The sequence below is a fragment of the Pseudomonas sp. C6002 genome (genome assembly GCF_013385805.1).
Lineage (GTDB): Bacteria > Pseudomonadota > Gammaproteobacteria > Pseudomonadales > Pseudomonadaceae > Aquipseudomonas.
Genome location: NZ_JACAPH010000033.1, coordinates 1 through 89,737, shown reverse-complemented (window position 1 = coordinate 89,737; position 89,737 = coordinate 1). Strand labels below are relative to the sequence as shown.

General features: G+C 60.6%; 81 protein-coding genes, 1 tRNA gene and 2 pseudogenes. 39 read left to right on the top strand and 45 right to left on the bottom strand.

The window, feature by feature from the left end; all coding sequences use genetic code 11:
• Positions 1–50 precede the first annotated feature (50 nt).
• The 3 genes from nadA to HX817_RS25325 form a co-directional block, all read right to left on the bottom strand.
• Positions 51–1,109, bottom strand: a complete 1,059-nt coding sequence (gene nadA / locus HX817_RS25335) for a quinolinate synthase NadA (protein WP_003209852.1) — start codon at positions 1,107–1,109, stop codon at positions 51–53.
• A gap of 219 nt (positions 1,110–1,328) precedes the next feature.
• The gene (locus HX817_RS25330; protein ID WP_218182638.1) at positions 1,329–2,900 is read right to left on the bottom strand and encodes a lactate dehydrogenase; all 1,572 of its coding nucleotides are present in this window, start codon (positions 2,898–2,900) and stop codon (positions 1,329–1,331) included.
• A gap of 128 nt (positions 2,901–3,028) precedes the next feature.
• Entirely contained in the window at positions 3,029–4,315 is a 1,287-nt protein-coding gene (locus HX817_RS25325) for an OmpP1/FadL family transporter (protein WP_008432395.1), read from the bottom strand.
• A 359-nt stretch (positions 4,316–4,674) separates the two neighbouring features.
• On the opposite strand from HX817_RS25325, the gene HX817_RS25320 reads away from it, so the two are divergent.
• On the top strand, positions 4,675–6,633 hold the full coding sequence (locus tag HX817_RS25320; protein ID WP_177041518.1) for a PAS domain-containing sensor histidine kinase: 1,959 nt from the start codon (positions 4,675–4,677) through the stop codon (positions 6,631–6,633).
• Here the strand turns inward: HX817_RS25320 and HX817_RS25315 are convergent.
• On the bottom strand, positions 6,630–7,535 hold the full coding sequence (locus HX817_RS25315) for a LysR family transcriptional regulator (RefSeq protein WP_177041516.1): 906 nt from the start codon (positions 7,533–7,535) through the stop codon (positions 6,630–6,632). The genes HX817_RS25320 and HX817_RS25315 overlap by 4 nt on opposite strands.
• A 107-nt stretch (positions 7,536–7,642) precedes the next feature.
• Here HX817_RS25315 and lldD point away from each other — a divergent pair, with 107 nt between their 5' ends.
• From lldD to pstB, 5 genes are all read left to right on the top strand, one after another.
• Positions 7,643–8,785 carry an FMN-dependent L-lactate dehydrogenase LldD gene (gene lldD / locus HX817_RS25310; RefSeq protein WP_177041514.1) on the top strand — a complete coding sequence of 381 codons (1,143 nt, stop codon included), beginning with the start codon at positions 7,643–7,645 and terminating at the stop codon, positions 8,783–8,785.
• A gap of 169 nt (positions 8,786–8,954) precedes the next feature.
• Positions 8,955–9,971 carry a phosphate ABC transporter substrate-binding protein PstS gene (pstS, locus tag HX817_RS25305; RefSeq protein ID WP_177041504.1) on the top strand — a complete coding sequence of 339 codons (1,017 nt, stop codon included), beginning with the start codon at positions 8,955–8,957 and terminating at the stop codon, positions 9,969–9,971.
• 66 nt (positions 9,972–10,037) lie between these two features.
• Complete coding sequence (gene pstC, locus HX817_RS25300) at positions 10,038–11,033, top strand: phosphate ABC transporter permease subunit PstC (protein WP_003209839.1); 996 nt, start codon at positions 10,038–10,040, stop codon at positions 11,031–11,033.
• The gene (gene pstA, locus HX817_RS25295) at positions 11,030–11,902 is read left to right on the top strand and encodes a phosphate ABC transporter permease PstA (RefSeq protein ID WP_003209837.1); all 873 of its coding nucleotides are present in this window, start codon (positions 11,030–11,032) and stop codon (positions 11,900–11,902) included. Before pstC ends, pstA begins: the two co-directional genes overlap by 4 nt.
• Complete coding sequence (gene pstB, locus HX817_RS25290; RefSeq protein WP_003209835.1) at positions 11,902–12,681, top strand: phosphate ABC transporter ATP-binding protein PstB; 780 nt, start codon at positions 11,902–11,904, stop codon at positions 12,679–12,681. The genes pstA and pstB overlap by 1 nt, the downstream gene beginning before the upstream one ends.
• A 117-nt stretch (positions 12,682–12,798) precedes the next feature.
• On the opposite strand, the gene HX817_RS25285 is transcribed toward pstB, so the two are convergent.
• The 18 genes from HX817_RS25285 to HX817_RS25200 form a co-directional block, all read right to left on the bottom strand.
• A tRNA-Lys gene (locus HX817_RS25285) sits at positions 12,799–12,874 on the bottom strand.
• Between the two features lie 63 nt (positions 12,875–12,937).
• Positions 12,938–13,615, bottom strand: coding sequence for a 7-cyano-7-deazaguanine synthase QueC (gene queC / locus HX817_RS25280; RefSeq protein ID WP_043225928.1), 678 nt, complete (start codon positions 13,613–13,615; stop codon positions 12,938–12,940).
• Between the two features lies 1 nt (position 13,616).
• Positions 13,617–14,264 (bottom strand): 7-carboxy-7-deazaguanine synthase QueE, encoded by a 648-nt coding sequence (gene queE, locus HX817_RS25275; protein WP_003209831.1) that lies wholly within the window; start codon positions 14,262–14,264, stop codon positions 13,617–13,619.
• Between the two features lie 164 nt (positions 14,265–14,428).
• Entirely contained in the window at positions 14,429–15,262 is an 834-nt protein-coding gene (ybgF, locus tag HX817_RS25270) for a tol-pal system protein YbgF (protein ID WP_023659229.1), read from the bottom strand.
• A 6-nt stretch (positions 15,263–15,268) separates the two neighbouring features.
• Positions 15,269–15,769 carry a peptidoglycan-associated lipoprotein Pal gene (gene pal, locus HX817_RS25265; RefSeq protein WP_003209827.1) on the bottom strand — a complete coding sequence of 167 codons (501 nt, stop codon included), beginning with the start codon at positions 15,767–15,769 and terminating at the stop codon, positions 15,269–15,271.
• A 55-nt stretch (positions 15,770–15,824) separates the two neighbouring features.
• Positions 15,825–17,105, bottom strand: a complete 1,281-nt coding sequence (gene tolB / locus HX817_RS25260) for a Tol-Pal system beta propeller repeat protein TolB (protein WP_032868196.1) — start codon at positions 17,103–17,105, stop codon at positions 15,825–15,827.
• 17 nt (positions 17,106–17,122) lie between these two features.
• Positions 17,123–18,196 (bottom strand): cell envelope integrity protein TolA, encoded by a 1,074-nt coding sequence (gene tolA / locus HX817_RS25255; RefSeq protein WP_003209823.1) that lies wholly within the window; start codon positions 18,194–18,196, stop codon positions 17,123–17,125.
• Entirely contained in the window at positions 18,196–18,648 is a 453-nt protein-coding gene (tolR, locus tag HX817_RS25250; protein ID WP_161635741.1) for a protein TolR, read from the bottom strand. Before tolR ends, tolA begins: the two co-directional genes overlap by 1 nt.
• 23 nt (positions 18,649–18,671) lie before the next feature.
• Positions 18,672–19,367, bottom strand: coding sequence for a protein TolQ (gene tolQ, locus HX817_RS25245; RefSeq protein ID WP_003209819.1), 696 nt, complete (start codon positions 19,365–19,367; stop codon positions 18,672–18,674).
• Position 19,368: 1 nt separating this feature from the next.
• On the bottom strand, positions 19,369–19,824 hold the full coding sequence (ybgC, locus tag HX817_RS25240) for a tol-pal system-associated acyl-CoA thioesterase (RefSeq protein WP_008432379.1): 456 nt from the start codon (positions 19,822–19,824) through the stop codon (positions 19,369–19,371).
• A 138-nt stretch (positions 19,825–19,962) separates the two neighbouring features.
• Entirely contained in the window at positions 19,963–21,021 is a 1,059-nt protein-coding gene (gene ruvB / locus HX817_RS25235; protein ID WP_003209815.1) for a Holliday junction branch migration DNA helicase RuvB, read from the bottom strand.
• Positions 21,022–21,633 (bottom strand): Holliday junction branch migration protein RuvA, encoded by a 612-nt coding sequence (gene ruvA / locus HX817_RS25230; RefSeq protein WP_003209814.1) that lies wholly within the window; start codon positions 21,631–21,633, stop codon positions 21,022–21,024.
• Positions 21,634–21,748: 115 nt separating this feature from the next.
• On the bottom strand, positions 21,749–22,273 hold the full coding sequence (gene ruvC, locus HX817_RS25225) for a crossover junction endodeoxyribonuclease RuvC (protein WP_003209812.1): 525 nt from the start codon (positions 22,271–22,273) through the stop codon (positions 21,749–21,751).
• A 155-nt stretch (positions 22,274–22,428) separates the two neighbouring features.
• Positions 22,429–23,175 carry a YebC/PmpR family DNA-binding transcriptional regulator gene (locus tag HX817_RS25220; RefSeq protein WP_003209810.1) on the bottom strand — a complete coding sequence of 249 codons (747 nt, stop codon included), beginning with the start codon at positions 23,173–23,175 and terminating at the stop codon, positions 22,429–22,431.
• A 151-nt stretch (positions 23,176–23,326) separates the two neighbouring features.
• Positions 23,327–25,102 carry an aspartate--tRNA ligase gene (gene aspS / locus HX817_RS25215; RefSeq protein ID WP_177041502.1) on the bottom strand — a complete coding sequence of 592 codons (1,776 nt, stop codon included), beginning with the start codon at positions 25,100–25,102 and terminating at the stop codon, positions 23,327–23,329.
• Positions 25,103–25,210: 108 nt separating this feature from the next.
• Positions 25,211–25,432, bottom strand: a complete 222-nt coding sequence (locus HX817_RS25210; RefSeq protein WP_003209804.1) for an FmdB family zinc ribbon protein — start codon at positions 25,430–25,432, stop codon at positions 25,211–25,213.
• Positions 25,433–25,650: 218 nt separating this feature from the next.
• Positions 25,651–26,004 carry a ribbon-helix-helix domain-containing protein gene (locus HX817_RS25205; protein ID WP_043225921.1) on the bottom strand — a complete coding sequence of 118 codons (354 nt, stop codon included), beginning with the start codon at positions 26,002–26,004 and terminating at the stop codon, positions 25,651–25,653.
• Positions 26,005–26,213: 209 nt separating this feature from the next.
• Positions 26,214–26,687 carry a Dps family protein gene (locus HX817_RS25200; protein WP_003209800.1) on the bottom strand — a complete coding sequence of 158 codons (474 nt, stop codon included), beginning with the start codon at positions 26,685–26,687 and terminating at the stop codon, positions 26,214–26,216.
• Between the two features lie 428 nt (positions 26,688–27,115).
• Between HX817_RS25200 and HX817_RS31500 the strand changes: the two genes are divergently transcribed.
• The gene (locus tag HX817_RS31500) at positions 27,116–27,718 is read left to right on the top strand and encodes a cold-shock protein (protein WP_003209798.1); all 603 of its coding nucleotides are present in this window, start codon (positions 27,116–27,118) and stop codon (positions 27,716–27,718) included.
• Between the two features lie 85 nt (positions 27,719–27,803).
• Here HX817_RS31500 and HX817_RS25190 read toward each other — a convergent pair whose 3' ends face one another.
• Entirely contained in the window at positions 27,804–28,010 is a 207-nt protein-coding gene (locus tag HX817_RS25190) for a SlyX family protein (RefSeq protein WP_003209796.1), read from the bottom strand.
• Between the two features lie 3 nt (positions 28,011–28,013).
• Positions 28,014–28,439 (bottom strand): HIT domain-containing protein, encoded by a 426-nt coding sequence (locus HX817_RS25185; RefSeq protein WP_003209794.1) that lies wholly within the window; start codon positions 28,437–28,439, stop codon positions 28,014–28,016.
• A gap of 883 nt (positions 28,440–29,322) precedes the next feature.
• Here HX817_RS25185 and HX817_RS25180 point away from each other — a divergent pair.
• Positions 29,323–30,594: an OprD family porin gene (locus HX817_RS25180; protein ID WP_003209790.1), complete on the top strand. Its 1,272-nt coding sequence runs from the start codon at positions 29,323–29,325 to the stop codon at positions 30,592–30,594.
• Between the two features lie 191 nt (positions 30,595–30,785).
• Here the strand turns inward: HX817_RS25180 and HX817_RS25175 are convergent, their stop codons facing one another.
• Both HX817_RS25175 and HX817_RS25170 read right to left on the bottom strand, forming a co-directional pair.
• Positions 30,786–31,628 carry a mechanosensitive ion channel family protein gene (locus tag HX817_RS25175; protein ID WP_003209787.1) on the bottom strand — a complete coding sequence of 281 codons (843 nt, stop codon included), beginning with the start codon at positions 31,626–31,628 and terminating at the stop codon, positions 30,786–30,788.
• 133 nt (positions 31,629–31,761) lie between these two features.
• Positions 31,762–32,247, bottom strand: coding sequence for a YajQ family cyclic di-GMP-binding protein (locus tag HX817_RS25170; RefSeq protein WP_017475669.1), 486 nt, complete (start codon positions 32,245–32,247; stop codon positions 31,762–31,764).
• Between the two features lie 126 nt (positions 32,248–32,373).
• Here HX817_RS25170 and HX817_RS25165 point away from each other — a divergent pair, with 126 nt between their 5' ends.
• Genes HX817_RS25165 through HX817_RS25155 form a run of 3 tightly spaced genes read left to right on the top strand, consistent with a single transcriptional unit; the run spans position 32,374 to position 35,955 of the window.
• Positions 32,374–33,291: a putative 2-dehydropantoate 2-reductase gene (locus tag HX817_RS25165; protein ID WP_177028601.1), complete on the top strand. Its 918-nt coding sequence runs from the start codon at positions 32,374–32,376 to the stop codon at positions 33,289–33,291.
• Between the two features lie 46 nt (positions 33,292–33,337).
• Positions 33,338–35,374 carry an ATP-binding protein gene (locus HX817_RS25160; RefSeq protein ID WP_003209782.1) on the top strand — a complete coding sequence of 679 codons (2,037 nt, stop codon included), beginning with the start codon at positions 33,338–33,340 and terminating at the stop codon, positions 35,372–35,374.
• 2 nt (positions 35,375–35,376) lie between these two features.
• Positions 35,377–35,955: a cob(I)yrinic acid a,c-diamide adenosyltransferase gene (locus HX817_RS25155; RefSeq protein WP_003209781.1), complete on the top strand. Its 579-nt coding sequence runs from the start codon at positions 35,377–35,379 to the stop codon at positions 35,953–35,955.
• An 84-nt stretch (positions 35,956–36,039) separates the two neighbouring features.
• Here the strand turns inward: HX817_RS25155 and HX817_RS25150 are convergent, their stop codons facing one another.
• From HX817_RS25150 to secA, 3 genes are all read right to left on the bottom strand, one after another.
• On the bottom strand, positions 36,040–36,984 hold the full coding sequence (locus HX817_RS25150; RefSeq protein WP_177041500.1) for a Nudix family hydrolase: 945 nt from the start codon (positions 36,982–36,984) through the stop codon (positions 36,040–36,042).
• Positions 36,985–37,025: 41 nt separating this feature from the next.
• Complete coding sequence (argJ, locus tag HX817_RS25145; RefSeq protein ID WP_177041498.1) at positions 37,026–38,243, bottom strand: bifunctional glutamate N-acetyltransferase/amino-acid acetyltransferase ArgJ; 1,218 nt, start codon at positions 38,241–38,243, stop codon at positions 37,026–37,028.
• A 122-nt stretch (positions 38,244–38,365) separates the two neighbouring features.
• Positions 38,366–41,101 (bottom strand): preprotein translocase subunit SecA, encoded by a 2,736-nt coding sequence (secA, locus tag HX817_RS25140; RefSeq protein WP_003209775.1) that lies wholly within the window; start codon positions 41,099–41,101, stop codon positions 38,366–38,368.
• Between the two features lie 305 nt (positions 41,102–41,406).
• Here secA and HX817_RS25135 point away from each other — a divergent pair, with 305 nt between their 5' ends.
• Positions 41,407–41,862: a DUF721 domain-containing protein gene (locus HX817_RS25135; RefSeq protein ID WP_008432358.1), complete on the top strand. Its 456-nt coding sequence runs from the start codon at positions 41,407–41,409 to the stop codon at positions 41,860–41,862.
• Positions 41,863–41,983: 121 nt separating this feature from the next.
• On the opposite strand, the gene HX817_RS25130 is transcribed toward HX817_RS25135, so the two are convergent.
• Positions 41,984–43,462 (bottom strand): helicase HerA-like domain-containing protein, encoded by a 1,479-nt coding sequence (locus HX817_RS25130; RefSeq protein WP_008432355.1) that lies wholly within the window; start codon positions 43,460–43,462, stop codon positions 41,984–41,986.
• A 196-nt stretch (positions 43,463–43,658) separates the two neighbouring features.
• Here HX817_RS25130 and HX817_RS31660 point away from each other — a divergent pair.
• Positions 43,659–44,690, top strand: a pseudogene (locus HX817_RS31660) (cache domain-containing protein); the annotation flags it as partial.
• 93 nt (positions 44,691–44,783) lie between these two features.
• Complete coding sequence (locus HX817_RS31655; protein WP_371132408.1) at positions 44,784–45,548, top strand: methyl-accepting chemotaxis protein; 765 nt, start codon at positions 44,784–44,786, stop codon at positions 45,546–45,548.
• Positions 45,549–45,558: 10 nt separating this feature from the next.
• Here the strand turns inward: HX817_RS31655 and HX817_RS25120 are convergent, their stop codons facing one another.
• A complete protein-coding gene (locus HX817_RS25120; protein ID WP_023659227.1) occupies positions 45,559–45,759 on the bottom strand; it encodes a hypothetical protein in 201 nt (66 codons plus the stop codon).
• An 84-nt stretch (positions 45,760–45,843) separates the two neighbouring features.
• Positions 45,844–46,692 (bottom strand): formyltetrahydrofolate deformylase, encoded by an 849-nt coding sequence (purU, locus tag HX817_RS25115; RefSeq protein ID WP_003209762.1) that lies wholly within the window; start codon positions 46,690–46,692, stop codon positions 45,844–45,846.
• A gap of 349 nt (positions 46,693–47,041) precedes the next feature.
• Between purU and mvaT the strand changes: the two genes are divergently transcribed.
• Positions 47,042–47,416 carry a histone-like nucleoid-structuring protein MvaT gene (gene mvaT, locus HX817_RS25110; protein WP_008432352.1) on the top strand — a complete coding sequence of 125 codons (375 nt, stop codon included), beginning with the start codon at positions 47,042–47,044 and terminating at the stop codon, positions 47,414–47,416.
• Positions 47,417–47,506: 90 nt separating this feature from the next.
• Here the strand turns inward: mvaT and sbcB are convergent, their stop codons facing one another.
• Positions 47,507–48,934 (bottom strand): exodeoxyribonuclease I, encoded by a 1,428-nt coding sequence (sbcB, locus tag HX817_RS25105; RefSeq protein ID WP_003214166.1) that lies wholly within the window; start codon positions 48,932–48,934, stop codon positions 47,507–47,509.
• A gap of 189 nt (positions 48,935–49,123) precedes the next feature.
• Here sbcB and HX817_RS25100 point away from each other — a divergent pair, with 189 nt between their 5' ends.
• Genes HX817_RS25100 through HX817_RS25075 form a run of 6 tightly spaced genes read left to right on the top strand, consistent with a single transcriptional unit; the run spans position 49,124 to position 55,779 of the window.
• Positions 49,124–49,816 carry an RDD family protein gene (locus HX817_RS25100; protein ID WP_003214165.1) on the top strand — a complete coding sequence of 231 codons (693 nt, stop codon included), beginning with the start codon at positions 49,124–49,126 and terminating at the stop codon, positions 49,814–49,816.
• Positions 49,813–50,793 (top strand): stage II sporulation protein M, encoded by a 981-nt coding sequence (locus tag HX817_RS25095; RefSeq protein ID WP_003214164.1) that lies wholly within the window; start codon positions 49,813–49,815, stop codon positions 50,791–50,793. The genes HX817_RS25100 and HX817_RS25095 overlap by 4 nt, the downstream gene beginning before the upstream one ends.
• Entirely contained in the window at positions 50,780–52,309 is a 1,530-nt protein-coding gene (locus HX817_RS25090) for a DUF4129 domain-containing protein (protein WP_177041496.1), read from the top strand. Before HX817_RS25095 ends, HX817_RS25090 begins: the two co-directional genes overlap by 14 nt.
• Positions 52,306–53,463: a DUF4350 domain-containing protein gene (locus HX817_RS25085; RefSeq protein WP_177041495.1), complete on the top strand. Its 1,158-nt coding sequence runs from the start codon at positions 52,306–52,308 to the stop codon at positions 53,461–53,463. The genes HX817_RS25090 and HX817_RS25085 overlap by 4 nt, the downstream gene beginning before the upstream one ends.
• Positions 53,460–54,440: a MoxR family ATPase gene (locus HX817_RS25080; protein ID WP_008432346.1), complete on the top strand. Its 981-nt coding sequence runs from the start codon at positions 53,460–53,462 to the stop codon at positions 54,438–54,440. Before HX817_RS25085 ends, HX817_RS25080 begins: the two co-directional genes overlap by 4 nt.
• A 7-nt stretch (positions 54,441–54,447) precedes the next feature.
• Entirely contained in the window at positions 54,448–55,779 is a 1,332-nt protein-coding gene (locus HX817_RS25075; RefSeq protein WP_177041493.1) for a DUF58 domain-containing protein, read from the top strand.
• Between the two features lie 16 nt (positions 55,780–55,795).
• Here HX817_RS25075 and HX817_RS25070 read toward each other — a convergent pair whose 3' ends face one another.
• Together HX817_RS25070 and HX817_RS25065 are read right to left on the bottom strand one after the other, a co-directional pair.
• The gene (locus HX817_RS25070) at positions 55,796–56,155 is read right to left on the bottom strand and encodes a PilZ domain-containing protein (RefSeq protein WP_008432342.1); all 360 of its coding nucleotides are present in this window, start codon (positions 56,153–56,155) and stop codon (positions 55,796–55,798) included.
• Between the two features lie 226 nt (positions 56,156–56,381).
• Positions 56,382–56,756: a tol-pal system YbgF family protein gene (locus HX817_RS25065; protein WP_003214151.1), complete on the bottom strand. Its 375-nt coding sequence runs from the start codon at positions 56,754–56,756 to the stop codon at positions 56,382–56,384.
• A 175-nt stretch (positions 56,757–56,931) separates the two neighbouring features.
• On the opposite strand from HX817_RS25065, the gene pyk reads away from it, so the two are divergent.
• Complete coding sequence (gene pyk / locus HX817_RS25060; RefSeq protein ID WP_003214149.1) at positions 56,932–58,383, top strand: pyruvate kinase; 1,452 nt, start codon at positions 56,932–56,934, stop codon at positions 58,381–58,383.
• A 199-nt stretch (positions 58,384–58,582) separates the two neighbouring features.
• On the opposite strand, the gene HX817_RS25055 is transcribed toward pyk, so the two are convergent.
• Both HX817_RS25055 and HX817_RS25050 read right to left on the bottom strand, forming a co-directional pair.
• Positions 58,583–59,332: an enoyl-CoA hydratase-related protein gene (locus tag HX817_RS25055; protein WP_177041491.1), complete on the bottom strand. Its 750-nt coding sequence runs from the start codon at positions 59,330–59,332 to the stop codon at positions 58,583–58,585.
• Positions 59,333–59,362: 30 nt separating this feature from the next.
• Positions 59,363–60,295: an iron-sulfur-binding ferredoxin reductase gene (locus tag HX817_RS25050; RefSeq protein WP_177041488.1), complete on the bottom strand. Its 933-nt coding sequence runs from the start codon at positions 60,293–60,295 to the stop codon at positions 59,363–59,365.
• A 216-nt stretch (positions 60,296–60,511) separates the two neighbouring features.
• Here HX817_RS25050 and HX817_RS25045 point away from each other — a divergent pair, with 216 nt between their 5' ends.
• The 4 genes from HX817_RS25045 to HX817_RS25030 all read left to right on the top strand — a co-directional run bounded on the left by HX817_RS25045 (position 60,512) and on the right by HX817_RS25030 (position 66,946).
• Complete coding sequence (locus tag HX817_RS25045) at positions 60,512–62,035, top strand: fumarate hydratase (protein ID WP_003214142.1); 1,524 nt, start codon at positions 60,512–60,514, stop codon at positions 62,033–62,035.
• Between the two features lie 216 nt (positions 62,036–62,251).
• Positions 62,252–64,018 (top strand): ATP-binding protein, encoded by a 1,767-nt coding sequence (locus tag HX817_RS25040; RefSeq protein ID WP_003214141.1) that lies wholly within the window; start codon positions 62,252–62,254, stop codon positions 64,016–64,018.
• Positions 64,012–65,337: a sigma-54 dependent transcriptional regulator gene (locus tag HX817_RS25035; RefSeq protein WP_008435499.1), complete on the top strand. Its 1,326-nt coding sequence runs from the start codon at positions 64,012–64,014 to the stop codon at positions 65,335–65,337. Before HX817_RS25040 ends, HX817_RS25035 begins: the two co-directional genes overlap by 7 nt.
• 289 nt (positions 65,338–65,626) lie before the next feature.
• A complete protein-coding gene (locus HX817_RS25030; protein WP_008435500.1) occupies positions 65,627–66,946 on the top strand; it encodes an MFS transporter in 1,320 nt (439 codons plus the stop codon).
• 62 nt (positions 66,947–67,008) lie between these two features.
• On the opposite strand, the gene HX817_RS25025 is transcribed toward HX817_RS25030, so the two are convergent.
• Positions 67,009–67,764: a hypothetical protein gene (locus HX817_RS25025; protein ID WP_102605691.1), complete on the bottom strand. Its 756-nt coding sequence runs from the start codon at positions 67,762–67,764 to the stop codon at positions 67,009–67,011.
• A 195-nt stretch (positions 67,765–67,959) separates the two neighbouring features.
• On the opposite strand from HX817_RS25025, the gene HX817_RS25020 reads away from it, so the two are divergent.
• Complete coding sequence (locus HX817_RS25020; protein WP_177028611.1) at positions 67,960–68,592, top strand: flavin reductase family protein; 633 nt, start codon at positions 67,960–67,962, stop codon at positions 68,590–68,592.
• A gap of 141 nt (positions 68,593–68,733) precedes the next feature.
• Here the strand turns inward: HX817_RS25020 and HX817_RS25015 are convergent, their stop codons facing one another.
• Positions 68,734–68,982 carry a hypothetical protein gene (locus HX817_RS25015; protein WP_003214132.1) on the bottom strand — a complete coding sequence of 83 codons (249 nt, stop codon included), beginning with the start codon at positions 68,980–68,982 and terminating at the stop codon, positions 68,734–68,736.
• Between the two features lie 43 nt (positions 68,983–69,025).
• Positions 69,026–69,367, bottom strand: coding sequence for an antibiotic biosynthesis monooxygenase family protein (locus tag HX817_RS25010; RefSeq protein WP_003214130.1), 342 nt, complete (start codon positions 69,365–69,367; stop codon positions 69,026–69,028).
• A 326-nt stretch (positions 69,368–69,693) separates the two neighbouring features.
• Between HX817_RS25010 and HX817_RS25005 the strand changes: the two genes are divergently transcribed.
• The gene (locus tag HX817_RS25005; protein WP_102369801.1) at positions 69,694–70,623 is read left to right on the top strand and encodes an AraC family transcriptional regulator; all 930 of its coding nucleotides are present in this window, start codon (positions 69,694–69,696) and stop codon (positions 70,621–70,623) included.
• Positions 70,624–70,775: 152 nt separating this feature from the next.
• Here the strand turns inward: HX817_RS25005 and HX817_RS25000 are convergent, their stop codons facing one another.
• The 4 genes from HX817_RS25000 to edd form a co-directional block, all read right to left on the bottom strand.
• A complete protein-coding gene (locus HX817_RS25000; RefSeq protein ID WP_003214126.1) occupies positions 70,776–72,245 on the bottom strand; it encodes an ATP-binding protein in 1,470 nt (489 codons plus the stop codon).
• Entirely contained in the window at positions 72,235–72,966 is a 732-nt protein-coding gene (locus tag HX817_RS24995; protein WP_003214124.1) for a response regulator, read from the bottom strand. The genes HX817_RS25000 and HX817_RS24995 overlap by 11 nt, the downstream gene beginning before the upstream one ends.
• A 154-nt stretch (positions 72,967–73,120) precedes the next feature.
• The gene (locus HX817_RS24990) at positions 73,121–74,077 is read right to left on the bottom strand and encodes a glucokinase (RefSeq protein ID WP_003214122.1); all 957 of its coding nucleotides are present in this window, start codon (positions 74,075–74,077) and stop codon (positions 73,121–73,123) included.
• Positions 74,074–75,900, bottom strand: coding sequence for a phosphogluconate dehydratase (gene edd, locus HX817_RS24985; RefSeq protein WP_003214119.1), 1,827 nt, complete (start codon positions 75,898–75,900; stop codon positions 74,074–74,076). Before edd ends, HX817_RS24990 begins: the two co-directional genes overlap by 4 nt.
• A gap of 221 nt (positions 75,901–76,121) precedes the next feature.
• Here edd and gap point away from each other — a divergent pair, with 221 nt between their 5' ends.
• The 8 genes and pseudogenes from gap (at position 76,122) to HX817_RS31645 (ending at position 85,128) form a co-directional block, all read left to right on the top strand.
• Positions 76,122–77,123: a type I glyceraldehyde-3-phosphate dehydrogenase gene (gene gap / locus HX817_RS24980; protein WP_003214117.1), complete on the top strand. Its 1,002-nt coding sequence runs from the start codon at positions 76,122–76,124 to the stop codon at positions 77,121–77,123.
• Positions 77,124–77,307: 184 nt separating this feature from the next.
• The gene (locus HX817_RS24975) at positions 77,308–77,826 is read left to right on the top strand and encodes an RNA polymerase sigma factor (protein ID WP_003214115.1); all 519 of its coding nucleotides are present in this window, start codon (positions 77,308–77,310) and stop codon (positions 77,824–77,826) included.
• 61 nt (positions 77,827–77,887) lie between these two features.
• Positions 77,888–78,856: a FecR domain-containing protein gene (locus HX817_RS24970; RefSeq protein ID WP_177041486.1), complete on the top strand. Its 969-nt coding sequence runs from the start codon at positions 77,888–77,890 to the stop codon at positions 78,854–78,856.
• A 117-nt stretch (positions 78,857–78,973) separates the two neighbouring features.
• Positions 78,974–81,553, top strand: coding sequence for a TonB-dependent receptor (locus HX817_RS24965; protein WP_177019289.1), 2,580 nt, complete (start codon positions 78,974–78,976; stop codon positions 81,551–81,553).
• Between the two features lie 131 nt (positions 81,554–81,684).
• A complete protein-coding gene (locus HX817_RS24960) occupies positions 81,685–82,293 on the top strand; it encodes a biliverdin-producing heme oxygenase (RefSeq protein WP_177041484.1) in 609 nt (202 codons plus the stop codon).
• A gap of 170 nt (positions 82,294–82,463) precedes the next feature.
• A complete protein-coding gene (locus tag HX817_RS24955; RefSeq protein ID WP_008435511.1) occupies positions 82,464–82,865 on the top strand; it encodes a YbaN family protein in 402 nt (133 codons plus the stop codon).
• Positions 82,866–82,989: 124 nt separating this feature from the next.
• Positions 82,990–84,270, top strand: a pseudogene (locus tag HX817_RS31650) (HAMP domain-containing protein); the annotation flags it as partial.
• Between the two features lie 102 nt (positions 84,271–84,372).
• Positions 84,373–85,128 carry a methyl-accepting chemotaxis protein gene (locus HX817_RS31645; RefSeq protein WP_371103562.1) on the top strand — a complete coding sequence of 252 codons (756 nt, stop codon included), beginning with the start codon at positions 84,373–84,375 and terminating at the stop codon, positions 85,126–85,128.
• Positions 85,129–85,277: 149 nt separating this feature from the next.
• Here HX817_RS31645 and HX817_RS24945 read toward each other — a convergent pair whose 3' ends face one another.
• Positions 85,278–85,841 carry an NAD(P)H nitroreductase gene (locus HX817_RS24945; protein ID WP_003214103.1) on the bottom strand — a complete coding sequence of 188 codons (564 nt, stop codon included), beginning with the start codon at positions 85,839–85,841 and terminating at the stop codon, positions 85,278–85,280.
• 139 nt (positions 85,842–85,980) lie between these two features.
• Here HX817_RS24945 and HX817_RS24940 point away from each other — a divergent pair, with 139 nt between their 5' ends.
• Genes HX817_RS24940 through HX817_RS24930 form a run of 3 tightly spaced genes read left to right on the top strand, consistent with a single transcriptional unit; the run spans position 85,981 to position 89,604 of the window.
• On the top strand, positions 85,981–87,408 hold the full coding sequence (locus HX817_RS24940) for a di-heme oxidoredictase family protein (protein ID WP_008435515.1): 1,428 nt from the start codon (positions 85,981–85,983) through the stop codon (positions 87,406–87,408).
• Between the two features lie 31 nt (positions 87,409–87,439).
• The gene (locus HX817_RS24935; protein ID WP_102369806.1) at positions 87,440–88,504 is read left to right on the top strand and encodes an imelysin family protein; all 1,065 of its coding nucleotides are present in this window, start codon (positions 87,440–87,442) and stop codon (positions 88,502–88,504) included.
• Between the two features lie 2 nt (positions 88,505–88,506).
• Positions 88,507–89,604 carry a DUF1513 domain-containing protein gene (locus HX817_RS24930; RefSeq protein ID WP_177041520.1) on the top strand — a complete coding sequence of 366 codons (1,098 nt, stop codon included), beginning with the start codon at positions 88,507–88,509 and terminating at the stop codon, positions 89,602–89,604.
• The last annotated feature ends 133 nt before the right edge of the window (positions 89,605–89,737 follow it).

Sequence of the window (89,737 nt, the reverse complement as noted above, 5' to 3'; positions counted from 1 at the left end):
GGAACCATAAGCGGCCGTTACCTAAATAACGGATATGTACTCAAACAAGATCAAGCATTCCCCGCCAACCTCAACCGAGCCGCCTGAGTAAAATCCAACATCCGCTTCAGCGGTCTAACCGCCTGCGGAATCACCGAAGGCTCAACAAAAATCTCATTACTCCCCTCACGCAAGCACTGCAGCGTGCGCTCCAGGGTATTCATCGCCATCCACGGGCAATGCGCACAACTGCGACACGCCGCCCCATTCCCCGCCGTCGGCGCCTCGACAAACACCTTGTCCGGGCACAGCTGCTGCATCTTGTAGAAAATGCCGCGGTCGGTGGCCACGATAAACGTCTTGTTCGGCAACCGCTGCGCCGCCGCAATCAACTGGCTGGTAGACCCCACCGCATCCGCCAACTCAATCACCGAAGTGGGCGACTCCGGATGCACCAGAATCGCTGCATCCGGGTACAACGCCTTCATGTCCTCCAACTGCTTGGACTTGAACTCCTCGTGCACGATGCACGCACCATCCCACAGCAACATGTCTGCACCCGTCTGACGCTGGATATAGGTGCCCAGGTGCTTGTCCGGCCCCCAGATAATCGTCTCGCCGTTATCCATCAGGCTTTCGACAATCTCCAGCGCACAACTGGAAGTCACCACCCAATCAGCACGGGCTTTCACCGCCGCCGACGTGTTGGCATATACCACCACCGTGCGCTCAGGGTGCTGATCACAGAATGCCGAGAACTCATCCACCGGGCAGCCAAGGTCCAGAGAGCACGTGGCTTCCAGTGTCGGCATCAGGATGCGTTTTTCAGGCGTGAGGATCTTGGCCGTCTCCCCCATGAATCGCACGCCCGCCACCAATACGGTCTTGGCCGGGTGCGCCGCGCCGAAGCGGGCCATTTCCAGGGAGTCGGAGACACAGCCACCGGTTTCTTCGGCCAGGGCCTGAATCACCGGGTCGCAGTAGAAGTGTGCCACCAGCACCGCGTCCTGAGCCTTGAGCTCGGCGGCGATGGCGGCGCGGTAGCCCGCCTCTTCTTCGGCGCTCAGCACCTTGGGCTGCTTGGCGTCGAGGTGGGCTTGGACCAGAAGGCGTTCGGAAATTTGCGTCATGTTCGCAAGACCTGCAGGCGCAGTTGCGCGAAAGTCGAGTGTACCACCGGCTCTGGAGCCTTTCGGGCGCCGCCGGACGAAGTGATTGTGTTCATCAAGCACGGTGAAGCTGCGCAAGGCTACAGAATATCGAATGGTTTCAAAAGCCTAATCTGGGATTCGGCCAGGCATGAAAAAGGGAAACCCGGCCAGGGGTTTCCCTTTTTTACAACGACCGGTTTAACCGGGCAAAGCGGACGGATCGTCTTGCAGCAACGCCCACTGATGCATGTTCGCCAGGGCATCCTTCAGGATGGTTTCATCGGCGCCCTTGGCACTCTTGCCTTCCCGCGCCGCATATTCCAGCAGTACCAGGTAGTCGCGATGGCTGGTGGCCTCGTTCGGTACCACGCTGTCGTTAACCAGTCGAGCCATCTCGTATCGCTGGGTGCGGGTGTTCTGGCTGGTGCTTTGGTCCACGGAGGCGTTGGTCAGGAAGCCATCCTTGTAGGTGATGTTCGCCGCACTGCTGGCCTTGTCGTCGACCTGCACATAGAGGTAGTTCTGCGACTCGCGCCTGGTATCGAAAGCCGGCGGCTTCCCGCCATCCAGGCCCTGATGGAAACTGGCCTTGAGGCTTGATCGCTGGACCTGATCGATCGTGCGATTGGAGAGGTCATTGCCGCCGATGCGCGTTTTCTGGGAAATCCCATAGGCAAACGTATCGGTTTCCCCTGGGCGCGCCGGGTTGGGGGAACTGGCCGCCTGGCTGATGGAGGCCTTGAAATCCGCCAGGCCCGTCAGCAGGCCTTGATCTGCCGCGCTGCGGGTCAGCGGCGCAGGCGCTTTGGCGCCCTGCGGGTAGTTGCTGTTCATGGCGGTAAACGCATCCTTGAACATCGCCATCAGGTCAGCATCTGCCTTGCCCCGCGCCTGGGCCTTGTCGAACTGGGCCAGGTAGCTTTTCAGCGCGATTGCCTGTTGCTTGGCGTTGCCGAGGATGCCGGCGTTCTTCAGGTCGACCGAGAGATTCACTTCCCCCGCCGGGCTACTCATGCGCGTGGTGCGGCCCTGGCTGTCCGCATGGAATGCAAGCGTGAGGTCGTCAGTATTGCTCACTTTCAATTTGCCGCTGAGGTCCACCGAAGCCAATACGCTGGAATCAAACTGCGTCAGCTTGCTCAGCTCGAGTTTCGGCGGCTGGGCGGCCAGGCCGTCGATCGCGTCTTGGAAGGCTTCGCCCAACTTGGCGACTTCCTTGAGTTCGGCGGCGCTGAGGGCGCCACCGTCCACCTTCGCCTGCACGGCCAGGCCTGCGGACTGGCTGGCCAGGCTGAAGGTGACGGTCTTGCCGCTGGCCGTCTTGACAATCAGGCTGACCAGGTTGTCGGCCTTGCTGTGCAGCAGCGCCTGTTGAACCTTGAGTTCGGCGGGGCTTTGGGTCCTGGAAGAGCTGGTGCTCAGCGCCGACTGGGAAATGTCGGTACCGCTCTTCGCAAATTGCTCGATCAGGGTAGCGCCCAGGCCGCTGAAGCCTGTACCTCTGGGCAGTGCAGGGAAATTCGTGCTGATCGCTTTGGTAACCGCATCGTCGCTGTCACTTTCCCAGGCATTGATCGGCCCATGGCCGGGCAATTGGCCGTTGCGGGAATACGTCTCGGCTTGAACGTCTACCGTGACATTGCCAAGGCTGACCACCGAGGAAGGTCGCACGGCAGCGGCGTCCGTTTCTGGCGCCTGCGTAGCTGGCGGGGTAACGGCGGGTCGATTGGTAAGGGCGATGGCGGAGCTGATCGGCGAAAGCCTAGTCATGACGATCCCTGTCTTGAACTGGATTGCAGCCAATTTAACCAAGACAGGGAAGGTTTGGTAGCACGATTGATACAATTGCTAGCAAAGAGCCATGTCAGAAAACTGACTCTTTGCCCTCTTCCGGTGCATCAGAAGCGGTAAGTCACCGAACCGCCGAAACCGTTGGCGCTGTTTTCATACTTGGCGTCGTAGGTCAGCGCCAGTTGCGGATTATTGTCGCGGACCTTGATCGGCTCTTCTTTCAGGTAGGAATAAGCGACGTCGAAGGTCAGGTTATCCACTGGCGTCCAGCCGGCGCCCAAGCTGAACACCGTGCGATCGCCCGTAGGAATACGTACGGACCGGTCGGTGTTGTTGGTGGGCGTCTGGTCCACCGAAAAGCCGGTACGCAGCACCAGTTGCTTGTTCAACTGGTACGACAGGCCGATGGCGTGAGACCAGGTGTCATGCCAGTGCTGTTCTTCGGTGATGGAGTTCAGGCCGGCCAGTTCGGTGGCGAGGTCAGAGACGCCACTGTTGTTGATCGTAATCTTCTTCAACTGGCTCCAGCGGGTGTAGGTGCTGCCGACGTACAGGGTCCAGTCATCGTTGAGTTTATGGGTGACCGAGAAGTCCACGGACGACGGCGTGGTGACATCCAGCTTGGCGTCATACCGCTGCGGGCCGCCATCCACCAGGTCGGTGAGCACCCCCGAGGCGTTGGTTTTGCCCGACAGGTGATACACAACCTGCGAGTGGTAGGTCACACCAATGCGCGTGCTTTCAATCGGCTGTACCAGGATACCGGCGTTGAAACCGGTGGCAGTGTCGTCGCCCTTGACCTTTACGCTTTCCGTGCCGAGGCCAAATGCCGGGACCTTGGAGTCCAGTTCGCCACTGATACGGTTGAAGGTCGGACCGAAGCCCACCGAAACCTTGTCGTTGAAGGCATAGCTGACGGTTGGCTGCACCGTGATGACTTGAACCTTGCTTTTGTTGCCAAAGCCATTGCCCTGGAAGCTGTGTTCATAGTCGGTCACGAGGCCGAACGGCGCGTAGATTCCCAGGCCAAACGCCCAGTGTTCATCAATCGGCGTCACCAGGTAGCCCATCGGTACGGCGATGCCGGGGACCATATCGCCTTTGTTGGTGCCGGGGTTGTCCACGCCACCTTGGCTGGAGCTGGCATCCTTGATGTTCGACTTGGCATCCAGGTAGGTCGCCCCGATGCTCACTTCATTCTGCTTGAGACGAGACATGCCCGCCGGGTTGCCAAACACCGTGCTGGCGTCATCCGCGGAGGAGGAACGCCCGGCGTAACCGGTCCCCATTGAACTGATGCTTTGTTCGTTGAGGGCAAAACCACCGGCAAACAAGGAAGTGGAGGCAAGGGAAATCGACAGCGCCAAAGCGCTCTTGAAGAGTTTTTTATTCATTATTAGAACTCGAATTATTGGGCAGCGAGAGGAAGCTACCAATCTTCGAGCGGGCAAATTATGAAGAGTTTTTCATGCGCAAAATTGTCCGACAATCCTATTTCTTTCAAAGACTTCGACGGTTTTTCCAGCACTTATTCAGACCCCGGAACCTGAATATGACTGACGGGTTTTAATCTCGCCGTCACGCTTGGAGCATGCCGGATTGCCTGCCATCGAATAAGCGTGAAGGCGCTGGTGATATAAGTGTCGCAATGACATGATGACGGCCATTTAACACGCGTGGCAGCACTCAAATGAATAGCACTATCGGGACGGGTCCTGAGACAAACAGCCCACCTGAATCTGGCGAGAGTGATTTGTCCGCCGCGGGCCTCAACCACAGCGAAGCCTTCACCGAACGCGTGCTTGCCAGCATCAACGATTGCATCAAGGTGCTGGACCTCGACGCCCGCCTGACCTTCATGAGCGAAGGCGGCAAGCAGATCATGGAAGTCAGCGACTTCAATGCGATCCGCGGCTGCCCCTGGCCCGACTTCTGGCACGACCAGGGCAATCTCGATGCCAAGGCTGCCGTTGAGGCCGCCAAGGCCGGTCGCAATGCCAGCTTTGTCGGCGCTGCCCACACCCTGGCCGGCAACCTTAAATGGTGGCACGTGAACGTCAGCCCGATCATGGGCAGTGACGGCCTGCCGGAGAAAATCCTCTGCGTGTCCCGGGACATCACGCCCCTGCGCGAAGCCGAAGAGTCCCTGCGCAAACTCAACGAGTCCCTGGAACAGCGGGTGGTCGAACGCACTCGCGATCGCGACCGTATCTGGCGCCTGTCGCCGGACCTGATGCTGGTGGCACAACTCGACGGTGTGATCTCCGCCGTGAACCCGGCCTGGACACGCATGCTCGGCCACGCCGAAAACGACCTGGTGGGCAGCCAGTTGCTGGCCCTGGTTCACCCCGACGACCTGGCCGTCTCATCCTCGGCGGTCAGCCGTTTGGGCGATGGCAAGAACTTCCCCAATTTCAAGAACCGTTACCGCCACCAGGACGGCAGCTACCGCATGATCGCCTGGACGGCCGTGCCCGACAGCGACTACATCCACGCCGTGGGCCGCGACATCCAGGCTGAGGAAGAAGCCAAGGAAGCCCTGCGACTGTCGGAAGACGCCCTGCGTCAGTCACAGAAACTGGAAGCCATCGGCCAGCTCACTGGCGGTGTCGCACATGATTTCAATAACCTGCTGACGGTGATCAAGTCCTGTGCCGACTTGCTCAAGCCACCTGCCCTGAGCGAAGCACGCCGCGTGAAATACGTGGAAGCCATCGCCAACACGGTCGATCGCGCGGCCCGCCTGACGGCCCAGTTGCTCACATTCGCCCGCCGCCAGGCTTTGCGACCCGAGGTGTTCAACGTCGGCGAAAGTGTAAAGCGGGTGGGCGAGATGATGGACAGCCTGACCGGTTCGCGGGTCAAGGTAAGCATCCAGGTGCCTGACGACGCCTGCTTTATCAACGCCGACGAAAGCCAGTTCGATACCGCGCTGGTCAACATGGTGGTGAACGCCAGGGATGCCATGGCTGGCAACGGGCATTTGACCATCACCGTTTCGACGGCAAGCTGGCTACCCTCGGTTCGCGCTCACCCGGTACGTGTCGCCGATTACGTGACCATCGAACTGGCGGACACCGGCTCGGGTATCCCGCCGGAAAAACTCGACGCGATCTTTGAGCCCTTCTACACCACCAAGGGTATCGGCCAGGGCACCGGCCTGGGCTTGTCCCAGGTGTACGGCTTCGCCAAGCAATCAGGCGGGGAAATCCTGGTACAGAGCGAGTGCGGCAGCGGTAGCCAATTTACGCTGTACCTGCCCAAGGTCGAGCCAAGTGCCATGCCGGTACCTCAAGACACCAGCGTTTCGCCCATCGTCTCAGGCTTGTGCGTGCTGATGGTCGAGGACAACGCCGATGTGGGCCTGTACACCTCGCAAACCCTGGAACAGATGGGCTTTCACGTGCTGTGGGTGCCGGATGCGAACAGCGCGCTGGAAGCCCTGGCCCCCAACCCGGAAAGCTTCCAGGTGGTGTTCTCCGATATCTCCATGCCCGGCATGAGTGGCCTGGAGTTGCTGGACGCAATCGAAGCCTTGTACCCATGGCTGCCGGTGGTGCTCACCACCGGCTACAACGACGAATACGCGCGTATCGCCCAGGAAGAGGCCAGCCGTTTTGTCTTGCTGCAGAAGCCGTATTCCACCGAGGTGCTGGCCCTGCTGCTGCAAAAAGTCGTCAAGAGCCGCCTGCCCCTGGTCGCACAAGGCTAGACCGCAGGCCGGGTCGGGTCCGGAACATTCCCCATCTCCAGGGCCAGATCCAGCCAGGCCCGCGCCGCCGGTGGCAAGTGCGCCTGTCGCCGCCAGGCCAGGGCGATGTGCCAATCAGTCTGGGGCTCGTCCAGCTGGATCAGGGCGATGCCGGCGTGCAGGTGTTTGTAAGCCAGCATGCTCGGTAGAAACGCAACACCCAGGCCTGCGGCAACCAGGTCGACGATAAAGTCGATCTGGGCACTGCGGGCGGTGATACGCGGGACTACGCCTCTGCGCTCGCAGGCTGTGAGAATGATCCGGTTAAGCGCAAACCCGGCCTCGAACAGAATAAAGGGCGAATCAGCCAGGTCGGAAAAATCGACGCTTTTACGCCCGGCCAAAGGATGGTCGATCGGCATCACCACCATCAGTGGCTCGACGCGCACATCCTGATATTCAAATTCTCCCGCCACCGGTACCAGCAACGCGGCCAGGTCCACCTCCCCGGCCTCCAGGCATTCGCCCAACTTCTTGCTGCCATGCTCGATCAGCTCGATCTCGATTTCCGGATAGCGCTGCCGATACAAGGCAAACATCGCCGCAAACAGCACCCCACTGCCCACCGGCGGCAAGCCGATGCGCAATACACCGCGCTTGAGCCCCAGCAAGTCGTTGATCTCGGCCACCAGGTCACTGCGCTCCGCCAGCAACACCAGCGCTCGGCGGTAGGCAATTTCGCCGGCGGCCGTGAGCTCGCTCTTGTGGCCGATGCGATTGAACAGCGGCGTGCCCAATTCATCTTCCAGAGTCTTGACCGCCTTGCTGACGGTAGACTGGGTGAGCGAAACCACCTCGGCTGCTTGTGAGAAGCTGCCCTGGCGAACTACTTCGACAAAGGCCAGCAACGTACGAAGGTTCATGAGTATTCCGTTTGCGACTTGATTCAAGTTGGAAAAGTTGTTTTTACCATGAAAGGCCTTTGTCTATCCTCACCCCACCGTTTTCTTCACTCGGGGCATCACTGTTCATGATCATTTCGTCTGCATCGGATTACCGCGAAGCCGCCCGCCGCAAACTGCCGCGTTTCCTGTTCGACTACATCGACGGCGGCGCCTACGCCGAACACACCCTCAGGGCCAACAGCTCCGACCTGTCGGATATCAGCCTGCGCCAGCGCATCCTGCGCAACGTCGAAAGCCTGAGCCTCGAAACCACGTTGTTCGACCAGCCATTGGCGATGCCGGTGGTCCTCAGCCCGGTGGGCCTGACCGGCATGTTTGCCCGGCGTGGTGAAGTCCAGGCGGCGAAGGCGGCAGCGAACAAGGGCATTCCGTTTTGCCTGTCGACCGTTTCCGTGTGCCCGATCGAGGAAGTGGCGTCCCAGAGCCCGCAATCGATCTGGTTTCAGCTGTATGTGCTGAAAGACCGCGGCTTCATGAAAAACGCCCTGGAGCGCGCCCAGGCCGCCGGGGTGAAAAACCTCGTGTTCACGGTCGACATGCCCACCCCCGGCGCGCGTTATCGCGACGCCCATTCGGGTATGTCCGGTGCCTACGGGCCGCAACGCCAAATCCTGCAGGCCATGACCAAACCGGCCTGGGCCTTCGATGTGGGCCTGCTGGGTCGCCCCCACGACCTGGGCAACATCTCCAAGTACCTGGGCAAGCCCACCCAACTGAAGGACTACATCGGCTGGCTGGCCAACAACTTCGACCCTTCCATCAGTTGGAAAGACCTGGAGTGGATCCGCGAATTCTGGAAAGGCCCGATGATCATCAAAGGCATCCTCGACCCACAAGATGCCAAGGACGCGGTGAGCTTTGGTGCCGACGGCATCGTCGTATCCAACCACGGCGGGCGCCAGTTGGATGGCGTGCTGTCCACAGCCAAGGCACTGGCGCCTATCGTACAAGCCGTGGGCAGCGATCTGACGGTGCTGGTGGACTCCGGCGTACGCTCGGGGCTGGACGTGGTGCGCATGCTCGCGCTGGGCGCCATGGGCGTTCTGCTGGGCCGTGCACAGGCTTACGCACTGGCCGCCGACGGGCAGCGTGGCGTGGAGAACCTGCTGGATATCTTCGCCAAGGAAATGCGCGTGGCCATGACGTTGACCGGAGTCACGTCGATCGCCCAGATCGATGAGTCGATCCTGGTGCGCAGCCAGGGTTGATCAGTGCAGCGACCTCGGAACATCCCTTCCGGGGTCGCCCACAGATATTTCTAAATGTTTCTTCATAAAGCCAAACCGTCATTAAACAGACACATTTCAGGAATTAAATCGTCACGTCCCAGGCAGGTGGAGCCCTCCACCTGCCCCCTTCCTTTGAGGTGTCGTCGTGATGTTGCTGACCAAAAAGAGTCTGTCAGTGTTGTTCACTGCCCTGTGCCTGAGTGGTGTCGCTCACGCCACTGACGTCACGGGCGCAGGCTCCAGTTTCGTCTACCCGGTGCTGTCCAAGTGGTCCCAGGAATACAGCAAAAGCTCCAGTGACCGGATCAACTACCAGTCCATCGGCTCCGGTGGTGGTATCGCCCAGATCAAGGCGGCTACCGTGGACTTCGGTGCGTCCGACGCGCCGCTGTCGGCGGATGAACTGAAGGCCGGCGGCCTCGGCCAATTCCCAAGCGTGATTGGCGGCATCGTGCCGGTGATGAACGTCGAGGGCGTTGCAGCTGGCCAGCTGAAACTCGATGGTGATGTGCTGGCGAAGATCTTCCTCGGTGACATCAAGGCCTGGAACGACCCGGCGATTGCCGCCCTCAACCCCGGTTTGAAACTGCCGGGCGCGAATATCACCGTGGTCCACCGCTCGGACGGCTCGGGCACCTCGTACAACTTCACCAACTACCTTTCCAAAGTCAGTGATGGCTGGAAAACCAAAATCGGTTTCGGCACCACCGTGCCGTGGCCGGTCGGTGTGGGCGGCAAGGGTAACGAAGGTGTTTCGGCCTACGTGAAGCAGATCAAGAACTCCATCGGCTTTGTTGAATACGCCTACGCCCTGCAGAACAAGATGACCTACGCCTCACTGAAGAACGCGTCCGGCAAATTCGTCGAGCCCAACGCCAAGGCCTTCCAGGCAGCGGCTGATACTGCCGATTGGGCCAACGCCCTTGACTTCAACCTGATCATGACCAACGCACCGGGCGAGAACGCGTGGCCGATCACGGCGACCACCTGGATCATCATGTACAAGCAGGCAAAAAACGTTGAGCAAAGCCAGGCCGCTTTCAACTTCTTCAAATGGTCGTTGGAGAAAGGTCAGCAGCAGGCTGCGGCATTGGACTACGTAGCGTTGCCCGATTCCCTCGTGACCCGGATCGAAGGTTACTGGAAGTCTGACTTCACCCACTGATCCGCCTCTATAGCCCCCTTCCTCAAGCATCTGCATGCTTGATGGAGGCGGGTGAGCACTTCTGATATGAACGACACCGTGCAACCCCTGGTTATGACTACTCACGCAAGCGACGTGTCGGGTGATAGCCGCGCCGCTCGCGATCAGCGCCACGATCTGTGGTTCAAACGCTCGATGTTCGGGGCCGCGATGCTGGTGCTGCTGCTCTTGGCAAGCATCGCCGCCTCCACCCTGTGGGGCGGTGGCCTGGCCTTCAAGACCTTCGGTTTCGGTTTCATCACCAGCACCGAGTGGGATGCGGTCAACAACCACTTTGGCGCCCTGGTACCGATCTACGGCACCTTGGTCACCTCGTTGCTGGCGTTGCTGATTGCGGTGCCGGTGAGTTTCGGCATCGCTATTTTCCTCACCGAAGTGGCGCCGCCCTGGCTCAGAATGCCGGTCGCCTCCGCCGTTGAATTGCTCGCGGGCATTCCCTCGATTATCTATGGCATGTGGGGCCTGTTTGTTTTCGGGCCCTTTATGGCTGAACACTTGTCACCCTGGATCAATGACTACCTGGGTGCGCTTCCGTTTATTGGCTCGCTGTTCCAGGGGCCGCCGCTGGGCATCGGGATGCTGACCGCCGGCATCGTGCTGGCGATCATGATCACGCCGTTCATCACGTCGGTGATGCATGAGGTTTTCCGCAGTGTGCCGACTCAATTGAAGGAGTCGGCCTACGCACTGGGCAGTACTACCTGGGAAGTGGTGTGGGACATCGTCCTGCCCTACACCCGTTCGGCAGTGGTCGGCGGGATCTTTCTCGGCCTCGGTCGCGCCCTGGGTGAAACCATGGCCGTCACCTTCGTGCTGGGCAACGCGCAACAGTTCTCTGCCTCGTTGCTGATGCCCAGCAGTTCCATCGCGTCCGTCATCGCCAACGAGTTCAGCGAGGCGTACACCGACCTGCATCGTTCGGCGCTGATCGCCCTGGGCTTCCTGCTGTTTATCGTGACATTCGTGGTGCTGGCACTGGCGCGGCTGATGCTCATGCGCCTGTCCCGCAAGGAGGGCCTATGAGCAGCAACGAACGCCTGTACCGCAAGCGTGCCTTGAAGAACCGGGTGGCCATGCTGCTCAGTTGTGGCGCGACAGTCTTTGGCCTGCTGTGGCTGGCGTGGATTCTGCTGACCACCATCATCAACGGCTTTCAGGCGCTCAACCTGCGCCTGTTTACCGAGATGACGCCGCCACCCGGAACAGACGGCGGCCTGGCCAACGCGTTTTATGGCAGCGCCCTGATGTCCGGGATTGCGCTGCTGATTGGCACGCCCATCGGACTGATGGCCGGTATCTGGCTGGCGGAATTCGCACGGCACTCGCGCCTGGGTACCACGGTGCGTTTCATCAACGACATCCTGCTGTCCGCGCCGTCGATCGTGCTGGGCCTGTTCATCTACACCGGGGTGATCCTGCCGCTGAACCTGCTGACCAATCACCAGGTAGGTTTCTCCGCCATTGCCGGTGCCCTGGCGCTGGCCTTGCTGGTGATTCCGGTGGTGGTGCGCACGACCGACGAGATGCTCCAACTGCAACCTTCCACCATGCGCGAGGCGGCCCTGGCCCTGGGCGTACCCCAGTGGAAACTGACGTTGCAGATCGTGTTGAGAGCGGCCAAGGCCGGCGTGGTGACCGGCATCCTGCTGGCGCTGGCGCGGATTACCGGGGAAACCGCGCCGCTGCTGTTCACCGCCTTCGGCAACCAGTTCTGGAGCAGCAACCTGCTCAAGCCGATTGCCAGCGTGCCGGTGGTTATTTTCCAGTACGCCATGAGCCCCTTCGATGACTGGCACTCCCTCGCATGGGCAGGCGCCTTGGTACTGACGATGTTCGTGCTGGTGCTGAGCTTGCTGTCTCGCCTGATTCTTTTGCGCAATAGGTCCCACTGATGCAATCGACCCGCCTTGATCCTGAAAAAACCAAAATCCGTGTCCGTGGGTTGGAGTTTTTCTACAACAACCAACGTTCGCTGAAATCCATCGACATCGACATTCCGGAAAAACGCATCACCGCGATCATCGGCCCATCGGGCTGCGGCAAGTCGACCTTGCTGCGGGTGTTCAACCGTATCTACTCGATGTACCCGAAGCAGGAAGCCCGCGGTGAAGTGCTGCTCAATGGCGAAAACATCCTCGCCCCCGGCTATTCGATGAACCGCCTGCGCAGCCACGTCGGAATGGTCTTCCAGAAGCCGGTACCGTTCCCGATGTCGATCTACGACAACATCGCCTATGCCGTGCGTCACCACGAAAAGCTGTCGCGCCGGGAAATGGATGATCGAGTCGAGCAAGCCTTGCGCGGCGGCGCGCTGTGGGATGAGGTGAAGGACAAACTCAAGCAGAGCGCCCAGAGTCTTTCAGGCGGACAACAGCAACGCCTGTGCATCGCCCGCACCATTGCGCTGCGCCCGCAGGTATTGTTGCTGGATGAACCGACCTCGGCGCTCGACCCGATTTCCACCGGGCGCATCGAGCAGTTGATCACCGAGCTGAAAGAGCAATACACGGTGATCATCGTGACCCACAACATGCAGCAGGCCGCCCGGGTGTCGGACAGCACGGCGTTCATGTTCATGGGCGAACTGATTGAGCATGGCAATACGGATGAGATCTTCACCAAGCCGAAGATGAAACAGACCGAGGACTACATCACCGGGCGGTTTGGCTAGCTTTAACAAAAAAGCCGATCACTCTCTGTCGCGAGAGTGATCGGCTTTTTACTGGGCAAAAAAAACCCGGAAATCCTCACTTGCGTGGGCCTTCCGGATTTTCTAAACCGCCAAAAATGGTGGGTCGTGTGGGATTCGAACCTACGACCAATTGGTTAAAAGCCAACTGCTCTACCAACTGAGCTAACGACCCGCTGTGTGGTGGCGCGTATAATACTGATTTCTAAGGATTATTCAACACCTTATTTAAAATAAATCAGAAATAACGCGTTGGGTCAGTAATTCCGGCCGCTTGGAAGCCCTCTGCACGCAGTCTGCAGCTGTCGCATTTCCCACAAGCGCGACCATCAGTGTCTGCCTGATAGCAGGAAACAGTCAGCGAGTAATCGACGCCAAGTCCTACGCCTGCCTTCACGATATCGGCCTTGCTGCGGTTCTGCAGCGGCGCCAGGATGCGAAAGCCCTGCCCTTCTACACCGGCCTTGGTCGCCAGGTTGGCCATGCGCTCGAACGACTCGATGTACTCGGGGCGGCAGTCCGGGTATCCGGCGTAGTCCAGGGCGTTGACGCCGATGAAGATGTCGCGGGCATTGAGCACCTCGGCCCAGCCGAGGGCCAGGGACAGGAAGACCGTGTTGCGTGCCGGCACGTAGGTCACCGGAATGCCTTCGCTGGGGCCTTGCGGCACGTCTATGGAGCTGTCGGTCAGCGCCGAGCCACCCATGCCGTCGAGATTCAGGCCGATCACCTTGTGCTCAACCGCGCCCAGGTCTCGGGCGACACGGGCGGCAGCGTTCAGTTCGGCACGGTGACGCTGGCCGTAGTCGAAGCTCATGGTGTAGCAGCTGTAGCCTTCTGCACGGGCCATGGCGACCACGGTCGCGGAGTCGAGGCCGCCGGACAGCAGGATCACCGCACGTTTTTGATCAGTCATCTCAGCGCCCCGGCTCATCGTTCCACAGGTACTTGTGCAGCTGCAGTTGCAGACGCACCGGAAGGTTGTCTGCAACGACCCAGTCGGCCAGGTCGCGAGCATTCAGGTCATGATGGCTGGGGGAAAACAGCACTTCGCCGGCCCGGCGGTCCAGGCCATACTGGATCAGCTTGGAGGTCGCCCAGTCGTAGTCTTCACGGGAACAGATGACGAACTTGACCTGGTCGTTGGCCGTCAGCAGCTCAATGTTCTCGTAGCGGTTGCGGTGCACTTCCTTGGAGCCTGGGGTCTTGAGGTCGACGACTCGGCTGACCCGAGGGTCGACTGCAGAGATATCGAGGGCGCCGCTGGTTTCCAGGGACACCTCGTAACCGGCATCGCACAACTGCTTGAGCAAGGGAATGGCATTGGGCTGTGCCAGGGGCTCGCCACCCGTGACGCAGACATAACGCGGCCGGTAACCGGCCACCTGCTCAAGGATGTCTTCAAGGGTGCGCACGGTGCCGCCGCTGAAGGCGTAGGCGCTGTCGCAGTACTGGCAACGCAGCGGGCAACCGGTGAGGCGCACAAATACAGTGGGCAGCCCGGCAGTGCGCGTTTCACCCTGCAACGAGTAAAAAACTTCGGTGATACGTAATGTGTCTTGCATAGTCGCCACGGGCGTAACAGCTAAACAGGCTGTCCGCCTCCGTCAGGCACTTCGAGGAATTCCGCCAACGCGTAAACCCCAGGAAGCGTGTTTCATAAAAGGGCGTGGATTCTAACGAAAAAACCCGCGCAGGGCGCGGGTTTCTTCTGAACGGGTTGCGACGCTTACATGCGTTGCAGATCCCGCTGAGCCAACTGGGCCGCAGAGGTACCCGGATATTGGGCCACCACCTGCTGCAGAATGCCTTTGACCTTGTCGGTATGACCCAGGCGGCGTTCTACGTCAGCCAGTTTGTACAGCGAATCCGGCACCTTGGCGTGCTTGGGGTACAGCTGGCTGACCTTGGCAAATGCCTGGCCTGCGCCCTGCAGATCACCCTTGGCCAGGTTCACCTCACCCAACCAGTACTGGGCATTGCCCGCGTACTGGCTGTTCGGGTATTTGCGCAGGAATGCGGTAAAAGCCTGGCTGGCCTTATCGAAATCCTTGGCTTTGATCAGGTCGAAGGCTGCATCGTAATACAGCTTTTCCTTCGCTGGATCACCCGGTTCGCTGCTGGCGGCAGGGGCTTGGCTGGCAGCCGCGGCCCCTGCCGCTGCACCACCGGCGGCGCTTGCGGCGCCACCGGCAGAAGAATTATCAGGAGTAGCGGCTGGTGTAACGCCGGCTCCAATGCGTCGATCAAGATCCTGGTAACGCTCCAGGCCTTCTTGCTTCAGCTGGTTCACTTGATTCTGCAGAACCTCAATCGTGCCTTGTTGCTGCGACAATTGATCCTGCATGCGTTGCAGCTGGTTGAACAGTTCGCCCTGTGCCGAAGGCGCGGCAGTTGCCGCGCCCCCGGCATAGGCGCCGTTCGTGCCATAACCCGCTGGCGGATAACTGCTCCCGCTATTGTTATAGCCAGAGTTGCTATCTTCCACAGGAACCGCAGCCCACACCGCAAGCGGTGCCAGGCTGAGAGCCAATACAGTTAGAGCACGACGGCACGTTCGCATGACGAATTACTTACGCAGTTCGACGCGACGGTTTTGAGCCCAGGACTGCTCGTCGTGGCCAGTAGCAACTGGACGCTCTTTACCGTAGGAAACCAGTTCCAGTTGGCCTGGAGCAACACCTTGCAGAACCAGGTAGCGCTGAACGGCTTTCGCACGACGCTCGCCCAGTGCCATGTTGTACTCACGAGTACCACGTTCGTCGGTGTTACCTTCCAGAACAACGCGAGCGCCGTTAGCTTTCAGGTCCTTCGCGTGAACGTCCAGAGCGCGCATGGCTTCTGGTTTCAGGTCCGAACTGTCGTATTCGAAGTAGAAAGTGGTGATAGCGCGCAGAGCAGCTTCTTCGCTCAGGGAGCCGTCAACTGCACCAGTGTTAGCGCCGTAACCAGCGTTTGGATCAACAGCTGCGCCTTCACCGGCATTGTCGCCGCCTTTAGACGAGCAACCAACGGCTACGGACAGAGCCAGAGCCAGAGCAGCAAACTTACCAAACTTCAGCATTTCCATCGTGAAACTCCTAATGAACCCCAGTGTGTTAAGTACTTCTTTTTGTAGCGCCGCGTCAGTTCAGGTAAGGGGACCAGGACGGTTCTCTGACTTCGCCTTGAGCGGTAGGAAGCGGGAGCCTTACGCGTCCATTAATGGACACGAGCATCAAGACTCCCCGGCCCTGCTGGCGGGTGGCGTAGATTACCATGGTGCCGTTGGGCGCAACAGTAGCTGACTCATCAAGGTTGGTATCTGTAAGGATTTTTACGGTTCCACGCTGCAAATCCTGGGCCGCAACCCGGAAATTAGTGAAACCATCCTGACGGTGAATCATCACCAACGTCTTTTCATCAGCCGAAAGCTTAGGTGCAGCGTTGTAGTTACCAATAAAGGTCACTCGTTCGGCGCCGCCGCCGTTGACGCTGGTTTTGTAGACTTGCGGCTTGCCGCCACGGTCGGAGGTGAAGTAGATGGTCGAGCCATCCTTGCCCCAGAACGGTTCGGTGTTGATACCCGGGCCGCTGGTAACTCGGCTCAGTTGGCGCGAAGCCATGTTCATCACGTAGATGTCCGGGTTGCCATCCTTGGACAATACGAATGCCAGGCGTGAACCATCCGGCGACCAGGCTGGCGCGCCATTCAGGCCTTCGAAGTTGGTGATCTGCTCACGGCGACCGGTATCGATGTGCTGGACGAAGATCCGTGGACGCTTCTGTTCAAAGGACACGTAGGCGATACGCTTGCCATCTGGCGCGAAACGCGGCGACAGGATCGGCTCACGGGATTGCAGCAGCGTCACTGCACGCGCGCCGTCATAGTCGGAACGCTGCAAAGTGTAACGAGTGTTGTCTACCGAAAAACGCTCGGCCGTTACATAGAGCAAGCGCGTGGAGAAGGCACCCTTGATCCCGGTCAGTTTTTCAAACGACTGGTCGGAGATGTAGTGCGCCATGTCCCGCAGCTGATCCGTGGTGCCCGACACGCTGCCGGTCAGCACTTGCTGCTCGGTCGCGACGTTGAACAGGGTGTACTGGATCTGCAGGCGACCGCCGGCGGGCGTGATGCTGCCCACCATCAGGTACTGGGCGTTCAGCGCTTTCCAGTCACGGAAGATGACTTCGCTGGCCTGGGTCGGCTGGCTGATCATGTTGCCTTTGTCGATCGGTGCGTAGTAGCCGGAGTTGCGCAGGTCATCGCTGATGATCTGCGACATGTCGTCCGGCAGCACGCTGCCGCCCTGCCAGCCAAACGGCACAACGGCGATCGGGGTGGCCCGATCGCTACCGCTGGTGACCAGGATGTTCTTTTCATCCGCCGCCGCTATCCCTGCCATGCAGCAAATAACGACAAGCATTCCTCGAAGAAGGTTTCTCACAAGGCTAGATCCTCAGGTGTGAATGTCATCTTGAATGAACGGTAGGGAGCGAAGTCGCTTGGTTTCATTCCCTGCATCTCGGTCAACCGGCCAATGTTCTTGACCGCTGCTACCGCCGAACTGTCGAACGAACCGTCGCCACTGGACTTGGCCACGCTGACCGAAGTCACCGTACCGTCCGGCAACATGCCGATCTGCAGCACTACTGTCATGCCTTTACGTGCCGAAGGAGGACGGGTCCACCCTTCCGCTGCCCGTGAACGAATCAGGTCGTCGAAACTGCCCGCGACTTCATCACCACGTTCATCGGCCAAGGCTTGCTGGCGCTGCGGCGTGTCGGAAAGCAAATCGGCCAAGGCCTGGGCCTTTTTGTCTTCGGTCGATTTACGCGCTGCTTCCTGGGCCTTTTTCTTGGAGGCATCGGCGGCAGCTTTCTTCTTCGCATCGTCGGCGATCTTCTTCTTCGCCTCGTCAGCTTCAGCTTTCTTCTTGGCGTCGTCCGCGGCTTTCTTCTTCGCGTCTTCGACTATCTTTTTCTTCGCGTCTTCAGCGGCCTTTTTCTTGGCCTCTTCTTCGGCAGCCTTCTTGGCTTCTTCTTCAGATTTCTTCTTGGCTATATCAGCCAATTGTTTCTCTTCAGCTTTCTTGGCTTCGGCAGCTTTATCGGCTTTCTTGGCTTCATCAGCCTTTTGCGCCTCTGCAGCTTTCTTCGCCTCGTCAGCCTTTTTCGATTCCTCGGCCTTTTGAGCCGCCTCTTCTTTCTTTTGTTCCGCAGCAGCCTTCACCGCTTCCTGCTCGACCTTCTTCTGTTCCATCTGCTCGACTTCAGTCTGGCGCGCAGCCGACTTCTGGGCCTCACCCGCAATCTTCTGATTGGTCTGGGTGGTGGCCTGGCTTTTCGATTTCAGCTGATACAGGGTCGCCTGCACGATCGGCTTGGCTGGCGGCAGGTCCGGGGTCATGGCAAAGCTGACGAACAGCATGCCAAACACCAGGACGTGCAGGGCAATTGCCCAGACGCTAGGCCAGAAGTAGCTTTCCGAGGCGGACGGCTCTCGCTGTTGGTGCATCAGGGCGCCTCGGTAATCAAGCCAACATTACCGACCCCGGCCTTCTGCAGCCCGCCCATGGCGCCCATGACGGAGCCGTAGTCGACGACCTTGTCGCCGCGAATGAACACTTGGGTGTGCTTGCCACCTTCGTTGCCGGCGCGAATGATCTTGGTCACGGCATCAGTCATCTGCGGCAAGGTCATGGCCTTGTCCTGCTGTTTCTGAGTGTCGACTTCGCTGCCAAGGTTCCAGTAATAGGTCTTGTCAGCCTTGATCGAAATGGTCAGGACCTGGGTGTTGTTGTCCTGCGGCAAGGCTTCGCTGGAAACCTTGGGCAGATCAACCTTCACGCCCTGATTGAGCATCGGCGCGGTCACCATGAAGATAACCAGCAGCACCAGCATCACGTCGATGTAAGGCACTACGTTCATCTCGGCGACCGGCTTGCGCTTTTTGCGAGCTCGAGCGATTAAAGCCATTGGGAATTACCTGCTTATTCTTCGCTGGTGTGCACTTTACGGTGCAGGATCGCCTGGAATTCATCGGCGAAGGTGTAGTAACGGCTGATCAAGGTTTCGCCACGAGCGGCAAAACGGTTGTAGGCGATTACTGCGGGAATAGCTGCGAACAGGCCGATGGCGGTGGCGATCAGCGCTTCGGCGATACCCGGGGCCACGGTGGCCAGGGTCGCTTGCTGGGCCTGGGCCAGGCCGCGGAAGGAGTTCATGATCCCCCATACGGTACCGAACAGGCCGATATACGGGCTGACGGAACCGACGGTGGCGAGGAACGGCAGGCTTTGCTCAAGCTTTTCTTCTTCGCGGGAGATGGCGACGCGCATGGCACGGGCCACGCCTTCCATGACCGCTTCCGGGTCAACGCCTGGCTGCTGGCGCAGACGGGAGAATTCCTTGAAGCCGGCGCGGAAGATCTGCTCGACGCCCGAATCCGGGTCCGGGTTGCTGCCCGCCTGGCGGTACAGCTTGGACAGGTCGATACCCGACCAGAAGCGCTCTTCGAAGCTCTCCAGGGCACGTCGACCAGCACGCAGCAGGTTGCTGCGCTGAAAAATCATGACCCAAGAGGTAACCGATGCGGCTACCAGGACCAGCATCACCAGTTGAACCACGACACTGGCATTGCTGACCAGGCTCCACATGGAGGAATGGTCGACGACGGTAGGTTCCACGCTAAATCTCCTGCTCTGAATGTTTACCCGCGCCGCTCACGCCGGCAAAGGCCGCGCGTAGAGTTTCGGGAATGGCCCGGGGTTTCAAACTATTGGTGCGAACACAGGCCACCAGGAACTGCCCCTCACAGAGCAGCGTTGCATCCGTAGCCCGCCTGACCTGCTGTTTAAAGCGCAGGCTGGCACGGTTCAATTCGGTTATTTCTGCGCTGACCAGCAGCTCGTCGTCCAGTCGCGCCGGCGCGTGGTAACGCGCCTCGCTGGAATGCACGACAAACAACAGGTCCTCCCCTGCCAGCTGGGATTGGGCAAAGCCCAGCTCCCGTAGCCGCTCGGTTCGAGCCCGCTCCATGAACTTTAGGTAATTGACGTAATAAACGATGCCGCCAGCATCGGTGTCCTCGTAATAAACGCGACAGCGATGTGCGAACGACTGATCCCCGTTTTGCGCGCGCATACTCTAGTGCTTACTCCTCAGGTTGCCAATCCGGCCAGGCAACTGTTTTTCATTCTGTGGCACATTTCTAACGAAAGAATGACGACGCCAGCCACTAGGACAGCACAAACTCCGAATAAATCGAATCGCCAAGCGTTTTTAATCGTCTACTGCATCGAGGAATTCGTCTACTACGGGCATCTCGCCCAATCGTGACGGAATGTTTAACCCAAAGTGCAGATACGCATGCCGGGTGACCACACGCCCCCTTGGCGTGCGCATGATGTAGCCCTGCTGAATCAGATACGGCTCCAGTACATCCTCAATCGTATGCCGCTCTTCGCTGATGGCGGCGGCGAGGCTGTCCACGCCCACCGGGCCGCCATCGAACTTCTCGATCATGGTCAACAGCAGGCGCCGGTCCTGGTGATCAAAGCCATGCTCATCCACATCCAGCAGGTTCAGCGCCAGGTCTGCCACGGGCTTGGTGATATGCCCCTTGGCCCGCACTTCGGCAAAGTCGCGCACCCGGCGCAGCAGACGGTTGGCAATCCGCGGGGTACCACGGGCGCGGCGGGCGATTTCAAAGGCGCCTTCCGGGTCCAGGGGCAAGCCAAGGATGCTCGCCGAACGGCTGACGATGGTGGCCAGATCCGCCGTGCTATAGAACTCTAGACGTTGAACAATCCCGAAACGGTCTCGCAGCGGGTTGGTCAGCATGCCCGCACGGGTGGTCGCACCCACCAGCGTGAACGGTGGCAGGTCGAGCTTGATCGAGCGCGCCGCCGGGCCTTCACCGATCATGATGTCCAGCTGGAAGTCTTCCATGGCCGGGTACAGTACTTCCTCGACGATGGGTGAAAGCCGGTGGATCTCGTCGATAAACAGTACGTCGTGGGGCTCCAGGTTGGTCAGCAGCGCCGCCAGGTCGCCCGGGCGCTCCAGCACGGGGCCGGAGGTGGACTTGATCGACACGCCCATTTCCTGGGCGATGATGTTGGCCAGGGTGGTCTTGCCGAGCCCGGGCGGGCCGAAGATCAACGTGTGGTCCAGGGACTCGCTGCGCCCGCGCGCGGCCTGGATGAACAGCTCCATCTGCTCGCGCACGGTGGGCTGGCCGATGTATTCGGCAAGGCTCAGGGGGCGAATCGCCCGGTCCTGGATTTCTTCACGATCACGAGGCCCGGTGGCCGCGATCAGACGATCAGCTTCAATCACTTAAATCATTCCCTTCAGGGCGCGGCGGATCATGTCTTCGCTGCTCAGGTTCTTGTCCTTGATGGCTGACACGGCCTTGCTCGCCTCTTGCGGCTTGTAGCCCAGGGAGATCAGCGCGCTGACCGCATCGCTTTCAGCGCTGGCCACCGGCACACCCGGCGCATCAGGCTGGTTGGGCACCAGGGCAAACATGCTCGGCACAACCTCCCAGGCCTTGAAGCGGTCTTTGAGCTCCACCAGCAGGCGCTCGGCGGTTTTCTTGCCAACGCCCGGTACCTTGGTCAGCGCGGACGTGTCCTGGGCCGACACACAGCGCACCAATTCATCCACTTCCAGGCTCGACATCAGCGCCAGCGCCAGCTTCGGCCCCACGCCGTTGAGGCGGATCAGCTCACGGAAAAAATCCCGGTCACGCTTGCCAACGAACCCATAGAGCAATTGCGCGTCTTCGCGCACCACCAGGTGAGTGTGCAGGGTCAGCGGTTCACCGACCGACGGTAAGCGGTAGAGGGTGGTCATGGGCACTTCAAGCTCATAACCCAGCCCGTTTACATCCAGAATCAGGTGCGGTGGCTGTTTCTCAGCCAGGGTGCCGCGCAAGCGTCCAATCACGTTCGAATCCTTAAGAATCGGCTCAAATCAAGGCCTGGCCGGTAATAACGCGGGCATGCCGGCCGACAGCACAGGCCGTTCATGCACCCCACGCAGAATGAATGCGCTGATGCTATCAGAGACGCAGCCGGCCGCCACGACTGCGTGCGGTCCCCAAGCCATGGGGCATCAGGCTGGAACGGGTATGGGCATGGCAAATGGCAATGGCCAGGGCGTCGGAGGCATCGATTTGCGGTTTGGCGGTGAGTTTGAGCATGTGCATGACCATCATCATCACCTGCTCTTTATTGGCAGCACCGGTACCGACCACGGCTTGCTTGACCTGGGTCGCGGTGTATTCAGCGATCTCCATGCCCTCCTCGGCTCCGGCCACGATGGCCGCACCGCGGGCCTGGCCGAGCTTCAGGGCGGAGTCGGCGTTTTTCGCCATGAACACTTTTTCGATGCCCATGGTCACTGGCCCATAGGTCTGGATCACTTCACGCACGCCGCGATACACGATCTGCAAGCGCTCGGCCAACTCGCCGGCGCCGGTACGGATACAGCCCGACGCCACGTACACGCAGCCTCGCGGGGTCTGTTGGACCACGCCAAAGCCGGTGATTCGCGAACCGGGGTCGATACCTAGGATTAGAGTCATAACGCCTGCAGTTGGATAAAAAATTCTTGATATAGCCAAGATCAAAATGTGGGAGCGGGCTTGCTCGCGAAGGCGGTGTATCAGTCACCGTATTGACTGACTGACACGCCGCCTTCGCGAGCAAGCCCGCTCCCACATTAGATCTGCATCATCCTTCAGCCTAGCTGTTCAGCCACCGATTCCGGAATATCGGCATTGGAATAGACGTTCTGCACGTCATCCAGGTCTTCAAGCATGTCGAGCATCTTGAGTACCTTCTGCGCCCCGTCCAGGTCCAGCTCGGCGCTGGTGGTCGGCAGCATCACGATTTCCGCGTCGGTGCCTTTGAAACCAGCCGCTTCCAGGGCGTTACGCACCGAATAGAAGCCCGCGAACGAGGTGAACACGTCGATGGAACCGTCTTCGTTGGTCACCACGTCGTCGGCATCGGCCTCCATTGCCGCCTCAATCAGCGCATCTTCATCCACGCCAGGCGCGAAGGAAATCTGCCCCTTGCGCTCAAACAGGTAGGCCACCGAACCGTCAGTGCCGAGGTTGCCGCCACATTTGCTGAACGCATGGCGCACGGCAGCCGCGGTACGGTTGCGGTTGTCGGTCATGCACTCGACCATCACCGCCACGCCACCCGGGCCGTAGCCTTCGTAGCTCAACTCGACCATGTCGTCTGTATCGGCCGCACCGGCACCACGGGCCACGGCGCGGTCGATGATGTCGCGGCTCATGTTGGCGCCGAGGGCTTTGTCCAGGGCCAGGCGCAGGCGCGGGTTGGAACCCGGGTCACCGCCACCCTGGCGCGCGGCAACGGTCAGCTCGCGAATCCACTTGGTGAAGATCTTGCCTTTCTTGGCATCCTGACGCTCTTTGCGGTGCTTGATGTTCGCCCACTTGGAATGGCCAGCCATAACACAACTCCGAAATTCTGTAGAAACCTGTCGATCCCGCCCCAGGCGGGACTTCCCTCTTTAACGTGCAGCCCTTGTAACGCAAAGGCGCATCCGAAGATGCGCCCTTAGCTGACAATGTAAAACCTTATCGCGCTTTCACGCTGCGGCCTTACTCAGCCTTTGGTGTCTCGCGCAGACGGATATGCAGCTCGCGCAGTGCCTTGGCATCCACCACACCCGGCGCTTGCGTCATGACGTCGGCAGCACTTTGGGTTTTCGGGAAGGCAATCACTTCACGGATCGACTGGGCACCGGTCATCAGCATCACCAGACGGTCCAGGCCGAAGGCCAGGCCGCCATGGGGTGGCGCGCCGTATTTCAGGGCGTCGAGCAGGAAGCCGAACTTCTCTTGCTGCTCATCTTCGTTGATGCCCAGCAGGCGGAAGACCGATTGCTGCATTTCCTTGCGGTGGATACGGATCGAACCGCCACCCAGCTCGGTGCCGTTGAGCACCATGTCGTAGGCACGGGACAGAGCGCCAGCCGGGTTGGCTTCCAGCTCTTGCGGCGTGCACTTCGGCGCGGTGAACGGGTGGTGCAGTGCGCTGAAGCTGCCGTCGTCGTTTTCTTCGAACATCGGGAAGTCGACAACCCACATCGGCGCCCACTGGCAGGTCAGCAGGTTCAGGTCGTTGCCGACCTTGATCCGCAGTGCACCCAGCGCTTCGCTGACGATCTTCGACTTGTCGGCACCGAAGAACACGATGTCGCCGTCAACTGCGCCAACACGATCCAGGATCACATTGAGGTTGGCTTCAGGGATGTTCTTGACGATTGGCGACTGCAGGCCTTCGACGCCCTTGGCGCGCTCGTTGACCTTGATGTACGCCAGGCCCTTGGCACCGTAGATGCCAACGAACTTGGTGTAGTCGTCGATCTGCTTGCGCGGCATGCTCGCAGCGCCAGGCACGCGCAGTGCGGCGATACGGCATTTCGGGTCGTTGGCCGGGCCGCTGAACACCTTGAAGTCGACATCTTTCAGTTGGTCTTCAACGTCAACCAGTTCCAGCGGGTTACGCAGGTCTGGCTTGTCGGAACCGTAACGACGCATGGCTTCTTCGAAGGTCATGTGCGGGAATTCGCCGAACTCCAGGTTCAGCACTTCCTTGAACAGGTTGCGGATCATCTGCTCGGTGATGCCCATGATCTCTTTTTCATCGAGGAAACTGGTCTCGATGTCGATCTGGGTGAATTCCGGCTGGCGGTCGGCCCGCAGGTCTTCGTCACGGAAGCACTTGGCGATCTGGTAGTAACGGTCGAAGCCGGCGACCATCAGCAGTTGCTTGAACAGCTGTGGCGATTGCGGCAAGGCGAAGAAGGAACCGGCGTGGGTACGGCTCGGCACCAGGTAGTCGCGGGCGCCTTCCGGGGTAGCACGGGTCAGGATCGGCGTCTCGACGTCGAGGAAGCCGTTCTCGTCGAGGAAGCGACGGATGCTGGTGGTCATGCGCGAACGCAGGCGCAGCTTCTCGGCCATTTCCGGGCGACGCAGGTCCAGGAAGCGATAACGCAGGCGGGTTTCTTCGCCAACGTCAGAGAACTCGTTCAGCGGGAACGGCGGAGTTTCCGACTCGTTCAGCACTTCCAGTTCGTAACCCAGCACTTCGATCATGCCCGACGCCATGTTGGCGTTGGTGGCACCGGCCGGACGCAGGCGAACCTTGCCGGTGATCTTCACGACGTACTCGCTGCGCACGCGATCGGCGGCGGCGAAGCTCTCGGCGCGGTCCGGATCGAACACCACCTGGGCCAGACCACCACGATCACGGATATCGAGGAAGATCACCCCGCCGTGGTCGCGGCGACGGTGAACCCATCCGCAAAGGGTGATTTCCTGATCTTCCAGGGTCTCGTTCAGTTGGCCGCAATAGTGGCTGCGCATCATGATAGTGGTTTCGCTTCTCGTAATTCGAAATTCGGTGGAGGCCCGCCTCATCACCGTACAGCTAAGTCAGGTGACGGATAATGCAGGAGCCCGCGCGTAGAGTTCAACTCAGTCTGCTTTGTCGCCGCCGGCCAGATTCTTCTTCGAACCGGTCTTGAAGTCGGTCTCGTACCAACCGTTGCCACTCAGGCGAAAGCCCGGCATGGACAACATCTTCTTGAGCTCCGGTGCCTGGCAGGCAGGGCAATCGACCAGCGGCGCTGCGCTGATCTTTTGAATGGCTTCCAACTGATGACCACAGGAAGCGCATTGATAGTCGTACATGGGCATGGAGATGTCTCGGCGATCAGATCATTACTGCGCCACGCCCTGCCCTGGCTCTATCCTGTGGGAAAGTCCCGGCATGCGCAGCAAAGCCCGGGATTATATCTGGTAAATCGAGGCTGTGCAGCCGTAGCGGCGCGCTGCTCTTTATATAGATGACTGCAGCAGGCTTCTGCCGGGCGCCCGACCCGGGGCAATCCCGGGACGGGCGCCCGGCACAAGGTTCATGCAGGGTCCGGCTGGACACTGGGCGCGACAAGCCGCCCTTTCAATACATGCACCACGCAAACTACCCTGACCAGACCGCTGAAGTTCTTTACACCGCCATAACGCAAGTGCACTTCCCGGTCTACGTAAGACAGCAGCGCACTGACCGAACACGTATTGATCCTGGCGATCTCCGCGAGGATATTCCAATACACCTCTTCGAGCCGCAAACACGTCGAAAAACCATTAAGCCGAACCGATCGGGACAATGGCCTGGCCAAGTTCATATCGAACCCCTTGGCAAAGGGATCTACCTTTATCTTGTGCAATCCGCACGTTTCCATAACTCCATTACCTGCTCCGCGTGACATACACTTGACACTCCATTGCCTGACGGCCACTCATGTTCTCGTTGGCCGTTGAGCTATAAAACATCAAGACGACAAGTGCAGCCAGAAGACAGGGAGCCGATCACCGTAGGACAAGCCAACGCGCGTATCAGGAAGCTCGCGGAATCACGGAAATCGCCGGGAAGCAGGCATGCGAGGGGCGTCAGCTCGACGCCCTCCCGCCACCGGTGTTATTTGTTTTCGAGCAGGGAACGCAACATCCATGCGGTCTTTTCATGCACTTGCATACGCTGGGTCAGCAAGTCCGCCGTCGGTTCATCACTGACTTTATCCAACAACGGGAAGATCCCCCGGGCTGTGCGAGTCACCGCTTCCTGGCCTTCGACCAGTTGCTTGATCATGTCTTCAGCGCTCGGCACACCCTCTTCTTCCTTGATCGAAGAAAGTCGCGCATACACCGAGTAGGCACCCGGTGCGGGAAAGCCCAGGGCACGAATACGCTCTGCGATTGAATCCACCGCCAGCGCCAGTTCGTTGTACTGCTCTTCAAACATCAAGTGCAGTGTACGAAACATGGGCCCCGTTACGTTCCAATGGAAGTTGTGGGTCTTCAGGTAAAGTACATAGGTATCGGAAAGCAGTCGCGAAAGTCCATCAACGATTGATTTACGGTCTTCTTCACTGATACCAATATCGATTGCCATGTGTTTCCCCTTCAATTGATAAAAATTCATTGATCAGGTGCAGGACCACTCTAGCAAGAGTGCCGGCCGTGCGCAGCCTGGCTGACCCTTTCGAGGTGCGGCAAATCGCCCCTTGCAGAGCGGGCTTGCCCGACAGGCAAGGCTTCAACAGCTACCGGAAAAATTACCCAGCACCTACGAAAAAGCCTGCACCTGTCTAGGACAAGTGTTTGACGCAGAAATGCCGTGCCCCTTGTAACAGCCTGAAATGCTTGATTTGAGTAGGCACAGGCTTTGCTGTTAAATAGGCAGCGTGTCGCCGCCGATATTTTTCGCGGCAAGCGGCATAGGCTGATACCCGTGCACGTGCCCAACGCCTCCCATTGTTCAGAAGCGAACCGTGCCCGTCAGCTCTTCCTTGTGATCCGTCTTAACGTGAGTTAATCAAAATGTTGAAAATCGTCCACCTGCTAACGGGCGCTGCAGCTTTGCTGCTGTCCTTTATCCCCAGCCTGCGATCAGAGACCCTGCCTTACCTGCAGCAACCTGACGCTCTCTACCTGACCTTCTTTGGTCTTCTTAACCTGACACTGGCTCCAGTCATTCCATACTGGAACAAAGGCCCGCGTCATCAACTGCAAAACCTGGTCAGCGCCCTGCTGGTCCTGGCTGTTGTCGTGCAAACCCTCACCCTGCTGGCGCCTATGCCTGAAGTGGGTGGCCACCCGGCCGTCCTGCTCAGCCTGGCAATAGCACTGGTCGCCATCGTTCTTCATCTGGCCATCAGTTTTTACCGCTCCTCCCCGGCCGCTGCGTCGCAAAGCTACGACATGACCAACCGGGATACCGGGACCGTCAAGTGGTTCAACACCTCCAAGGGCTTCGGCTTTATTTCCCGGGATTCGGGCGACGATATCTTCGTCCACTTCCGGGCGATTCGCGGCGAAGGCCATCGCGTACTGGTGGAAGGCCAGCGCGTGGAGTTCTCCGTCATGAACCGTGACAAGGGCCTGCAAGCTGAAGATGTGATCGCCGCATTGCCGCGTCGCTGATTCCAGCACCCCGAAAAAAAGAAACCGCGATGCAGCCTGGCTGCATCGCGGTTTTTTTATGCCCGGGGGGTCAACCCCTGCCTTATTAATAATGAGGCGGCGGCGCCTCTTCCTCGGACGACTCGAACTGGCCGCCCATTTCTTCCTGGCGCTTGAGCAACGCAGTCATCTGCAACTGCAGGCGTTCCACGGCACGCTGCTGGGTGACCAGGATGTCATTCAGGGTCTCGATGGTGTCGTCCTGAAAGGCCAGGCGGCTTTCCAGGTCGGTCACGCGGGCTTGAAGATCCATGGCTCAAGCCTCCAGGAACGTGAAGTCGGCCGGCAGGATCTCGCGCAGGCGCGCACGAATTGCCACCACTTGCTCGTCACTGTAGGGCTTCGCCGGGTGCTTGCCCCAGACCGGCGCAGGCCAGGCCGCGTCGTCGCGCTTGCGTACGATCACATGCACGTGCAGTTGGCTGACCACATTACCCAAGGCACCGATATTCATTTTGTCGGCGCCGAACCCTTCGTTCAGCCACTGGGCCAGTGCCGTGCTTTCCTGCCACACCCGCTGCTGGTCGGCGACATCCAGTTGAAACACTTCGCTGATACCGTCGATGCGCGGCACCAGGATGAACCAGGGGTAATTCGAGTCATTGGAAAGCAGCAGCCGACACAGGGGGAAATCCCCGATAGGCAAGGTGTCTTGTTGAAGGCGTGGATCTAAGGCGAACACAGCAGTCACTCCCGTTCGGCGGGTCAGGTTTCAGGCGCCCAGCATACCTGCGAATGCCGGTCGCTTCACGGCGAATGCGCGTGGCCGAATACGCGCCCAAACAGGACGCCACGAAAAAAAGCGCACCATTTCGAGACAGGCCAATATTTCAGCTACGCTAAATGACCAATGTATCCAATTCTGATCAAAGTCGGGACGCGGAACATGCTTCAAGACCTTGAGCCAGACGGCTTTCAAAAGGCGAAGGCAGAACGGGAGCAGAAACGCAGTCAGTGAAACACTGCACCAAAATGACCCATTTGTGCTTCAAAGGGATCCGCCAACTACCCACCGAACGGGGTGAACCGGTAACGTTTTGCTCTGGTACAGGTTTTATGCGCCACCAAACCGGAGTGCGGCAGGCGCGTCAAGGCCAAACCAAACGGCGTAAAAAGCCCGTGCTTATGCGGTTTTTACAGGCCGTTGACACTTTTCACGAAAAAATCACATTCGGTTACGGGTTTGTGCACGCTTGTTGCATTCACACCCACATCGTCGACAACGGCACCGGCGGGAAGCAGGTGTTTCGCGACGGAAAATAACAGCGGTTCAATGCCTGATAGGGATGAGTTGAAACTTTCAGGGGTGACTTTTCCACCCCGCTTCCAAGGTTTTAAAACAGCATTGAAGTTGTCAGTCCGGTTACAAGTGGACTGTGAATTTGCGACATGGAGCTAGCAATTTACGACAGGCCCGTAAAGAAGCTGAAAGGATAGATGTGCAAGTATCGTCAATAATGTCTGCGTGATATAACTTTGCGCCGACACAAAAAAGAAAGAGCCGCCCAGACAAAAATATAGGTGGGACGGCAGTACTCTTCCTAAAACCAAAGGAGCAAATCACGATGCGCGTGATGAAGTGGAGCATGATCGCCCTGGCTGTTTCAGCAGGCACCTCGCAGTTCGCAATGGCGTCCTCCCAGGACGATTCCAAGGGCTTTGTTGAAGACAGCACTTTCAGCATCAACACTCGCCTCCTGAACTTTAGCCGCGACTTCCGTAACAATGACACCGGCAAGAGCCGCGTCGACGAAACCGGTCTGGGCTTCAACGGCCTGTACCAGTCGGGCTTCACCCAAGGCACCATCGGTGTGGGTGTCGACGTCATCGGTCTGTTGGGCGTCAAACTGGACAGCGGCAAGGGTCGTTCCGGCACTGGCCTGTTTCCAACTGGCTCCGACGGTCGCGCTCAGGATGATTACTCCAAGGGCGGCGGCGCAGTTAAGTTCCGTATCTCCGATACGGTCCTGAAAATCGGCGACCAGTACACCACCGCGCCTGTATTCGCTTCCGATGACAGCCGTCTGCTGCCTGAATTGCCACAGGGTATCTCGCTGACCAGCAACGAGATCAAAGGCCTGAAACTTGAAGGCGGTCACTTCACTTCGAGCGTGGCACAAGCCCAGACCTACCGCGACAGCCTGGGCCTGACAAAAACCGACTTCATCGGTGGTGTCTACGCCCTGACTCCAGAAGTCAGCGCCAGCCTCTACTACGCGAAGACCGAAGACTACTGGAAAAAAACCTACGCCAACCTGAACTGGACCCATGCGCTCAGCAATGAGCAGTCCCTGGCGGTCGACTTCAACATCTACAGCACCAAAAGTGATGGCGCTGGCCTGCAACGGGCTGAGAAAGACGGCACCACCAAACTGGACAACCGTGCCTACAGCTTGCAAGGCGCGTACACCATCCAGGCTCACACCTTTACCCTGGCCTACCAGAAGGTCAGCGGTGACGGTGACTACGGCTACGGCGTAGACGGCGGCGGCACGATCTTCCTTGCCAACTCCATCGCTCGTTCCGACTTCAACGCTGAAGACGAGAAGTCGTTCCAGGCTCGCTACGACCTGAACATGGCGACTTTCGGCGTACCAGGCCTGAGCTTCATGACTCGCTACGTCAAAGGTACCGGCGCCAACACCGCCGACACCTCGAACGGCAAAGAGTGGGAACGTGACATCGAAGCCAAGTACGTGATCCAGAGCGGCCCGGCAAAAGACCTGAGCCTGCGCGTGCGTCAAGCCACTTATCGCTCCAGCGATGGTGTGTACTACGGTTCGGCGTCCATCGACGAACTGCGTCTGATCGCGCAATACCCGCTGAACATCTTGTAATTGGCAGTTTGATTACAACGATGACTTAGGGTTTCGGCCCTAACTAAAAAGCCGCTCACTTGTTCGCAAGTGAGCGGCTTTTTTATTGCAACTTAATCTCAACAACCGGATAACTAGCAAGCTAACTATCTAGTTTAATCCTGCGTAACAAACCTGACACATCGGCCAGGTTTAATCATCCAGTCACACTATTACTTCCCAGCACTCTCCTGCATGACGCGAATAACCCGTTGTGGAAACGGAATATCAATACCCGCCGCTTTCAAACGGTCACGTGCCAGTTCATTGAACATGAACATCACATCCCAGTAATCCGAAGTCTTGGTCCAGACTCGCAGGGATACCGTGATCGAACTGTCGCCCAAGGTCGAAACTACCGCTGCCGGCGCAGGATCAGCCAATACACGTGGATCCTTGGCCAGTTCCAGCAGCACTTCACGTGCTTTCTGCAGGTCGGCTTCATAGTCGACACCCACGTCAAACACCACCTTGCGGGTCGGCTGACGATTGGTGTTGGTAATGAGGCCGTTGGACAGGCTGCCGTTCGGGATGATCACCGTCTTGTTGTCGCCGGTGCGCAACACGGTGTGGAAGATCTGGATGCTGTCGACGGTACCGGAAGTGCCCTGGGCTTCGATCCAGTCACCAATGCGGAACGGACGGAACAACAGAATCAGCACGCCGCCGGCGAAGTTCGCCAGGCTGCCTTGCAATGCCAGGCCGATGGCCAGGGTGGCGGCGCCGATCGCGGCAACGAACGAGGTGGTTGCGACGCCGATCATCGAGGCCACGTTGACCACCAGCATGACCTTGAGCGCAATGTTCGCAAGGCTGGTAATGAAGTGTTGCAGCGCCAGGTCAGCATTACGCAACGCCAGCAAACGCCCTACCCGGTGGGTCAAGACGTTGATCAGCCACCAACCAATGGCCAGGGTGACCACGGCCAGCAAAAATCGGCTGCCGTATTCCATGATCATCGGTAACCACGACTCCGAGGTCTTGATCAAGTGATCCACTTCAGCGTTCAAATCCATCTACATTCTCCTGTTTGCCGGATGTGCGGCCTTATCAATCCCCACATAACAAATGAGCCCCGAAGGGCTCAATCGTTTCTGCAGGTTCTGGGCGTGGGACGTCAAAAACGCCCACAGGTTCCCCAAAGTGCTATCAGTCGCGGAAGTTATTGAACTGCAGCGGCATGTCGAAGGTCTTGGCGCGCAGGGCAGCAATGGCCTCTTGCAAGTCGTCACGCTTCTTACCGGTGATACGTACCTGCTCGCCCTGGATGGAGGCCTGGACCTTGAGCTTGGCGTCCTTGACGTGAGCGACGATTTTCTTCGCCAGCTCCTTGTCGATGCCTTCCTTGAGCACGGCTTCCTGCTTCATCAGCTTGCCGGACGCATAGGCATCCTTGATTTCAAGGCACTGTGCATCGATCTTGCGCTTGACCAGAGACAGCTTGAGGATCTCAATCATCGCTTCCAGCTGGAAGTCGGCTTCCGCGGTCAGGTTGACGGTCAGCTCCTTTTCCTTGAACTCGAAGCTGCCCTTGCCCTTCAAGTCATAGCGGCGATCCAGCTCCTTGACGGCGTTCTCGACGGCGTTGGTGACTTCATGTTTGTCCAGTTCGGATACCACGTCGAACGACGGCATGTAATTTCTCCAATAAAAAAGGGGCGCGGCTCAGTAGAGATGGAGCACGCCCGGGCTAAAATGCCCGGGCATTATAGCGGTTCTTTCGCCTCGTTCACTGCGGGCAGCCTTACGGAGTAAAAACTGATGTCGACCACCTGGCACGTCCTCGGCGCCGGCAGCCTCGGAACACTGTGGGCCGCCCGCCTGGCCCGCGCCGGTCTGCCCGTGCGCCTGATCCTGCGGGATCCCGGGCGGTTGGCGAGTTATCAGACGGCCAATGGCCTGACCCTGGTCGAGCAAGGCGTGGCTCACACCTACCCGGTCGTCGGCGAAACCTCCGACAGCCCTGGGCCAATTCATCGCCTGCTGGTGGCGTGCAAGGCCTACGACGCCCAGGAAGCCGTCGCACAGCTGGAACATCGACTGGTGCCGGACGCCGAACTGATCCTGTTGCAAAACGGGCTGGGCAGCCAGGACGCAGTCGCCGCCCAACTGCCCCAGGCACGCTGCATCTTCGCCTCCAGCACCGAAGGCGCGTTTCGCGAGAGTGACTGGCGAGTAGTGTTTGCCGGCCATGGCTACACCTGGCTGGGGGATGCTCGGCACCCTACTCCGCCGCTGTGGCTGGATGACCTGCAAGCCGCCGGCATTCCCCATGAGTGGAGCACCGACATCCTCACCCGCCTGTGGCGCAAACTGGCCCTGAACTGCGCCATCAACCCGCTGACCGTGCTTTACCAGTGTCGCAATGGCGAGCTGCAAGCCCATCAGTGCGAAGTGGCCACCCTGTGCGCCGAACTCGCCGACCTGCTGGAATGCTGCGGCCAACCCGCTGCCGCAGAGGATTTGCACAGCGAAGTGGAACGGGTAATCCAGGCCACGGCGGCCAATTACTCCTCGATGTACCAGGACGTGGCCAGTGCCCGACGCACCGAAATCAGCTATTTGCTGGGCTATGCCTGCCAGGCGGCCGCCCGCCACCAACTGAGCTTGCCGCACCTGCAACAACTCCAGGCGCGCCTGGTACGGCAACTGTCTGCACGCGGATTGCCCAGCGACTGAAGCACGCGCTACCCTGCCTGCTTGTTCCTTTGCAGCGAAAACCTTGATGCCACTGCGCCAGCGTCTCGAAAATCTACCGGTTGGGCAGAAACTGCTGGCGGCCCTGCTGGTTTTGTTGACCACCGTCTTGCTGGTGGCCAACCTGACCTTTATCAGCGCCGCCTACTGGATCTCCCAGGAAAGCATGGCGCCCCAGGCCTTGCAGGCCATCGGTCGGCTGGTGTCCAACCCGTCGCTCGCCGCCGAGTCACTGGACTCACCGCTCAAGGCGCAAACCCTGCTGGATGAACTGACCAGCTACTCGCCATTGCGGGCCGCGGCCTTATACGACGGAGATGGCACGCGCCTGGCCCAGCTGCAACATGCCAATCGCCTGCACCTGCCAGATAATTTCCGGGACATTGAAACCTGGCGTACCACCGAATTTCGCAGCAACCAGGTGATCACCCTACCCCGTGCCGGCAAACCGTCCGGGCACTTGTTGCTGGTGGCCAGCAGCGAACTGCCGGTGGCTTTCTATACCGGTACCTTCACCGCCAGCCTGGGTATCCTGATCTTCAGCGTGCTGCTGTGGCTGGTGATCGCCCGGCAGATCAAGCGCCTGATTACCCGGCCGATCCATGAACTGGAAGAATTGTCGCGCCAGGTCACCCGGGAAGAGAACTACGCCCTGCGCGCCGGTCGCGGCAACCATGATGAAATCGGCAGCCTCGCCGAAGCTTTCAACACCATGCTTTCGCGCATTGAAGCCCGTGAGCAGCAACTCAAGCGCGCGCGAGACGATTCCCAGGCCGCCTACGATCAAGCCCAGGGCCTGGCGGAAGAAACCCGCCACACCAACCGCAAGCTGGAACTGGAAGTGCAGGTGCGCAGCAAGATCGAGAAAAAGCTCACCGGCTTCCAGAACTACCTCAACAGCATCATCGACTCGATGCCCTCGGCACTGATCGCCCTCGACGAACAGCTCTACGTCACCCAATGGAACCAGGAAGCCAGCGCACTTTCCGGGACCCGCCTGGACGAGGCACTGAACCAGCCGATCTTCCTCGCCTTCCAGCCGCTCAAGCCGTTCCTGCCGCAGATCAAGGCCACGGTCGAGCAACACACCGTGGAGCGGATCGAGCGCGTTACCTGGGTCAAGGATGACGAACCCAAGCACTACGCCCTGACCTTCTATCCGTTGATGGGCGGTGCCGGACGCGGCGTGGTGATCCGGATCGACGACATCACCCAGCGCCTGTCCCTGGAAGAAATGATGGTGCAGTCAGAGAAAATGCTCTCGGTCGGTGGCCTGGCCGCCGGCATGGCGCACGAAATCAACAACCCGTTGGGAGCGATCCTGCATAACGTGCAGAACATTCGCCGCCGGTTGTCCAACGAACTGCCGAAAAACCTCGAGCACGCCGAACAGGCGGGCATCGACCTGGACTCGGTCAACCGCTACCTGCAAAGCCGCGAAGTGCCACAGTTGCTCGACGGCATCCAGCAGGCTGGCGCCCGGGCGGCGAAAATCGTCACCCACATGCTCAGCTTCAGCCGCCGCAGCAACCGGCAGATGGCGCCGTGCGACTTGCCGGCCTTGATCGACCAGGCCGTGGAAATTGCCGGCAACGACTTCGACCTCACCGTCGGCTTCGACTTCAAGGGCCAGGCGATCATCCGCCAGTTCGACCCGCAACTGGGCCCGGTACCCGGCACCGCCAACGAACTGGAGCAAGTACTGCTCAACCTGCTGAAAAACGCCGCCCAGGCGATTCATCAGCGCGAAGACGGCAGCGAGCCCGGCCGGATCATCCTGCGCACCCGGCTCAACCCGCCGTGGGCAGAAATCCAGGTGGAAGACAACGGCATCGGTATGAGCGAGAACGTGCGCAAACGCACGTTTGAGCCGTTCTTCACCACCAAGGAAATCGGCCAGGGCACCGGGCTTGGGTTGTCGGTTTCGTATTTCATCATCACCAACAATCACAAGGGGCAGATGGAAGTGCATTCGACCCTTGGCCAGGGTACCTGCTTCACCTTGCGCCTGCCCCTGGCGGGCAGCCAATTGCCACCCAACGAACTCACTCAACTGGAGCGCTAACCATGGGCTTTCGCCTGTCGAAAATTTACACCCGTACCGGCGACAAGGGCGAAACCGGCCTGGGCGACGGCCGCCGCGTGCCCAAGGACCATCCACGGGTGGAGGCGATTGGCGAGGTGGATGCGCTGAACAGCCAGTTGGGTTTGTTGCTGGCGGGATTGGAGGAACAAAGCGGGCAGCATCCAGCGTTGAAGGATGTGATCGAGGTGCTGACACCTTGCCAGCATCGTCTGTTTGACCTGGGCGGCGAATTGGCGATGCCGGTGTACAAGGCGCTGAACGCGGCGGAAGTCGACCGCCTTGAGGCGGCGATCGATCGCTGGAATGAAGAGGTCGGGCCGCTGGAGAACTTCATTCTGCCGGGTGGTTCGGCGTTGATTGCCCAGGCCCATGTATGCCGAAGCCTGGCTCGCAGTGCGGAGCGCCGGTGTCAGCACCTGAATGCGCAGGAACCGCTGGAAGGCGTCGGGTTGGCGTACATCAACCGGCTGTCGGACTTGCTCTTTGTGGCAGCCAGGGTGATTGCCAAGCGCCAGGGCGTTGCAGAGATCTTGTGGCAGGCGGCGGCAAAGCCGCACTGATGCTTACTGACCGATTGCAACCTGTGGCGAGGGAGCTTGCTCCCTCGCCACAACAGCTACCCTGGCCACTCGCCAGGGTTATGCCTAAACCTCAGGCCAGAACGCCCGAATCCCCGCCACACCTTGAGCACCAGCCTCCCAGGCCTTTTCCCGCTCAGCAGGACCCACCCCACCGAGCAAGAACACCGGTTTGCTGAACCCACTGATCAACTGCTGTGCCTGCTCCCAGCCCAACGGCTCGGCATCAGGATGAGTCTGGGTCGGCTGCACCGGCGACAAGGTGACGAAATCCACGTCCATCAACTCCGCCAAGGCTAATTCCTCAGCATTGTGGCAAGACGCCGCCAACCAGCGATCCTTCGGCAAAGGACGTCCCTTGCTGGCGTACTTGCGCAGTTGCGCCGAGGTCATATGCCAGCCGGCCGCGGGAAAATCCCCCAGCCATTCAAACGGCCCCTTGAGCATCAGTTGCGCCTTGCCCGCACACAGGCCCACGGCGTCCACCGCCAGGTCACGGTACTTGGGGTCGTAACCGTTGGGGGCACGCAGCTGAACCAGCTTGATGCCACCAGCGATGGCTTTTTGAATACCGCGCAGCAGGACGGGTGTCTCCAGCTCGCCCGGAGTGATCAAGTAGTCAGCCGGCAAACGCGCCGCCGCAACGATCGGCGCATTGGCTGCCGGAAACTCATAGTTCGGCAGGTCCCGCTGGGTCACCCACTCAAGGGGTTGGCCTTCGGCACCGTGGGGCTCGCCGGTAAAGGCCGAGACTTCCCAGACATCCAGCAACACCTGTTTGTCCGGGTAATCATGCTGCACCTTGATCAACGGGCGAGCCGCCGTGACCTGGATGCCCAGCTCCTCCTGCAATTCACGGGACAGCGCGGTAGCGACCGACTCATCGGCCTCCACCTTGCCACCGGGAAACTCCCAGAGGCCGCCCTGATGCTGGGTATCGGCGCGGCGCGCCAGCAGAATCCTGCCGTCGACCCCCCGGATGACCGCTGCTGCTACATGAACTCGTTTCACCGCACTATTTCCTCTGAATCGGTTTGAAGACCTGCCTGGTATCAGGTGCGGTATTCCGCGTTGATCTTCACGTACTCGTGGGATAGGTCGGTGGTCCAGATGGTTTCGCTGCACTCACCGCGACCCAATTCGATACGGATGGTGATTTCTTCCTGCTGCATCACCGCCGAACCCTGGGCTTCGGTGTACGTCTCGGCCCGGGCGCCACGGCTGGCGATGCACACTTCGCCGAGGAACACGTCGATCTTGCTCACGTCCAGGTTCGGCACGCCGGCACGGCCCACAGCGGCCAGGATACGGCCCCAGTTCGGGTCGGAGGCAAACAGTGCGGTCTTGATCAGCGGCGAGTGAGCCACGGTGTAACCGACATCCAGGCATTCCTGGTGATTACCGCCGCCGTTGACTTCAACCGTCACAAACTTGGTGGCGCCTTCGCCGTCGCGCACGATGGCCTGGGCCACGTCCATGCACACTTCGAACACCGCCTGCTTCAACGCGGCGAAATACGCGCCGTTGGACGAGGTGATTTCCGGCAGGTCAGCCTGGCCGGTGGCGATCAACATGCAGCAATCGTTGGTCGAGGTGTCGCCGTCGATGGTGATGCGGTTGAAGGACTTGTTGGCGCCGTCGAGCATCAGGTTTTGCAGCACGTCACGGGAGACTTTGGCGTCGGTGGCGATATAGCCCAGCATGGTCGCCATGTTCGGGCGAATCATGCCGGCGCCTTTGCTGATGCCCGTGACGGTAACGGTCACGCCTTCGTGCACAAACTGACGGCTGGCGCCTTTTGGCAGAGTATCGGTGGTCATGATCCCGGTAGCCGCAGCCGCCCAGTTATCCACCGACAGGTCATCCAGCGCTGCTTGCAGCGCGCCTTCGATTTTCTCTACCGGCAGCGGCTCACCGATCACACCGGTGGAGTACGGCAGCACCTGGCTGGCGTCTACGCCGGTCAGCTCCGCCAGCTTGGCGCAGGTGCGGGCAGCGGCGGCCAGGCCAGGCTCGCCGGTCCCGGCGTTGGCATTGCCGGTGTTGGTCAACAGGTAACGCACCGGGCCTTCGACACGCTGCCTGGCCAGAATCACGGGCGCGGCGCAAAACGCGTTCAGGGTGAACACACCCGCGACGGTCGAGCCTTCGGCACAGCGCATCACCACCACATCCTTGCGCCCCGGGCGCTTGATGCCCGCCGAAGCGATACCGAGTTCAAACCCGGCAACCGGGTGCAACGTGGGCAAAGGACCAAGACCAACAGCCATGAATGCGCTCCTAAAAATATTGGGTGTGTACCCCGTCGCTATCGACGGTGACGAAATGGCAAAACGCCGCGACGGCTGATGCCGGTCGCGGCGCGGGGGTGTTGCAGCGTCAGGCGAAAATCTTAGTTGATTTCGCCGTGGCAGTGCTTGAACTTCTTGCCCGAACCGCACCAGCACAGTTCGTTGCGGCCCAGCTTCTGTTCGTTGCGCACCGGGGCCTGGGCCAGGGCCACATCGACCTCTTCACCCAATACTTCCGGAGCCTCAAGACCAGGCGCTTCGTCGTGCTGGAACTGCATGCGCGCAGCCAGTGCCTCAGCTTCCTGACGCAGGCGGGCTTCTTCCTCGATCGGGTCTTCGCGACGCACCTGAACGTGGGACAGCACACGAATCGAATCGCGCTTGATCGAATCCAGCAGTTCGGAGAACAGCGTGAACGACTCGCGCTTGTACTCCTGCTTCGGGTTCTTCTGGGCGTAGCCACGCAAGTGGATGCCGTGACGCAGGTGGTCCATGGTCGACAGGTGGTCTTTCCACAGGTCGTCCAGCACACGCAGTACGATTTGCTTCTCGAAGGTGCGCAGTGCTTCGGCACTCGCCTGCTCTTCTTTCTCGTTGTAAGCGGCCAGCAGCTCGGTCATGAGCTTCTCGCGCAGGGTTTCTTCGTACAGGTGGTCGTCTTCGTCGAGCCATTGCTGGACCGGCAAGTCGACACCGAAGTCGCTCTTCAACGCAGCTTCCAGGCCGGCAACATCCCACTGCTCAGGCAGGGACTGTGGCGGAATATGGGCGCTGACGGTGGCGTTGAGCACGTCCTGGCGGAAATCGGCAATGGTCTCGCCGATGTTGGTGGCGGCCAACAAACTGTTACGCATGTGATAAATCACTTTACGCTGTTCGTTGTTGACGTCATCGAACTCGAGCAGTTGCTTACGAATGTCGAAGTTACGGCCTTCTACCTTGCGCTGGGCCTTCTCGATGGCGTTGGTCACCATGCGGTGTTCAATCGCCTCACCGGACTGCATGCCCAGGGCTTTCATGAAGTTCTTCACCCGATCCGAGGCGAAGATGCGCATCAGGCTGTCTTCCAGGGACAGGTAGAAACGGCTGGAACCGGCGTCACCCTGACGACCGGCACGACCACGCAGCTGGTTGTCGATACGGCGCGATTCGTGACGCTCGGACGCGATCACCTGCAAGCCGCCGGACTCCAGCACTTGCTGGTGGCGCTTCTGCCAGTCGGCCTTGATCTGCGCGATCTGCTCAGGGGTCGGGTTGTCCAGGGACGCAACTTCCACTTCCCAGTTACCGCCCAACAGGATGTCGGTACCACGACCGGCCATGTTGGTGGCGATGGTCAGTGCGCCCGGGCGACCGGCCTGGGCAATGATCTCGGCTTCTTTTTCGTGGAACTTGGCGTTGAGGACCTTGTGCTCGATGCCTTCCTTGGCCAGCAAGCTGGACATGTGCTCGGAAGTTTCGATGGTGGCAGTACCCACCAGCACTGGACGGCCCTGGGCCATGCATTCCTTGATGTCGGCGACGATTGCAGCGTATTTCTCGTCGGCGGTCAGGAACACCAGGTCGTTGAAGTCTTTACGCGCCAGCGGCTTGTTCGGCGGGATAACCATCACCGACAGACCGTAGATCTGGTGGAATTCGAACGCTTCGGTGTCGGCTGTACCGGTCATGCCGGACAGTTTGTTGTACAGACGGAAGTAGTTCTGGAAGGTGGTCGAGGCCAGGGTCTGGCTTTCAGCCTGGATGTTCAGGGCTTCCTTGGCTTCGATCGCCTGGTGCAGGCCTTCCGACAAACGGCGACCCGGCATGGTACGACCGGTGTGTTCGTCGACCAGTACGACCTGGCCGTCCTGCACGATGTATTCAACGTTGCGATGGAACAGCTTGTGAGCACGCAGGCCCGCATATACGTGGGTCAACAGGCCCAGGTTGTGCGCCGAGTACAGGCTCTCGCCTTCGGCCAGCAGGCCGATCTGGGTCAGCATGTCTTCGACGAACTGGTGACCGGCTTCGTTGAGTTCGACCTGGCGGGTCTTCTCGTCGATGGTGAAGTGACCTTCTTTGGTCACCACGCCTTCCACTTCCTCGATGTGTTGCTCAAGGCGCGGGATCAGCTTGTTGATCTCGGTGTACAGGCGCGAGCTGTCCTCGGCCTGGCCGGAAATGATCAGCGGGGTACGGGCTTCGTCGATCAGGATGGAGTCGACTTCGTCGATCACGGCAAAATTGAGTTCGCGCTGGAATTTTTCTTCCATGCTGAACGCCATGTTGTCGCGCAGGTAGTCGAAACCGAATTCGTTGTTGGTACCGTAGGTGATGTCGGCAGCATAGGCGGCGCGCTTCTCTTCCGGCGGCTGGAACGGCGTGACAACGCCGACGGTCAGGCCGAGGAATTCGTACAGCGGACGCATCCAGTTGGCATCCCGGCGGGCCAGGTAGTCGTTCACCGTCACAACGTGCACGCCCTTGCCGGACAGTGCGTTGAGGTAAACGCCCAGAGTTGCCACCAGGGTCTTGCCTTCACCGGTACGCATTTCGGCAATCATGCCTTCATGCAAGGTCATGCCGCCGATCAACTGGACGTCGAAGTGGCGCATGCCCATGACACGCTTACCGGCTTCGCGGGCGACCGCAAAGGCTTCGGGAAGCAGCTTGTCGAGGGTTTCACCTTTGGCTATGCGGGCCTTGAACTCTTCGGTCTTGGCGCGCAATTGCTCGTCCGAAAGGGCAACCATCTGCTCTTCGAAGGCATTGACCAGCTGCACCGTCTTGAGCATGCGTTTGACTTCGCGCTCATTCTTGCTTCCAAAAAGTTTCTTTAACAAAGGCGCAAACATATCGGCAGGTTCTTCCACACATAGGGATGGAGGGCGCCCCGTGAGTCGCCCGAGCAGCCCTCACGGCCGCATGCGAACGAGCATTCTACCCGGAAACGTGGGTGAGGAAAGTGGCGTTATTCCACGATGCTGGCACGGCGCTCTTGGAGGGCTTGTTTAAAATAAGGGCTTTTTGCTGAACTTCAACCCATTCGGGTAATAAGTTACTCGTTGATTTAATGGATAAACTGCCGGTAATGCAATGGCGGCGGTGTCGCAGACGCTTTCTGCTACCATGGCCTCTCTGTTACTTAAGGTGTCTAGTCATGGCATTTCGCCCTCTTACGGCCCGAGCTCCCGCCGTGTTGCTTCGCGAAGCCAAGCCTTTAAAAGCCATCTTCGGCCATGCGCAACGCCTTGGTCATCTGCAACGCCTGGTAGAAAGCCAACTGCAGCCCGCCGCCCGCGAACACTGCCATGTGGCCTCGTGGCGCGAGGGCAATCTGCTGCTGATCGTCACCGACGGCCATTGGGCGACGCGCCTGCGCTACCAGCAGAAACGTTTGCAGCGCCAATTGATGGCCTTCGACGAATTCGCCAGCCTGACGCGCATCCAGTTCAAGGTGCAACCGCCGACCGTGCCGCAAGGCGCGGTGGGGCATACGATGGATTTGTCGGAAATCGCCGCCGAAACCATTCAGGCCACGGCAGACGGGATTACCGATCCGAATTTACGCGCTGCGCTGGAGCGGCTGGCCGCTCACGCCAAACCCAAAACCTGAGACCGGCGTAGAACCAAGTGTGGGAGCGGGCTTGCTCGCGAAGGTGGCGTGTCAGTCACTGGATATATTGACTGATCCACCGCTTTCGCGAGCAAGCCCGCTCCCACATTTGATCCCATCGTTATTTACGTTTGCTGCCGCCTAACAAAGACCCCAGTAACCCGCGCACCAACTGCCGGCCCATCTGATTGGCCGCCTGTTGCATCGCCGATTTCAGTGCCTTGCCTGCCGTAGTACCGAGGAAAGCACCGGCCTTGTCGGTAAAGCTTGGCTCTTCAGCGGCGGGCGTCGAATCCTCTTGCGGGCCCAAGTCCTTGCGCGCCATCAACACTTCGTACGCCGACTCACGGTCAATCGGCTTGTCATAACGCCCCTGCAATGGCGAACTGGCAATCAGTGCTGCCCGCTCAGCTTCGCTCAGTGGCCCGATCCGCGATTGCGGCGGTGCTACCAGTACGCGTTGGACTACTTCAGGCGTCCCCTTTTCCTGCAAGGTTCCCACCAATGCCTCACCTGTACCCAACTCGGTCAGCACCGCCAGCGCATCAAATGCCGGATTGGGCCGGAAACCATCGGCCACCGCCCGCAGGGACTTCTGCTCCTTGGTGGTGAACGCCCGCAGCCCGTGCTGGATGCGCAAGCCGAGTTGCGCCAGCACGGTGTCCGGCAAGTCCCCGGGAGACTGGGTGACGAAATACACACCGACGCCTTTCGAGCGAATCAGCCGCACCACTTGCTCCAGGCGATCCTGCAGGGCCTTGGGGGTGTCGGCAAACAACAGATGCGCCTCATCGAAAAACAGCGCCAGCAGCGGCTTGTCGGCATCGCCACGTTCCGGCAGTTGCTCGAACAGTTCGGCCAACAGCCAAAGCAGGAAGGTCGCGTAGACCTTCGGCGCCTCATGCACCAGCCGGCTGGCGTCCAATAGATGAATACGCCCGCGGCCGTCACTGGCCGGTTGCAGGATGTCTTCGAGTTGCAGCGCCGGCTCGCCGAACAACGCTTCGGCACCCTGCTGCTCCAGCACCGCCAGGCGCCGCAACAGCGCCTGGCTGGAACCGGTGGTCATCAAGGCCGCGTCTTCCCCGAGCAACTCCGGGTGATAGCGCAAATGGTTCAGCAGCGCCTTGAGGTCCTTGAGGTCCAGCAACAACAGGCCTTCACGATCGGCCACCTTGAAGGCTGCGTAGAGGGCCGATTGCTGGCTGTCGGTGAGCTCCAACAGGCTGCCGAGCAAAAGCGGGCCCATTTCACTCATGGTGGTGCGCAACGGATGACCGGACTGGCCGTGGATATCCCACAACGTCACCGGATACGCCTTGGGCGTGTAATTAAGGAAAGGCATGCCGGCTATGCGCTCGGCGACCTTGCCCTGAGGGTTGGCCGCAGCGCCCAGGCCACACAGGTCACCCTTGATATCGGCGGCAAATACCGCGACCCCGGCGTCGCTGAAAGCTTCCGCCAGGCGCTGCAAGGTCACGGTCTTGCCGGTGCCGGTGGCGCCTGCGATCAAGCCGTGGCGGTTGGCCAGGCGCATCGACTGGGCAATCGGCTGGCCCTGAAGATCTGCACCAATAATGAGTTGCGAGGAGTCAGGCATTTTGTCACCCATGGTTAATCTTTGGCGCTGAATGGTCGATACAGATAAAGCGAGAGACCCAAAAAGTCTTGGAAAAACAGGCCGGATAATTCCTGCAGGAGCAGATGGAAATATCACACTTTTTTTGACGCAGCCATTCCGCGCGTCCCAGAAGGACGTGCATCGGATATTAAGACCATAGCGGACCCCACAAGCCATGAATAAAAATCTGCGTTTCAGCCATAAAATCCTGCTTGCCGCCGCTCTTGTCGTCATTGCCGCCTTTGCGTTGTTTACCCTCTACAACGACTACTTGCAGCGTAATGCGATTCGCGACGACCTGAACAACTACCTGCATGAAATGGGCGATGTCACTGCCAGCAACATCCAGACCTGGCTTACCGGGCGCATAGTGCTGATAGAAAGCGCCGCACAGAACATCGCCATCAACCCGGATTCAACCAGCGTCGCCAGCCTTCTGGAACAGAAGGCCCTGACGTCCTCGTTCATGGCCACGTACCTTGGCGACAGCAAGGGCGGATTCGTCATCCGCCCCGATACCAAGATGCCCGACGGCTTCGACCCACGGGTACGCCCCTGGTACAAGGGCGCGCAGGGCAGCAACGGCTCAACCCTGACCGAACCCTACATTGACGCGGCCACCGGCCAGTTGATCATCTCCATCGCCACCCCCAGCACCAAGGCCGGCCAGAGTGTCGGCGTGGTGGGCGGCGACCTGAGCCTGCAAACCCTGGTAGACAACATCGGTGCCCTGAACTTCGGCGGCATGGGTTATGCCTTCCTGGTCAGTGCCGACGGCAAAGTGCTGGTACACCCGGACAAGGGCCTGGTGATGAAAACCCTGGCCGACGTCTATCCGAACAACACCCCCAGGATCAGCAGCGACTTCAGTGAAGTCGAGGTAAACGGCAAGACACGTATCGTCACCTTTACCCCGATCAAGGGCCTGCCCTCGGTGAACTGGTACCTCGGCCTGTCGGTGGATAAAGACAAGTCCTTCGCCATGCTCAGTGAGTTCCGCACCTCGGCGATCATCGCCACGATCATCGCCGTGGTCATCATCATCGCCCTGCTGGGCATGCTGATTCGCATCCTCCTGCAGCCACTGCACGTCATGACCCGCGCCATGGAAGACATCGCCGACGGTGAAGGCGACCTGACCCGCCGCCTGACCATCCAGAACCACGACGAATTCGGCGTGCTTGGCAGCGCTTTCAATCGTTTCGTGGAGCGGATTCACACCTCGATTCGCGAAGTTTCCTCGGCCACCGAGCAGGTCAATGAAGTGGCCCTGCGGGTGGTCAGCGCCTCCAATTCCTCGATGGTCAATTCCGACGAGCAGGCCAACCGGACCAACAGCGTCGCGGCCGCGATCAACGAGCTGGGGGCCGCCGCCCAGGAAATCGCCCGCAACGCCGCACAGGCCTCCAACCAGGCCAGCGATGCCCGGCACTTGGCCGAAGACGGTCAGCAAGTGGTGGAACGCAATATCAAGGCGATGAACCAGTTGTCGCAGATGATCAGCGCCTCCAGCACCAATATCGAAGCGCTTAACAGCAAGACAGTGAACATCGGGCAGATTCTGGAAGTGATCACCAGCATTTCCCAGCAAACCAACCTGCTGGCCCTCAACGCGGCGATTGAAGCCGCACGGGCCGGGGAAGCCGGGCGCGGCTTTGCGGTGGTGGCCGATGAAGTGCGCAACCTGGCGCACCGCACCCAGGAGTCGGCGCAGCAGGTGCAGAAGATGATCGAGGAGCTGCAAGTCGGCGCCCGGGATTCGGTCAGCACCATGAGCGAAAGCCAGCGGCACAGCCAGGACAGTGTGGAAATCGCCAACCTGGCGGGCGAGCGCCTGAACAGCGTGACCCAGCGCATCGGCGAAATTGACGGGATGAACCAGTCGGTAGCCACCGCTACCGAGGAACAGACCTCGGTGGTGGAGTCAATCAACATGGACATCACCGAGATCAACACCCTCAATCAGGAAGGTGTGGAAAACCTGCAATCAACCTTGCGGGCCTGTTCCGACCTGGAACAGCAAGCGGCGCGCTTGAAACAACTGGTGGGTAGTTTCCGGATTTGATCCCGCCGGGTCAGCGGCTGCCTTGCACAGCCGCTGACGCCTTTTCTTCAGGCAATTCGGATGTGTCCTGCAATTGTTCCCACAACTCGGCGGCGCCTGGAAACTCGGTGCCGTCCTCACTGCTCAGGTCATCCGGGTCATATCGACTCAAACAACCCTCTCCCAGCGTCGCGGGGGCTTTGGAAGTCGCCTTGTCCAGTGGATCGCTCATGCTCCAGTCCTCACCCGCGCTCAAAAAAAGGGCCTGTAGCGATTTAACGCCCAGGCCCTTCATTCTTCAATCAAAACACTTCAATCAGAACACGACAGTCTTGTTGCCGTGCACCAGTACCCGGTCTTCCAGGTGATAGCGCAGGCCGCGAGCCAGCACCATCTTCTCGACGTCACGGCCAAAACGGACCATGTCTTCGATGCTGTCGCTATGGCTGACACGCACCACGTCCTGCTCGATGATGGGACCGGCGTCCAACTCTTCGGTGACGTAGTGGCACGTTGCACCGATCAGCTTCACGCCACGCAGGGATGCCTGGTGATACGGCTTGGCACCCACAAACGATGGCAGGAAACTGTGGTGAATATTGATCACCTTGCCAGCGTATTCACTGCACAACTCCGGCGGCAGAATCTGCATGTAGCGCGCCAGTACCACGACGTCCGCATCGTGCTGCTTGACCAGGCGCGAGACCTCGGCAAAGGCCGGCTCCTTGTCCTGCGGGTTGACCGGGACGTGGTAGTACGGAATGCCATGCCACTCGACCATGCTGCGCAGGTCGTCATGGTTGGAAATCACGCAGGAGATTTCGCAGTCCAGTTCATCGCTGTGCCAGCGGTGCAGCAGGTCTGCCAGGCAGTGGGACTCACGACTGGCCATCAGGACCACGCGTTTTTTCTGTTCCGTGTCGGTGATGCGCCAGGTCATCGAGAACTCTTCAGCGATCGGCGCAAATGCCTCGCGAAATGCCTCTAGACCAAAGGGCAGCGTATCGGCACGAATTTCGTGACGCATGAAAAACCAGCCGCTGAGATTGTCCGAGTGATGGCTCGCTTCGGTGATCCAACCGTTGTGGGAAGCCAGAAAGTTACTGACCTTGGCAACGATGCCAACCCGGTCCGGGCAAGCAATCACCAGCCGAAAAGTGCGCATTAGGGGGAAACTCCAGAACTTCGCAAAGGCCGCCATTCTAGCGATTGCGCAGAAAAACTGCAGTATTCCTCAACGCTTATTCTGATCGGCTGCGTCAACCCTGCCCCTTAATAGCGTAAGGTTTTTCCCCACTATGTGTGCAAACGCGTGGACTCCGGCAGTAAGCCAAGACTTAACCAGAGTATCTTTAGGCCATCCCCCTTACTAATTAACTCAATTCCACGCTTTTGCCACAAACAACCAAAGTAAATTACATAAATGCGGCCTTAAATGTTTACTTGGGCAAACTGTCTGACTATTATTGAGCCACTATCCCCTTTCACCCAGCGCCCTGCATAAGGTAGTCCCCATGTCCCTGATCAACGAATATCGCGCCACCGAAGAAGCTATCAAAGAGCTGCAAGCCCGTTTGAAGAACCTGTCCCAAGACGACAAACTGCAAACCGAGCTGGAATTCGAAGGCAAATTGCGCACCCTGATGGGCGAATACTCCAAATCCCTGCGTGACATCATCGCGCTGCTGGATCCGGATTCGAAAGTTAAGGCTCCACGTGGCGCCGTAAAAACTACCGGCACCAAGCGTGCACGCAAGGTTAAACAATACAAAAACCCGCACAACGGCGAAGTGATTGAAACCAAAGGTGGCAACCACAAGACTCTGAAAGAGTGGAAAGCCAAGTGGGGCGGCGACGTGGTTGAAGGCTGGGCTACCCTGCTGGGCTAAGCCTCGCCAGGACGCTGCGTGATACGCAACGCAATAAAAAACGCCAGCTTGCTGGCGTTTTTTATTGTCCGTATTTTACCGGGAAGCTGATTACAGACTCATTCGAGTCGCTAAGGCATCAACATACTCCTGCCATTCATCAAGCACCTGGCGCTGAAACGGTGTGGCACTAACAGCCAACTCAAGACACGCCTGCTTAAAACCCTCAAGGGTGTTTGGCGCGCCCCATTGAGGGTCTGACAAACGTTGCTGACAGAAAACTCTCCAGCGTTGTTGCTCTTCACTATTCAAGGTGTCTGGAAAGTTGCGTGCACGATAGCGAAATAATAATTCAGGCAAACGTTCATCATCGAAAGGCCATTGCTGGCGCGCTAGTTGCGCCGGCTCGGCGACTCTCACTTGCTCACATAAACGTCGATCACGATCCCCGATAAAACCATCGTATAGCTGCTGCTCGGGATCGGCGCTTGGCGCAAAATCTTCCTCGGCGTAAATCGCCGCCAGTTTATCGCGCCATAGTTCCTGTGCGTCGCTTAGCCGCAGGGCCCGCGCATCACACTCATCCATATCCAGCTGCAAACGCTCGCGGTCTTGCGGCCGAAGCACGCTCAACGGTGCGACCACCGGGCAACGATTGATGTGCAGCAACTTGAGCGGTACCGGCAACTCACCTTCGGCCAGCTCGTCGCGGCGAGTATATAAGCGCCGGCGCAAGGTATCGGCGTCCTCGTCCAACAGCCCTTGCGGATCGAGACCCAGGTCGCAGACGATCAATGCATTGCGATTGCGCGGGTGCCACGCCAGCGGCAGCACCACCCCGAGGTAATGACGCTCGGCAGAAAAACGACCGGAAATATGCACCATCGGCTGCAACAACCGCACCTGGTCCATGACCCGTTGTTTGCTACGCAGTTGAAACAGCCAGTCATAGAGCTTGGGTTGCTTCTCGCGGATCAACCGGGCCAGGGCGATGGTGGCGCGCACATCGGACAAGGCGTCGTGGGCCTGGCCGTGGTCGATGCCGTTGGCGGCCGTCAACCGCTCAAGCTTGAGGGTGACGCGCCCGTCCTGTTCCGGCCAGACGATCCCGTCAGGGCGCAGGGCGTAGGCAGTGCGCACCACGTCGATCAGGTCCCAGCGGCTGTTGCCGCCTTGCCATTCCCGGGCATAGGGATCGAAGAAATTGCGGTACAAGCTGTAGCGCGTCATCTCATCGTCAAAACGCAAGGTGTTGTAGCCGGCCCCGCAAGTGCCCGGGGTGGCCAGCTCGGCGTGCACCCGGGTCATGAAGTCGGCTTCGGCCAGGCCTTTTTCCGCCAGCACGCCGGGAGTGATGCCAGTGATCGCGCACGCTGCCGGATGCGGCAGGATATCGTCGCTGGGGTGGCAGTAGAGATTGACCGGCGGCCCGACCTCGTTAAGCTCGAGGTCGGTGCGAATACCGGCTACCTGCAGCGGGCGGTCGGTACGCGGATTGATGCCGGTGGTTTCATAGTCGTACCAGAAAATGGTGGTCACGGGCTATTCCTGTGCTGAAGACCGGCAAAGTCTAGGCGCTTGCAGGCATCGGGGGCCAGCGCTGTGTTCCCTGTACAAATATTCAGTAAATCGTTGAGTGGTTGCTTCCACCGTCGACACTGCTAGCATCGGTCTTTCCAACCCCGCCGCTGCCGCCCAGGCGCCAGCGCCGCACTGCCAAGGACCGCGATGCCACCTGCGCCACTGGATACCCGCTACCAGATCGAGACCCCGGAGGGTATCGACCTGCCCCTGCGCCCGGCCGGCCTGCTGGTACGCTCACTGGCCTTTGCCTTCGACCTGGGTTTGCGCGGCCTGATTCTCGGCATCCTGTTTATCGCATTGGCCTTTCTCGGCAACCTGGGCATTGGCCTGGGTTCGCTGCTGCTGTTCCTCGTCAGTTGGTGGTACATGGTGCTTTTCGAAGTGCTCAACCAGGGCTGCTCGCCCGGCAAACAGGTCATGGGCCTGCGGGTGGTACAGGACGATGGCACGCCCATCGGCTGGTCCGCCTCGCTGATCCGTAACCTGCTGCGCTTTGTCGACATGCTGCCCTTCGGCTATTTCCTCGGCGCCATCAGTTGCCTGCAACACCCCAACTTCAAGCGCCTGGGCGACCTGGCGGCCGGGACTCTGGTGATCTACCGCGAACAACCGCTTTCCCGCCCGCAAGTGCCCCAGGCCCCGGCGCTGCGCCTGCCGTTCGCCCTTGAGCTGAACGAACAACGGGCGATTCTCAGCTTCGCCGAACGCCAGGGCGAACTGTCGGCCGAACGGGTCAACGAACTGGCCGCTATCCTGGCCACGCCCCTGCAGGTCTCCCCTGCCCGCGCCGTGGCAGAACTCAACGGTGTGGCCCGCGGATTGTTGGGGCCAGCATGAAACAGAGTCTTTTCGAAAGCCGCCATCAGCCACAATGGCAAGCCTTTGCCGAGCAATTGACGCAGTTGGAGAAAGGCAAAGCCAAAGGCGCCGACTTCGTCGACTTCCCTCATCAATACCGGCAGTTGTGCCAGCACCTGGCCCTGGCCCAGGAGCGCGGCTACAGCAGCTACCTGGTGGACCCGTTGCAGCAGCTTGCCTTGCGCGGCCATCAACAGTTGTATCGTCATCGCAGCCGGATGGGGGCAAACGTGCTGAGCTTCCTGCTGGCCGATTTCCCCAGGCTGGTTCGCGCGCAATGGCCATTTGTGCTGGCTGCCGGCCTGCTGTTCTTTGGCAGCCTGCTCGGCATTGCCTTGCTGGTGTACCTGTTTCCGGACTTGATCTACAGCATCGTCAGCCCTCGGCAGGTGGCCGAGATGCAGGCCATGTACAACCCCGATGCCAGCCGCCTGGGCCGGGCAGCCGAGCGCGCTTCCAGCGAAGACTGGATGATGTTCGGCTACTACGTGATGCACAACATCGGTATCGCCTTCCAGACCTTTGCCGCCGGGTTGCTGTTCGGCCTGGGCAGCGTATTTTTCCTGTTCTTCAATGGCCTGATCATTGGCGCCGTTGCCGGGCACCTGACGCAAATCGGCTACGGGCAAACGTTCTGGTCATTTGTCATCGGCCATGGCGCCTTCGAGCTCAGCGCAATTGCCCTGGCTGGCGCGGCTGGCCTGCAACTGGGCTGGGCGCTGATTGCACCGGGGCCCCTCACCAGAGGCGAATCCCTGCGCCTGGCCGCGCGCAAAAGTGTGCAAATGATTTGTGGTGTGATGGTGTTCCTGCTGATCGCCGCGTTTATCGAGGCGTACTGGTCGTCCACCAATGCCGTGGCGCCGTGGGTCAAGTACCTGGTCGGCACCGCCCTGTGGTTGCTGATGGCGGCCTACCTGCTGTTTGCCGGACGGAATCGCCATGCGCCTGAGTGATGCCAGCGTCGTGATCCGCCCGCGTACCTCCTGGGAGGCCATGGACCTCGGCATCCTGCTGGCCCGGGAACATCGACTGCTGTTGATGAGCAGTTGGGCCATCGTGACCTTGCCGGTCTTCGCCCTGTTCAGCGTGCTGCTGTGGAATCACCCCACCACGGCGCTGTTGCTGTTCTGGTGGTTGAAACCCGCCTTCGACCGCCTGCCACTGTATATCCTGTCCAAGGCCCTGTTCGGCGAAACACCCAGCCTGAAACAAGCGCTGCGCCAATCGCCGCAACTGCTCAAGGGCCAACTGCTGGCCAGCCTGACCTGGCGGCGCTTCAGCCTCAGCCGTAGCTTCGAGATGCCGGTGGTCCAGCTCGAAGGGCTGCAAGGCCAGGCGCGCCAACAACGTCTCGGGGTGTTGCAGCAGCGCAACGCAGGCGCCGCGCGCTGGCTGACCCTGATCGGGGTGCACCTGGAAATCGCCCTGTGGTTCGGGTTGATGGCCGTGTTCTATTTCTTCCTGCCGCAAGAGGTCGAACGCGACTGGGATTGGCAGCAACTGGTGCTCACCGCCGGCCACGACTGGCGTTGGCTGGAGCACCTGACCAACATGTTCTACGCCTTGATCCTGGTGTTCTGGGAGCCGATCTATGTCGCCTGTGGCTTCAGCCTTTACCTGAACCGCCGCACGGTGCTGGAAGCCTGGGACCTGGAACTGGTGTTCCGCCGAATGCGCCAGCGCCTGAGCGGTGTGGCGTCGCTGCTGTTGCTGGTGGCCGGGCTGACGCTGATTCCGCCGATCCCATCGGCATGGGCTGATGAACCGGTTCCCCAAACGCCGCTGACTACACAATCGGCCAGTCACTCGATCAAGACGCTGTTGGAGCAGCCACCGTTCAAGAACCCGGAAACGCTCACTCGCTACCGCTTCGGCGAGGATAAAGCAGCCGACAAAAACAAAGCGGCAGGTGATGCCAAGCTGCCAGCCTGGCTGGAAGCATTGCTGAAAAACCTCAACAGTGATTCGTTCAAGCACATCGCCAAGGGCCTTGAAGTACTGCTCTGGGGATTGCTGGCAGGTGGCCTGGCACTGGTGATCTGGCGCTACCGCGACTGGCTGCATGCCTTTGTCAGCCGCCGCAGCCCGCGCAAACCCAAGGCTGCCAAACCCGTGCCTTCGCAGCTGTTCGGCCTTGAACTGGGGGCTGACACCTTGCCCGAAGACATCGCAGGCGCCGCCGAACAGCTGTGGGCAACACAGCCCCGGGAAGCCCTCGGCCTGCTCTACCGTGGGTTGCTCAGCCGCTTGCTGCACGACTTCAACCTGCCGCTGAAAAGTGCCGACACGGAAGGTGAAGTCCTGGAATGTATCCGCCAACTGCAACAACCGCAGCTGCTGGCATTCAGCGGTGAGCTGACCCATTACTGGCAAAACCTTGCCTATGGCCATCGCCTGCCGCCTGCCTTGGTGCAACAACAGCTATGCAGCGATTGGCGAACCCTGTTCGGTTCGGGAGCGGCGCAATGAACCGGCCGTTGCTGTGGGTCGGGCTGCTGGTCGCGGGCTTGCTGGCAGCAGGCGGTTTTTATGCCTGGCACAAGGCGATTCCTTATCAGGAAGTGGTCGATCGCGGCCCTTCACCCGAAGCCCTGGCCAACCCCTACCTGGCAGCTGAACACTTTCTGCGCCGGCAGGGCCTGGTGGTGGAACATGCCAACAGCCTCGAACGGCTGGCCAGCCTTTCGCCCAAGGGCAACAGCCTGCTGTTGCTGGGCGAGCGCAGCAACATGAGCCCGCCCCAGGTTGATCAATTGCTGCAGTGGACCCGGGCTGGCGGCCATCTGCTGCTGGTAGCCGAAGCGCTGTGGGATGAGGACACCGGTGAAAGTGGCGACCTGTTGCTGGATCGTGTGCAGATACACCAATCCTTCAGTGAAGAATTCGACGCTCCGGCACCCGCGCGTAGAAAGAAAACGCCGGACCTGACCAAACTCTATGTGGACAACGAAACAGCGCCGGCCTATTTCAGCTTCGACACCGACTTCAACCTCACCGACCCCAGGCACCTGGCACAATTCTCGGCCAACAGCGCCCGGTCGACGCACCTGATGCAGGTCAACCTCGGGCAAGGGCGTGTGACCGTGGTCACCGACAGCGACCTGTGGAAAAACCCGGGCATCGGCCTGCACGATAACGCGTGGCTGCTCTGGTACCTGAGCCAGGGCACCCAGGTCACACTGCTGTTCAACACTGATGTCGAGGACCTGTTCAGCCTGTTGTTGCGCTACTTCCCCCAGGCACTGGTGGCACTTGCCGCACTGATCGCCCTGGGCCTCTGGCACGCCAGCATGCGCCAGGGTCCGATCCGGCAACCGGCGCCCAAGGCACGGCGGCAATTGCAGGAACACTTGAACGCCAGTGCCGACTTCCTGTTGCGCCGCAGCGGGCAAGACAGCTTGCTGCAAGCTTTGCAGCGCGACATCCAGCGCACCGCTCGGCGCCGTCATCCCGGGTTCGAACACCTCGATACAGCCGAACAATTGCGGGTGCTTGAACGCCTGACCCGCCAACCCTCCCTTGTTATCAGCCAGGCCCTTGGCCCACCTGCGACGAAACGGCTCTCCAGCGCCGATTTCAGCCGCCAGGTGGCCTGCCTGCAAACCCTCAGGAATGCCCTATGAGCGAATTTCCCGCCACTGACCCGATTCAGCGCGCCAGCCAACTGGCCCAGGCCTTGCGCGTCGAACTGCGCAAGGCGGTTATCGGTCAGGACCCGGTGATCGATGACGTGCTCACGGCGTTGATCGCGGGCGGCCATGTGTTGCTTGAAGGGGTTCCCGGCCTGGGCAAGACCTTGCTGGTACGCGCGCTGGCACGCTGTTTTGGAGGCGAGTTCGCGCGCATCCAGTTCACCCCGGACCTGATGCCCAGCGACGTGACCGGCCATGCCGTATACGACCTGCATACCGAACAGTTCAAGCTGCGCAAGGGACCGTTGTTCACCAACCTGCTGTTGGCTGACGAGATCAACCGTGCCCCGGCGAAAACCCAGGCAGCGTTGCTGGAAGCCATGCAGGAACGCCAGGTAACCCTTGAAGGCGAGGCGCTGCCCATCGGCCAGCCGTTCATGGTACTGGCCACCCAGAACCCCATCGAGCAGGAAGGTACTTACCCGTTGCCCGAAGCCGAACTGGACCGTTTCATGCTCAAGGTGCGCATGGACTATCCCGAGGCACAGCAGGAACTGGACATGGTGCGCGAAGTCACCCGCTCGTCCCGAGCCGACATGCTCGACGTACAGCCGCTGCGCACGGTGCTGCAAGCCGAAGACGTGCTGCTGTTGCAACAGATTGCCAGCGAGTTGGCGCTGGATGAGCAGGTGCTCGACTACGCCGTGCGCCTGGCCCGCACTACGCGCAGTTGGCCGGGCCTGACCATCGGCGCCGGGCCCCGGGCCTCCATCGCCCTGGTTCGCGGTGCACGGGCGCGGGCCTTGCTGCGCGGGGGCGAGTTCGTGACCCCGGACGACATCAAGGGCTGCGCCCTGGCAGTGTTGCGCCATCGGGTGCGTATTGCCCCGGAGCTGGATATCGACGGGTTGGAAGTCGACCAGGTGCTCCGGCAATTGCTGGACCAGGTCCCGGCGCCACGCCAATGAGACGCCCATGAGACCAACCCGCCTGCTGTTGACCTGGCTCGGTGTACTGCTGGGCCTGAGTATCCTGCTCGGCGCACTGGTGGCGCTACAGGTCAAGGTGCCAGACGCCCTGCACTCAGTGACGTGGGGCCTGCTGCTGGCCCTGTTGCTGCTGGCCTTGCTGGATGCCAGCCGCCTGCGCCGCCGGCCGTCCCCGCGCGTGCGACGGCAGATGCCCGGCAGCCTGGCACTTGGGCGCTGGGGGGAAGTGCGGGTAAGCCTGGAGCACGATTATCCCCAGCCGTTGGCGGTCCAGGTATTCGATCATGTGCCTGACGGCTTGGCGGTGGAGGACCTGCCGCAGTCCATCGAACTGCGGCCCGGCGAGCACAGTGAACTGGGTTATCGGCTAAGGCCCCAAAGGCGCGGGCATTTCAGCTTTACCCGCTGTGAAGTGCATCTGCCCAGCGCCCTGGGGCTATGGTCGGCCCGGCGCCTGATCGACGTCAGCGACGCCACCCGGGTCTACCCGGACTTCGCACGCCTGTATGGTGCGCAGTTGCTGGCGGTGGACAACTGGCTCAACCAGCTGGGCGTACGCCAGCGGCAACGGCGTGGGCTGGGCCTGGAGTTTCACCAGCTGCGTGAGTTTCGCGAAGGTGACAGCCTGCGCCAGATCGACTGGAAAGCCACCGCCCGGCAACGCACGCCCATTGCCAGGGAGTACCAGGACGAGCGCGACCAGCAGATTATGTTCATGCTCGATTGTGGCCGCCGTATGCGCAGCCAGGACGCCGAACTGTCGCACTTCGACCACGCGCTCAACGCCTGCCTGCTGCTCAGTTATGTAGCCTTGCGCCAGGGCGATGCCGTAGGGCTGTGCACCTTTGCCTGCGACCAGCCGCGCTACCTGGCGCCGGTCAAGGGCAGTGGCCAGCTCAACCTGTTGCTGAATGCGGTGTATGACCTGGACACGTCCCGGCGTACGGCCGATTACCAGGCGGCCGCCAGCCAACTGCTGGCCCGGCAGAAACGTCGCTCGCTGGTGATCGTAGTGACCAATTTGCGGGATGAGGAAGATGAAGAGTTACTCAGCGCCGTAAAGCGCATCAGCCGCCAGCACCGGGTAATGGTCGCAAGCCTGCGGGAGGAGGTCCTTGACCAGTTACGCCAGGCTCCCGTACAAACCCTGCCCGAAGCCCTGGCCTACTGCGGCACGATCAACTATCTCAATACCCGGGACGAGCTCCACGACCGCTTGAACGCCCACGGGCTGTCGGTACTGGACACACTGCCTTCGGACCTGGGCGCCGCCCTGGTGACCCGCTACCTGGGCTGGAAAAAAGCCGGCGCGCTATGAACGCCGGATGCAGCACCTAGGCAGAGGCCTGCAACGGATCAAAGCTGAAGTAATCCAGCAGCGCGCTGATCACCTCCCCATATTCGGCAGGGGCCTGGGATATGCTGAACCCGGAATCGTAATGCTGGGGGTTTATATCCTCATGACACCACAGGCAGGTGGCCGTGAGGTCTACCGCCTGCACCTCACCCTCAGGCCCGGGGATCTTCAAGCGCAGCTCGAACTCCACATCGACCATCATGGGTAACTGGCTGATCAACATCAGGCCCTGCTCGGAAACATTGCCCAGATAGCCGATTGGCTTGTCCGTCAGGCGGTTGAACACTTGAAGGAAGCAAGGTAACTGATGCCGCTCGATCCGTCGGTGAGTAAACATGATGAGGTCGCCATCCAATGGCCATATATGTGGCCGCTCCAGTGATTCGAAACGAGCCTGAGGGCCCGCTCTCCCCGGATATCGGTGCGACAACCGCAAACGGGTTGCCACTTTTACAGCTGCCAAATCCGGGAACGCCATCCGTTTGAATAGAAACTTATACAAACTGACATTCAAAGATTAGCCCAAGACTGGCAACGAGCCAGCTATGGCATGACAAATATCATCACAACGACGCCGGCCGCGGCTGGGCAACGCTCGCGCCGGGGTAATGCCCCAGTTGCTGCAGGGTATCCAAACGGGCACGGGCACGGAATGCGTACTCGCTCGCCGGGTACTGGCTGATGATGAACTGATAGGTTTGCGCCGCATCGACAAACAGCTTCTCGCGCTCCAGGCACTGCCCGCGCAACATCGAGACTTCCGGTTGCACGTAGCGCCGGGAACGGCTTTCACGGTCGACCTGGGACAACTCAAGGGTGACCCGCTGGCAATCGCCCACACCGTAGGCGCGGTACGCATTGTTCAAATGATGGTCCATCGACCAACGGGTGCAGCCGACAACACTGACGGCCAGGGCAGCAATGATCACGATTCGCATGGGGGTTCTCCTGTCTTGTGCAGTGTATCGACCCTTCATCGAAAATCTTCAAGGTTGTTCATCTGTTCATGCAGAGTGAAAACAAGCGAATCATCGATAAGTAGTGCAAACGAACAATGACTACAACCAAAGAGCATAGTAGCCTTCCCCAGCGCTTGAACTCAGGAGTCCGTGCATGTCCGTCCGTCGTACCAAAATCGTCGCCACCCTTGGCCCGGCCAGTAACTCGCCGGAAGTCCTCGAACAGCTGATTCTGGCTGGCCTGGACGTTGCCCGTCTGAACTTCTCCCACGGCACCCCGGACGAGCACAAGGCTCGCGCCAAGCTGGTGCGTGACCTGGCCGCCAAGCATGGCCGCTTCGTGGCGTTGCTGGGTGACCTGCAAGGCCCGAAAATCCGTATCGCCAAATTTGCCAACAAGCGGATCGAGCTGAAGATCGGTGACCAGTTCACCTTCTCCACCAGCCATCCCCTGACCGAAGGCAACCAGCAAGTCGTGGGTATCGACTACCCGGACCTGGTGAAAGACTGCGGCGTCGGCGACGAACTGCTGCTGGACGACGGCCGTGTGGTAATGCGCGTCGACACCGCCACCCCGACCGAACTGAATTGCACCGTGATCATCGGCGGCCCGCTGTCGGACCACAAAGGCATCAACCGTCGCGGCGGTGGCCTGACTGCCCCGGCCCTGACTGAAAAAGACAAGGCCGACATCAAGCTCGCCGCCGAAATGGAAGTGGACTACCTCGCGGTATCCTTCCCGCGCGACGCCGCCGACATGGAATACGCCCGTAAACTGCGCGACGAAGCCGGCGGCACTGCCTGGCTGGTGGCGAAGATCGAACGCGCCGAAGCCGTAGCCGATGACGAAACCCTCGACGGCCTGATCAAGGCTTCCGACGCCGTGATGGTTGCCCGTGGCGACCTGGGTGTGGAAATCGGTGACGCCGAGCTGATCGGTATCCAGAAGAAAATCATCCTGCACGCACGTCGCCACAACAAGGCGGTGATCGTTGCGACCCAGATGATGGAGTCGATGATCCAGAACCCGATGCCAACCCGTGCCGAAGTGTCCGACGTGGCCAACGCCGTGCTCGACTACACCGACGCCGTGATGCTTTCGGCTGAAAGTGCGGCTGGCCCGTACCCGCTGGAAGCCGTGCAGGCCATGGCACGCATCTGCGTCGGCGCTGAAAAGCACCCGACCAGCAAGACCTCCAGCCACCGTATCGGCAAGGTCTTCGAAAGCTGCGACCAGAGCATCGCCCTGGCGGCCATGTACACCGCCAACCACTTCCCGGGTGTGAAAGCGATCATCGCCCTGACCGAAAGTGGCTACACGCCGTTGATCATGTCGCGCATCCGTTCCTCGATCCCGATCTACGCGTTCTCCCCGCACCGCGAAACCCAGGCCCGTGCGGCCATGTTCCGCGGCGTCTACACCGTACCGTTCGACCCGGCATCGCTGCCGCCTGAGCAAGTCAGCCAGGCCGCGATCGACGAGTTGCTCAAGCGCGGCGTCGTGGAGAAAGGCGACTGGGTCATCCTGACCAAGGGCGACAGCTACCACACCATCGGCGGCACCAACGGCATGAAGATCCTGCACGTTGGCGACCCAATGGTCTGATTGACCGCTCGCTGAAAAACAAAAGCCCTGCCATGTGAATGGCGGGGCTTTTTGCATTGCAAATTGGCTTGTGTGTTGGCTTTACTGGCCTATTCGCGAGCAAGCCCGCTCCCACATTTGATCGCGTACATCCTGAAGAAACACGGTCGAATGTGGGAGCGGGCTTGCTCGCGAAGACGGCCGACCAGTCAACGCTCATTCATCTCCGAGTGATAAACCCCGACAACGCCGCAATCGCCTCCGGCGACTTCAACCTCTGGGTAAACAACGCCCCCTCCTCCTCGATCACCTTGCGCAACTGCTCGCGATCAACGCTTTTCATCAGATGCTTGCTGACCTGTACCGCGCCCGGCGCCAGGGTCTCAAACCGTCCAGCAATTTCCCGCGCCTTGGCCAGGGCCGATTCACCGCTGCCCAATGCCTCGGTGGCAATGCCCCAGGCGGCAGCCTGTTCGCCGGTAAACCCTTCACCCAACAGCAGCAACTCCGCCGCCTTGGCATGCCCCAGCAAGCGCGGCAGGATCAAGCTGGACCCAAACTCCGGACACAGCCCCAGGTTGACGAACGGCATGCGCAACCGTGCATCCCGGCTGACATACACCAGGTCACAATGCAGCAGCAGCGTCGTGCCAATTCCCACCGCCACGCCCGCCACCGCCGCAATCACCGGCTTGCGGCAGTTGAGCAAGCTGCGCATGAAATTGAAGACCAGGCTGTCGAGATCCGCCGGCGGTTGTTCGAGGAAGTCGCCAATATCGTTACCGGCGGTGAAGCACTCGCTGCTGCCCTGGATCAGCACGGCATTCACGCTGGTATCGGCATCCGCCTGCTCCAGCGCCTCGGCCAATTGGCTGTACATGGCGCGGGTCAGGGCATTTTTCTTGTCCGGGCGGTTGAGCTGCAAAATCAGCAATCCGCGTTCGCGTTGCTGCAGGATGGCATCGGTCATGACAAATCTCGCGGCTGGGAAATTCAGCGCTCAACCACGGGGCAGGAACACATCGGCCAGCAGTTGATTGCGCGGCAGTCCGGCCAGGAACAGGCGCTTGGAAAAGGCCTCGACACTGGCCGGGTGCCCGCAGAGTAAAGCCAGAGTTTGCCGGGAAACAAGCCGCAGTTGCGCCAACGCCTGCGTCACCTCAGCCGCTGTCCATAGCTCAACGGTCACGTTCGGATGCGCACCAGCCAGCTGGGCCAATGGCCCGGCGAGGTAATGACCGCCCGCGTCATGGGCCAGGTGAATGACCCGGATGGCGCCCTGGTGATCCTGGCGCAAGGCCTCGCGCAACACGCCCCATAGCGGGCCGAGTCCGGTGCCCGAGGCCAGCAGCCAGAGCGGCCGCGATTGCCAGTCGGGGTCGTACTGCAACGCGCCGCCCCGCAATTCGCCCAGGCGCAGGCTGTCACCGGCCTTGAATTGGCGGGCGGCGTCGCTGAATTCGCCGGGCAGGCGGCAATCGATGTGAAATTCGAGAAACGGATCTTCCTGGGGCAGGCTGGCCAATGAATAAGGCCGCGCAACGCTGCCGGCCCACAACACCAGATGCTGCCCCGCCCGGTAGCGCAAGCCGCGTTCGGGTTGCAGCCGCAAGCGCAGTACACTCGGGGTCAACCAATCGACGCTCAGCACCGTCGCCGGCAACCCGTCACGCAGCGGGTCGAAGGCTTCGACCTGCAAGTCACCTGCGACCTGGCACTGGCACGCCAGGCGCCAGCCATCCTGGCGCTGCGCCGGGCTCAGGGCATCCGGCTGGTTGTCCTGGATATCACCCTGGCAACGCACCAGGCAGGCACGGCAGCTGCCGGCGCGGCAACTATAAGGCACGGCCACGCCCGCCTGGTTCAGGGCATCCAGCAGGTTGCTGCCGGCGGCTACCGACCAGTGGCGTTCACCGACGTGAAGTTCAGGCATCAAGGGTCTCGGATCAAAAAGGCGTCTACAGGGAATCACGCCCCGTAGAGTTTGACCATAGTCGGGTGTATCGGCCACCGTGGCGGGTTATACTGCCGCGCCTTTTTAGCGTCGCGCCTGCACCACTTTGGCGTGCCTTGGAAAGGTGGCTTCAGCCGACCGATGCAACACTGACGCCACCTTTATTGAATGTTCCCTTATAGAGGAGCGCGACTCATGACCGTGATCAAGCAAGACGACCTGATTCAGAGCGTTGCCGACGCCCTGCAATTCATTTCCTACTACCATCCCGTTGACTTCATCCAGGCGATGCACGAGGCCTACCTGCGCGAAGAATCGCCAGCGGCCCGTGACTCCATGGCTCAGATCCTGATCAACTCGCGCATGTGTGCCACCGGCCACCGCCCGATCTGCCAGGACACCGGGATTGTCACCGTATTTGTACGTGTAGGCATGGACGTGCGCTGGGATGGCGCCACCATGAGCCTGGACGACATGATCAACCAAGGCGTGCGCCAGGCCTACAACCTGCCGGAAAACGTCCTGCGGGCTTCGATCCTCGCCGACCCGGCCGGTGCGCGTAAAAACACCAAGGACAACACCCCTGCCGTGATCCACTACTCCATCGTCCCGGGTAACACCGTGGAAGTGGACGTGGCCGCCAAGGGCGGTGGTTCCGAGAACAAGTCGAAAATGGCCATGCTCAACCCGTCCGACTCGATCGTCGACTGGGTGCTCAAGACCGTTCCGACCATGGGCGCCGGCTGGTGCCCACCGGGCATGCTTGGCATCGGCATCGGCGGCACCGCCGAGAAAGCCGCGGTAATGGCCAAGGAAGTGTTGATGGAATCCATCGACATCCACGAGCTGAAGAAGCGCGGCCCGTCCAACCGTATCGAAGAGATGCGCCTGGAGCTGTTCGAGAAGGTCAACCAACTGGGCATCGGCGCCCAGGGCCTGGGTGGCCTGACCACCGTGCTCGACGTGAAAATCATGGACTACCCGACCCACGCGGCCTCGCTGCCGGTGTGCATGATCCCCAACTGCGCCGCCACCCGTCACGCGCACTTCGTGCTCGACGGTTCGGGCCCTGCATCGCTCGAAGCGCCACCGCTGGACGCCTACCCGGAAATCGTCTGGGAAGCCGGCCCGTCGGCCCGTCGCGTCAACCTCGACACCCTGACCCCGGAAGACGTGCAGAGCTGGAAGCCGGGCGAAACCGTGCTGCTCAACGGCAAGATGCTCACCGGTCGCGACGCCGCGCACAAGCGCATGGTCGAGATGCTGAACAAGGGCGAAACCCTGCCGGTGGACCTCAAGGGTCGCTTCATCTACTACGTCGGCCCGGTTGATCCGGTGCGCGAAGAAGTGGTAGGGCCTGCCGGTCCGACCACCGCCACGCGGATGGACAAGTTCACCCGCCAGATCCTCGAGCAAACCGGCCTGTTGGGCATGATCGGCAAATCCGAGCGCGGCCCGACCGCTATCGAAGCGATCAAGGACCACAAGGCGGTTTACCTGATGGCAGTGGGCGGCGCGGCTTACCTGGTGGCCCAGGCCATCAAGAAATCCCGCGTCGTGGCGTTCGCCGAGCTGGGCATGGAAGCGATCTACGAGTTCGACGTGAAAGACATGCCGGTCACCGTTGCCGTTGATAGCAAGGGCGAGTCGGTACACATCACCGGTCCTGCCATCTGGCAGAAAAAGATCAGTGAAAGCCTGGCGGTAGAAGTGCAGTAAGCATTTCCCCTGCAAGGATAAAAGGCGACCACTACGGTCGCCTTTTTTGTTTCATGCACCTCTCACTGTGGCGAGGGAGCTTGCTCCCGCTCCAGTGCGCAGCGCTCCCATTTTTTTGGGGCCGCTACGCGCCCCAGCGGGAGCAAGCTCCCTCGCCACAACAGCCATGCGCCTCATGCTATGGTGCTCGCCCCCAATTGCACTGTTCATCCTCGAATGATCGCGATTCCCCGGCCTTTGCGTTTGACCTTCTACTCCCTGCTGATCATCGCCGGTGCGATGCTGGCTGCCGCCCTGGCCACCCGCCACGCCGAACGCCTGGCCCTGGTGGATGACGCCGCCCGCGCCAATCAGCAGCTCATGCTTTATGGCAACTCCCTGCACACCCTGATCGAACGTTACCGCGCCCTGCCCGCCGTGCTGGCCCTGGACTCGGAAATGATCAGCGCCCTGAAGGGCCCGCTGGACACCGCCACCCAGGATTTGCTCAACCGCAAGCTGGAGCGCATCAACGGCGCCGCCCAGTCCTCGACCCTGGAACTGATGGACCGCAACGGCCTCGCCGTGGCCGCCAGCAACTGGAACCTGCCCAGCAGTTATGTGGGGCACAACTACGCGTTTCGCCCGTACTTCAGCCAGACCCTGAGCCAGGGCACCGGGCGTTTTTATGCAGTGGGGGTGACCACCGGGATTCCGGGGTATTTCCTCTCCAGCGCGGTGGTCGGCGAGAACGAACAGTTCCTCGGTGCCATGGTGGTCAAGCTGGAGTTCCCGGAACTGGAGCGCGAGTGGGCCCAGGGCAATGACCTGCTGCTGGTCAGCGATGCCCGGGGCATTGTGTTTATCGCCAATCAGCCGGGCTGGCGCTACCGCGCGCTGCGTCCGTTGTCGGACAGCGACCACGCCGAACTCAAGGCCACCCGCCAATACGACAAGAAACAATTGCTGCCGCTGGACACCGAAGCCTTGCAGCGCTTTGACGAAAACAGCCACCTGATGCGCGTCGACGGCCCCGATGGCAAGGCCAATTACATTTGGGAGTCCCTGCCGCTGAAGGCCGAAGGCTGGACCTTGCACCTGTTGCGCAAGCCACAGTTTGCCTTTGAAGACCAACGCAACGCCGGCCTCGCCGCCGCTGGTTCATGGCTGGCGCTGGTGTTCCTGGTGCTGTTCCTGACCCAGCGCTGGCGCCTCGCCCGCCTGCGCCAGCGCAGCCGCGAAGAACTTGAACAACTGGTGGAAGAACGCACCCGCGCCCTGCGCACCGCCCAGGATGGCCTGGTGCAATCCGCCAAACTGGCAGCGCTGGGGCAGATGTCTGCCGCCCTCGCTCACGAAATCAACCAGCCATTGACCGCCCAGCGCATGCAGTTGGCGACTCTGCGGCTGCTGCTGGACCATGGCCGGGTGGACGACGCCTACCAGGCCCTGACCCCGCTGGACGACATGCTCACACGCATGGCCGCGCTCACCGGCCACCTCAAGACCTTCGCCCGCAAGAGCCCCAGCGGCCTGCGCGAACGCCTCGACCTGGCGACGGTGGTGGACCAATCCCTGCACTTGCTCGATGCGCGCCTGCGGGACGAAGCCATCGGCACCGTACTGGACCTGACCCGCCCCGCCTGGGTACGCGGCGACGCGATCCGCCTCGAACAGGTGCTGATCAACCTGCTGCGCAACGCCCTCGACGCCATGGCCGACAAGCCACGCAAGCGCCTGGAGATCCGTCTGCACGCCGATCAGCAGCTATGGCACCTGACCGTCAGCGACAGCGGCGGCGGGATCGCCGAGGAAAACCTCAACAGCGTGTTCGACCCGTTCTTCACCACCAAGCCGGTAGGCGACGGGCTCGGCTTGGGGCTCGCCGTGTCGTACGCTATCGTCCACGAACTTGGCGGGCGCCTGAGCGCCGGCAATCAAGGTGACGGGGCGATCTTTACCCTGACCTTGCCCATCGCGCTGGAGACACCAGACCTATGTTGAATGCGGTGATTGTGGTCGACGACGAAGCCAGCATTCGCACGGCCGTCGAGCAATGGCTGAGCCTGTCGGGCTTTGAGGTGCAGTTGTTCGGCCGCGCCGAAGAATGCCTGGCGCAATTGCCGAGGGACTTTCCCGGGGTGATCCTGAGCGACGTGCGCATGCCCGGCCTCAGCGGCCTGGAGTTGCTGGCTGAAGTGCAGCGGCGTGACGCCGACCTGCCGGTGATTCTGCTCACCGGCCACGGCGATGTGCCGATGGCCGTCGAAGCCATGCGCGACGGCGCCTACGACTTCCTCGAAAAACCCTTCAGCCCCGAAGCCCTGCTCAGCAGCCTGCGCCGGGCGCTGGACAAGCGCGGGCTGGTGCTCGAAAACCGCCGCTTGCATCAGCAGGCCGATCACCGTGCCCAACTGGAATCGAGCCTGCTGGGGGTGTCCCGGGGTTTGCAGAACCTGCGCCGGCAAGTCCTGGACCTGGCCGGCTTGCCGGTCAATGTGTTGATTCGCGGCGAAACCGGCAGCGGCAAGGAGCTGGTCGCCCGTTGCCTGCATGATTTCGGCCCCCGGGCGAAGAAGCCGTTTGTGGCGCTGAACTGCGCGGCGATTCCCGAGCAGCTGTTTGAAGCCGAGCTGTTCGGCCATGAAAGTGGCGCGTTCACCGGCGCCCAGGGCAAGCGCATCGGCAAGCTGGAATACGCCAATGGCGGCACGCTGTTTCTCGATGAGATCGAAAGCATGCCGCTGGCCCAGCAGGTGAAATTGCTGCGGGTGTTGCAGGAGCAAAAACTCGAACGGCTCGGTTCCAATCAAAGCATCAAGGTGGACTTGCGGATCATCGCCGCCACCAAACCCGACCTGCTGGACGAAGCTCGCGCCGGGCGTTTTCGCGAGGACTTGGCCTATCGCCTGACCGTCGCACAACTGCGCCTGCCACCGCTGCGGGAACGCCGGGAAGACATTCCCCTGCTGTTCGAGCACTTTGCACAAAGCGCCGCCGAGCGCCTGGGCCGCAACTTCGCGCCGCTGAGCGGACCCGCGCTGGGGCGCCTGCTCAGCCATGACTGGCCGGGGAATGTGCGGGAGCTGGCCAATGCCGCGGAACGCCAGGTGCTGGGGCTGGGTGAACCGGAGCCGGAAGGCATCGAAGCCGGGCAATCGTTGGCGGCGCAGCAGGAAGCATTTGAAGCCCATTGCCTGAAAGCCGCGCTGACCCGGCACAAAGGCGATATCAAGGCGGTGCTGGCCGAGCTGCAGCTGCCACGGCGCACCTTCAATGAAAAAATGCAGCGCCATGGCCTGGCGCGGGATACGTTCCTCTAACCCGATCGTTCCCACGCTCCGCGTGGGAATGCAGCTCTGGACGCTCCGCGTCCGCCCTTAAAATCGTGACGCGGAGCGTCACAGGATGCGCTCCCACGCAGAGCGTGGGAGCGATCTTCGTCGGCGGTTTTCCGCTCATCCCCCTTGATTCATCAGCAATTTTCCGCTCAAAAATTTCCGCAAACCCTTCTAGACCGGGCCTTCATCGGCTTGGCACAGCTCCTGCTATAGCCCAGCCAGGCTGCGCTACCGCGCGCTCCACAAAAACAATTAGATGAAGGATCCTTAAATGGATAACTCCAACTCCCTGCCTCTGGGGTCGGCGACTGCGCCGGCAAAAGGACGCACCACCTCCAGCCGTATCAAGTCGATCTTCAGCGGATCGGTCGGCAACATGGTCGAGTGGTACGACTGGTACGTCTACGCGGCTTTCTCCCTGTATTTCGCCAAGACCTTTTTCCCGAAAGGCGACACCACCGCCCAACTCCTGAACACCGCCGCGATCTTCGCCGTGGGCTTCCTGATGCGCCCGATCGGTGGCTGGCTGATGGGCCTGTACGCCGACAAAGTCGGGCGTAAAAAGGCCTTGATGGCCTCGGTGTACCTGATGTGCTTCGGCTCTTTGCTGATTGCCCTGAGCCCGGGCTATGAAGCCATTGGTATCGGTGCGCCGATCCTGCTGGTATTCGCCCGTTTGCTGCAGGGCCTGTCGGTCGGCGGTGAATACGGCACCTCCGCCACTTACCTCAGCGAAATGGCGACCAAGGAACGTCGGGGCTTCTACTCCAGCTTCCAGTACGTGACCCTGATCTCCGGCCAGCTCATCGCCCTGGCGGTATTGATCGTGCTGCAACAATTGCTGACCACCGAACAACTGTACGACTGGGGCTGGCGTATCCCGTTCGCCATCGGCGCCCTGTGCGCGGTAGTGGCGCTGTACCTGCGTCGTGGCATGGAAGAAACCGAGTCGTTCACCAAGAAAGAAAAGGCCAAGGAAAGCGCAATGCGCACCTTGATGCGCCACCCCAAGGAACTGATGACCGTAGTCGGCCTGACCATGGGCGGCACCCTGGCGTTCTACACCTACACCACCTACATGCAGAAATACCTGGTGAACACCGTCGGCATGAGCATCTCCGACTCCACCACCATTTCGGCGGCCACGCTGTTCCTGTTCATGTGCCTGCAACCCATCATCGGCGGGCTGTCGGACAAGGTTGGCCGCCGGCCGATCCTGATCGCCTTCGGCGTCCTCGGCACCCTGTTCACCGTGCCGATCCTCACCACCCTGCACACCATCCAGACCTGGTGGGGCGCGTTCTTCCTGATCATGGCGGCGCTGATCATCGTCAGCGGCTACACCTCGATCAACGCCGTGGTGAAGGCCGAATTGTTCCCCACCGAAATCCGCGCCCTGGGTGTTGGCTTGCCCTATGCGCTGACCGTGTCGATCTTCGGCGGCACCGCTGAATACATCGCGCTGTGGTTCAAGAGCATTGGTATGGAAACCGGTTACTACTGGTACGTCACCGCGTGTATTGCGGTGTCGCTGTTGGTGTATGTGACCATGAAGGACACCCGCAAGCATTCGCGGATTACTACGGACTAAGGGTTCGGCAGGCGTAAAAAAAGGGCCATGTCAGTCAATGACACGGCCCTTTTTCATTGCCCTCAAGACAGCTCGGCAGCCGCCTGGCGTCCATACCGACGCTGGGCATACGCCGCCCCGGCAATCATCACCACCAGCACCGCCGCCAACACGGCCGACGAGCCGATGGTGCCAAAGTCCAGCCCGCCCTTTTCATGGGGTTTGGTCAGGAAGTCACCCAGGGTTGCGCCGAACGGCCGGGTCAACACAAACGCCACCCAGAACAGCAGCACCGACGAAATCCGCGTGAAGTATTTAAGCAACACCACCACCGCGATACTCGCCCCGATCAGCAACGCGCCACCAGCGAACCCCAGCCCGGAATCATCCGCGAGGAAATCACCCAGCGCCGTGCCCAGGGTGTTGGAGAACAGAATCGCCATCCAGTAGAACAGCTCACCGCGAAAGGTCTGCACCTTGTTCACGTTCAGCGAGTCGCCGCTGATACGCCACAGGGCAAAGATCGCCACCAGGATCGACACCAGAATCATCGAGCCCGTGGCATAACCCAGCCCCAGCGTGCGGTCCATAAAGTCCGACATGGTGGTGCCGGCGGTGCTGGTGGACAGGATCACGATCCAGTACAGCACCGGGTTGTAGGTTTTCGACCAGAGTTGCGTCACCAGAGTGACCAGGAACACGCTGATCAGGATCATCGAGCTGATGGCGTAACCGACATTCAAGGTCATCGACAGCAAGTCCCCGGCGGTTTCGCCCAGGGTCGTGGCGCAGATTTTCATGACCCAGAACGCCAGGGTGATCTGAGGAAGTTTGTTCATTGTGCAGAAGGCTCCAAAGGCTCAGTCGTTCAATCGGTCGACTTACAGGGGGTGTCGACCTGGCGCGCAGACTGACCCGGGAGCTGTGAAAAATAGGTGGGGGCTGTATGAAAATTCCATATGGATGATAGAAATCCGCCGCGCCGGATTGCACTATGGTGCCCTCCCCAGAACCGCGCAGCAGGAACCCCGGCCATGTCCGACGATATTCATTTCTACGAACCCGCCAACGGCCACGGCCTGCCCCATGACCCGTTCAATGCGATTGTCGGCCCGCGCCCGATTGGCTGGATTTCGTCCCACGACAGCCAGGGCCGCCTGAACCTGGCGCCCTACAGTTTCTTTAACGCGTTCAACTACATTCCGCCGATCATTGGGTTTTCCAGTGTCGGGCGCAAAGACAGCCTGAACAACATCGAACAGACCGGTGAGTTCGTGTGGAACCTGGCCACCCGCCCGCTGGCCGAGCAGATGAACCAGAGTTGCGCGCCGGTATCACCCGAGGTCAACGAGTTTGAATTGTCGGGCCTGACGCCGGTGGCTTCAAAGGTGATCGCCGTGCCTCGCGTGGCCGAAAGCCCGGTGTCGTTCGAGTGCAAGGTGACGCAGATCATTCAGCTGCAGCGCGCCGACAAGGAGCTGGTGCCAAGCTGGTTGGTGCTCGGCGAGGTGGTCGCGGTGCATATCGCCAAATGGCTGCTGAAAGACGGGGTGTACGACACGGCTGCCGCCCAGCCGATCCTGCGTGGAGGTGGCCCGGCGGATTATTTTCAGTTGGGGCCGGAAGCGCTGTTCAAAATGTACCGCCCAGGCGCCGCGCAACGCTGATTGGAACGAGATAAAAATGTGGGAGCGGGCTTGCTCGCGAAGGGGGCGTGTCAGTCAATGCATATGCCAACTGACCCACCGCATTCGCGAGCAAGCCCGCTCCCACACAAGCCCGCTCCCAGATTTGGATCAGCGGTGTTTTTAGTTGGCGGACGTTGCCCAAGAGAGCTGACCGTCTTCATCTACATCGACCAAGCGCTCCAGTTGCAGAGCTGCGGCATCGTCGGCGTCGGAGGCAGTCTTGAACGTCTGTCCATCGAGGATCTTGTGAAAGCGCGGTGCGCCCATGCCATCCAGCGCCTTGACGGCGATGGCGGCGCTATAGCCACCCTCTTCTTCACGCACCAAGGCGGAAACGGCTTCGTGGTGGGCAAACTCTTTACGTGCCATGTTGCAGGTCCTGGCCAATGGGAAAGGCGGCCATTCTAAAGCACTAGCCCGCCAGTTGCAGGTACTCGCCATAGGCATTGGCCGCCGAGGCGTCGGTAAAGGTCTGGAAGTCCATGCTGCGAACCACCATGTCATTCAACAACTCGGTGAAGACCATCAGCGCCGGCGAGCTGAAGTAGGCACTCATCGCCTGCTCGCTGCTCCAGAAGCCCGACACCAACCACACATCCGGGTCGGCCAGGGAGTGCTGCAACGAGAATTGCAGGCAACCCTGAGCCTGGCGGCCCGGTTCGATCAAACTGCTCAAGCGTGCACCCAGTTCGGTGCTGTACCCGGTACGGGCACGGATAAAGGCCATATGGCTCGCGGGAATGGGGGTGGACATGTTCGACTCTCCCGTTGAGAAGTGATGCTCGGCAAGCACTGTGAGGGCGTGTTGCCACAGGATCAAAGATACGGGCGCGGGTGTGGATGCGGTTAGTCAATTCCTGCTGGCTTATTGCACAATCCTGCGAGATACGTAGATATAGCAATCGGCCTGCGAAGTTTATTCCCGGCATGACTGCCGTATTTCAGGGGCATGACAGGCCCCGGCTTGCCTGATTCACGATTTTTCGCAGGATCAGGCAAGGATTGTGCAGAATCGAAGTACCGCTTTTTGCAAAGCCGCCTTTAAGCTGTGCCCATCGTCAAAGCACCAGAGGATGTCCCATGTCGTCGCCCGAACTTCGCTCCACCCCCCTCGACGCCGATATGGAAAAGCAGCGCGCAGAACTCGCCGGCATCGTTCGCCGGCATACCTGGGAGGATGGTTCCTACGGCACAGCGATCACGTCGCTGTATCTCAACCGCCATAACTCCCCGCGTGAATTCACGCCGGTGCTGGTTGAGCCCGCGCTGTGCATCCTCGCCCAGGGGCGCAAGGAAGTGCGTTTGGCGGATGAAGTATTCGCCTATGACCCGCTCAATTACCTGGTGTTTTCGGTAGCGATGCCGGTGGCCGGGCGCATCCTTGATGCCACGCCGGAAGACCCCAACCTGTCGATTCGGGTGAATATCGACCCGGCACAGATCACCGCACTGATTGCCGAAGCCGGGCCGATGGGCGTGCCCCCGCGCCCGACCTCCCGAGGGATGTATGTCGACCGCCTGGACAACCAGTTACTGGACGCCGTGCTGCGCCTGACCCGATTGCTCGACGCACCGAAAGACATCGCAATGCTCGCGCCGCTGATCAATCGGGAAATTCTCTATCGCCTGTTGCGCGGTCCGCAGGGTTATCGGCTGTATGAAATTGCCGTCGCCAACAGTCAGAGCCATCGGGTGAGCCAGGCGATCACCTGGTTGAACGGCAACTACGAACAGCCCCTGCGCATTGATGACCTGGCCAAGGAAGTGAACCTCAGCGTCTCGACCTTGCACCACCGCTTCAAGGCGATGACCGCCATGAGCCCGTTGCAGTACCAAAAACAGTTGCGCTTGCAGGAGGCTCGGCGGTTGATGATCGCCGAGGGCCTGGAAGCCTCGGCGGCGGGGTATCGGGTGGGCTATGAGAGCCCATCACAGTTCAGCCGCGAATACAGCCGGCTGTTTGGTGCGCCGCCGTTGCGGGATCTGGCCAGGTTGCGCCAGAGCGTCTAACCACGGTTATAACACCGGATACTAATAATGTGGCGAGGGAGCTTGCTCCCGTTGGACTGCGCAGCAGTCCCATCTTTTGGGGCCGCTTCGCGCCCCAACGGGAGCAAGCTCCCTCGCCACAAGTACTCAATCAGCTGCGGTATTGGTGGTGTTCAATCCAGGCCACGAGGCAGTTGCAAGGTCACCCGCAAACCGCCCTCCCGCAGATTCTGCAAACTCACTTCACCGCCATGGCTGTGGGCAATGTTGCGGGCGATGCCCAGGCCCAGGCCGTAACCCTGTTGCTGCCCGGCCAGGCGGAAGTGCGGCTCGAAGACCTGCTCCAGGCGCTGTTCCGGCACGCCCGGGCCTTCGTCGTCGACGTGGAGGATGAACTCCGCGCCATCGTCTTCAATGTGCAAATGGGCGTTCTGCCCGTACTTCAGGGCGTTGTCGATCAGGTTGCCGATGCAGCGCTTGAGCGCCAGCGGCTTGCCCGGGTACGTCGTAAGTGCCCGACCATGTTGGGTCACGCGCCCATTGCCGTTGGGCGCCAGGTACGGCTCCACCAGGCAGTCGAGTACGTGGTTGAGGTCCACCGGTTCGATGTTTTCGTGGATGTCGGTGTCCTTCACGCACTGCAACGCGCCTTTGACCAGCAACTCCAGTTCATCCAGGTCGCGGCCGAACTTGGCTTGCAGGTTCTCGTCTTCCAGCAATTCCACCCGCAACCGCAGGCGTGTGATGGGTGTGCGCAGGTCGTGGGAAATGGCGCTGAACAGCTGGCTGCGTTCGGTCAGGTAACGGCTGATGCGTTCGCGCATGGCATTGAACGCGCGGCCTACTTCCACCACTTCGCTGCCGCCGCCTTCGGCCACCGGCTCCACGTCGGCGCCCAGGGACATGTCCCGCGCCGCCCTCGCCAGGCGCTTGAGTGGACGGCTTTGCCAGTGCACCAACAGGCCGATAAACAGCAGCAGGAAGCCGCTGGTGAGCACGATAAACCACACCTGCTGGTATGGCAGGCCTTGTTCTTCGAGGCTGGTATAGGGTTCGGGCAGCAAGGAGGCAATGTAGAGCCATTCGCCCTGGGCCAGCTGGATCTGGGTGACCAACACCGGCGGATTCACCGGTTCCAGGGTCAACGCGTAATGCGCCCAGGAGCGCGGCAATTCATCGAGTTTCAAGCCGGCGTTGAAGATGCGCAGGTCTTCGGCGCTGACGAACTCCACCGAAACATGCACGTCGCTGCCCAGGGTCTGGCGCAACACTTCTTCGACAGCACCGAGCACTGCATGCTTGCGCGGGGTTTCCGGCAATACCGCCATGTCCAGGGGCTTGTCGTTGAGCGTCACCACAAACCGGGTACCGCCCATGCTGCGCAACTGGTCCAGTACCAACGGCCGGAAGGCCACCGGCAACGAGCGGAAATAACTGACGCTGGCGGTCATCGAATGCGCCAGGCTGCGGGCGGCGGTTACCAGGCCTTCAAGCTGGGTAGCGCGCAATTGCGAGACCCAGATCACGCTGGACAACGCCTGGGCAAACAGCACCGCCAACAGGGTCAGCAGTAACATCCGCCCCAGCAGCGAACGCGGTACCGGGATGCGCCGGCGCAGTTCACGCAGGCGCTCAGTGGGCATTGCCGGCAACCACGCTGGCTGCCAATTGATAGCCACTGCCGCGCACGGTGCGGATCAGCCGGGGTGGTTTTTCGGTGTCGCGCAGGCGTTGGCGCAGACGGCTGACGGCCATGTCGACAATCCGGTCCAGGGGCATCAGGTCGCGGCCACGGGTGGCGTTGCCGATGGTGTCGCGGTCGAGGATTTGCTGGGGGTGGTCGAGGAACAGTTTGAGCAGGGCAAAATCGGCGCCGGAAAGAATCACTTCCTCGCCGTCGACGTGGAACAGCCGGTGGCTGACCATGTCCAGGCGCCACTCGCCAAACACCAGCACCTCGCCGCCGCTGCGCTCCTGGCCAAACTGGCAACGCCGCAACAGGGCCTTGATACGGGCCTGCAGCTCACGGGGGCTGAAGGGTTTGCCGATGTAATCGTCGGCACCCAGCTCCAGGCCGATGACGCGGTCGGCTTCGTCGGAACTGGCGGTGAGCATGATGATCGGCACCTGGGCCTGGCGTGGGTGCTGGCGGATCCAGCGGCAGAGGCTGAAACCGTCTTCGTCCGGCAGCATCACATCAAGGATCACCAGGTCGCACGGGGCTTCGTTCATCGCCTGGCGGAACCCCGCGCCATCCGGCACGCCGCGCACCTGGAAACCGGCGCGGCTGAGGTAGGTTTGCAGCAACTCGCGGATTTCCTGGTCGTCGTCGACCAGGAGAATGGATTTACTGATTACGCTCACGGGGTCCTCCTTGTTGTTATGGCCAAGCTTAAGTCATTTGTTGCCCTTGAGGCCGCCTTCGCGAGCAAGCCCGCTCCCACATTCGACCTCATTCATCCAGTTGGAATGGGATTGAATGTGGGAGCGGGCTTGCTCGCGAAGAGGCCATCACTGCCTACGCAAATGCCTGCTCAAGCGCCACACCAGCACCTGTCAACCCTGAATACGGTGCCGTCACCAGCCACACCGGAATGCCTTTGAAGTAGTCGCTCATGCAGCCCTTGTCGCCAAAACTCCTGGCAAAACCACTCTTGATAAAGAAATCGGCAAAGCGCGGGATCACCCCACCCACGATGTACACCCCGCCACGACCGCCGGTGGTCAGCACGTTGTTACCGGCGACCCGGCCCAGCCAGATACTGAACTGGTCCAGCACTTCCAGGGCAATCGGATCACCCGCCAGGCCGGCAGCAGTGATGGCCTCGGGGGTTTCCAGAACCGCCTCGTGACCGTCCACCGCGCAGATCGCCCGGTACAACCTGGGCAAACCGCCACCGCTCAAGGCAGTTTCAGCGCTGACATGGCCGATCTCATTGTAGATGTGCTGCCACAGCTGGGCTTCACGCGGGCTGCTCACGGGCAGGTCGACATGGCCGCCCTCCCCCGGCAATGCCGCCCAACGGCCATGGCCGAGGTCGAGCAAGGTGCCGACGCCCAGGCCAGTGCCCGGGCCAATCACCACCGCAGGGCGCAACGGCTCCGGCGTGCCTTCGCACACCACGCGGAATTCGTCGGGCTTCAGGCGGGTCATGCCCAGGGCCATGGCCGAAAAATCATTCACCAGCAGCAGCTCGTCCACCTGCAAGGTCTTGCAGAACGCAGTCTTGCTCAGGCGCCAGTGATTGTTGGTGAATTTAAATTCATCTCCACTCACCGGCCCCGCGACCGACAGGCACACCGCGCCAATCGAGCCGATGGCCAGGCCTTCTTCCTTCAGATAGACCTGGATCGCCTCCTCCGGGCTGGCATGATCCGCCGTCGCATGGACGCGGATCGAATGCAGCTCCTGATCCCGCCACAACGCAAAACGGGCGTTGGTACCACCGATATCACCGACCAGCGCTAGCTTCACTTAAGTGTCTCCAAGGCAGAGGTAAAGGCGCTGGCGCCCTGCTCTGCGGAGCTTGCAGCCAAACGCATAAACGCAAACAACTCGCGACCGGCCCCCACGTTATTGCCCAGAAGGCCCGTGGCAGGCGCGCGCGCGGCAAATTCTTCGGCGTCCACCTTAAGCTCCAAGGTGCCTTTGACGCCATCCACGCGAATGATATCGCCATCGCGCACACGTGCCAGTGGCCCGCCGCTCTGGGCTTCGGGGTTGACGTGAATCGCGGCGGGAATCTTACCCGACGCGCCGGACATGCGCCCGTCTGTTACCAACGCCACTTTGAAGCCACGATCCTGCAACACGCCGAGGAACGGGGTCATCTTGTGCAATTCCGGCATGCCGTTGGAGCGCGGGCCCTGGAAACGCATCACCGCAACAAAGTCTTTTTCCAACTCACCGGCCTTGAACGCGTCGGCCAGGTCTTGCTGGTCCTGGAACACCACGGCCGGGGCTTCGACGATTTGATGTTCGAGGGCCACGGCGGAAACCTTCATCACACCCCGGCCGAGGTTGCCTTCCATTACCCGCAGGCCGCCTTCCGGGGAAAACGCACGGGCCACGGGACGCAGGATGGTTTCGTCGAGGCTTTCGATCGGGCCTTCACGCCATACCAGCTCGCCGTCCACTAGGAACGGTTCCTGGGTGTAGCGGCTCAGGCCATGACCGGCCACGGTGTTGACGTCGTTGTGCAGCAGGCCGGCTTCCAGCAGTTCGCGGATCAGGAAAGACATGCCTCCCGCCGCCTGGAAGTGGTTGATGTCGGCCTTGCCGTTTGGATACACGTGGGACAGGGTCGGCACCACTTCGGAGAGGTCGGCCATGTCATCCCAAGTCAGGATGATGCCCGCCGACATGGCGATGGCCGGCATGTGCAGGGTGTGGTTGGTGGACCCACCAGTGGCGTTGAGGGCGATGATGGAGTTGACGATGGATTTCTCGTCGACGATCTCGCCGATCGGCGTGAAGCTGCCGTTGGCCTTGGTCAGGCGCGTGACCTGGTGCGCGGCTTCGCGGGTCAGGGCGTCACGCAGCGGCGTGTACGGGTTGACGAACGAGGCGCCCGGCAGGTGCAGGCCCATGACTTCCATCAGCAACTGGTTGGTGTTGGCGGTGCCGTAGAAGGTGCAGGTGCCCGGGCTGTGGTAGGACTTCATCTCCGATTCCAGCAGCTCTTCGCGGGTGGCCTTGCCTTCGGCGTAGCGCTGGCGCACGTCGGCTTTCTGTTTGTTGGAGATCCCCGACGGCATCGGGCCGCCCGGTACGAAGATCATCGGCAGGTGGCCGTAGCGCAGGGCGCCCATCATCAGGCCGGGGACGATCTTGTCGCAGATACCCAGCATCAGCGCGGCGTCGAACATGTTGTGGGACAGCGCTACCGCCGTGGACATGGCAATCACTTCGCGGCTCAGCAGGCTGAGCTCCATGCCTGGCTCGCCCTGGGTCACGCCGTCGCACATGGCGGGGGTACCGCCGGCGAACTGGCCAACAGAACCGACTTCACGCAGGGCCTTTTTGATTTGCTCGGGGAAATGTTCGTATGGCTGGTGGGCCGACAGCATGTCGTTATATGACGAAACAATTGCCACGTTGGCGGCGTTCATCATGCGCAGGCTGTTTTTGTCTTCGGTGCCACACCCGGCCACGCCGTGGGCAAAGTTGGCGCATTGCAGCTTGCCGCGCATCGGGCCGTCGCTGGCAGCGCCGCGAATGAGCGCAAGGTATGCCTCACGGGTTGCACGGCTGCGGGCGATAAGCCGTTCGGTGACCTCAAGTACGCGGGGATGCATGTATAGAACTCCAGGCTAACGGATGTGGCGACCTGAGTGTCTATGCTGGTCAAAAGCCCGCCGCGAAGAGGTTGGCAGGGTGTTGCTTGACCAATCGGACCAGTTGATTCAGGTCACTCGTTGTAGATTGAACAAAATATTGCCACTAAAAAGGCTTGTTTTCTATTTTTATGCGAATAATCTTGTAATTCTTACAACAAATCGACGACAGGCACCTTCCAATGACTCTACGTATCGCTATCAATGGTTTTGGCCGTATTGGCCGTAATGTCCTGCGCGCACTTTATACCCAAGGCTACCGTCAGGATTTGCAGATCGTCGCCATCAACGATCTCGGCGACAGCTCGATCAATGCCCACCTGCTTAAATACGACACCGTCCACGGTACTTTCGACGCAGAGGTCGCTCATGATCAGGAAAGCCTGACCGTGAATGGTGACCGGATTGCCGTGAGTGCCATTCGCAACCCGGCCGACCTGCCTTGGGCTGCGCACAAGGTGGACGTGGTGTTCGAATGCACCGGTCTGTTCACCGACCGTGACAAGGCCGCCGCCCATATTACCGCCGGCGCGCGCAAGGTAATCATCTCGGCCCCGGCCAAGGGCGCCGATGCCACCGTGGTGTACGGGGTAAACCATGACATTTTGCGTCAATCCCACCAGATCATCTCCAACGCTTCCTGCACCACCAACTGCCTGGCGCCCGTGGCCCAGGTGCTGCACCGCGAGCTGGGCATCGAAAGCGGCCTGATGACCACCATCCACGCCTACACCAACGACCAGAACCTGACCGACGTCTACCACACCGACCCGTACCGCGCGCGCTCGGCCACCCAGAACATGATCCCGAGCAAGACCGGCGCTGCCGAAGCCGTGGGCCTGGTGCTGCCGGAACTGGCAGGCAAGCTGACCGGCATGGCCGTGCGTGTACCGGTGATCAACGTGTCGCTGGTGGACCTCACCGTGCAACTGAAAAAAGAAGCCAGTGCCGAGCAGGTCAACGCGCTGCTGAAAGAAGCCAGCCAGCACTCGAAAATCCTCGGCTACAACACCCTGCCGCTGGTTTCCAGTGATTTCAACCATAACCCGCTTTCGTCGATCTTCGACGCCAATCACACCAAGGTCAGCGGCAAACTGCTGAAAGTGCTGGCCTGGTATGACAACGAGTGGGGCTTCTCGAACCGGATGCTGGATAACTGCCTGGCGCTGTGCAACGCCGAGTAATGCTCGGCCTGTAGGAGCGAGCTTGCTCGCGAAAAACGCAAAACCACCGCGTTTATTCAGGATGCCAGCGATATCGTTGACGCCCTTCGCGAGCAAGCTCGCTCCTACAGTAATCCAAAGTGCCACTTGCCATTTGCGTTGATGATAAGCATTATCATTCGCTGCAAATCGGTCTGGTATCACTGTGAGCCAATCTCGTTTCAACCAAGTCTTCCTCACCCAACGGGTGATTTTGCTGCGCACCTTGCAGCGGATGGTGAATAACCACAGCACCGCCGAGGACCTGTTGCAGGAAACCTACCTGCGCGTTACCCGGGCCCTGAGCGAACGGCCGATCGACCACCTTGAACCCTTTGTCTACCAGACGGCGCGCAACCTGGCGCTGGATCACCTGCGCGCCCGCAGGATTCAGGCCCGCACCCTGCAGGAAGATGTCCCGCTGGACGTCCTGCAAAGCGTCGCCTCCCCCGTCAGCACCCCCGAAGACGCGACACAGGCCGAGCAATTGCTCGAGCACCTGAGTGTCAGCCTCGGCCAGTTGAGCGCCCGCCAGCAGCAGATATTCATCCTCAGCCGCCTGCACGGTTGCAGCTATCAGGAGATCGCCGACAAGCTCGACGTGTCCCTGAGCACCGTGCAGAAGGAACTGAAACTGATCATGGCCATCTGCATAGGTGTGGCCGAAAGACTGGATCGCCCTTAAGCTTTGGCGGCACAGTCTGTAGGACTCTTGATTAAAACGTGGCGAAGACCCGAGGAACACCGTGACGGAACCGAATCAACGGCACCCCCATGAGCTGGCTCATGAGGTGTTGCAAGACGCGGCCATGGACCAAGCCCTCGACTGGCTGATCGCGTTGCAGTGCCCGCAACCCGGGCAGCAGGCGGAATTTGAAGCCTGGCTCGCCAACGACCCGTTAAACGCCGAAGCCTTCATCAAGGCCCAGACTGCCTGGGGCGGCGCGCCCGTTCACAGCGCTGCCGTCGCCCTGAATGCGCCACGCAAACCCAGCGCCTGGCGCCGTATCAAACCGCACTGGAAGCCCCTGGCCACTGCCGCCGTCTTGCTGCTGGGCCTGTTCAGCTTCAGCAACCTGCCTATGCGCCTGCAGGCCGACCATCTGACCGTGGTGGGCGAGCGCCAGCGCCTGCAGCTGGACGATGGCTCGAAAGTGTTGCTCAACACCAACTCAGCCTTCTCCAGCAGCATCAAGGACCACCAGCGCATCGCCCGCCTGTATCAGGGCGAGGCATTTTTCGAAGTGCTGCCCAGCCGTGGCCTGCCCCTGGAAATCGACGCCGGCCCGGTGCGCGCCAGCGTGCGCGACACCTCTTTCGCGGTGCGCTACTTGAACGGTGAAGCCCAGGTTCAGGTACAGCGTGGTGATGTCGACCTGAGCAACACGTTTGACGACGCGCGGGTGCGCCTGAGCGCCGGTGAAAGTATCCGCATCGGGCCCAAGGGCTTCGGCCAACCGGCCAAACTCGACACCACCAAGGATCTGGCCTGGGTCGACGGCCGGCTGATCTTCGAAAACTGCCCGATGAGCGAAGTGCTGGCCGAATTGCGTCGCTACTACCCCGGCTGGATCGTCAACAACAACGACAGGCTCGCCGGCGTGGCCGTCACCGGCAATTACCGGCTCGACCAGCCGCTCGACGTGGTGCGCTCACTGGCCCACATCACCTCGGCCAAGCTCTCGGAATACCCGGCGCTGGTGATCCTGAACTAAATGAGAATTATTTTTACTCGATAGCCAGCGACGATACGTCTCGTTATAGCCAATGCAACTGATTCCTATTTGATTCAGTGCGCAACTATAAGATTCGTACCTTCCGGAGCGCTCTCGATGTCGTCTCGTTTCAACCGCCGGTCCTCTTCGCCCGTTCGCCGCCAGGGCTTGTCGCTGCTGACGGCTGCAATCCTGTTGGCCGGTGCGCCCGTCATGGCCGCCACCGCCGCCGAGCCTGCCAGCCGCAGCCAGGGCAATTACAGCTTCAGCATCGAGCAGCAATCCCTGGTCTCGGCGCTGAACGCCTTCACCGCGGTGACCGGCTGGCAAGTCGGCCTGCCGGCAGAACTGGGCCAGGGTGTGTCGTCCCCTGGCGTGCGCGGCTCATTGCCGGCGGATAAAGCCCTGGACCGGCTGTTGGTGGGGACCAACCTGGGCTATCGCAAACTGGGCAACAACAACATCGTGCTGGAAAAACGCGTCGCCGTCGGTGCCATCACCCTGCAACAGATGACCATCAGTGCCACCCGCCAGGAACAGGCCGTGGACAGCGTGCCCAGCACCGTCACCGTGCACGACCGCGAAGAACTGGACCGCCAGAACGTCAACACCATCCGCGAACTGGTGCGTTATGAGCCAGGTGTTTCGGTGGGCGGTGCCGGCACCCGCTCCGGCAATGCCGGCTACAACATTCGCGGGATCGACGGCGACCGCATCTTGACCCAGGTGGACGGCGTCGAAGTCCCCGACAACTTCTTCAACGGCCCCTACGCCAAGACCCGCCGCAACTACGTCGACCCGGAAATCGTCAAGCGCGTGGAAATCCTGCGCGGCCCGGCCTCGGCCTTGTACGGCAGCAGCGCCATCGGCGGCGCGGTGAGCTATTTCACCCTTGACCCCAACGACATCATCAAGCCCGGCCAGGACTACGGCGCGCGCCTGAAGACCGGCTACAGCTCCGCCGATGAGAGCTGGCTGACCTCCGGCACCGTCGCCGGTCGCGTGCAGGACTTCGACGGCTTGCTGCACCTGAGCCAGCGCAACGGTCACGAGATGGAATCCTACGATGGCAATAACGCCACCGGCCTGGCCCGCACCGGCGCCAACCCGGAAGATGCGCGCACCACCAACGTGCTGGCCAAACTGGGTTGGAACTACGGCGAAGACAACCGCCTGGGCCTGACCTACGAGAAGTTCAAGGACGATCGCGACACCAACCTGAAAAACGCAGTGGGTGGCCCGTTTGTCGGTGGCCAGGGCTTCAACTTCTACCGCGGCCGCACGGGCAACGACACCATCACCCGCGAACGCTTCGGCATCGAAAACAAGTTCGCCCTCGACTCGCCGATTGCCGATCACATCAAGACCAGCCTCAACTACCAGATCGCCAAGACCGACCAGACCACCGCAGAAATCTACCAGCCATCGCGCAAGGTATTGCGCACCCGCGAGACCCTGTACGAAGAGAAGCAGTGGGTATTCGACGCGCAGTTGGACAAGGCTTTCAGCATCGGCGAAACCGACCATGTCGTGACCTACGGCACCACCCTCAAGCAGCAGAAAGTCACCGGTTCCCGTGAGGGCGCCGCGACCTGCCTGGCGGTCGGCGCAGGCTGCACCGCCATCGGTGCACCAAGCCCGTCGGCCGCCGACAGCGTGAAAAAAGCCAGCGACTTCCCCGACCCGACCATCAACTCCTACGCGCTGTTTGCCCAGGACCAGATTGCCTGGGACAAGTGGACCTTCCTGCCCAGCGTGCGGTACGACTACATCCAGCTCAAACCCAAGCTGACCCAGGAATTCCTCAATACCGTTGACCCGACACGCATCTACGACCACAGCGATTCGGAAAAGAACTGGCACCGTGTAACGCCAAAATTCGGCATCACTTATGCCCTGACCGAGCAATACACCTGGTTCGGCCAGTACGCCGAAGGCTATCGCACGCCATCGGCCAAGGCCTTGTATGGCCGCTTTGAAAACCTGCAGCAGGGCTACACCGTCGAACCCAACCCGGACCTCAAGCCGGAAAGCAGCCGGGGTGTCGAAACCGGGATTCGCGGCAACTTCGACTCGGGCTCGTTTGATGTGGCGGTGTACTACAACAAGTACCGTGATTTCATCGACGAAGATGCCTCGGTTGCCGGTGGCACCGTCCAGCAGTTCGAAGCCAACAACATCAAGCACGCCACCATCAAGGGCGTGGAGGCCAAGGGCCGCTTGAGCCTCGACGCATTCGGCGCACCGCAGGGCCTGTATACCCAAGGCTCGATTGCCTACACCTACGGGCGCAATGACGACAACGGCGAACCGTTGAACAGCGTCAACCCGCTCAAGGGCGTGTTCGGCCTGGGCTATGACCAGCAGAACTACGGTGCCCTGGTCAGCTGGACCCTGGTCAAGAAACAGGACCGCGTCGACAGCACCACCTTCTTCGCCCCTGACGGCAACAGCGCCAACGGCCCGTTCAAGACCCCGGGTTTCGGCATCGTCGACCTGACTGGCTTCTACAAGGTCACCAACGACGTGACCATCAACGGCGGCCTGTACAACCTGACCGACAAGAAATACTGGAACTGGGATGACGTGCGCAGCTACGACAGCGTCGGCGAAGCCGGTGTGACCGGACCGGCCAACCTCGACCGCCTGACCCAGCCGGGCCGCAACTTTGCGATCAATCTGATCTGGGACATCTGATCCACGTAGCCTCACCCCGGCGCGATTTAATCTGCGCCGGGGTGAGGATTTTTTACTGTGACGCGTCTTCTGGTTCGTCTAGTTCATAACAGCCTGGCAACCAGACGCTTTCTCTTCTCAAGGACTCCCCGATGACCGCCTCCCCTACCGCAGAACGTGCAGCCCTGCGCTCCCAGCGCCTGAACCAGATCACCAACGAGCCGCACACCAAGCTCGATGCGTTGGTGAAAGCCCATGCACCGTTTGAAACCCAGGCCAACTTCGCCCGCTTCGTGGTCGCACAGTACCTGTTCCAGTCGGAGCTGGTGGCGCTGTACAACGATGCCGAGTTGATCAAGATCGTCCCTGACCTCGCCGAACGCTGCCGTGCCGAAGCAGCCAAACTGGACCTGGGCGACCTGGACACCGAAGTACCGACCCCGGTCGCCGGCGCCGTGAAAAACCCGAGCAAGGCCGAAGCCCTGGGCTGGCTGTTCGTGTCCGAAGGCTCCAAGCTGGGCGCCGCGTTCCTGATCAAGCGTGCCGTGGGCCTGGGTTTGAGCGAAACCTTCGGTGCCCGTCACCTGGGCGAGCCGGCGGGGGGGCGCGCTGAAGGCTGGAAGCGCTTCACCCGCACCCTCGACGCACTGGAATTCACCGCTGAAGAAGAAGCCGAAGTGGAGAAAGGCGCGATTGATGCGTTCGTGCGCTTCACCGTGTTGCTGGAACAGGCGTACGCTAGCGCCCCTGAACTGGCCTGATTCCCTGATTGGAATGCAATCAAATGTGGGAGCGGGCTTGCTCGCGAATGCCGTGGTTCAGTCACCAGATATATTGACTGAACCACCGCATTCGCGAGCAAGCCCGCTCCCACATTTTGATCCGGTTTCAATTTGAATCCTTCGTAAATCCATCCATGCAAACCGCACCCATGACCGGCAAAACCCAATCCTCATCCAAAATCGCCCGCGTCCTGTTCGGCCTGCTGGCCTACGTCAGCCTGGGCATCGGCTTGATTGCGATTGTGGTACCGGGCTTGCCCACCACCGAATTCATCCTGCTGGCCGCCTGGGCCGCCACCAAAAGCTCGCCGCGCCTGAGTGCCTGGCTGGAAAACCACCGGCTGTTCGGGCCGATCCTGTTCAATTGGCGCAATGGCAAGATCATCGCCCGCCGGGCCAAAGTCAGCGCCACCGTGAGCATGCTGCTGTGCGCCGGCCTGATGCTGGTGATGCTCGACCACGGCTGGCCGATCTACCTGGCCATCGCCGGAATGAGCATGGGCAACCTGTGGATCTGGTCGCGACCGGAACGTCTCCCGCAACCCACCTGACACCCCCCACTACCGCTCATCGGCTCCCGCTCATGAACTGCCGGCCCAAGCCGATGTTCCGGGCATAGCGCCGAATGGACTCGCCTGAGCTTGCATACTAATAAGTCCATTCGCGGGTACTTCTATGTTCGACACCCTCTCCATTCGCTTGAAAATCGTGCTGTTGTCCGGTCTGTGCCTGCTGGGGGTGATTGCCCTGGTGGTCGGCATGAACCTGTACCAGACCAACCAGAACGACGAACTCATCAGCGATTCAAGCTCGCGAATGCTCACCGACAGTGTGCAGAACCTGCTGCAGGCCAAGGCCGCCGAGCAAGCGGTGCAACTGCAAAAAACCTTCGGTGAAAGCCTGTTGGTGGTGACGGCCCTGGCCGACCAGATCAAGGACCTGCGCACTCTGGCCGCCAAGCGCTCGCTGGATGCCGGGGCCTTGCGTGAAGAACTCAACCACAGCCTGAAAACCGCCTTCGACCGCAACACCAAGGTGCTCGGCATCTGGCTGTCGTTCGAGCCCAACGCCCTCGATGGCAAAGACAGTGAATTCGTCAATGATGCCGCCCGTGTGTCCAACGAAAAAGGCCGCTTTTCCAGCTACTGGAGCCGCGCTGGCGGTGAAGGCCTGAACACCGTGATGGTCGAGGATGACCTGACCAAGACCACCCTCAACCTCAGCGGCACGCCCTACAACATCTGGTACACCTGCCCGCGGGACACAAAAAACACCTGCCTGCTGGACCCGTATGAAGACACCGTAGCCGGCAAGCCGGTGTTGATGACCACCATTTCCCTGCCCCTGCTGGTCGACGGCAAAGTGATCGGCGTGGTCGGTGTGGACCTCGCCCTCAATGCCCTGCAAGCGGCCGCTGATGCGGCGCAAAAAGAACTGTTCAACGGCGCCGGAATTCTCGAAATACTGTCCGGTAACGGCTTGATCGCCGGCTACAGCGGCGAGCCGGCCAAAGTCGGCAAAAACCTGATCGACACCCTTGGCGCCGAAGGCAAGGAAATCGTGCAGCTGTTGGCCAGCGATACCCGCAAGATCCGCGAGGAAGACGGCACGATTCGCGCCGTGTACCCGGTCAAACCGATTGCCGACGCCAAATCCTGGGGCGTGGTGATCAAACTGCCCAAACAAGTGCTGCTGGCAGACTCGCTCAAACTCCAGGCGGTGCTCGACAAGGCTCAGGCCAGTGGCACCGTCAAGGCGTTGCTGGTAGGCGCAGCCGCCGGGCTGCTGGGCCTGTTGCTGATCTGGCTGACCGCCACCGGCGTGACCCGGCCGATCAACAGCGTGGCCGCCATGCTCAAGGAAATCGCCAGCGGCGACGGCGACCTCACCCAGCGCCTGGCCTACGGTAAAAAAGATGAACTGGGGGAACTGGTGAACTGGTTCAACCGCTTCCTCGACAAGCTGCAGCCGACCATCGCGCAGATCAAGCAAAGCATCACCGAAGCCCGTGGCACCGCCGACCAGTCCTCGGCAATCGCGCGCCAGACCAGCGAAGGCATGCAGGTGCAGTTCCGCGAGATCGACCAGGTGGCCACGGCCTCGAATGAAATGAGCGCCACCGCCCACGACGTGGCCAACAGCGCCTCCAACGCCGCCAGCGCGGCCCGCGGCGCCGACCAGTCAGCCCGCGAAGGCATGCAGATCATTGAACGCAGCACCCGCGACATCACCACCCTGGCCGAAGAAGTCAGCAAGGCCGTGACCGAAGTCGAAGCCCTGGCGGTGAACAGCGAGCAGATCGGCTCGGTACTGGAAGTGATCCGCAGCATCGCCGAACAGACCAACCTGCTGGCCCTGAACGCTGCGATTGAAGCGGCGCGAGCCGGGGAAAGCGGGCGCGGTTTTGCGGTGGTGGCCGACGAGGTGCGCAACCTGGCCAAGCGTACCCAGGACTCGGTGGAGGAGATTCGCCTGGTGATCGAACGCATCCAGACTGGCACCCGTGGAGTGGTGGCGACCATGCATTCGAGCCAGACCCAGGCGCAGAACAACGCCGGGCAGATTCATCAGGCGGTGCAGGCCCTGGGCAAGATCAGCGATGCAGTGACGGTGATCAGCGACATGAACCTGCAAATCGCCAGCGCTGCCGAGCAGCAGAGTGCGGTGGCCGAAGAGGTCAACCGCAACGTCTCGGCAATCCGCACAGTGACCGAAACCCTGACCGGCCAGGCCACCGAATCGGCGGCCATCAGCAGCCAGCTCAATGCCCTGGCCAGCCAGCAGATGAAGCTGATGGATCAGTTTCGGGTTTGACCCGGGCTTGAAGCCAGTAAGCACCCAATGTGGGAGCGGGCTTGCTCGCGAATACGGTGGATCAGTCGGTACATGTATTGACTGACACACCGCATTCGCGAGCAAGCCCGCTCCCACACAAGCCCGTCCACATTTAGAGTCGCGGTGCCTTATTGACCTGTCCAGGCCGCCACAAACGGCGCCAGGTCTTCTTTCGGCGCGGTACGCGGCGGGTTTTGTGGGGTGCCCAGGTAGAGGAAGCCAATCACTTCCTCATCCGCCTTCAGCCCGAGGCCTTTGGCGACATGGGCCGAGTACGACAACTCACCGGTGCGCCACACCGCGCCGATCCCCTGGGCGTACGCCGCCAGCAGAATCCCGTGAGCCGCACAGGCCGCCGCCAGCAGCTGCTCGGATTTTGGCACTTTGAAATGTTCTTGCAGGCGGGCAATCACCACCACCACCAACGGCGCCCGCAGCGGGCCGTTCTGCGCCTTGTCGATCGCGGCCTGGGGCGCGTCGGCGTCCTGCAGGCGGGCGGCTTCGGCCAGCAGGGTGCCCATGCGCTCACGTGCCGCACCCTCCACCGTCAGGAAGCGCCAAGGCCGCAGCTGGCCGTGGTCGGGCGCGCGCATGGCAGCGGCGAACAGCAGGTCGCGCTGCTCCTGGGTCGGTGCCGGGTCCAGCAGTCGCGGCACGGAAACACGGTTGAGCAAAGCGTCGAGAGCCTGCATTGGCCACCTCCAGAGAAAAATGTGCGGTCATTCTAGCGGTAATGAATCGGATACCACCAAACGATAATTGCTCTTATTCAATCCGCCCTGCCCTGTTAGACTTTGCGGCCTTATTTTAAGCCTACGTTCAGGAAGACTGATGTCCCGTTCGCCCCTTCGCCTGTCTGCACTGTTGATGGCCTTGAGCCTGAGTGCCTGCGATGACGCCCCGCGATTCACCAAGGCCGAGCCTGGTGAAGCGCGTGCCGGTGGCGCGACCACGGTGAGGAAGACCGACCAGAACGCCTTCTCCCTGCCCTCGGCCAACCTGTCGCCCACCCGGCGCCTGGACTTCAGCGTCGGCAACAGTTTCTTTCGCAGCCCCTGGGTGATTGCCCCGTCCACCACCACTGCCCGCGACGGGCTGGGCCCGCTGTTCAATACCAATGCCTGCCAGAACTGCCATATCAAGGATGGCCGTGGGCATCCGCCATTGCCCGATGCGCCCAACGCGGTGTCGATGCTGGTACGCCTGTCGATTCCCGATGCACCGCCCTATGCGAAGGTCATCGAGCAACTGGGTGTAGTCCCCGAACCGGTCTACGGTGGGCAATTGCAGGACATGGCCGTGCCCGGCGTCGCCCCGGAGGGCAAGGTGCGGGTCGACTACACGCCGGTCAACGTCCGCTTCAAGGACGGCACCGTGGTCGAATTGCGCAAGCCTGCCCTGCAAATCACCCAGCTCGGTTATGGGCCGATGCACCCCGACACGCGCTTCTCGGCGCGGGTTGCACCGCCGATGATCGGCCTGGGGCTGCTCGAAGCGATCCCCGACGCCGACATCCTGCGCAACACCGACCCGAAAACCGCCGACAAGGAAGCCATTGTCGGGCGGGCGAATTGGGTCTGGGACGACGCGCAACACAAGACCGTACTCGGTCGATTTGGCTGGAAAGCCGGGCAACCGAACCTCAATCAACAAAATGTTCACGCGTTCTCTGGTGATATGGGCCTGACCACCTCCCTGAGACCGTTCGATGACTGCACCGATGCACAAGTGGCCTGCAAACAGGCGCCCAACGGCAATGGCCCGGATGGCGAGCCTGAGGTCAGCGACAACATCCTGCGCCTGGTGCTGTTCTACACCCGCAACCTGGCCGTCCCCGCCCGCCGCGACGTCAACGCGCCGCAGGTGCTGGCCGGGAAAAACCTGTTCTACCAGGCCGGTTGCCAGGGCTGCCACACCCCGCAATTCACCACGGCGCCCACCGCCGCCGAACCTGAATTGGCTAACCAGGTGATTCGCCCCTACAGCGACTTGCTGCTGCACGACATGGGCGACGGCCTCGCCGACAACCGCAGCGAATTCAAGGCCAGTGGCCGCGACTGGCGCACGCCGCCGTTGTGGGGCATTGGCCTGACGCAAGCCGTCAGTGGCCACACCCAGTTCTTGCATGACGGCCGCGCCCGCAACCTGATGGAGGCCGTGCTGTGGCACGGCGGTGAAGCCCAGGCGGCGCAGCAGCATGTGTTGTCGTTCAATGCCGAGCAGCGCGCCGCGTTGCTGGCATTTCTGAATTCTTTATAAGCTTTGTCCTAATTACAGAAGGGAGCTCGACATGTTCCGTCCCAAGTTGTTGTTCACCAGCCTGGCCGCCCTCGCCCTCGGTGCGTGCTCGCCCCAGGACCCGCAAGCGGTGACCTCGGCGGCCATCGCCAAGCAAGTGATCCTGCCGACCTACAGCCGCTGGGTTGAAGCCGACCGCCAACTGGCCGTCAGCGCCCTGGCCTACTGCCAGGGCAAGGAAAGCCTGGAGACCGCCCGCGCCGACTTCCTGCACGCGCAAAAGGCCTGGGCCGAGTTGCAACCGCTGCTGATCGGCCCGCTGGCCGAGGGCAACCGCTCGTGGCAGGTGCAGTTCTGGCCGGACAAGAAAAACCTGGTGGGTCGTCAAGTCGAGCAACTGGTGACCGCCCAACCACAGATCGACGCCGCCACCCTGGCCAAATCCAGCGTCGTGGTGCAGGGCCTGTCGGCCTACGAATACATCCTCTACGACGCCAAGACCGATCTGGCGGACGAGACGCAAAAAGCCCGCTACTGCCCGTTGCTGGTAGCCATCGGCGAGCGCCAGAAACTGCTGGCCGAAGAGATCCTGTCGAGCTGGAACAGCACCGACGGCATGCTGGCGCAGATGACCAAGTTTCCTAACCAGCGCTACGCCGATTCCCACGAAGCCATCGCCGACCTGCTGCGGGTTCAAGTGACTGCGCTGGACACCCTGAAGAAAAAACTCGGCACCCCGATGGGCCGCCAGACCAAGGGCATCCCGCAACCGTTCCAGGCCGATGCGTGGCGCAGCCAGTCGTCCCTGCAAAGCCTGGAAGCCAGCCTGGCTGCCGCCCAGACCGTCTGGGTCGGCGTCGACAACAAAGGCCTGCGCGGCCTGTTGCCTGCCGATCAAAAGCCCCTGGCTGACAAGATCGACGCCGCGTATGCCGCCTCCCTGAAACTCTTCGCCAGCAACCAGCGTACGCTGAATGAAATGCTGGCCGACGATGCCGGGCGCCAGCAACTCAACGATATCTACGACAGCCTCAACGTCGTCCACCGCCTGCACGAAGGCGAGCTGGCCAAGGCGCTGGGCATCCAACTGGGCTTTAACGCCAACGACGGTGACTGATGATGCTCAGGCGACAGGCTTTGGCCCTCGGCAGCGTGCTGCTCAGTGCGATCACTTTGGGCGGCTGGACGCTGTTCAAGCAGAAGGGCAAAAGCCCGCTGCTGCTCTCGGCGCGGGATGACAGTGATGGCAGGCACTACGCCGTCGGCTTTCGCCTGGACGGCAAGCAGGTATTTGCCACCGAGGTCGGCCAGCGCTGCCACGACATCATCAACCACCCGACGCTGCCGATTGCGCTGTTTGTCGCCCGCCGGCCGGGCACCGAGAGTTACCTGATCGACCTGCGGGACGGGGCGCTGCTGCAAACCATCACCTCCAAGGCCTATCGCCACTTTTACGGGCATGCGGTGGTGCACAAGGATGGCGAGTGGTTGTATGCCACGGAGAACGACACGTCTGACCCGGGTCGCGGTTTGCTGGGGGTGTACCGGTTCGAGGGTGAGCGGCTGGTGCACACCGGGGAGATTTCTACCCATGGGATTGGGCCGCATCAGGTGTCGTGGATGCCTGATGGCGAGACGCTGGTGGTGGCTAATGGCGGGATTCGTACCGAGGCGGAGAGCCGGGTCGAGATGAACCTGAATGCCATGGAGCCGAGCCTGGTCCTGATGAAGCGCGACGGGACGCTGTTGAGCAAGGAGACCCTGGGCCAGCAGATGAACAGTGTGCGGCATATGGGGATTGCCAGCGACGGGACGATCCTCGCGGGGCAGCAGTTCATGGGGGCGTCTCATGAGCGGTCGGAGTTGCTGGCGATCAAGCGGCCGGGGCAGGCGTTTGTGGCGTTTCCGGTGGCGGATGAGCAGTTGCAGGCCATGGGGCATTACACGGCCAGTGTGGCGGTGCACAGCGAGTTGCGGCTGGTGGCGTTGACGGCGCCACGGGGGAATCGATTCTTTATCTGGAACATGGACAGCGCGCAGTTGCTGCTGGACGGGCCGTTGCCGGATTGTGCCGGGGTGGGTGCGGTGGCTGATGGGTTTGTGGTGACTTCCGGGCAGGGGCGTTGCCGGTTTTATGATTGCCGGCAGGTGCCGTTGGTGGGCAAGCCGCTGGAGTTGCCGGCGGGGCTTTGGGATAACCATCTGCATCTGGTTTGATTGGGGGGCTGATTGGGGGCATATCCGTTGCTGCGGTAACGGCCACTTATGGTTCCGCTCTTACAGCGGGTCACTTTTGGAAAAGAGCCCCAAAAGTAACCAAAAGGGCTCTTGCCCCACCACTCGGCACCTC

Bases quoted from the DNA above. Each gene is read 5' to 3' on its own strand.
- nadA (WP_003209852.1), bottom strand. From the start codon at position 1,109: ATGACGCAAATTTCCGAACGCCTTCTGGTCCAAGCCCACCTCGACGCC.
- HX817_RS25330 (WP_218182638.1), bottom strand. From the start codon at position 2,900: ATGACTAGGCTTTCGCCGATCAGCTCCGCCATCGCCCTTACCAATCGA.
- HX817_RS25325 (WP_008432395.1), bottom strand. From the start codon at position 4,315: ATGAATAAAAAACTCTTCAAGAGCGCTTTGGCGCTGTCGATTTCCCTT.
- HX817_RS25315 (WP_177041516.1), bottom strand. From the start codon at position 7,535: ATGAACCTTCGTACGTTGCTGGCCTTTGTCGAAGTAGTTCGCCAGGGC.
- lldD (WP_177041514.1), top strand. From the start codon at position 7,643: ATGATCATTTCGTCTGCATCGGATTACCGCGAAGCCGCCCGCCGCAAA.
- pstS (WP_177041504.1), top strand. From the start codon at position 8,955: ATGTTGCTGACCAAAAAGAGTCTGTCAGTGTTGTTCACTGCCCTGTGC.
- pstC (WP_003209839.1), top strand. From the start codon at position 10,038: ATGAACGACACCGTGCAACCCCTGGTTATGACTACTCACGCAAGCGAC.
- pstA (WP_003209837.1), top strand. From the start codon at position 11,030: ATGAGCAGCAACGAACGCCTGTACCGCAAGCGTGCCTTGAAGAACCGG.
- pstB (WP_003209835.1), top strand. From the start codon at position 11,902: ATGCAATCGACCCGCCTTGATCCTGAAAAAACCAAAATCCGTGTCCGT.
- queC (WP_043225928.1), bottom strand. From the start codon at position 13,615: ATGACTGATCAAAAACGTGCGGTGATCCTGCTGTCCGGCGGCCTCGAC.
- queE (WP_003209831.1), bottom strand. From the start codon at position 14,264: ATGCAAGACACATTACGTATCACCGAAGTTTTTTACTCGTTGCAGGGT.
- ybgF (WP_023659229.1), bottom strand. From the start codon at position 15,262: ATGCGAACGTGCCGTCGTGCTCTAACTGTATTGGCTCTCAGCCTGGCA.
- pal (WP_003209827.1), bottom strand. From the start codon at position 15,769: ATGGAAATGCTGAAGTTTGGTAAGTTTGCTGCTCTGGCTCTGGCTCTG.
- tolB (WP_032868196.1), bottom strand. From the start codon at position 17,105: ATGCTTGTCGTTATTTGCTGCATGGCAGGGATAGCGGCGGCGGATGAA.
- tolA (WP_003209823.1), bottom strand. From the start codon at position 18,196: ATGCACCAACAGCGAGAGCCGTCCGCCTCGGAAAGCTACTTCTGGCCT.
- ybgC (WP_008432379.1), bottom strand. From the start codon at position 19,824: ATGCGCGCGCAAAACGGGGATCAGTCGTTCGCACATCGCTGTCGCGTT.
- ruvC (WP_003209812.1), bottom strand. From the start codon at position 22,273: ATGACTCTAATCCTAGGTATCGACCCCGGTTCGCGAATCACCGGCTTT.
- HX817_RS25220 (WP_003209810.1), bottom strand. From the start codon at position 23,175: ATGGCTGGCCATTCCAAGTGGGCGAACATCAAGCACCGCAAAGAGCGT.
- aspS (WP_177041502.1), bottom strand. From the start codon at position 25,102: ATGATGCGCAGCCACTATTGCGGCCAACTGAACGAGACCCTGGAAGAT.
- HX817_RS25210 (WP_003209804.1), bottom strand. From the start codon at position 25,432: ATGCCCATGTACGACTATCAATGCGCTTCCTGTGGTCATCAGTTGGAA.
- HX817_RS25205 (WP_043225921.1), bottom strand. From the start codon at position 26,004: ATGTCACGCGGAGCAGGTAATGGAGTTATGGAAACGTGCGGATTGCAC.
- HX817_RS25200 (WP_003209800.1), bottom strand. From the start codon at position 26,687: ATGGCAATCGATATTGGTATCAGTGAAGAAGACCGTAAATCAATCGTT.
- HX817_RS31500 (WP_003209798.1), top strand. From the start codon at position 27,116: ATGTTGAAAATCGTCCACCTGCTAACGGGCGCTGCAGCTTTGCTGCTG.
- HX817_RS25190 (WP_003209796.1), bottom strand. From the start codon at position 28,010: ATGGATCTTCAAGCCCGCGTGACCGACCTGGAAAGCCGCCTGGCCTTT.
- HX817_RS25180 (WP_003209790.1), top strand. From the start codon at position 29,323: ATGCGCGTGATGAAGTGGAGCATGATCGCCCTGGCTGTTTCAGCAGGC.
- HX817_RS25175 (WP_003209787.1), bottom strand. From the start codon at position 31,628: ATGGATTTGAACGCTGAAGTGGATCACTTGATCAAGACCTCGGAGTCG.
- HX817_RS25170 (WP_017475669.1), bottom strand. From the start codon at position 32,247: ATGCCGTCGTTCGACGTGGTATCCGAACTGGACAAACATGAAGTCACC.
- HX817_RS25165 (WP_177028601.1), top strand. From the start codon at position 32,374: ATGTCGACCACCTGGCACGTCCTCGGCGCCGGCAGCCTCGGAACACTG.
- HX817_RS25160 (WP_003209782.1), top strand. From the start codon at position 33,338: ATGCCACTGCGCCAGCGTCTCGAAAATCTACCGGTTGGGCAGAAACTG.
- HX817_RS25155 (WP_003209781.1), top strand. From the start codon at position 35,377: ATGGGCTTTCGCCTGTCGAAAATTTACACCCGTACCGGCGACAAGGGC.
- argJ (WP_177041498.1), bottom strand. From the start codon at position 38,243: ATGGCTGTTGGTCTTGGTCCTTTGCCCACGTTGCACCCGGTTGCCGGG.
- secA (WP_003209775.1), bottom strand. From the start codon at position 41,101: ATGTTTGCGCCTTTGTTAAAGAAACTTTTTGGAAGCAAGAATGAGCGC.
- HX817_RS25135 (WP_008432358.1), top strand. From the start codon at position 41,407: ATGGCATTTCGCCCTCTTACGGCCCGAGCTCCCGCCGTGTTGCTTCGC.
- HX817_RS25130 (WP_008432355.1), bottom strand. From the start codon at position 43,462: ATGCCTGACTCCTCGCAACTCATTATTGGTGCAGATCTTCAGGGCCAG.
- HX817_RS31655 (WP_371132408.1), top strand. From the start codon at position 44,784: ATGGTCAATTCCGACGAGCAGGCCAACCGGACCAACAGCGTCGCGGCC.
- HX817_RS25120 (WP_023659227.1), bottom strand. From the start codon at position 45,759: ATGAGCGATCCACTGGACAAGGCGACTTCCAAAGCCCCCGCGACGCTG.
- purU (WP_003209762.1), bottom strand. From the start codon at position 46,692: ATGCGCACTTTTCGGCTGGTGATTGCTTGCCCGGACCGGGTTGGCATC.
- mvaT (WP_008432352.1), top strand. From the start codon at position 47,042: ATGTCCCTGATCAACGAATATCGCGCCACCGAAGAAGCTATCAAAGAG.
- HX817_RS25100 (WP_003214165.1), top strand. From the start codon at position 49,124: ATGCCACCTGCGCCACTGGATACCCGCTACCAGATCGAGACCCCGGAG.
- HX817_RS25095 (WP_003214164.1), top strand. From the start codon at position 49,813: ATGAAACAGAGTCTTTTCGAAAGCCGCCATCAGCCACAATGGCAAGCC.
- HX817_RS25090 (WP_177041496.1), top strand. From the start codon at position 50,780: ATGCGCCTGAGTGATGCCAGCGTCGTGATCCGCCCGCGTACCTCCTGG.
- HX817_RS25085 (WP_177041495.1), top strand. From the start codon at position 52,306: ATGAACCGGCCGTTGCTGTGGGTCGGGCTGCTGGTCGCGGGCTTGCTG.
- HX817_RS25080 (WP_008432346.1), top strand. From the start codon at position 53,460: ATGAGCGAATTTCCCGCCACTGACCCGATTCAGCGCGCCAGCCAACTG.
- HX817_RS25075 (WP_177041493.1), top strand. From the start codon at position 54,448: ATGAGACCAACCCGCCTGCTGTTGACCTGGCTCGGTGTACTGCTGGGC.
- HX817_RS25070 (WP_008432342.1), bottom strand. From the start codon at position 56,155: ATGTTTACTCACCGACGGATCGAGCGGCATCAGTTACCTTGCTTCCTT.
- HX817_RS25065 (WP_003214151.1), bottom strand. From the start codon at position 56,756: ATGCGAATCGTGATCATTGCTGCCCTGGCCGTCAGTGTTGTCGGCTGC.
- pyk (WP_003214149.1), top strand. From the start codon at position 56,932: ATGTCCGTCCGTCGTACCAAAATCGTCGCCACCCTTGGCCCGGCCAGT.
- HX817_RS25055 (WP_177041491.1), bottom strand. From the start codon at position 59,332: ATGACCGATGCCATCCTGCAGCAACGCGAACGCGGATTGCTGATTTTG.
- HX817_RS25050 (WP_177041488.1), bottom strand. From the start codon at position 60,295: ATGCCTGAACTTCACGTCGGTGAACGCCACTGGTCGGTAGCCGCCGGC.
- HX817_RS25045 (WP_003214142.1), top strand. From the start codon at position 60,512: ATGACCGTGATCAAGCAAGACGACCTGATTCAGAGCGTTGCCGACGCC.
- HX817_RS25040 (WP_003214141.1), top strand. From the start codon at position 62,252: ATGATCGCGATTCCCCGGCCTTTGCGTTTGACCTTCTACTCCCTGCTG.
- HX817_RS25035 (WP_008435499.1), top strand. From the start codon at position 64,012: ATGTTGAATGCGGTGATTGTGGTCGACGACGAAGCCAGCATTCGCACG.
- HX817_RS25030 (WP_008435500.1), top strand. From the start codon at position 65,627: ATGGATAACTCCAACTCCCTGCCTCTGGGGTCGGCGACTGCGCCGGCA.
- HX817_RS25025 (WP_102605691.1), bottom strand. From the start codon at position 67,764: ATGAACAAACTTCCTCAGATCACCCTGGCGTTCTGGGTCATGAAAATC.
- HX817_RS25020 (WP_177028611.1), top strand. From the start codon at position 67,960: ATGTCCGACGATATTCATTTCTACGAACCCGCCAACGGCCACGGCCTG.
- HX817_RS25015 (WP_003214132.1), bottom strand. From the start codon at position 68,982: ATGGCACGTAAAGAGTTTGCCCACCACGAAGCCGTTTCCGCCTTGGTG.
- HX817_RS25010 (WP_003214130.1), bottom strand. From the start codon at position 69,367: ATGTCCACCCCCATTCCCGCGAGCCATATGGCCTTTATCCGTGCCCGT.
- HX817_RS25005 (WP_102369801.1), top strand. From the start codon at position 69,694: ATGTCGTCGCCCGAACTTCGCTCCACCCCCCTCGACGCCGATATGGAA.
- HX817_RS25000 (WP_003214126.1), bottom strand. From the start codon at position 72,245: ATGCCCACTGAGCGCCTGCGTGAACTGCGCCGGCGCATCCCGGTACCG.
- edd (WP_003214119.1), bottom strand. From the start codon at position 75,900: ATGCATCCCCGCGTACTTGAGGTCACCGAACGGCTTATCGCCCGCAGC.
- gap (WP_003214117.1), top strand. From the start codon at position 76,122: ATGACTCTACGTATCGCTATCAATGGTTTTGGCCGTATTGGCCGTAAT.
- HX817_RS24965 (WP_177019289.1), top strand. From the start codon at position 78,974: ATGTCGTCTCGTTTCAACCGCCGGTCCTCTTCGCCCGTTCGCCGCCAG.
- HX817_RS24960 (WP_177041484.1), top strand. From the start codon at position 81,685: ATGACCGCCTCCCCTACCGCAGAACGTGCAGCCCTGCGCTCCCAGCGC.
- HX817_RS24955 (WP_008435511.1), top strand. From the start codon at position 82,464: ATGACCGGCAAAACCCAATCCTCATCCAAAATCGCCCGCGTCCTGTTC.
- HX817_RS31645 (WP_371103562.1), top strand. From the start codon at position 84,373: ATGCAGGTGCAGTTCCGCGAGATCGACCAGGTGGCCACGGCCTCGAAT.
- HX817_RS24945 (WP_003214103.1), bottom strand. From the start codon at position 85,841: ATGCAGGCTCTCGACGCTTTGCTCAACCGTGTTTCCGTGCCGCGACTG.
- HX817_RS24940 (WP_008435515.1), top strand. From the start codon at position 85,981: ATGTCCCGTTCGCCCCTTCGCCTGTCTGCACTGTTGATGGCCTTGAGC.
- HX817_RS24935 (WP_102369806.1), top strand. From the start codon at position 87,440: ATGTTCCGTCCCAAGTTGTTGTTCACCAGCCTGGCCGCCCTCGCCCTC.
- HX817_RS24930 (WP_177041520.1), top strand. From the start codon at position 88,507: ATGCTCAGGCGACAGGCTTTGGCCCTCGGCAGCGTGCTGCTCAGTGCG.